This is a genomic window from Blastochloris sulfoviridis (assembly GCF_008630065.1).
GTDB lineage: Bacteria > Pseudomonadota > Alphaproteobacteria > Rhizobiales > Xanthobacteraceae > Blastochloris > Blastochloris sulfoviridis.
Window position 1 is genome coordinate 1 of the sequence record NZ_VWPL01000013.1, and the last position, 107817, is coordinate 107817.

98 protein-coding genes, 1 pseudogene and 1 riboswitch are annotated in these 107817 nt (G+C 68.1%); of the genes and pseudogenes, 30 read left to right on the forward strand and 69 right to left on the reverse strand.

Annotation, left to right across the window (positions count from 1 at the left end; genetic code table 11):
* Positions 1 to 335 precede the first annotated feature (335 nt).
* The 5 genes from ntrX to dusB all read right to left on the reverse strand — a co-directional run bounded on the left by ntrX (position 336) and on the right by dusB (position 8658).
* Entirely contained in the window at positions 336 to 1703 is a 1368-nt protein-coding gene (gene ntrX, locus F1193_RS08990) for a nitrogen assimilation response regulator NtrX (RefSeq protein ID WP_150097349.1), read from the reverse strand.
* Between the two features lie 4 nt (positions 1704 to 1707).
* Positions 1708 to 3975, reverse strand: coding sequence for a sensor histidine kinase NtrY-like (locus tag F1193_RS08995; RefSeq protein ID WP_246164240.1), 2268 nt, complete (start codon positions 3973 to 3975; stop codon positions 1708 to 1710).
* Positions 3976 to 4939: 964 nt separating this feature from the next.
* Positions 4940 to 6382, reverse strand: coding sequence for a nitrogen regulation protein NR(I) (ntrC, locus tag F1193_RS09000; RefSeq protein WP_150097350.1), 1443 nt, complete (start codon positions 6380 to 6382; stop codon positions 4940 to 4942).
* A gap of 105 nt (positions 6383 to 6487) precedes the next feature.
* Positions 6488 to 7624 (reverse strand): two-component system sensor histidine kinase NtrB, encoded by a 1137-nt coding sequence (locus F1193_RS09005; RefSeq protein WP_150097351.1) that lies wholly within the window; start codon positions 7622 to 7624, stop codon positions 6488 to 6490.
* A complete protein-coding gene (gene dusB, locus F1193_RS09010) occupies positions 7621 to 8658 on the reverse strand; it encodes a tRNA dihydrouridine synthase DusB (RefSeq protein ID WP_150097352.1) in 1038 nt (345 codons plus the stop codon). The genes F1193_RS09005 and dusB overlap by 4 nt, the downstream gene beginning before the upstream one ends.
* 142 nt (positions 8659 to 8800) lie before the next feature.
* Here dusB and F1193_RS09015 point away from each other — a divergent pair, with 142 nt between their 5' ends.
* Both F1193_RS09015 and F1193_RS09020 read left to right on the forward strand, forming a co-directional pair.
* Positions 8801 to 10000, forward strand: a complete 1200-nt coding sequence (locus F1193_RS09015) for a bifunctional 2-C-methyl-D-erythritol 4-phosphate cytidylyltransferase/2-C-methyl-D-erythritol 2,4-cyclodiphosphate synthase (protein WP_150097430.1) — start codon at positions 8801 to 8803, stop codon at positions 9998 to 10000.
* Positions 9993 to 10490, forward strand: a pseudogene (locus tag F1193_RS09020) (CinA family protein); the annotation flags it as partial. The gene F1193_RS09015 and the pseudogene F1193_RS09020, both read left to right, overlap by 8 nt.
* Here F1193_RS09020 and F1193_RS09025 read toward each other — a convergent pair.
* The 9 genes from F1193_RS09025 to F1193_RS09065 all read right to left on the reverse strand — a co-directional run bounded on the left by F1193_RS09025 (position 10466) and on the right by F1193_RS09065 (position 19108).
* Positions 10466 to 10948 (reverse strand): type II toxin-antitoxin system RatA family toxin, encoded by a 483-nt coding sequence (locus F1193_RS09025; RefSeq protein ID WP_150097354.1) that lies wholly within the window; start codon positions 10946 to 10948, stop codon positions 10466 to 10468. The pseudogene F1193_RS09020 and the gene F1193_RS09025 sit on opposite strands and share 25 nt — an antisense overlap.
* 10 nt (positions 10949 to 10958) lie before the next feature.
* Positions 10959 to 11909 (reverse strand): lipoyl synthase, encoded by a 951-nt coding sequence (lipA, locus tag F1193_RS09030; protein ID WP_150097355.1) that lies wholly within the window; start codon positions 11907 to 11909, stop codon positions 10959 to 10961.
* Between the two features lie 112 nt (positions 11910 to 12021).
* The gene (locus F1193_RS09035) at positions 12022 to 12621 is read right to left on the reverse strand and encodes a DUF4337 domain-containing protein (RefSeq protein ID WP_150097356.1); all 600 of its coding nucleotides are present in this window, start codon (positions 12619 to 12621) and stop codon (positions 12022 to 12024) included.
* Between the two features lie 154 nt (positions 12622 to 12775).
* On the reverse strand, positions 12776 to 14209 hold the full coding sequence (gene lpdA / locus F1193_RS09040; protein ID WP_150097357.1) for a dihydrolipoyl dehydrogenase: 1434 nt from the start codon (positions 14207 to 14209) through the stop codon (positions 12776 to 12778).
* Positions 14210 to 14228: 19 nt separating this feature from the next.
* Positions 14229 to 14528 carry a hypothetical protein gene (locus F1193_RS09045; RefSeq protein ID WP_150097358.1) on the reverse strand — a complete coding sequence of 100 codons (300 nt, stop codon included), beginning with the start codon at positions 14526 to 14528 and terminating at the stop codon, positions 14229 to 14231.
* 29 nt (positions 14529 to 14557) lie between these two features.
* The gene (locus F1193_RS09050; RefSeq protein WP_150097359.1) at positions 14558 to 15949 is read right to left on the reverse strand and encodes a pyruvate dehydrogenase complex dihydrolipoamide acetyltransferase; all 1392 of its coding nucleotides are present in this window, start codon (positions 15947 to 15949) and stop codon (positions 14558 to 14560) included.
* A gap of 9 nt (positions 15950 to 15958) precedes the next feature.
* Entirely contained in the window at positions 15959 to 17347 is a 1389-nt protein-coding gene (locus F1193_RS09055) for a pyruvate dehydrogenase complex E1 component subunit beta (protein ID WP_150097360.1), read from the reverse strand.
* Between the two features lie 58 nt (positions 17348 to 17405).
* Complete coding sequence (pdhA, locus tag F1193_RS09060) at positions 17406 to 18467, reverse strand: pyruvate dehydrogenase (acetyl-transferring) E1 component subunit alpha (RefSeq protein WP_150097361.1); 1062 nt, start codon at positions 18465 to 18467, stop codon at positions 17406 to 17408.
* 290 nt (positions 18468 to 18757) lie between these two features.
* Positions 18758 to 19108 carry an FtsB family cell division protein gene (locus F1193_RS09065; protein WP_150097362.1) on the reverse strand — a complete coding sequence of 117 codons (351 nt, stop codon included), beginning with the start codon at positions 19106 to 19108 and terminating at the stop codon, positions 18758 to 18760.
* A gap of 230 nt (positions 19109 to 19338) precedes the next feature.
* Between F1193_RS09065 and F1193_RS09070 the strand changes: the two genes are divergently transcribed.
* The 6 genes from F1193_RS09070 to F1193_RS09095 all read left to right on the forward strand — a co-directional run bounded on the left by F1193_RS09070 (position 19339) and on the right by F1193_RS09095 (position 23675).
* Complete coding sequence (locus tag F1193_RS09070) at positions 19339 to 19704, forward strand: DUF1190 domain-containing protein (RefSeq protein WP_150097363.1); 366 nt, start codon at positions 19339 to 19341, stop codon at positions 19702 to 19704.
* Complete coding sequence (gene kdsA / locus F1193_RS09075) at positions 19701 to 20558, forward strand: 3-deoxy-8-phosphooctulonate synthase (RefSeq protein WP_150097364.1); 858 nt, start codon at positions 19701 to 19703, stop codon at positions 20556 to 20558. Before F1193_RS09070 ends, kdsA begins: the two co-directional genes overlap by 4 nt.
* Before the next feature lie 19 nt (positions 20559 to 20577).
* The gene (locus tag F1193_RS09080) at positions 20578 to 21759 is read left to right on the forward strand and encodes an MFS transporter (RefSeq protein ID WP_150097365.1); all 1182 of its coding nucleotides are present in this window, start codon (positions 20578 to 20580) and stop codon (positions 21757 to 21759) included.
* Positions 21760 to 21810: 51 nt separating this feature from the next.
* A riboswitch (TPP riboswitch) is annotated at positions 21811 to 21907 on the forward strand.
* A gap of 51 nt (positions 21908 to 21958) precedes the next feature.
* Positions 21959 to 22171 (forward strand): sulfur carrier protein ThiS, encoded by a 213-nt coding sequence (gene thiS, locus F1193_RS09085; protein WP_150097366.1) that lies wholly within the window; start codon positions 21959 to 21961, stop codon positions 22169 to 22171.
* Between the two features lie 82 nt (positions 22172 to 22253).
* Positions 22254 to 23021, forward strand: coding sequence for a thiazole synthase (gene thiG / locus F1193_RS09090; protein ID WP_150097367.1), 768 nt, complete (start codon positions 22254 to 22256; stop codon positions 23019 to 23021).
* 48 nt (positions 23022 to 23069) lie between these two features.
* Positions 23070 to 23675, forward strand: a complete 606-nt coding sequence (locus tag F1193_RS09095) for a thiamine phosphate synthase (RefSeq protein ID WP_150097368.1) — start codon at positions 23070 to 23072, stop codon at positions 23673 to 23675.
* A gap of 65 nt (positions 23676 to 23740) precedes the next feature.
* On the opposite strand, the gene queF is transcribed toward F1193_RS09095, so the two are convergent.
* Positions 23741 to 24190, reverse strand: a complete 450-nt coding sequence (queF, locus tag F1193_RS09100; RefSeq protein ID WP_150097369.1) for a preQ(1) synthase — start codon at positions 24188 to 24190, stop codon at positions 23741 to 23743.
* A 129-nt stretch (positions 24191 to 24319) separates the two neighbouring features.
* Between queF and eno the strand changes: the two genes are divergently transcribed.
* Entirely contained in the window at positions 24320 to 25603 is a 1284-nt protein-coding gene (eno, locus tag F1193_RS09105; RefSeq protein WP_150097370.1) for a phosphopyruvate hydratase, read from the forward strand.
* An 89-nt stretch (positions 25604 to 25692) separates the two neighbouring features.
* Here eno and F1193_RS09110 read toward each other — a convergent pair whose 3' ends face one another.
* From F1193_RS09110 to F1193_RS09170, 13 genes are all read right to left on the reverse strand, one after another.
* Entirely contained in the window at positions 25693 to 26565 is an 873-nt protein-coding gene (locus F1193_RS09110) for a VOC family protein (protein ID WP_246164244.1), read from the reverse strand.
* 246 nt (positions 26566 to 26811) lie between these two features.
* Complete coding sequence (gene tgt / locus F1193_RS09115) at positions 26812 to 27942, reverse strand: tRNA guanosine(34) transglycosylase Tgt (RefSeq protein WP_150097371.1); 1131 nt, start codon at positions 27940 to 27942, stop codon at positions 26812 to 26814.
* A gap of 20 nt (positions 27943 to 27962) precedes the next feature.
* Positions 27963 to 29042 carry a tRNA preQ1(34) S-adenosylmethionine ribosyltransferase-isomerase QueA gene (gene queA, locus F1193_RS09120; RefSeq protein ID WP_150097372.1) on the reverse strand — a complete coding sequence of 360 codons (1080 nt, stop codon included), beginning with the start codon at positions 29040 to 29042 and terminating at the stop codon, positions 27963 to 27965.
* Between the two features lie 7 nt (positions 29043 to 29049).
* The gene (locus F1193_RS09125) at positions 29050 to 29517 is read right to left on the reverse strand and encodes a peptidylprolyl isomerase (protein WP_150097373.1); all 468 of its coding nucleotides are present in this window, start codon (positions 29515 to 29517) and stop codon (positions 29050 to 29052) included.
* Complete coding sequence (locus tag F1193_RS09130; RefSeq protein WP_150097374.1) at positions 29514 to 30032, reverse strand: hypothetical protein; 519 nt, start codon at positions 30030 to 30032, stop codon at positions 29514 to 29516. Before F1193_RS09130 ends, F1193_RS09125 begins: the two co-directional genes overlap by 4 nt.
* Positions 30033 to 30042: 10 nt before the next feature.
* Positions 30043 to 30582 carry a peptidylprolyl isomerase gene (locus F1193_RS09135; RefSeq protein WP_150097375.1) on the reverse strand — a complete coding sequence of 180 codons (540 nt, stop codon included), beginning with the start codon at positions 30580 to 30582 and terminating at the stop codon, positions 30043 to 30045.
* 45 nt (positions 30583 to 30627) lie between these two features.
* Positions 30628 to 31134, reverse strand: a complete 507-nt coding sequence (gene coaD, locus F1193_RS09140; protein ID WP_150097376.1) for a pantetheine-phosphate adenylyltransferase — start codon at positions 31132 to 31134, stop codon at positions 30628 to 30630.
* Positions 31135 to 31207: 73 nt separating this feature from the next.
* A complete protein-coding gene (locus F1193_RS09145; RefSeq protein ID WP_150097377.1) occupies positions 31208 to 31822 on the reverse strand; it encodes a LysE family translocator in 615 nt (204 codons plus the stop codon).
* A gap of 6 nt (positions 31823 to 31828) precedes the next feature.
* Positions 31829 to 34522, reverse strand: coding sequence for a DNA gyrase subunit A (gyrA, locus tag F1193_RS09150; protein WP_246164255.1), 2694 nt, complete (start codon positions 34520 to 34522; stop codon positions 31829 to 31831).
* Positions 34523 to 34914: 392 nt separating this feature from the next.
* A complete protein-coding gene (locus tag F1193_RS09155; protein ID WP_150097379.1) occupies positions 34915 to 35664 on the reverse strand; it encodes a class I SAM-dependent methyltransferase in 750 nt (249 codons plus the stop codon).
* Between the two features lie 156 nt (positions 35665 to 35820).
* A complete protein-coding gene (locus F1193_RS09160; protein ID WP_150097380.1) occupies positions 35821 to 37176 on the reverse strand; it encodes a sensor histidine kinase in 1356 nt (451 codons plus the stop codon).
* On the reverse strand, positions 37173 to 37838 hold the full coding sequence (locus tag F1193_RS09165; protein ID WP_150097381.1) for a response regulator transcription factor: 666 nt from the start codon (positions 37836 to 37838) through the stop codon (positions 37173 to 37175). Before F1193_RS09165 ends, F1193_RS09160 begins: the two co-directional genes overlap by 4 nt.
* Entirely contained in the window at positions 37838 to 38197 is a 360-nt protein-coding gene (locus F1193_RS09170; protein WP_150097382.1) for a PepSY domain-containing protein, read from the reverse strand. The genes F1193_RS09165 and F1193_RS09170 overlap by 1 nt, the downstream gene beginning before the upstream one ends.
* Positions 38198 to 38639: 442 nt before the next feature.
* Here F1193_RS09170 and F1193_RS17065 point away from each other — a divergent pair, with 442 nt between their 5' ends.
* From F1193_RS17065 to F1193_RS09175, 3 genes are all read left to right on the forward strand, one after another.
* On the forward strand, positions 38640 to 38810 hold the full coding sequence (locus F1193_RS17065) for a hypothetical protein (protein WP_170263478.1): 171 nt from the start codon (positions 38640 to 38642) through the stop codon (positions 38808 to 38810).
* An 896-nt stretch (positions 38811 to 39706) separates the two neighbouring features.
* Positions 39707 to 39880, forward strand: a complete 174-nt coding sequence (locus F1193_RS17070) for a hypothetical protein (RefSeq protein WP_170263480.1) — start codon at positions 39707 to 39709, stop codon at positions 39878 to 39880.
* A 962-nt stretch (positions 39881 to 40842) separates the two neighbouring features.
* Positions 40843 to 43212 carry a M10 family metallopeptidase C-terminal domain-containing protein gene (locus F1193_RS09175; RefSeq protein WP_170263482.1) on the forward strand — a complete coding sequence of 790 codons (2370 nt, stop codon included), beginning with the start codon at positions 40843 to 40845 and terminating at the stop codon, positions 43210 to 43212.
* 162 nt (positions 43213 to 43374) lie between these two features.
* Here F1193_RS09175 and F1193_RS09180 read toward each other — a convergent pair whose 3' ends face one another.
* From F1193_RS09180 to F1193_RS09220, 10 genes are all read right to left on the reverse strand, one after another.
* Entirely contained in the window at positions 43375 to 43926 is a 552-nt protein-coding gene (locus F1193_RS09180; protein WP_150097384.1) for a flavin reductase family protein, read from the reverse strand.
* Positions 43927 to 44087: 161 nt separating this feature from the next.
* A complete protein-coding gene (locus tag F1193_RS09185) occupies positions 44088 to 44522 on the reverse strand; it encodes a hypothetical protein (RefSeq protein WP_150097385.1) in 435 nt (144 codons plus the stop codon).
* A gap of 371 nt (positions 44523 to 44893) precedes the next feature.
* A complete protein-coding gene (locus tag F1193_RS17075) occupies positions 44894 to 45070 on the reverse strand; it encodes a DUF6898 family protein (protein WP_170263484.1) in 177 nt (58 codons plus the stop codon).
* Positions 45071 to 45143: 73 nt separating this feature from the next.
* On the reverse strand, positions 45144 to 46433 hold the full coding sequence (locus F1193_RS09190) for a L,D-transpeptidase family protein (RefSeq protein WP_425457226.1): 1290 nt from the start codon (positions 46431 to 46433) through the stop codon (positions 45144 to 45146).
* Between the two features lie 557 nt (positions 46434 to 46990).
* Positions 46991 to 47503 carry a transcriptional regulator LdtR gene (ldtR, locus tag F1193_RS09195; RefSeq protein WP_126399721.1) on the reverse strand — a complete coding sequence of 171 codons (513 nt, stop codon included), beginning with the start codon at positions 47501 to 47503 and terminating at the stop codon, positions 46991 to 46993.
* Between the two features lie 164 nt (positions 47504 to 47667).
* A complete protein-coding gene (gene mmsB / locus F1193_RS09200; RefSeq protein WP_150097386.1) occupies positions 47668 to 48555 on the reverse strand; it encodes a 3-hydroxyisobutyrate dehydrogenase in 888 nt (295 codons plus the stop codon).
* A gap of 42 nt (positions 48556 to 48597) precedes the next feature.
* Positions 48598 to 49032, reverse strand: a complete 435-nt coding sequence (locus F1193_RS09205; protein ID WP_150097387.1) for a DUF6163 family protein — start codon at positions 49030 to 49032, stop codon at positions 48598 to 48600.
* Complete coding sequence (locus tag F1193_RS09210) at positions 49029 to 50057, reverse strand: enoyl-CoA hydratase/isomerase family protein (RefSeq protein ID WP_150097388.1); 1029 nt, start codon at positions 50055 to 50057, stop codon at positions 49029 to 49031. Before F1193_RS09210 ends, F1193_RS09205 begins: the two co-directional genes overlap by 4 nt.
* Positions 50058 to 50067: 10 nt before the next feature.
* Positions 50068 to 50586 carry a DUF29 domain-containing protein gene (locus F1193_RS09215; RefSeq protein ID WP_150097389.1) on the reverse strand — a complete coding sequence of 173 codons (519 nt, stop codon included), beginning with the start codon at positions 50584 to 50586 and terminating at the stop codon, positions 50068 to 50070.
* Positions 50587 to 50782: 196 nt separating this feature from the next.
* Positions 50783 to 51922 (reverse strand): acyl-CoA dehydrogenase family protein, encoded by a 1140-nt coding sequence (locus F1193_RS09220; protein ID WP_150097390.1) that lies wholly within the window; start codon positions 51920 to 51922, stop codon positions 50783 to 50785.
* Positions 51923 to 52135: 213 nt separating this feature from the next.
* On the opposite strand from F1193_RS09220, the gene hemB reads away from it, so the two are divergent.
* The 4 genes from hemB (at position 52136) to F1193_RS09240 (ending at position 58823) form a co-directional block, all read left to right on the forward strand.
* Positions 52136 to 53200, forward strand: a complete 1065-nt coding sequence (hemB, locus tag F1193_RS09225; RefSeq protein WP_150097391.1) for a porphobilinogen synthase — start codon at positions 52136 to 52138, stop codon at positions 53198 to 53200.
* Positions 53201 to 53732: 532 nt separating this feature from the next.
* Positions 53733 to 55070, forward strand: a complete 1338-nt coding sequence (locus F1193_RS09230) for a CAP domain-containing protein (protein WP_150097392.1) — start codon at positions 53733 to 53735, stop codon at positions 55068 to 55070.
* A 616-nt stretch (positions 55071 to 55686) separates the two neighbouring features.
* Positions 55687 to 57465 carry a type I secretion system permease/ATPase gene (locus F1193_RS09235; RefSeq protein WP_210247338.1) on the forward strand — a complete coding sequence of 593 codons (1779 nt, stop codon included), beginning with the start codon at positions 55687 to 55689 and terminating at the stop codon, positions 57463 to 57465.
* Positions 57462 to 58823 (forward strand): HlyD family type I secretion periplasmic adaptor subunit, encoded by a 1362-nt coding sequence (locus F1193_RS09240; protein ID WP_246164246.1) that lies wholly within the window; start codon positions 57462 to 57464, stop codon positions 58821 to 58823. The genes F1193_RS09235 and F1193_RS09240 overlap by 4 nt, the downstream gene beginning before the upstream one ends.
* Positions 58824 to 59013: 190 nt before the next feature.
* Here the strand turns inward: F1193_RS09240 and F1193_RS09245 are convergent, their stop codons facing one another.
* Entirely contained in the window at positions 59014 to 59604 is a 591-nt protein-coding gene (locus F1193_RS09245; RefSeq protein WP_150097393.1) for a biliverdin-producing heme oxygenase, read from the reverse strand.
* A 323-nt stretch (positions 59605 to 59927) separates the two neighbouring features.
* On the opposite strand from F1193_RS09245, the gene F1193_RS09250 reads away from it, so the two are divergent.
* Positions 59928 to 60425 (forward strand): RDD family protein, encoded by a 498-nt coding sequence (locus tag F1193_RS09250; RefSeq protein WP_150097435.1) that lies wholly within the window; start codon positions 59928 to 59930, stop codon positions 60423 to 60425.
* A 19-nt stretch (positions 60426 to 60444) separates the two neighbouring features.
* Here F1193_RS09250 and F1193_RS09255 read toward each other — a convergent pair whose 3' ends face one another.
* The 3 genes from F1193_RS09255 to F1193_RS17080 all read right to left on the reverse strand — a co-directional run bounded on the left by F1193_RS09255 (position 60445) and on the right by F1193_RS17080 (position 61189).
* Positions 60445 to 60771 (reverse strand): sulfurtransferase TusA family protein, encoded by a 327-nt coding sequence (locus tag F1193_RS09255; protein ID WP_425457227.1) that lies wholly within the window; start codon positions 60769 to 60771, stop codon positions 60445 to 60447.
* Entirely contained in the window at positions 60752 to 60958 is a 207-nt protein-coding gene (locus F1193_RS09260; RefSeq protein ID WP_150097394.1) for a hypothetical protein, read from the reverse strand. Before F1193_RS09260 ends, F1193_RS09255 begins: the two co-directional genes overlap by 20 nt.
* A gap of 93 nt (positions 60959 to 61051) precedes the next feature.
* Complete coding sequence (locus F1193_RS17080; RefSeq protein ID WP_170263486.1) at positions 61052 to 61189, reverse strand: hypothetical protein; 138 nt, start codon at positions 61187 to 61189, stop codon at positions 61052 to 61054.
* A gap of 460 nt (positions 61190 to 61649) precedes the next feature.
* Between F1193_RS17080 and F1193_RS09265 the strand changes: the two genes are divergently transcribed.
* The 3 genes from F1193_RS09265 to F1193_RS09275 all read left to right on the forward strand — a co-directional run bounded on the left by F1193_RS09265 (position 61650) and on the right by F1193_RS09275 (position 65887).
* Positions 61650 to 62852: an MFS transporter gene (locus F1193_RS09265; protein ID WP_150097395.1), complete on the forward strand. Its 1203-nt coding sequence runs from the start codon at positions 61650 to 61652 to the stop codon at positions 62850 to 62852.
* Between the two features lie 225 nt (positions 62853 to 63077).
* Entirely contained in the window at positions 63078 to 64664 is a 1587-nt protein-coding gene (locus F1193_RS09270) for a DEAD/DEAH box helicase (protein WP_150097396.1), read from the forward strand.
* A gap of 164 nt (positions 64665 to 64828) precedes the next feature.
* Positions 64829 to 65887: a GGDEF domain-containing protein gene (locus F1193_RS09275; RefSeq protein ID WP_150097397.1), complete on the forward strand. Its 1059-nt coding sequence runs from the start codon at positions 64829 to 64831 to the stop codon at positions 65885 to 65887.
* Positions 65888 to 65980: 93 nt separating this feature from the next.
* On the opposite strand, the gene F1193_RS09280 is transcribed toward F1193_RS09275, so the two are convergent.
* The 9 genes from F1193_RS09280 to F1193_RS09320 all read right to left on the reverse strand — a co-directional run bounded on the left by F1193_RS09280 (position 65981) and on the right by F1193_RS09320 (position 73942).
* Positions 65981 to 66355, reverse strand: a complete 375-nt coding sequence (locus F1193_RS09280) for a HesB/IscA family protein (RefSeq protein WP_150097398.1) — start codon at positions 66353 to 66355, stop codon at positions 65981 to 65983.
* Between the two features lie 106 nt (positions 66356 to 66461).
* On the reverse strand, positions 66462 to 66848 hold the full coding sequence (locus F1193_RS09285) for an SUF system Fe-S cluster assembly protein (protein WP_150097399.1): 387 nt from the start codon (positions 66846 to 66848) through the stop codon (positions 66462 to 66464).
* Positions 66845 to 68098 carry a cysteine desulfurase gene (locus F1193_RS09290; protein ID WP_150097437.1) on the reverse strand — a complete coding sequence of 418 codons (1254 nt, stop codon included), beginning with the start codon at positions 68096 to 68098 and terminating at the stop codon, positions 66845 to 66847. Before F1193_RS09290 ends, F1193_RS09285 begins: the two co-directional genes overlap by 4 nt.
* A 32-nt stretch (positions 68099 to 68130) precedes the next feature.
* Positions 68131 to 69474 (reverse strand): Fe-S cluster assembly protein SufD, encoded by a 1344-nt coding sequence (gene sufD / locus F1193_RS09295; protein WP_150097400.1) that lies wholly within the window; start codon positions 69472 to 69474, stop codon positions 68131 to 68133.
* Between the two features lie 22 nt (positions 69475 to 69496).
* Positions 69497 to 69697, reverse strand: a complete 201-nt coding sequence (locus tag F1193_RS09300) for a hypothetical protein (RefSeq protein ID WP_150097401.1) — start codon at positions 69695 to 69697, stop codon at positions 69497 to 69499.
* Positions 69697 to 70443, reverse strand: coding sequence for a Fe-S cluster assembly ATPase SufC (sufC, locus tag F1193_RS09305; RefSeq protein WP_150097402.1), 747 nt, complete (start codon positions 70441 to 70443; stop codon positions 69697 to 69699). The genes F1193_RS09300 and sufC overlap by 1 nt, the downstream gene beginning before the upstream one ends.
* 113 nt (positions 70444 to 70556) lie before the next feature.
* Positions 70557 to 71231, reverse strand: coding sequence for a cupin domain-containing protein (locus tag F1193_RS09310; protein ID WP_150097403.1), 675 nt, complete (start codon positions 71229 to 71231; stop codon positions 70557 to 70559).
* Positions 71228 to 72712: a Fe-S cluster assembly protein SufB gene (sufB, locus tag F1193_RS09315; RefSeq protein ID WP_150097404.1), complete on the reverse strand. Its 1485-nt coding sequence runs from the start codon at positions 72710 to 72712 to the stop codon at positions 71228 to 71230. The genes F1193_RS09310 and sufB overlap by 4 nt, the downstream gene beginning before the upstream one ends.
* Before the next feature lie 57 nt (positions 72713 to 72769).
* Positions 72770 to 73942 carry a cysteine desulfurase family protein gene (locus tag F1193_RS09320; RefSeq protein ID WP_150097405.1) on the reverse strand — a complete coding sequence of 391 codons (1173 nt, stop codon included), beginning with the start codon at positions 73940 to 73942 and terminating at the stop codon, positions 72770 to 72772.
* Between the two features lie 231 nt (positions 73943 to 74173).
* Here F1193_RS09320 and F1193_RS09325 point away from each other — a divergent pair, with 231 nt between their 5' ends.
* The gene (locus F1193_RS09325) at positions 74174 to 74827 is read left to right on the forward strand and encodes an alpha/beta hydrolase (RefSeq protein ID WP_150097438.1); all 654 of its coding nucleotides are present in this window, start codon (positions 74174 to 74176) and stop codon (positions 74825 to 74827) included.
* A 67-nt stretch (positions 74828 to 74894) separates the two neighbouring features.
* Here the strand turns inward: F1193_RS09325 and F1193_RS09330 are convergent, their stop codons facing one another.
* Complete coding sequence (locus tag F1193_RS09330; RefSeq protein WP_150097406.1) at positions 74895 to 76052, reverse strand: anhydro-N-acetylmuramic acid kinase; 1158 nt, start codon at positions 76050 to 76052, stop codon at positions 74895 to 74897.
* A gap of 66 nt (positions 76053 to 76118) precedes the next feature.
* Here F1193_RS09330 and tyrS point away from each other — a divergent pair, with 66 nt between their 5' ends.
* Positions 76119 to 77372 carry a tyrosine--tRNA ligase gene (tyrS, locus tag F1193_RS09335; protein ID WP_150097439.1) on the forward strand — a complete coding sequence of 418 codons (1254 nt, stop codon included), beginning with the start codon at positions 76119 to 76121 and terminating at the stop codon, positions 77370 to 77372.
* A 466-nt stretch (positions 77373 to 77838) separates the two neighbouring features.
* Here the strand turns inward: tyrS and recJ are convergent, their stop codons facing one another.
* The 5 genes from recJ to F1193_RS09360 form a co-directional block, all read right to left on the reverse strand.
* Complete coding sequence (gene recJ, locus F1193_RS09340) at positions 77839 to 79647, reverse strand: single-stranded-DNA-specific exonuclease RecJ (protein WP_150097407.1); 1809 nt, start codon at positions 79645 to 79647, stop codon at positions 77839 to 77841.
* A 157-nt stretch (positions 79648 to 79804) separates the two neighbouring features.
* The gene (gene glpX / locus F1193_RS09345) at positions 79805 to 80791 is read right to left on the reverse strand and encodes a class II fructose-bisphosphatase (RefSeq protein WP_246164249.1); all 987 of its coding nucleotides are present in this window, start codon (positions 80789 to 80791) and stop codon (positions 79805 to 79807) included.
* A 77-nt stretch (positions 80792 to 80868) separates the two neighbouring features.
* The gene (locus tag F1193_RS09350; protein ID WP_150097409.1) at positions 80869 to 82179 is read right to left on the reverse strand and encodes a homoserine dehydrogenase; all 1311 of its coding nucleotides are present in this window, start codon (positions 82177 to 82179) and stop codon (positions 80869 to 80871) included.
* Between the two features lie 40 nt (positions 82180 to 82219).
* The gene (locus F1193_RS09355) at positions 82220 to 83440 is read right to left on the reverse strand and encodes an LL-diaminopimelate aminotransferase (RefSeq protein WP_150097410.1); all 1221 of its coding nucleotides are present in this window, start codon (positions 83438 to 83440) and stop codon (positions 82220 to 82222) included.
* Between the two features lie 110 nt (positions 83441 to 83550).
* Positions 83551 to 83820 (reverse strand): hypothetical protein, encoded by a 270-nt coding sequence (locus tag F1193_RS09360; RefSeq protein WP_150097411.1) that lies wholly within the window; start codon positions 83818 to 83820, stop codon positions 83551 to 83553.
* Positions 83821 to 83924: 104 nt separating this feature from the next.
* On the opposite strand from F1193_RS09360, the gene F1193_RS09365 reads away from it, so the two are divergent.
* Both F1193_RS09365 and ybaL read left to right on the forward strand, forming a co-directional pair.
* Positions 83925 to 86171 carry a PHA/PHB synthase family protein gene (locus F1193_RS09365; protein WP_150097412.1) on the forward strand — a complete coding sequence of 749 codons (2247 nt, stop codon included), beginning with the start codon at positions 83925 to 83927 and terminating at the stop codon, positions 86169 to 86171.
* Positions 86172 to 86395: 224 nt separating this feature from the next.
* A complete protein-coding gene (gene ybaL, locus F1193_RS09370; RefSeq protein WP_150097413.1) occupies positions 86396 to 88126 on the forward strand; it encodes a YbaL family putative K(+) efflux transporter in 1731 nt (576 codons plus the stop codon).
* A 357-nt stretch (positions 88127 to 88483) separates the two neighbouring features.
* Here ybaL and argC read toward each other — a convergent pair whose 3' ends face one another.
* Positions 88484 to 89542, reverse strand: a complete 1059-nt coding sequence (gene argC, locus F1193_RS09375) for an N-acetyl-gamma-glutamyl-phosphate reductase (protein WP_150097414.1) — start codon at positions 89540 to 89542, stop codon at positions 88484 to 88486.
* Between argC and F1193_RS09380 the strand changes: the two genes are divergently transcribed.
* Complete coding sequence (locus F1193_RS09380) at positions 89517 to 89837, forward strand: hypothetical protein (RefSeq protein ID WP_150097415.1); 321 nt, start codon at positions 89517 to 89519, stop codon at positions 89835 to 89837. The genes argC and F1193_RS09380 overlap by 26 nt on opposite strands.
* A 64-nt stretch (positions 89838 to 89901) precedes the next feature.
* Here F1193_RS09380 and F1193_RS09385 read toward each other — a convergent pair whose 3' ends face one another.
* The 4 genes from F1193_RS09385 to speB form a co-directional block, all read right to left on the reverse strand.
* Complete coding sequence (locus F1193_RS09385) at positions 89902 to 91029, reverse strand: Fic family protein (protein WP_150097416.1); 1128 nt, start codon at positions 91027 to 91029, stop codon at positions 89902 to 89904.
* 151 nt (positions 91030 to 91180) lie between these two features.
* Positions 91181 to 92305 carry a thiolase family protein gene (locus tag F1193_RS09390; RefSeq protein ID WP_150097417.1) on the reverse strand — a complete coding sequence of 375 codons (1125 nt, stop codon included), beginning with the start codon at positions 92303 to 92305 and terminating at the stop codon, positions 91181 to 91183.
* The gene (locus F1193_RS09395; RefSeq protein ID WP_150097418.1) at positions 92302 to 93747 is read right to left on the reverse strand and encodes an AMP-binding protein; all 1446 of its coding nucleotides are present in this window, start codon (positions 93745 to 93747) and stop codon (positions 92302 to 92304) included. The genes F1193_RS09390 and F1193_RS09395 overlap by 4 nt, the downstream gene beginning before the upstream one ends.
* Positions 93744 to 94697 (reverse strand): agmatinase, encoded by a 954-nt coding sequence (speB, locus tag F1193_RS09400; protein ID WP_150097419.1) that lies wholly within the window; start codon positions 94695 to 94697, stop codon positions 93744 to 93746. The genes F1193_RS09395 and speB overlap by 4 nt, the downstream gene beginning before the upstream one ends.
* A 209-nt stretch (positions 94698 to 94906) precedes the next feature.
* On the opposite strand from speB, the gene parE reads away from it, so the two are divergent.
* On the forward strand, positions 94907 to 96937 hold the full coding sequence (parE, locus tag F1193_RS09405) for a DNA topoisomerase IV subunit B (protein ID WP_150097440.1): 2031 nt from the start codon (positions 94907 to 94909) through the stop codon (positions 96935 to 96937).
* 512 nt (positions 96938 to 97449) lie between these two features.
* On the opposite strand, the gene F1193_RS09410 is transcribed toward parE, so the two are convergent.
* From F1193_RS09410 to F1193_RS09440, 7 genes are all read right to left on the reverse strand, one after another.
* Positions 97450 to 97764 carry a type II toxin-antitoxin system RelE/ParE family toxin gene (locus F1193_RS09410; RefSeq protein WP_150097420.1) on the reverse strand — a complete coding sequence of 105 codons (315 nt, stop codon included), beginning with the start codon at positions 97762 to 97764 and terminating at the stop codon, positions 97450 to 97452.
* Positions 97765 to 97771: 7 nt separating this feature from the next.
* Complete coding sequence (locus F1193_RS09415) at positions 97772 to 98026, reverse strand: ribbon-helix-helix domain-containing protein (protein WP_150097421.1); 255 nt, start codon at positions 98024 to 98026, stop codon at positions 97772 to 97774.
* 85 nt (positions 98027 to 98111) lie between these two features.
* The gene (ppx, locus tag F1193_RS09420) at positions 98112 to 99629 is read right to left on the reverse strand and encodes an exopolyphosphatase (RefSeq protein WP_150097422.1); all 1518 of its coding nucleotides are present in this window, start codon (positions 99627 to 99629) and stop codon (positions 98112 to 98114) included.
* Between the two features lies 1 nt (position 99630).
* On the reverse strand, positions 99631 to 102042 hold the full coding sequence (locus F1193_RS09425) for an RNA degradosome polyphosphate kinase (protein ID WP_150097423.1): 2412 nt from the start codon (positions 102040 to 102042) through the stop codon (positions 99631 to 99633).
* 89 nt (positions 102043 to 102131) lie between these two features.
* On the reverse strand, positions 102132 to 102917 hold the full coding sequence (locus F1193_RS17360; protein ID WP_211198854.1) for a P-loop NTPase family protein: 786 nt from the start codon (positions 102915 to 102917) through the stop codon (positions 102132 to 102134).
* Complete coding sequence (locus tag F1193_RS17365) at positions 102914 to 103996, reverse strand: AI-2E family transporter (protein WP_150097424.1); 1083 nt, start codon at positions 103994 to 103996, stop codon at positions 102914 to 102916. The genes F1193_RS17360 and F1193_RS17365 overlap by 4 nt, the downstream gene beginning before the upstream one ends.
* A gap of 28 nt (positions 103997 to 104024) precedes the next feature.
* Positions 104025 to 104555 (reverse strand): CDP-alcohol phosphatidyltransferase family protein, encoded by a 531-nt coding sequence (locus F1193_RS09440; protein ID WP_150097425.1) that lies wholly within the window; start codon positions 104553 to 104555, stop codon positions 104025 to 104027.
* Positions 104556 to 104710: 155 nt separating this feature from the next.
* Between F1193_RS09440 and purM the strand changes: the two genes are divergently transcribed.
* The 4 genes from purM to F1193_RS09460 all read left to right on the forward strand — a co-directional run bounded on the left by purM (position 104711) and on the right by F1193_RS09460 (position 107573).
* Positions 104711 to 105793: a phosphoribosylformylglycinamidine cyclo-ligase gene (gene purM / locus F1193_RS09445; RefSeq protein WP_150097426.1), complete on the forward strand. Its 1083-nt coding sequence runs from the start codon at positions 104711 to 104713 to the stop codon at positions 105791 to 105793.
* 2 nt (positions 105794 to 105795) lie between these two features.
* The gene (gene purN, locus F1193_RS09450) at positions 105796 to 106422 is read left to right on the forward strand and encodes a phosphoribosylglycinamide formyltransferase (RefSeq protein WP_150097427.1); all 627 of its coding nucleotides are present in this window, start codon (positions 105796 to 105798) and stop codon (positions 106420 to 106422) included.
* Between the two features lie 17 nt (positions 106423 to 106439).
* The gene (locus F1193_RS09455; protein ID WP_150097428.1) at positions 106440 to 107144 is read left to right on the forward strand and encodes a glutathione S-transferase family protein; all 705 of its coding nucleotides are present in this window, start codon (positions 106440 to 106442) and stop codon (positions 107142 to 107144) included.
* Positions 107145 to 107219: 75 nt separating this feature from the next.
* Positions 107220 to 107573 carry a rubredoxin gene (locus tag F1193_RS09460; protein ID WP_246164252.1) on the forward strand — a complete coding sequence of 118 codons (354 nt, stop codon included), beginning with the start codon at positions 107220 to 107222 and terminating at the stop codon, positions 107571 to 107573.
* The last annotated feature ends 244 nt before the right edge of the window (positions 107574 to 107817 follow it).

Below are 107817 nucleotides of genomic sequence, written 5' to 3' on the forward strand. Positions count from 1 at the left end.
GGGGGTTGGGGGGCGGTTTCTCCCCCCCCCCTTTGGGGGGGGGGGCCCCCCCCTACCAACCTCCGGCGCGGCGGGTGAGGGGTAAAACCGAGCGGGTTCGAGGAGACCCCTCACCCGGCTCGACCTCGCCTTGCTCGGTCTCGCCACCCTCTCCCACAAGGGGAGAGGGAAGAAAGAAGCCGAGCCAACAATACGGACATTTTATACCGCATATTCGCCGGCGCGACCTTCCGCCCTCTCGCAAAACCGGTTCCCACTTTTGCGGAGAATGCGCGGGTTGCCGAGTTGACGCATTCTCTGTCGCAAAACCGGTTCCCACTTTTGCGGAGAATGCGTCAGCCGATGCCGAGCGTCTTCAGCTTGCGGTGGAGCGCGGAGCGCTCCATGCCGACGAACTCGGCGGTGCGCGAGATGTTGCCGGAGAAGCGGCTGATCTGGGCGGCGAGATATTCGCGCTCGAACAGCTCGCGCGCCTCGCGCAGCGACAGGCGCATGATCTGGTCGCCGCCCGAGCCGTTGGGCATGGTCGGCATCAGCGCGCCGACATCCTGCGGCAGCATGCTGGCATTGACCGCCGCCTCCGGGTCGCCGCCGGCGAGAATCAGCAGCCGCTCGACATTGTTGCGCAACTGGCGGACGTTGCCCGGCCAGTCGTGCGCCTGCAGCACGGCCATCGCGTCCTCGCCGATGGTGCGCCTGGGCAGGCCGGTGGTCAGCGAGATCTGCTCCTGGAAATAGTCGATCAGCTCGGAGATGTCCTCGCGCCGCTCGGCGAGCGAGGGGACGCGGATCGGCACCACCGACAGGCGGTGATAGAGATCCTCGCGGAAGCGGCCGGCGGCGATCTCGGCCTCCAGATTGCGGCTGGTGGAGGAGATGATCCGCACGTCGACGTGCACGCGGGTGGTGCCGCCCACTCGCACGAAGTTCTGGTCGACCAGCACGCGCAGGATCCTGTTCTGCGTCTCGCGCGGCATGTCGGCGATCTCGTCGATGAACAGCGTGCCGCCGTGCGCCTCCTCCAGCGCGCCGACGCTGCGGCCGCGCTGGTCGCCGCCCTCGACGCCGAACAGCTCGGTCTCCATCCGCTCGGGCGTGATGGTGACGGCGTTGGTGACGACGAACGGCCCGCCCGCCCGGCTCGACTGGTTGTGGATCATGCGCGCCGCCAGCTCCTTGCCGGAACCGGAGGGGCCGACCAGGAGCACGCGGCTGTTGGTGGGGGCCACACGCTCGATCGCGACGCGAAGCTGGTTCATTGCCGGCGAGGCGCCGACAAGACGCTGCGCGATCGGCGTCATGCTCTTGAGTTCCTTGACCTCGCGCTTCAGCCGCATGGTCTCGATGGCGCGCTCGACGACCAGCACCAGCCGGTCGGCCTTGAACGGCTTCTCGATGAAGTCGTAGGCGCCCTTGCGGATCGCCGTCACCGCGGTCTCGATGTTGCCGTGGCCGGAGATCATCACCACCTGCACGTCGGGGTGGTGGGTCTTGATGATTTCGAGAAGCTGCAGCCCGTCGAGCCGGCTGCCCTCCAGCCAGATGTCGAGCAGCACGAGGTGGGGCCGGCGCTGCTCGATCGAGGCCAGCGCGGTGTCGCTGTCGCCGGCGACGCGGGCGTTGTAGCCCTCGTCCTCCAGGATGCCGGCGACCAGTTCGCGAATGTCGGCTTCATCGTCCACGATCAGAATGTCGGAGGCCATGTGGTCACCTCTGCCGGGCGTCGTGAGCGGACGCCGGCTGGGCCGGCGCCGGCGGATCGATGCGGAATCTCAGGCGCACCCACGCCCCGCGCCCGCCGCTGGCGACCGCTGGCGCGTCGGCCAGCTCGATGCCGCCGCCATGGTCCTCCAGGATCTTGCCGACGATGGCGAGGCCGAGGCCGGTGCCCTTCTCGCGGGTGGTGACATAGGGCTCCAGCAGGCGCTGGCGGTTCTCGGACGGCAGGCCGATGCCGTTGTCGACGATGTCGACCAGCACGTCGCCGCCGTCCCGGGTCAGCGTCACCGCGATCTTCGGCGGATCGGCCGGATCGGGCGGTGCGGCGGAGATCGCCTCGGTGGCGTTCTTGACGATGTTGGTGACCGCCTGGGAGAGCTGGCGGCGGTCGAAGCGCGCCATCAACGGGCCGTCGGGCAGGTGCGTCTCGAAGGCGATGTCGGGATTGCCCATCTGCATCAGGAACACCGCCTGGCGCACCATGTCGACGGCGTCGTGCTCGCCCAGCGTCGGCTTGGGCATGCGGGCGAAGGAGGCGAACTCGTCGACCATGCGGCCGATGTCGCCGACCTGGCGGATGATGGTGTCGGTGCACTGCTCGAACACGTCGCGGTCGGTGGTGATCACCTTGCCGTACTTGCGCTTGAGGCGTTCGGCCGAAAGCTGGATCGGGGTCAGCGGGTTCTTGATCTCGTGGGCGATGCGGCGCGCCACGTCCGCCCAGGCCGAGGTGCGCTGGGCGGTGACGAGGTCGGTGATGTCGTCAAGGGTGACGATGTAGCCGCGGTTGGGGTCGGCCGACTGCTCGCCGGTGATGCGCACCAGGAGCGTCCGCTCGCGGCCCTTGCGGGCGAGCGTCACCTGCCCCTGCACCAGCCGGCTGAAGCCGGCGCGCACGTCGCGCAAGAGCGGCGCGAGCTCGGGCACCACCTCGGCCAGCGGCTTGCCCACCGCGTCCGCGGCATCGAGGTGCAGCAGGCTCTCGGCCGAGCGGTTGACGATGGTGATGAGCCCGCCCGAATCGAGGCCGAACACGCCGGCCGACACGCCCGCCAGCACCGCCTCGGTGAAGCGGCGGCGCTGGTCGATCAGGTCGCGGGCGCTGATCAGGTCGTCGCGCTGGTTGCGCAGCTCCTGCGTCATCTTGTTGAAGGTCTCGCCGAGGCTGGCAAGGTCGCCCTCGGCGCGGCGCACCGGCACCTGGACGTAGAGATTGCCGGCGCCGACCAGATTTGCGGCGCTGATCAGCCGGCGGATCGGCGCCACCAGTGTGTTGGCGAACGACAGGCCGAGCCACACCGCCGACAAGAGCACGATCAGCGCGATGACCACATACATCAGCGCGAACGCCACCTGCACGCCGAACCGCCGCTCCTCCAGCAGGCGGAACTCGTCGATGCTGGCCTGGGTCTTCTGCAGATAGTCGATGACGCGCGCATCGATCGGCCGCGCCACGAACAGATAGGTGTCGTCATAGCCGCGCAGCGGCACCACGGCGGCGACGATGTCGTTGTTGCCGATGATCTGGATCAGCGGCTGCTCCAACGTCGCCTCCTGCACCGGCAGGTTCGGCGGGATGAGGATCTCGCGGCCGATCTGGATGTTGGCCCGCTCGATCACCGACAGGTCGCGCTTGATCAGCATGGCCACCGGCAGGCCGCGCAGCGTCGCCTGCCCGGTCAGGATCTGGCGGAAGCGCTCGCGGTCGGAGGCGAAGATCGGCTGCAGCCGGGTCATGTCCTGGGCCATCGCCAGCGCCTCGCTGCGGATGCCGCCGGCGTGCTCGCGCACATAGGCCTGGCCGACCCAGATCGAGGTCTCGACGATCAACCGCGTGCGCTCGGAGAACCAGCGGTCGAGGCCGCGGTCGAGGGTGATGGAGGCCACCACCGCCACCAGGATCGCCGGCAGCGCCGCGACGATGCTGAACAGCGACACGATTCGGGTGTGCAGGCGCGCCGCCGCCCGGCCGCGCTTCCTGGCGATCCACAGCGAGATGGCCTCGCGGGCGATCACCGCCAGCAGCGCCGCCACGGTGGCGCCGTTGGTGGCCAGCAGGGTGACCACGATCTCGTGGGTGGGGGCGATCGGCGTCAGCCCGGCCAGCACCAGGAAGGTCGCCAGCGCCGACAGGAGCGCCGCCATCACCGCCAGCGGCCCGAGGATGCGCCCCAGCCGGTGGCGCCTCAGGCCGGAATAGCCGAGCGTCTCGGTTCCGCCCGCTGCCGGCACGATCTGCGTCTGTTGCACCGCCACCTCAAGCTCCGCTGCCGGCCCGCCCCGCTGCCACGGCGCCGGCCGCGTGCGGCGCCACGGCTGGCGAAGAACGCTGCTTTCCGACAACACTGGTGCAAAAATGTGACAGACCGCGGCCGGTTGCCGCGAATTGCGGTGTCATCTCGCGGGAAGGGCCCGTCGTCCCGGGCAAGGGCCGAAGGGCCGCGACCCGGGACCGTGTGCAGGAAGGGGTCTTTTCCGGAGGACGATCCCGGCTCGGCGCTACGCGCCGTCCGGGAAGACAAGCTCACGCTCGCCCAGGATGACAACAGATGCAAGGTCGTCATCCCGGGCAAGCGGCGCCAGCCGCGCGACCCGGGATCGTTTGCAGGAAGGGGTCTTTTCCGGAGGACGATCCCGGCTCGGCGCTACGCGCCGTCCGGGATGACAAGCTCACGCTCGCCCGGGATGACAACAGACGTGAGGTCGTCGTCCCGGGCAAGCGGCGTCAGCCGCGCGACCCGGGACCGTTTGCAGGAAGGGGTCTTTTCCGGAGGACGATCCCGGCTCGGCGCTACGCGCCGTCCGGGATGACAAGCTCACGCTCGCCCGGGATGACAACAGACGTGAGGCTGTCGTCCCGGGCAAGCGGCGCCAGCCGCGCGACCCGGGACCGTGTGCAGGAAGGGGGCTTTTCCGGAGGACGATCCCGGCTCGGCGCTACGCGCCGTCCGGGATGACAAGCTCACCCAAGCCCGGGATGACAACAGACGTGAGGCTGTCGTCCCGGGCAAGCGGCGCCCGCCGCGCGACCCGGGATCGTTTGCAGGAAGGGGTCTTTTCCGGAGGACGATCCCGGGTCTCGCCAACGCTCGCCCGGGATGACGCGGCGCGAAACTGGCGATCCCGGGTCTCGCTAACGCTCGCCCGGGATGACGCGGCGCGAAACTGGCGATCCCGGGTCTCGCTGACGCTCGCCCGGGATGACGCCCTCGCCCCTGCCCTAGCGGCTGGTGCGCACCACCTGCACGTCGAGGTCGCGGATCTTCTTGCGCAGCGTATTGCGGTTCACGCCGAGAAGCTCGGCGGCCTTGATCTGGTTGCCGCGGGTCGCCGCCAGCGCCACCGACAGCAGCGGATACTCCACCTCGCGCAGGATGCGGTGATAGAGGCCGGGCGGCGGCAGGCGGTCGCCGAAGCCGGCGAAATAGGCGGTCAGGTGCCGCTCCACCGAGTTCGACAGCGAATCGTCGCTCTTGGGCTGGTCGGCGCCGGGCTCGGCCTCCGGCTGCGACAGCTCGGCGTCGATGAGATTGGCGGTGATGGTGTCCTGCGGATAGAGCGCGGCGAGGCGGCGGATCAGATTCTCCAGCTCGCGCACATTGCCGGGCCAGCGGTAGCGCTTCAGCCGGTCGAGCGCGCCCGAATCCATGGTCTTGGCCGGCAGGCCCTCGCGCTCGATGCGGGCGAAGAAGTGGCGCACGAGGTCGGAGATGTCCTCGGCGCGCTCGCGCAGCGGCGGCAGGCGCAGCGGCACCACGTTGAGGCGGAAGAACAGGTCCTCGCGGAACAGGCCCTGCTGGATCAGCAGCCGCAGGTCCTTGTTGGTGGCGGCGATGATTCGCACGTCGGTCTTGATCGGCGTGCGGCCGCCGACGGTGGTGTATTCGCCCTGCTGCAGCACGCGCAGCAGGCGGGTCTGCGCCTCCATCGGCATGTCGCCGATCTCGTCGAGGAACAGGGTTCCGCCCTCGGCCTGCTCGAAGCGGCCCGACGAGCGGGCATTGGCGCCGGTGAACGCCCCCTTCTCGTGGCCGAACAGCTCCGATTCGATGAGGTCGCGCGGGATCGCCGCCATGTTGATGGCGACGAACGGGCCCGACGAGCGCTTGCCGTAGTCGTGCAGCGCGCGCGCCACCAGCTCCTTGCCGGTGCCGGACTCGCCGGTGATCATCACCGTGAGGTCGGTCTGCATCAGCCGGGCGAGCACCCGGTAGATGTCCTGCATCGCGGCGGAGCGGCCGACCAGCGGGATGTTGTCGGCCGGCTCGCCGGTGTCCTCGGCGTTGCGCCCGCCCTTCGGCTCGGCCAGCGCCCGGCCGACGATGGCGATCAGCTCCTTCAGGTCGAAGGGCTTGGGCAGATATTCGTAGGCGCCGCGCTCGGAGGCGCGGATGGCGGTGAGGAACGTGTTCTGCGCGCTCATCACCACCACCGGCAGTTCGGGGCGGACCTTCTTGATGCGCGGCAGAAGGTCGAAGGCGTTCTCGTCGGGCATCACCACATCGGTGATGACGAGGTCGCCCTCGCCTTGCGCGACCCAGCGCCACAGGGTCGCGGCGTTGCCGCAGGAACGCACCTCGTATCCGGCGCGCGACAGCGCCTGATTCAGCACCGTCCGAATCGCGGCGTCGTCGTCAGCGACAAGAATGCTGCCGGCGGGCATCGAAAACTCCCTCGAGCGTATCGCGCAGCGGTCGAAACCGGTTTTGCGCACGAAACGCGACAAGACAAAGATCCAGAGCCTGATCCGATCCAGTCGGCGGCGGCTCTAGCGGCGGGCGGGGGCCGGACGGCCTCCAGTGTAGATCGGCATCAGGACGCGGAACGTCGTGCGACGCGGCTGCGAGTCGCACTCGACGATCCCGCCATGGTCGCCGACGATCTTCGCCACCAATGCAAGTCCCAGGCCGGTTCCGGTCGGCTTGGTGGTGACGAACGGGTCGAACAGATGCGGCAGCAGGTCGGACGGCACGCCGGGGCCGTTGTCGCGCACGCAGAACTCCAGCGGCAGGCCGATGCGCGTCTGGGTGCCGGGCACGGTGAGCCGCACGCCGGGCCGAAACGCGGTGGTGAGCTGGATCTCGCCGTCGGTGGCCTCGGGGCCGATCGCCTCGGCGGCGTTCTTCACCAGGTTGAGGAACACCTGGATGAGCTGGTCGCGATTGGCCAGCACCGGCGGCAGCGAGGGGTCGTACTCCTCGACGAAGCGGATGTTGCGTCCGAAACCCGACACGGCGAGGCGTTTGACGTGCTCCAGCACGGCATGGATGTTGACCGGCTCGCGATCGACCGGCCGCTCGTCGGCGAACACCTCCATGCGGTCGACCAGCTTGACGATGCGGTCGGCCTCGTCGCAGATCAGGCGGGTCAGCGCCCGGTCCTGGTCCTCCACCGACTGTTCGAGGAGCTGCGCCGCGCCGCGGATGCCCGACAGCGGGTTCTTGATCTCGTGCGCCAGCATGGCGGCGAGCGCGGTGACCGAGCGGGCGGCGCCGCGATGGGTGAGCTGGCGGTCCATCTTGTCGGCGATGGTGCGCTCCTGCAGCATCACCACCACGCTGCCCGGATCCTCCGGCATCGGCGAGACATAGATGTCGACGACGCGCTCGCCGGTGCGGGGGCTGCCGAGATCGACGCGATATTCGGCGACCGGGGAGCGGCGCAGGCGCACGTCCTCGACCAGCGACAAGAGCGCGCTGCCGAACGGCACGAGGTCGGTCAGGCGGTGGCGGCGCAGCATCAGCTTGGAGACGTGGAAGAACGCCTCGGCCGCGACATTGGCGTCGAGGATGTAACCGTCACGGCCGACCGTCAGCACGGCGTGCGGCAGGGCGTTGAGCACGACATCGGGGCCGGGGAAGCCGCCGGCGCGGTCGGCTGCCTTGCGTTTCTCGGCGGCACTCATGCGGCCTCCTTCCAGGCGAACGCCGCGAAGGCATCCGCCAGCAATGCGCGAACGCGGGCCGGCTCGGCGGCGGTCAGCACGCGCTGGCGCCAGACGCCCGCCGCGTCCGGCGCGGCCCCGGCCGTCGCCGCGGCCACCGCGAGGCCCCAGCCCAAATGCTTGCGCGCCACCTTGAGCCCAACCTCACAACCGTGATGCGACAGCAGCGCCTCGTGCAGCTCCAACAGCACGTCGCGCTGCTCGGCGAGCGGCGGATCGCCAGCCGGCGCGCCGCCCGCAAGCTCGCGGGCGATGCGGCCCGGCAGCCAGGGGCGGCCCTGGGCGGCGCGGCCCACCATCACCCCATCGGCGCCGGAGGCGCCGAGCGCGGCGCGCGCGTCCGCCGCCGAGGCGATGTCGCCATTGGCGATGACCGGAATCGTCACGTGCGCCTTCACTTGGCCGATCGCCGCCCAGTCGGCGCGGCCCGAATAGAACTGGCGGCGGGTGCGCCCGTGCACGGTGACGGCGGCAGCCCCCGCGGCCTCAGCCCGCCGCGCCAGCTCGGCGGCGTTGATGCTGGCCTCGTCCCAGCCCAGCCGCATCTTGACGGTGACCGGCACCGCGACGCGCGCGGTGACCGCCGCGACCAGCCGCTCGGCATGGTCGAGATTGCGCATCAAGGCGGCGCCCGCCTCGCCGCCCGTCACCTTCTTGGCCGGACAACCCATATTGAGGTCGATCAGGTCGGCGCCTGCGCCCTCGGCCAGTTCGGCCGCGGCGGCAAGCTGGCCCGCCTCGCGGCCGGCGAGCTGCACCGCGTGCAGGCCGCCCTCGACCCGCTCGGCCCGCAGGCGCGCCTCGACCTCGCCGCGCATCAGCCAGCCGGAGGCGATCATTTCCGACACCACGAGGCCGGCGCCATAACGCAGCGCGAGCTGGCGCACCGGCGCGTCGGTGATGCCGGCCATCGGAGCCAGCACCACGCCATTGGCCAGGGTCAACCGTCCGATCCTGACGGGTGGCGTGCCTGCGATCGAGGCCGTTTCGACCATGAATTGCTCATTAACTAGGCGCCTTGCGGCGATGCCCAGAGTTTAGTCAGAACCCACCGGCAATCAAGCCCCGTTTGATGCCTGTTTCATCGGCTTTCATCGGCGCTGACGGCCCGGCGAAAATGCGATACACGGCGCCGTGATGTCACAGTCTCGTCCCGATCGGCCGAAGACGGCCGCCTTGATCGTCGCTGCCGGCCGCGGGGTGCGGGCGGGCGGCGACGTCCCCAAGCAGTACCGGCCGGTGCTCGGCCGATGCGCGCTGGCGCGCAGCCTCGCGCTGTTCGCCGGCCATCCGGAGGTCGATGTCGTCCAGCCGGTGATCGGCGAGGCCGACGGCCCGCTCTATGCGCAACTGGCGGATGCGGCGCCCTCCGTGCTGGCACCGGTCATCGGCGGCGCCACCCGCCAGGCCTCGGTGCGCGCCGGCCTTGCCGCTTTGGCAGGCCATAAGCCGGAAGTTGTGCTCATTCACGATGCAGCCCGCCCGTTCGCCTCGGACGCGCTGGTGTCGCGGGCCATCGCCGCGGGCCGGCTGGGGCCCGCCGTGCCGGGCGTGCCGGTGACCGACACCATCAAGGCGGTGGACGGTGCCGAGAAGATCGAATCCACGGTCGACCGCACCCGGCTGCGGGCGGTGCAGACGCCGCAGGCGTTCCCGTTCGCGCTGATCCAGGACCTCCACGCCCGCGCCGCCGCGGCCGGCCGCGACGACTTCACCGACGACGCGGCGCTGGCCGAATGGGCCGGCCTGCCGGCCACGGTGTTCGCAGGCGAGCCAGGAAACATCAAATTGACGACGCCCGAAGACTTCACCTCGTCCGAAGCGCGCCTGCTGGCCGGGCTCGCCGACGTGCGCACCGGCTCCGGCTTCGACGTCCACGCCTTCGGCGACGGCGACCATGTGATTCTCGGCGGCCACGTCATCCCGCACAGCCGCGGCCTCGCCGGCCATTCCGACGCCGACGTGGTGCTGCACGCGCTGACCGACGCGGTGCTCGGCGCCATCGGCTCGGGCGACATCGGCTTCCACTTCCCGCCCTCCGACCCCAAATGGAAGGGCGCGTCCTCCGACCAGTTCCTCGCCCACGCCATCTCGCTGGTGAAGGCGCAAGGCGGGCTCGTCGCCCATCTCGACGCCACGGTGATCTGCGAGGCGCCCAAGATCGGCCCGCACCGCGAGGCGATGCGCGCTTCGATCGCCCGCATCACCGGCCTGCCGGTCGAGCGAGTGTCGGTGAAGGCCACCACCACCGAGCAGCTCGGTTTCGCCGGCCGGCGCGAGGGCATCGCCGCGCTGGCCAGCGCCACCGTCCGCCTGCCATGGGGAGTCCATGATTGACGACGACCTGCTGCGCGCCGCCGCGCACCTGCTCGACACCTGCCGCGCCCGCGGCCTGACGGTGGCGACCGCCGAATCGTGCACCGGCGGGCTGGTGGCGGCGGCCCTGACCGGCATCGCCGGCTCGTCGGACGTGGTCGACCGCGGGTTCGTCACCTACTCCAACGACGCAAAGTCGGACATGCTCGGCGTGCCCGCCGCAATGATCGCCAAATGCGGCGCAGTGAGCCGGGACGTCGCCGCAGCGATGGCCAACGGCGCGCTAGAGCACTCCAACGCCGCTCTTGCGGTGGCGATCACCGGCATTGCCGGGCCGGGCGGCGGCTCGGCGGACAAGCCGGTCGGCCTCGTCCATTTCGCGGCGGCCGCGCGCGCGGGCACCGTCCTCCACCACGAGGCGCGGTTCGGCGAGATCGGGCGGGCCGGCGTGCGCCGGGCCGCGACCCTCAAGGCCTTGGAATTGCTTCAGGATCTGGCGGAGATGCCGCGGTAGTTCCGGCCATAGAGCTGATCCGCCCGGTGCTCGAAGGCCTCGGAGAACTTGCGGAAGGCCGCGTCGAACATCGCGCCCATCAGCAGGCTGAGCGCACGCGAGCGGAACTCGTACGTAATGAAGAAGTGGACCTCGGTCTGCTTCTCGTCGATCGTCTTGAAGCTCCAGGAATTCTCCAGGTGGCTGAACGGTCCGTCGAGGTATTCGACCGAGATCAACATCTTCGGGATATCGAAGGTGGCGCGGCTGGTGAAGGTTTCGCGGATGGCGCGGAAGCCCACCGTCATGTCGGCGATGACGGTCTCCACCCCCTCGACGCCGCTCGGCAGGCGGCGGCGGATGCGGCAGGACTGGCACCACGGCAGGAACTGCGGATAGCGCTCGCAGTCGGCCACAAGTTTGAACATATCCAAGGCACTATGCCGGACGCGGCGGACGGTACGAAAGGTCGTCATGCGATCAGCATCACCGTTTGGCCGCCCGCGCCGCGCGCAGCCGGGCGAAGTCTTCGCCGGCATGGTGCGAGGAGCGGGTCAGCGGACTGGCCGAGACCATCAGGAAGCCCTTTGCATAGGCGACGGTCTCGAAACTCTTGAACTCGTCGGGCGGCACGAAGCGCACGACCGGATGATGCTTGCGCGTCGGCTGCAGATACTGGCCGATGGTGATGAAATCGACATCGGCGGCGCGCAGGTCGTCCATCACCTGCAGCACCTCGTTGCGCTCCTCGCCGAAGCCGAGCATGATTCCCGACTTGGTGAAGAGGCCCGGATCGATCTCCTTTACCTGCTGCAGCAGGCGCAGCGACGCGAAATAGCGCGCGCCCGGCCGCACGGTGAGATACTTCGAGGGCACCGTCTCAAGATTGTGGTTGAACACGTCGGGGCGGGCCGCGACCACCGTTTCGACTGCGTTGTCCTTGCGCAGGAAATCCGGGGTGAGCACCTCGATGGTGGTCGCCGGCGCGCGGGCACGGATCGCCCCGATCACCGCGGCGAAATGGCCGGCACCGCCGTCCGGCAGGTCGTCGCGGTCGACCGAGGTGATCACCACATGGGCGAGGCCGAGCTCGGCCACGGCGCCGGCGACGTTCTCCGGCTCCGCCGCGTCGAGCGGCCCCGGCATCCCGGTGCGGACGTTGCAGAAGGCGCAGGCGCGCGTGCAGGTGTCGCCCATGATGATGAAGCTGGCGTGCTTCGCCTCCCAGCATTCGCCGATATTGGGGCAGCCGGCCTCCTCGCACACCGTATGTAGCCGGTTGCCGCGGACGATGGCGCCGGTCTTCGCCCAGTCCTGGGAGCCCGGCGCCTTGACCCGGATCCAGTCCGGCTTCCTCTGGACCGGCTGGTCCGGCCGGTGCGCCTTCTCGGGATGGCGGGGACCCCGGTCCTTCCGTGTGTCGACCACCACGACCATCTGTCAGCCCTCCCACCGGGGTCCACGCCCGGCGTTCCGCCTCTCTTATGTTCGCGCCCGCGGCGCTGCAAGGACACGCGACCGAGCGCCGCTGACAGGCGGCGCCGCGCGCTCAGCCGAAGCCGGGGATTGCGATCAGCAGGAAGTAGCCGTTCAGCATCAAAATACCGCCAACCAGCCCGAGAAGGCCGCCCAGCCAGGCGAGCTGCCCGATCTCGGCGACGATCGCCACCGAAATCAGCACGATGGCGATCTGCAGCAAGGCTTCGGCATAATCGAAATAGGGATCCTGCTGCATGGCGCGGTCGCGCACCGCCTCGTGCTCGCGCGCCTTGGCCATCAGCTCCTTCTTGCCCTCGCCGGTGTCCGGCTCACTCTCATAGCGGGCGGCGGTGCGGCGATACTCGGCGGCCTTGGCGGCCAGCGCCGCCTTGGCATCGTCCGACAGCGCCGGATTGCTGGCCCAGGCCAGTTCGAATTCGTTGGCGGCGATGTTCAAATCCGTCTGGCGAATGTTCTTCGCCTGATAGAAGCTGAAATAATTGGCGGCCATGATGTTGTTCATCGTCGCCTCTTTCGCCGCATTCTGTCCGCCAAGGCTGGTGATCGCCAGCAGCATGGCGAAGATCGAGATGAGGACAGCGCAGCGCCTCTTGAAACGATCCTCGGCCTTTTCGGCTTCCATGAACTCCGTAGCTTCGTCGGCGTGCATGCTTTTCCTCGAACTGACTATTTGCTGACGTGCGGGTGCGGTCGCTTCAAGCTCGCGAATCGACCGCGCCGAAACATGCCGAAGGATATTTTGCAGGATTTTGGGCGACGCAGGATTTTGGGCGACCGCGTGACGGGACGGTGCTGACAGTACGTCACATATTCAACGCCCGGCCATAGGCATCCAGCACCGATTCCTTCATGGTCTCGGAGAGCGTCGGATGCGGAAAGACGGTGTGCATCAGCTCTTCCTCGGTGGTCTCCAAATTCATCGCCACCACGAAACCCTGGATCAGCTCGGTGACCTCGGCGCCAACCATGTGCGCGCCGAGAAGCTGGCCGGTGCTGGCGTCGAACACGGTCTTGACCAGCCCCTGATCCTCGCCGAGCGCCACCGCCTTGCCGTTACCGACGAACGGGAAACGCCCCACCCGCACCTCGAACCCCTTCTCCTTGGCGCGCGCCTCGCTGAGGCCGACCGAGGCGATCTGCGGATGGCAATAGGTGCAGCCGGGAATCATCCGCCGGTCGAGCGGGTGCGGATGCAGCCCGGCAATGGCCTCGACGCAGATCACCCCCTCATGCTCGGCCTTGTGGGCCAGCATCGGCGGCCCGGCGATATCGCCGATGGCGTAGAGACCGGGGACATTCGTGCGGCACATCTCGTCGATGACGATGGTGCCGCGCTCGGTCTTCACGCCAACGTCTTCAAGACCGACATTCTCGATATTGCCGACCACGCCGATGGCGGAGAGAACACGCTCGGCGGCGATCTCGCGGCGACCCGTTTCGGTGTCGATGGTAACCGTAACGCTGTCGTCGCCGCGGTCGAGCGCCGTCACCTTGGCGCCGCTGAGGATGGTCATGCCCGCCTTCTCGAACGCTTTTCGCGCGAAGGCGGCGATCTCGGTATCCTCGAAGGGCAGGATCTGCGGCAGCACCTCGACCACCGTGACCTCGGCGCCGAGCGTGTGGAAAAACGAAGCGAATTCGATGCCGATGGCGCCCGAGCCGATCACCAGCAGCGATTTCGGCATGCGCTCCGGCTTCAGCGCCTCGAAATAGCTCCACACCAGCCGGCCGTCGGGCTCCAGCCCCGGCAGCACGCGCGGCCGCGCGCCGGTGGCGATGATGATGTGCTTGGCCTGATAGGTGCCGGGGCCGAGCGTGCCCTTGGGCGGCGGGGTCTGCGGCTGGATGGCGGGCTTGGAGGCGGGGCCGACCGCGACCTCGCCGGGGCGGGTGAGCCGCGCCTCGCCCCAGATGACGTCGATCTTGTTCTTTTTCATCAGGAAGCCGACGCCGGTGTTCATTCGCGTCGCGACCGCGCGGGATCGCTTGACCACGGCCGGAAAGTCGACGCGCGCGCCGTCCACCGAGAGGCCGAAGTCCCTGGCGTGCTTCAGGTTTCGATACACCTCGGCCGAGCGCAGCAGCGCCTTGGTGGGGATGCAGCCCCAGTTTGAGCAGATCCCGCCCAGATGCTCGCGCTCGACGATCGCGGTCTTCAGGCCAAGCTGCGCGGCACGGATGGCGGTGACGTAGCCGCCGGGGCCGGCACCGATGATCAGGACGTCATAGGGGGTCATGTGGAATCCGCGTGAGGGATCAGGACCGGGATTCGAGTGCGGCAACCTTGCGTTCGAGTTCAGCCAGCCGTTCTTCGACCTCTTTCGCAGCATAGCGGCCAAGAATGCTCTCGCCCTCGAAGGCTTCGCGCTGGGCACGGACGAGCTTTTCGAGTGTCCGAAGGCGGCCATCTATGCCGTCGAAGCGAGCGTCAAAGCGGGTTTCAATAGCCTTGAAACGCTGATCGACCTCTTCGAACCCTCGTCGCACCTCCTCCCGCATCTCGCGGAGCATCGGCACGATCATATCTTCCGGTTCCGCCATGGCATCCTCGATCATACCTGCCGGATATGGGGCGCGGGCGGCCTTCACACCAGCATGGTCACCGGCGCCTCGAGATAGGTCTTGACCGCGGCCAGAAGCTGGGCGCCAAGCGCGCCGTCGACGGCGCGGTGGTCGACCGACAGCGTCGCGCTCATCACCGTGGCGACGGCGAGCTGGCCGTCCTTCACCACCGGCCGCGGCTCGCCGGCGCCCACCGCCAGCAGCGTGGCGTGCGGCGGGTTGATCACCGCGGCGAACTCCTTGACGCCGAACATGCCGAGATTGGACACCGCGGTCGCGCCGCCGGTGTACTCCTCCGGCTTCAGCCGCCGCGTCTTCGCCCGCGCCGCGAAGTCCTTCATCTCATTGGAGATCGCCGACAGCGGCTTCCTGCCGGCGTCGCGCACCACCGGGGTGATCAGGCCGCCGGGGATGGCCACCGCCACCCCGACATCGGCCTGCCGGTGGCGCAGCATCGCCCCCTCGGTCCAGGTGACGTTGGCATCCGGCACGCGCAGCAGCGCCAGCGCCAGCGCCTTGATGATGAAGTCGTTGACCGAGAGCTTGAAGGCCGGCTCGCCATCCGGCCCCTTGGGCGCGTTGGCATTGATGGTGGCGCGCAAGGCAAGCAGCGCATCGAGCGCGATATCCACCGTCAGGTAGAAATGTGGGATGGTGGTCTTGGCCTCGGTCAGGCGGCGCGCGATCACCTTGCGCATGGTGTCGTGCGGGATCTCCTCGAAGGAGCCCGGCGCATACATCGCGCGGATCGCCGCGTCGGAGGCCGGGACCGGCAGCGACCGGGGCGCCTCGCCAGCAACCGGGGCGGGCACCGCGGCGGGCTGGGTGGTTGGCTGCGCCGCCGTCGCGACGCCGCGGACAGCCGCGATGTCGCGCATCACGATGCGGCCGCGCGGACCGGAACCGGAGACGGTGGAAAGGTCGAGGCCCGCCTCGCGCGCCAGCCGGCGCGCCAGCGGCGAGGCGAGCACCCGGCCGTTCGATTTCGCCGACGCGGCGGCCGGGGCGGCCATCAAACCTTCGCCTTGCGCGGATGCCGGGCCTTGCGCAGGCTCCGAGTCCGGTATTGCGGCTTGCGTCTTGGATTGCTTGGTGGTTTCGCCACTCGCAGCCCCCAAGGGCGCGGCGCTGGCCTTGGCCGATGTAGCGCTCGCGGTAGCCGCTACGTCCTCACCCTCCCCGGCCAGGACGGCGATCACCTGGTTGACCGGCACGTCGGCGGTGCCGGCCGGCACCATGATTTTCGCCAGCACGCCGTCATCGGCGGCCTCGACCTCCATGGTCGCCTTGTCGGTCTCGATCTCGGCGATGACGTCGCCGGCCTTGATCGAATCACCTTCCTTCTTCAGCCACTTGGCGAGGTTGCCCTTCTCCATCGTGGGCGACAGCGCAGGCATCAGGATGTCGATGGGCATGGCGCATCCTCACCGGTAGGTCACGGCGCGAACGGCGTCGATGACGTCCTGCACCGTCGGCAGCGCCAGCTTCTCCAGGTTGGCGGCGTAGGGCATCGGCACGTCCTTGCCGGTGATGCGCTTCACCGGCGCGTCGAGGTCGTCGAACGCCGTCTCCATGATCCGCATGCCGACCTCGCCGGCGACGCCATTCTGCGGCCAGCCCTCTTCCACCACCACGCAGCGGTTGGTCTTCTTCACCGAGGCGACCACCGTCTCGATGTCCATCGGCCGCAGCGTGCGAAGGTCCACCACCTCGACATAGATGTGCTTCTTGGCCAACTCCTCGGCGGCTTTCAGCGCGTAGGTCATGCCGATGCCCCAGGAGACGATTGTGCAGTCCTTGCCGGGGCGCGCCACCTTGGCCTTGCCGATCGGCAGCACGAAGTCGGCGAGCTTGGGCACCGGGAACGAGTGGCCGTAGAGGATCTCGTTCTCCAGGAACACCACCGGGTTGGGATCGCGGATCGCGGCCTTGAGCAGGCCCTTGGCGTCGGCGGCGGAGAACGGCTGGATCACCTTGAGGCCGGGAATGTGCGAGTACCAGGCGCCGAAGTCCTGGCTGTGCTGGGCGGCGACGCGGGCCGCCGCGCCATTGGGGCCGCGAAACACGATCGAGGAGGCGATCTGCCCGCCCGACATGTAGTGCGTCTTGGCGGCGGAGTTGATCAGATGGTCGATCGCCTGCATTGAGAAGTTGAAGGTCATGAACTCGACGATCGGCTTCAGGCCCGCCATCGCCGCGCCGACGCCAAGACCGGCGAAACCGTGCTCGGTGATCGGGGTATCGACCACCCGGCGCGGGCCGAACTCCTGCAACAGCCCCTGGGTGACCTTGTAGGCGCCCTGATATTCGGCGACCTCCTCGCCGATGACGAACACGTCGGGGTCGCGCCGCATCTCCTCGGCCATGGCGTCGCGCAGCGCCTCGCGCACGGTCATGGTCACCAACTCGGTGCCGGCCGGGATTTCGTTCATGGTGGCCTCCCCCTCGGGTCGCACCACCTCGACCACCGGGGCGGGCTTGGCGTCCGTATTGGTGCGTCCTGCCGGCGGCGGCGCGGACTTGGCGTGCGGCGGGGCCGGAGGCGCCGCGTCGAGCGCCGAGGCATCCTCGCCCTCGCCCAGCAGCAGCGCGATCGGGGTGTTGACGGCGATATCCTGGGTGCCCTCGGGCACCAAGAGCCGGCCCAGCACGCCGTCGTCGGCCGCCTCGACCTCCAGGGTCGCCTTGTCGGTCTCGATCTCGGCGATGACGTCGCCGGACCTGACGCGATCACCCTCCTTCTTGACCCATTTGGCGAGGTTGCCCTTCTCCATGGTGGGGGAGAGCGCGGGCATCAGGATGTCGATGGGCATGGCGGAACCCTGTCCTATCGGAACGGCAAACGGAAATCGGGATCGAGCGCTCGTGCGCTCAGCGCAGAATGTCGGTGTAAAGCTCCGACGGATCGGGTTCCGGCTCGACGGTGGCGAACTCGGCGGCCTCATTGACGATGGCCCGCACCTCGGCGTCGACCTTCTTCAGCTCGTCCTCGCTGGCCCAGGCGTTGTTGATCAGGCGGGCGCGGACCTGCTCGATCGGGTCGTGCTCCTCCCGCATCTTCTGCACCTCGTCCTTGGCGCGGTACTTGGCGGGGTCGGACATCGAGTGGCCGCGATAGCGGTAGGTCAGCATTTCCAGGATAAACGGCCCGTGGCCGGAGCGGGCGTGGGCGACCGCGCGGGCACCGGCGGCGCGCACGGCGCGCACATCCATGCCGTCGACCTGCTCGCCGGGAATGTCGAACGAGATGCCGCGCTTGGAGAAGTCGGGCTGGGCCGAGGAGCGGCTGACCGAGGTGCCCATGGCGTACTTGTTGTTCTCAACCACGTAGACCACCGGCAGCTTCCACAGCGACGCCATGTTGAAGCTTTCATAGACTTGGCCCTGGTTGGCCGCGCCGTCGCCGAAATAGGCCAGGCTGATCTTGCCATTGTCGCGGTAGCGGTTGGCGAAGGCGAGCCCGGTGCCGAGCGAGACCTGGGCGCCGACGATGCCATGGCCGCCATAGAAGCCCTTCTCGATGGAGAACATGTGCATCGAGCCGCCCTTGCCCTTGGAGTAGCCGCCGCGCCGCCCGGTCAGCTCGGCCATCACCCCTCTCGCATCCATGCCGGCCACCAGCATGTGGCCGTGGTCGCGGTAGCCGGTGATCACCTGATCGCCGGGCTCCAGGCACATCTGCATGCCAACGACCACCGCCTCCTGGCCGATATAGAGGTGGCAGAAGCCGCCGATCAGGCCCATGCCGTACATCTGGCCGGCCTTCTCCTCGAAGCGGCGAATCAGCAGCATGTCGCGGTAGGCGGCGAGCTCCTCCTCGCGGGTGAACCCGGCCGGCGCGGCGGCGGCCTCGGCCGGCTCCGCAACGTCCGGCTTGGTGGCGCCCCGCCGGACCGCCGAAGCGCCCGCGCCGCTCTCCTTGGCGACAGCCATGCACGTCTCCCAATCGTGGCGTTTCCCGAATGTGAATTGGGTGAAGTTATAGTCCATTTTGCGCCGGAACCAAGCTTCGCGGACGACCTGCCCCCGCCAGGATTTTCGAATTTCTCCAGATAGATGGGGGTGCGGTTCGGGCACCTATACTTTTGGTGCGGGCGCCTTGCGCCTCACGCCGGGCGCCTGTTGCGCAATCCATTGGGCGCGCACAGGCAAAGCCTTGCCGCAGCCGCGTCAAGACGTCCGGAGAATGCGCAAGGGGTCTGGACCCTGGTGCGTCCTGCAGCTCAATGCGCGGCGGCGGCGGGCGCGGCAGTGCCGGCGCCCCAGCGCTTCATCAGCACCAGGTCGTTCGCATGCGTCCAGTTGAGCAGGGCGCGGGCGCGCTCGTCCAGCATGTCCGGGTCGAGCGACTGCGGGCGCAGCAGCGCGACCTTCTTCTCCATCGCCGCGCGCTCGGCCCGCACCGCGGCGAGGCTGTCATGCAAACGCGCCATCTCGATCTCGAAGCCGCGCTTGGCCTGCAGACCATGGTCGCCGGTCCAGCCATGGAAGGCGAAATAGGCGATTCCCGCCGCTGTCACGCTGTACAGCAGCAGGGTCGAGAGGATGCGGCGAACCAGCGGGCGGACGACCATGCCGCGACACTCGCACGGCGGCGGTTGACTCCTCGTTAACGAAGTCGCGAAGTCGAAAACGAGTCCCGTCCCGGGGCTCAGGTCGGCGAAGGCGCGAAGCGCTTCGACCGACCGAATGCGGATCGTGTCTCCTTTTCGGCGGCCGGCGCTCTATGTTGGCCGTGTTGATGCGGGCCAGCAGTTGACGCCGTTGCACGGTCTCTTCGGGCGCGAGGAATTCGAGGGCAGGTTTGCGGATCATCAGGTTTCTCGTCCTCGCGCTGATCGCGTTCACCGGCGTGGTGATCGCGGTCGCCATGTGGCGCGGCGAGTGCGTCGGCGGCACCGTGGTTGCCAGCGAGGCGGCGTGCGTCGCCGCCGGCCTCGCGCCCGACGTCTGTCGCATGGCATTCCTGCGCGCCGACGACGTGGCGCGCGGCGCCGGTCCCCTCTACAACGAACGCACCCCGTGCGAAGACCGCTACCCGGTCTGTATCGAGGCACGCCCAGCCACCGGCTGGGTGCCGCGGCCGGCGGGATTTTGCATCGTACCCGACCGCTCAGGTGGGGTCGGGCGGCTGACCTCGGTCTATCGCGTACGGGAGGGTGGACGATGACTGCACCGAAACCTGTGGTCGAGGCCGGCGGCGTCCGGTTCGGCAATCATCTGCCATTGGCCGTCATTGCCGGGCCCTGCGCCATGGAAAGCCGCGGCCACGCGCTGGAGGTGGCCTTCGCGCTGAAGGACATCGCCGCCCGGCTGAACCTGCCCCTGGTGTTCAAGACCTCGTTCGACAAGGCCAACCGCACCAGCGCCAGCGGCGCCCGCGGCATCGGCATGGCCGCGGCCCTGCCGGTGTTCGCCGAGATCCGGGAGGCGACCGGCCTGCCGGTCGTGACCGACGTGCACGACGCCGGCCAGTGCGCGCCGGTGGCCGAGGTGGTGGACATCCTGCAGATCCCGGCCTTCCTGTGCCGGCAGACCGATCTCCTGCTGGCCGCGGCGGCCACCGGCAAGGTGGTCAACGTCAAGAAGGGCCAGTTCCTGGCGCCGTGGGATATGGCGAATGTCGTGGCCAAGGTTACGAGCGCGGGTAACGGTAATGTCCTGGTCACCGAGCGAGGCTCCTCGTTCGGCTACAACACGCTGGTCAGCGACATGCGGGCGCTGCCGATCCTGGCCGAGACCGGCGCGCCGGTGATCTTCGACGCCACCCACTCGGTGCAACAGCCGGGCGGGCGGGGCACCGCCTCCGGCGGCCAGCGCGAGTTCGTGCCGGTGCTGGCGCGCGCGGCCGTGGCCGTGGGCGTTGCCGGCGTGTTCATCGAGACCCACCCCGACCCGGACCGCGCCTTCTCGGACGGGCCCAACATGGTGCCGCTGGCCGAGTTCGAGGCGCTTCTCGCCGAGCTGATGGCCTTCGACGCCCTCGCCAAGGCTGGTGCCCGGAGCCGCCGGCCGGCCGGCTGATTCCGCGATTGGCACGCCAATGACCCCCTCCCCCGCGCCGAGCGCATACCCCACGCGCCTGATCGTCATTCTGGGCCTCGCCGGCTTCGCCAGCGCCTTCACCATGCGGGCGACCGACCCGGTGGTGCCGATCCTCGCCGACACGTTCGGGCAGACGGTCGGCACCGTGGCGCTGCTGTCGACCGCCTACGGCATCACCTACGCCATCGGCCAGCCGATCCTCGGGCCGATCGGCGACGCGATCGGCAAGGCGCGCATGATCAGCATCGCCACGGCGGCGCTGGCGGTGGCCCTGGCGCTGTCGGCGTTCGCCCCGGATTTCGAGAGCCTGCTCGGCCTGCGGTTGCTGACCGGCCTGGTGGCCGGCGGCATCATCCCGCTGTCGATGGCGGCGATCGGCGACCGGGTGGAGATGGCGAGCCGGCCAATCGCGCTCGGCCGATTCATCTCGGCGGTGATCCTGGGCCAGATGGTCGGCGGCGCCAGCGCCGGCGTGGTCGCCGAGCAGTTCGGCTGGCGGACGGTGTTCGGCTCGGCCTGCGTGGTGGCCGCCGTGGCGGCGGTGCTGGTCAGCCTGATGCTGCGCCCGCGCCAGGGGGTGACGCGGCAGCGGCCGAACCTCGCCACCATCATGGCCAACTACCGCATCGTGCTGACCAATCCGCGGGCGCTGACCCTGTTCGCCTGCGTGGCGCTGGAAGGCGCCTCGATGTTCGGCGGCTTCCCGTTCATCGCCGATTTCCTGATCAGCCATGGCGGCGGCGGGCCGAGCGAGGCCGGGCTCCTGATCGGCGGTTTCGGAATCGGCGGCATCGTGTTCAGCGTCGTCGTCGGCCTGCTGATCCGCCGCCTGCGCCCGGCCACGATGATCCGCATCGGCGGCATCGGCATGGCGCTGATGCTCCTGGTGCTGGTGCTGCCCAAGCCATGGTTCGTCGACATCGCCACCATGGTGGTGTGCGGCTGCCTGTTCTACTTCATGCACAACATGTTCCAGACCCAGGCGACCGAGCTTGCGCCGACCGCGCGCGGGCTGGCGGTGTCGCTGTTCGCCGCTGCCTTCTTCGTCGGCAATGCGATGGGGCCGGTGCTGTTCGGCCTCACCCGTACCGCGTTCGGCTATCCCGCCGCCTTCCTGGCCTCGGGCGTCGTGCTGCTGGTGCTGGCGGTGGTGGCGCCAAAGGTCGTACCGAAGAAATGATGGGCGGTTCCGGCGGCGGGTGCTTGCGGACGGCCGCCGGATCGCCGATGTTGAGAGTGCCTGGGGTGCCGCGCAGATGCGCGGCTGAGATCACACCCATCGAACCTGTCTGGGTCATGCCAGCGAAGGGAGGCGCCGATGCCATCACCGCACGCCCCGTTTGCACGTCATCCCCGGTCAGGCCCGCCGGAGACCTGCCATGCCTGAGCCGACCATCCGCCTGAACGGTGCCGAGACGCCGCTGTGCGCCGCGACGCTCGCCGCCCTGATCGCCGAGCACGCGCCCTCCGCCGATGGGCGTGGCGTGGCGGTCGCCGTCAATGGCGCGGTGGTACGGCGGGCCGACTGGGCTACGGTGACGCTGGCGCCGGGCGACGCCGTCGAGATCGTGCTGGCCCGCCAGGGCGGCTGACCGGCGCTCCGCCCCGCAAGCTCCCCGACCGGCGGCACCGCAAGAACAGCCGCAATAGCAATATCCAAGGAAGAACAACGATATGACCGACACGCTGACGATTGCCGGCCGCGCCTTCAGCTCGCGGCTGTTCCTCGGCACCGGCAAGTACCCCGACAACGACACGCTGCTTGCGGCGCTCAAGGCCAGCGGCACCGAGATGGTGACGCTGGCGATCCGCCGCATGAACCTCGCCGGCGAGGATGCGCCGCTGATCGAGAAGCTCGCCGGCTATCATTTCCTGCCCAACACCGCCGGCTGCTACACGGTCGAGGAAGCGGTGCTGACCGCAGAACTGGCGCGCGAGGCGCTCGACACCAACTGGATCAAGCTGGAGGTGATCGGCGACAAGGAGCTGCTCTATCCGGACGTCGAGGGCACGGTCGCCGCCACCCGCATCCTGGTCGACAAGGGCTTCGTGGTGCTGCCCTACTGCAACGAGGACCCGGTGACCTGCCGCAAGCTGGCGGATGCCGGCGCGGCGGCGGTGATGCCGCTCGGCTCGCCGATCGGCTCCGGCCACGGCATCAAGAACCCGGCGTTGATCGAGGTGATCTGTGCGCGCTCAGCCGTGCCGGTGATCCTGGATGCCGGCCTTGGCACCGCCTCGGACGCCGCCCAGGCGATGGAGCTTGGCTGCGCCGCGGTGCTGCTCAACACCGCCGTCGCCAAGGCCGCCGATCCGGTGAAGATGGCGATGGCCATGAAGGCGGCGGTGGAGGGCGGGCGCATGGCGCGGCTCGCCGGCCGGATTCCGCGGCAGTTCCAGGCCAACCCGTCGAGCCCGACCGTGGGCCTCGTCGGGGCGTGACGAGGCGAGCCTCGACCTCTCCGAAGGCGATGACGGGGGCGCGGTGACATGCCGCTGCCGTCGCCGCCGCTGCTGCTGATCACCGACCGCAGGCAAGCCGCCCGGCCGCTCGATGAGGTGCTGGCGGCGGCGTTTGACGCCGGCTGCCGTTGGGCCAGCCTGCGCGAGAAGGACCTGCCGGCGGCCGAGCAGGTGGCGCTGGCGCAACGCCTATTGCCAATTGCCCGCCGCTTCGGCGCTACGCTCACCCTGCACGGCGCGCCGGAGGTTGCGGCGGAGGCCGGGCTCGACGGCGTGCATTTGCCCGATGGCTTTGATGCCGCGCATGCCCGCGCCGTGCTGGGGCCGGGCACACTCGTCGGTATCTCGCAGCACCGCCCCGGCGCCGCCGACCCGGCGGTTGATTACGTCATCGCCGCGCCGGTGTTCCTCACCGCCAGCAAGCCGGGCTACGGCCCGGCGCTGGGCGTCGCCGGCCTCAAGGCGATGGTGGCCGCCGCCGGTTGCCCCGTGATTGCGCTCGGCGGCATTGCGTCGCAGGGGTTGCCGGACTGCCTGGAGGCCGGTGCCGCCGGCATCGCGGTGATGGGCGGCGTGATGCGGGCGCCAGATCCGGGCGCGGAGGTCACGGCATTGCTCGATGCTTTGGGTTAGATGTTTTGTTTTGTCGCGTTTTCTGATCGCAAAACCGGTTCCCACTTTTGCGGAAAACGCTTCCGTCACCGTCCGCGATAGGGCGGCACGCCCTGATCGGGGATGAACAGGCCCTCCGGGGGCGCCGAGGTCTGCCAGAAGATGTCGATCGGCATGCCGCCGCGCGGGAACCAGTAGCCGCCGATGCGCAGCCAGCGCGGTTCCAAGAGCCCGGCCAGCCGCTTGCCCACCGCGATGGTGCAGTCCTCGTGGAAGGCGCCGTGGTTGCGGAAGCTCGCCAGATAGAGCTTCAGCGACTTCGATTCCACCAGCCAGTCGCCGGGCACATAGTCGATCACCAGCAGCGCGAAATCCGGCTGGCCGGTCACCGGGCACAGCGAGGTGAATTCCGGGCAGGTGAAGCGGGCGACGTAATTGGTATCGGAGTGGGGGTTCGGCACGCGCTCCAGCAGCGCCCGGTCGGGCGAGGCGGGCAAGGGAACGTGGCGGCCAAGCTGGAGAGATTCATCTGTCATGATTTTCTCCTATCCAACCGTGGCGACAGACGGAAGCGCGGGTTTCCCAGGCCGGTTCGATCCTGTATGAGCGGGCTCGACCCTCCGTGTTTCCGATTACATCGTCCCATCCAGACAGGCAGGCGTTCCATGACCGCGATCGTCGACATTATCGCCCGTGAGATCCTCGACAGCCGAGGCAATCCGACCGTGGAGGTGGACGTGCGGCTGGAGGACGGTTCGTTCGGCCGCGCTGCCGTGCCGTCCGGCGCCTCGACCGGCGCCCATGAGGCGGTCGAGCTGCGCGACGGCGACAATAGCCGCTATATCGGCAAGGGTGTCCGCAAGGCGGTGGATGCCGTCAACAACGAGATCTACGACGCCGTGGGCGGCCTGGATGCCGAGGATCAGGTCAAGATCGACGAGATCATGATCGCCCTCGACGGCACGCCCAACAAGTCGCGGCTCGGTGCCAACGCCATCCTCGGCGTGTCGCTGGCCACCGCCAAGGCGGCCGCCGCCGCCTGCGGCCTGCCGCTCTACCGCTATGTCGGCGGCACCTCGGCGCGGCTCTTGCCGGTGCCGATGATGAACATCATCAATGGCGGCGTGCACGCCGACAATCCGATCGACTTCCAGGAATTCATGATCATGCCGGTCGGCGCCGAGACCGTGGCCGAGGCGGTGCGGATCGGCGCCGAGGTGTTCCACACGCTCAAGAAGGCGCTCAAGGACGCCGGCCACAACACCAATGTCGGCGACGAGGGCGGCTTCGCCCCCAACCTGCCGTCGGCCGAGGCGGCGCTCGACTTCGTGGTCGCCTCGATCGAGAAGGCCGGCTTCAAGGCCGGCGCGGAGGTCGCGATCGCTCTCGACCCTGCCGCCAGCGAATTCTTCAAGGACGGCGCCTATGTCTATCAAGGAGAGGGTGTGAAGCGCACGCCCCAACAGCAGGCGGAATACCTCGCCAAGCTCGCCGCCGCCTACCCGATCGTGTCGATCGAGGACGGCATGGCCGAGGACGATTTCGAGGGCTGGAAGATCGTCACCGACCTGATCGGCGCCAAGTGCCAGCTCGTCGGCGACGATCTGTTCGTCACCAATGTCGAGCGCCTCGCGGCCGGCATCAAGGGCGGCCTCGCCAACTCGATCCTGATCAAGGTCAACCAGATCGGCTCGCTGACCGAGACGCTGGCCGCCGTCGAGATGGCCCACAAGGCCGGCTACACCGCGGTGATGAGCCACCGCTCGGGCGAGACCGAGGATTCGACCATCGCCGACCTCGCGGTCGCCACCAATTGCGGGCAGATCAAGACCGGCTCGCTCGCCCGCTCGGACCGGCTCGCCAAGTACAATCAGCTCATCCGCATCGAAGAGGACCTGGACTCCCAGGCCCGCTATGCCGGCCGTGCGGCGCTGAAGGCGCTGGCCTGATCCAACCAAACGACCTCCGGCCCCCGGGGGGCCGGAGGCTGCGTTTCGGGCGGTTCTCGAAATCCTTGCCCGGCAGCCGGCTTGTGGGTTCACGCCTGCTCGAACACCAGCGCCGCGCCGTGGGCGTGGGCCGGCGTGACCACCAAAGCGCCGCGCCCCGTCTCGATGCCGAGACGGCCCACCACCGTGCGGGCGAGGCCGAGGTCGGAGGCCGCGAACCGCAGCGCCGCGAGCCGCAGGCCGGACGCCGTGACCGGCGCCGGGCAGCCATAGACGCGGGCGAACACCGACGGCTCCATCACCGAAATCTCGCCGCGCGCGGTCCGGATGACGAGGCCGAGGCTGGTGGCGTGCATCTCGCGCCGGCCGCTGAAGCTGCCGAGAAAGCCATGGTGATCGCTGGGGTTGTCGGCAACCAGCACGATACCGCGTACCGCCGTGGCTCCGTTGGGGTGAACCTGGAACGCCGGGTTCCAGAAATTTTCGGGAAAGTGCTGCTCGCAGACGAAAAAGCAGACGTCCGGCGAGCCGGTGTCGGCGGCGAACGCCAGCGTGAACGCCACCGTTACCGCGCTGCCGTCAGGCCGCCGGCCCTGGCGGCTGAAGTGGAATGGCTCGTAATCGCCCACCGCCGAGGCGCGGAAACCCTGCGCCGCAGTGCGGGCGTTGTCAGTCTCCAGCACCAGGCACGACAGCCCCTCGCCGTTGCGAAGCGCCCAATCGCGATTGTAGGCGCCGAACGACACATGGCGTGGCTGCGGTGGCACGATCTTGTCGGACTCGCCGACGCTGAGCAGCTCGATGAAGAAGCCCGGGATCTGCACCACCCGGTTCCATGTGCCCCAAGGGTGACGGTTGACGACGCCCACCTGGAAACCGAGCCGCTGGTAGGTCGCCCCGGCGGCCTCAAGATCGCGGACGCAATGCACGACGTGGTCGAGACCGCGAATCATTCGCACCATTCCATGTCTTGACGATGATACAGTTTCCGGCAGATCCCCTTGTGATCTCAGGAAACAGCCTCGTCGAATATCCTTGTCTGGAAGACGGTTTTTCGACGATCGGCATTCGCTTCAAAGGCTTGATCACCCGGAAACCGGACTTTAGGCGCGCCGCGCCGGCCTGGGGAATGGTCGTTGCCATTAAAGACGCCTTCCCCGGTCCCCGGCAAGCCGGCCCTGGATGATGGTCCGCCGGCTCGGCTGCCGTCACAGCGCCGGCAAATCGCCCGCCGCCCACCCCGCCTTGACCTCATCGCGGAACGCCGCGAGCCGCCCCTCGGCGATGGCGGCCCGGATGCCCGCCATCAGTTCCTGGTAATAGGCGATGTTGACCGCGGTCAGGATCATGCCGGCCAGCATCTCCTCGGCCCGCACGAGGTGATGCAGATACGCCCGGCTCCAGCGGCGCAGCGGCTCGGACGGGCTGTCGGGGTCGAGGGGACGGGTGTCCTCGGCGTGGCGAGCGTTGCGCAGGTTGATCTTGCCGAAGCGGGTGAAGGCGGTGGCGTGGCGGCCGGCGCGGGTCGGCATCACGCAATCGAACATGTCGATGCCGCGCGACGCCGCCTCCAGAATGTCGTCCGGGGTGCCGACACCCATCAGATAGCGCGGCTTGGTGGCCGGCAGATGCGGCTCCACCGTCTCGATCATCGCCAGCATCACCTCCTGCGGCTCGCCGACCGCGAGGCCGCCGACCGCGAGGCCGTGGAAGTCCATGCCGGCCAGCGCCTTGGCGCTGTCGATTCGCAAATCCGGCTGGTCGCCGCCCTGGACGATGCCGAAGATCGCGCGGCCCTCGGGCTGGCCCTCGAAGGCCCGGCGCGAGCGCTCGGCCCAGCGCAGCGACAGCTCCATGGCGCGGGCGATGTCCTCGCGGGCGGCCGGCAGCTTCAGGCATTCGTCGAGCTGCATCTGGATGTCGGCGCCGAGCAGGCCCTGGATCTCGATCGAGCGCTCCGGCGTCAGCCGGTGCTCGGACCCGTCGAGGTGCGAGCGGAAGGTCACGCCGTCCTCGTCGAGCTTGCGCAAGGAGGCCAGCGACATCACCTGGAAGCCGCCGGAATCGGTGAGGATGGGGTGCGGCCAGTCCATGAAGGCGTGCAGGCCGCCGAGCCTCGCCACCCGCTCCGCCCCCGGCCGCAGCATCAAATGATAGGTGTTGCCGAGGATGATGTCGGCGCCGAGCGCCCTCACCTGTTCCGGATACATCGCCTTGACGGTCGCCTGGGTGCCGACCGGCATGAAGGCCGGCGTGCGGATATGTCCACGCGGCGTTGAGATTTCACCGAGGCGCGCGGTGCCGTCCGTGGCACGGACGCGGAAGGAAAATGCGGTCATGTCTCAGGCTCGGATTTGGATCAGGCTCGATCCGGAAACAGCAGGCTGGCGTCGCCGTAGGAATAGAAGCGATAGCCGGCCTCAATGGCGTGGGCATAGGCGGCTCGCATGGTCTCAAGGCCGCAGAACGCCGAGACCAGCATGAACAGCGTCGACTTCGGCAGATGGAAGTTGCTCATCAGCACGTCAACGGCGCGAAACGCATAGCCCGGCGTGATGAAGATGTCGGTCTCGCCCGAAAAGGCGCGGAGGGTGCCGTCTTTCGCCGCGGTTTCCAGCAGGCGCGCCGAGGTGGTGCCGACGGCGACGATGCGGCCGCCACGTTCCCTCACCTCGTCCAGTGCGGCTACGGTGGCGGCCGAGACCTCGCCCCACTCGGCGTGCATGCGGTGCGCGCGCACATCGTAGGTCTTGACCGGCAGGAAGGTGCCGGCGCCGACGTGCAGCGTGACGAAATGCTGCGAGATGCCCCTCGCCGCAAGCCGCGCCAGCAAATCGGGCGTGAAGTGCAGGCCGGCGGTCGGCGCCGCCACCGAACCGTCGTGGCGGGCGAATACCGTCTGGTAGTCGGTGCGGTCGCGGGCGTCGTCGGCGCGCCGTGCGGCGATGTAGGGCGGCAGCGGCACGTGGCCGTGGCGGGCGATCGCCTCGTCGAGCGCCACCCCGGAAAAGGCGAAGCGCAGCTCGACCTCGCCGCCCGCGCTCTTGGCCGCCACCTCGGCGTCGAACGCCGCCAGCTCGCAGGCGATACCCTCGGATGCCGCGCCGAACCGCACCCGGTCGCCGGCCTGAAGCCGCTTGGCCGGGCGGGCGAAGGCGAGCCAGCGATCCTCCGCGACACGCTTGTGCAGGTTGAAGTGGATGGTGGCGGCGGCCTCGCCGCGTACCCGCAACCCGACCAGCTCGGCCAGAATCACGCGCGTGTCGTTGAACACCAGCGCGTCGCCGGGCTGAAGCAGGTCCGGCAGGTCGCGCACCGCGCGGTCCTCAAGGCCCGCGCCCGGCCGCACGACGAGGAGCCGCGCCGAATCGCGCGGCTCGGCCGGGCGCAAGGCGATGCGCCCCTCCGGCAGGTCGTAGTCGAAGTCGGAGAGGCGCACCGCAGGATCAGGCCGCGTCGGCCGCCACCTTCATCGAGACGATCTTGTCGGGATCGCGCACCGGCTCGCCGCGCTTGATCTGGTCGACCACGTCCATGCCCTCGGTGACCTGGCCCCAGACCGAGTACTGGCGGTCGAGCCAGGGCGCCTCGGCGAAGCAGATGAAGAACTGCGAATTGGCCGAATCGGGGTTTCCGGAGCGCGCCATCGAGCAGGTGCCGCGCACGTGCTTCTCGGCCGAGAACTCGGCCTTGAGGTTGGGCAGGTCCGAGCCGCCGGTGCCGGTGCCGCGCGGGCATCCGGTCTGGGCCATGAAGCCGTCGATCACCCGGTGGAACACGATGCCGTCATAGAAGCCTTGGCGCGCCAGGGTCTTCAGCCGCTCGACATGGTTGGGGGCGAGGTCGGGACGCAGCGCGATGGTGACGCGGCCCTTGGTGGTTTCGAGAATCAGGGTGTTTTCGGGATCACTCATCGGAGCGCTTGCCTCTGGTTGCGGCGGTCTTGGAGGACGACCCTGAAGGTCCGTCCGGCGACGGCGCCGCCGAGCCCGTCGGTGAACGGCAGGGATGAACACAGGTCGAGCGCGCGGGCGACCGCCTCGTAAAGGATTCCGCGCTCGGCATCGGTCACGCCGCGGGAGAACTGGATGACCCGCGGCCGGCCGAACAGCGAGCCGTCGCGCCGGTAGCTGATATCGAAGATGACGTCGGGCGGATTGGCGATCCGGTCGAGCGGCGGCGGGCTCCAACAGCCGTGCAGCGCCCGCGCGAGATCGCCCAAGGCATCGAGCGGCCCCTGCGGGCGCTGCGGCTGCGGATTGTCCCGCTCGACGCGCACCAGCAGGTTCAGGCTCGCCACCGGCCGGATTTCGGCGCCGGCTCCGGCCGCGTCGTCCGGCGGGCGCAGCCCTCCCCCCGCCGCCGCCAGGGCGACGGACGAGGCGAAGACCGCGCCGATGCCGGCGGCGCAGGATCCGGCGCGGCGCATCCGCGCAGCCTTACTTGGAATCGGCCTGGACCGTCATCTTCACGATCTTGTCGGGATTGCGGGGCGGCTCGCCGCGCTCGATGTTGTCGACCACATCCATGCCCTCGGTGACGTAGCCGACCACGGTGTACTGGTTGTTGAGGTGCGACTTGTCGGCAAACATGATGAAGAACTGCGAGTTCGCCGAATTCGGGTTCGATGCGCGGGCCATGCCGACGACGCCGCGGGTATAGGGCACCTTGGAGAATTCCTGGCGCAGGTCCGGATACTTCGAGCCGCCGGTGCCGTCGCCGCGCTCGCCGTCGCCGGTCTGGGCCATGAAGCCGGGGATGACGCGGTGGAACGGCACGCCGTTATAATAGCCTTCGCGGGCCAGGAGCTTGATGCGCTCGGCGTGCTTGGGGGCGACGTCGTCGCGCAGGCGGATGACGACGCGGCCCTTGGTCGTCTCCAGCACCACGGTGTTCGCAGGATCGGGCGGCAGCGTCGTCTGGGCGAGCGCGGGCGCTGCGAAGGCAAGCGCAAGCGCGGTCACGAGAGCGCGGAACATGAAGCCTCCTTTGGAGTCGATCAGCCCCTGCGGGGCGGGAACTTTTCAGCCCCTGCGGGGCGGGAACTTGGCGGCCAGCCGGTCCTGCACCGGTCCGGGCACGAAGGCGGACACGTCGCCACCCATGGCAGCGATCTGCCGCACCAGCGTGGCGGTGATGGGGCGCACGATCGGCGAGGCCGGCAGGAACACCGTCTGCACCTCGGGCGCCAGGGTGGCGTTCATGCCGGCAAGCTGCATCTCGTAGTCGAGGTCGGACCCGTCGCGCAGGCCGCGGATCAAGAGGCCGGCGCCGACCCGGCGCGCCGCCGAGACCGCGAGGTCGTCGAAGGTGACAACCTCCAGCCGGCTGCTGACCTGGGTTGCATAGGGTCCGCAGATCTCCATCAGCATCGACGCCCGGTCCTCGGCCGAGAACAGCGGGGCCTTGCCGGGGTGGATACCGATGCCGATCACGAAACGGTCGACCATCCGGCAGGCATTGTGGATCACGTCCACATGGCCGTTGGTCACCGGGTCGAAGGAGCCGGGGTAGAAGGCGGTGCGCATCATCGGGCGGCACCTTTAGCCCACAATCGGTGAAAGTGGAAATACACCCCGAGACCGAGGGCTTGGCGCTGGGAGACTACCGCCGCCCCGCCGCCAGCAGCACCGCGGCGCCGCCGAGCAGGATGGCGGCGCTGGCCTTGTCGGCGATGCGGGCGTAGCGGCCGGAGACCGCGTGGCCGAGGCGCGCCGCCGCCAGGACGAACAGCGTGTCGCCGCCGGCCGCGATCACCGCGAAGGTGGCGGCCAGGATCCACAGCGCGGTCGAATCCCCGGCATTGGGGTCGATGAACAGCGGCAGGAAGGCGGCGAAGAACACCAGCGTCTTGGGATTGGCGAAGGCGATGAGGAAGCCGCGCGCGAACGCCCGCTCGGGTGCCAGCGCCGGGGCGGCGACGCCGGGCGAGACCGGCTTGGCGCGCCATTGCTGCACGGCAAGAAAGATAAGGTAGCCGGCGCCGAGGTAGCGGATCAGGTCGAAATGGGCCGAGAACACCTCGACGATCCAGGTGAGGCCGGCGGCAACCGTGCAGAGCTGCAGCACGACCCCGGCATTGACCCCGGCCACGGCGAGAAGGCCCGCGGTGCGGCCGTGGCGCAGCGTGGTGCCAACCACCAGCGCGACGTTCGGCCCGGGGGTGGCGATCAGCGCCGCGGTGGCCAGAACGAACAGCAGCCAGGTTTCAAAGGTCATCGCGGCTCACCCTTCCCCGCCGTCGTCCTCGCCCTCGGCGGTCGAGTCGCCATTGGCCTCGCCGGCGGCCTCCTCGCTCACCCGCTCGACCGAGACCACCCGCTCGCCCTCGGCGGTGTTGAAGATGATCACGCCTTGGGTCGAGCGGCCGGCGATGCGGATGCCGTCGACCGGGCAGCGGATGAGCTGGCCGCCATTGGTGACCAGCATGATCTGGTCGGCATCCTCCACCGGGAACGAGGCCACCAGCGGCCCGTTGCGGTCGTTCACCGCCATGGCGGCGATGCCTTTGCCGCCGCGGCCGGCGATGCGGTACTCGAACGAAGACGACCGCTTGCCGTAGCCATTCTCCGAGACGGTGAGGATGAACTGCTCCTGGGCACCCATCTCGATATAGCGCTCGGGCGCGAGCTGGCCGTTGCCGGCCGCCTCCTCGCCCTCCTCCACAGCCACCGGTTCGTCCGGCACGTCGTCGCCGGCAGCGCGGCGCATGGCGGACGCCTGCTTCAGATAGGCGGCACGCTCGGCCGGGGTCGCCTCGGCGTGGCGCAGGATGGCCATGGAGATGACGCGGTCGCCCTCCAGCCGGATGCCGCGCACGCCGGTCGATTCGCGGCCCTTGAACAGCCGCACGTCGCCGACGGGGAAGCGGATGCACTGGCCGTTCGCCGCTGTGAGCAGCACGTCGTCGGCCTCGGTGCACAGCGCCACACCGGCGATCGCCTCGCCCTCCTCGGTGAGCTTCATCGCGATCTTGCCGTTGCGGTTGACCTGGACGAAGTCGGATAGCTCGTTCTTGCGCACGCCGCCGGCGGTGGTGGCGAACATGATCTGATAGTTCGCCCAGGTCGACTCATCCTCCGGCAGCGGCATGATCGAGGTGATGCGCTCGCCCTGCTCCAAGGGCAGGATGTTGACCAGCGCCTTGCCGCGCCCCTGCGGCGGCGCCAAGGGCAGGCGCCAGACCTTCAGCTTGTAGACCATGCCGCGCGAGGAGAAGAACAACACCGGCGCGTGGGTGGAGGCGACGAACAGGCGAGTGACGAAATCCTCCTCCCGCGTCTGCATCCCCGAGCGGCCCTTGCCGCCGCGGCGCTGCGAGCGGTAGGTCGACAGCGGCACGCGCTTGACGTAGCCGGCGTGCGACACGGTCACCACCATGTCCTCGCGCTGGATGAGATCCTCATCCTCCATGTCAGCGTCGGCTTCGACGATCTCTGTCTTGCGCGGGGTGGCGAACTCGCGTTGCAGCTCGACCAGCTCGGACTCGACGATGGCCATGATGCGGGCGCGCGAGCGCAGGATGTCGAGGTAGTCGGCAATCTCGAGGGCGAGCTTGTCGAGCTCCTGGGCGATCTCCTCGCGGCCCAGCGCGGTGAGGCGCTGCAGGCGCAGGTCGAGGATCGCCCGCGCCTGCTCTTCCGACAGGCGAATGGTGCCGTCCTCGGCGATGCGGTGGCGCGGGTCGTCGATCAGCAGCAGCAGCGGCTCCACGTCGCGTGCCGGCCAGTCGCGCGCCATCAGGGCTTCGCGGGCCGTCGCGGCGTCGGGCGAGGTGCGGATCAGCCGGATCACCTCGTCGATATTGGCGACCGCGATGGCGAGGCCGACCAGGATGTGGGCGCGGTCGCGCGCCTTGCGCAGCAGGAACTTGGTCCGGCGGCTGACCACCTCCTCGCGGAAGGCGACGAAGGCCGAGATCAGGTCCTTCAGGTTCATCAGCGCCGGCCGGCCGCCGGCCAGCGCCACCATGTTGACGCCGAAGGTGGTCTGCAGCGGCGTGAAGCGGTAGAGTTGGTTCAGCACCACGTCGGGCACGGCGTCGCGCTTGAGCTCGACCACCACCCGCACGCCTTGGCGGTCACTCTCGTCGCGCAGGTCGGAGATGCCCTCGATGCGCTTCTCGCGCACCAACTCGGCGATCTTCTCGACCATCGACGCCTTGTTCACCTGGTAGGGCACCTCGGTGACGATGATCGCCTCGCGATCCTTGCGGATGGTCTCGATCGACACCTTGCCGCGCATCACCACCGAGCCGCGGCCGGTGTGGAAGGCGGAGCGGATGCCGCCACGGCCGAGGATCAGGCCACCGGTGGGGAAATCCGGCCCCGGCATGCGCTCGGCCAGTTCGTCGATGCCGATCTCCGGATTGTCGATGTAGGCGATGCAGGCGTCGATCACCTCGCCGAGATTGTGCGGCGGGATGTTGGTGGCCATGCCGACCGCGATGCCGCCGGCGCCGTTGGCGAGCAGGTTGGGAAAGCGCGCCGGCAGGACCGACGGCTCGCGCTCGGAATTGTCGTAGTTGGGCAGGAACTCGACGGTGTCCTTGTCGAGGTCGTCGAGCAGCGCGCCCGCGACCTTCTGCAGGCGCACCTCGGTGTAGCGCATGGCCGCCGGCGGATCGCCGTCGAGCGAGCCGAAATTGCCCTGCCCGTCGATCAGCGTCAGCCGCATCGAGAAGGGCTGCGCCATGCGCACCAGCGCGTCATAGACCGCCTGGTCGCCGTGCGGGTGATACTTACCGATGACGTCGCCGACGATGCGGGCCGATTTGCGGTACGGCTTGTTCCACTCGTAACCGTTCTCGCTCATCGAGAACAAAATGCGGCGATGCACGGGCTTGAGCCCGTCGCGCACGTCGGGCAGCGCCCGGCTCACGATCACGCTCATGGCGTAATCGAGGTAGGAGCGCTTCATCTCCTCGGCGATGGAGACGGGACGAACGTCGGAGGAATCGCCGCCTTGGGGGGTCGCGGGGTCGTTGGCCAACATCGCCTCGGTGTGCTGGGATGATGCGAAAATCGGCCGAAAGAGCCGGATCCGCAGTCCGGTCGCTGGAAACCCCGTTCTTGAACAAGGATTTCGGGCGAAATTCGGATCCGGCGATCACGAGGTGACCCGCCGGATGCTGCAATGCATGACTGGATAGCCGATTCCGCCGCCCGGCGCTACCGCCGCAGGTCTGCAAAAGCGAGGATTTTCCAGTTTAGTTTCAGATATTTGCGCGGGGCTTTGGCGATGCCGCCAAGGTTGCATCCCGTCTTGCCCGCCCGGCCCGTGCAGCCCAATCGCCGATTGCCCCGCCGAACTCACGGCGCCGGCTTGCGGGCCGCCATGGTGATGTAGCCGTAAGTGTCGCCACAGTCGCGGAAGACCGCGATCTCGCGGCGGGTGAGGGCTGCGACCTCGGCCAGCGCCGGGTCCATCACGGTGCCCAGGGCGTCGAGCCGGGCCGCCAGCGGCAGATAATAGCTCTCCCACCAGTCCTCGACCGGCAGCACGAAGTCGGCGACCTGCTCGAACCCGCGGCCGGTGACCTCGGCGCGCAGCGCCGTCGCGTCGGTCATGCCCGGATATTCGCGCTCCCAGAACGCGAAGGCTTCCGGCGGCCGCTCGTCCCCCAGCCAGACCAGCTCGCTGAACACGGCGAGGCCGCCGGGCATCAGGAGGTCGCGCCAGGCGTCGAGCGCCCGCCCGACGCCGACCGAATAGGCCGCGGCCTCGCACCAGATCAGCGCGGCGGTGTCCGGGCCGATGCCGGGATCGTCGAGCGAGGCGACCTCGAACACGATGCGGTCGCCGAGGCCGACCAGCTCGGCCCGCTTGCGGGCGATCTCGATCGAGGCCGGGAACACGTCGGACGCCCGGATCACGCGGTCGAGATGGCGGGCGAGCACCCGCGTCGAGGCGCCGGTGCCGCAGCCGACGTCCAACACCTCGCCGGACGGCGGCAGCAGCGGCCGCACGAGGTTGAGCGCGCGCAGGGTGGACGCAGTCGTGCCGGGCCCCTGGCGAATCAGGTCGCCGAATACCCGCATGAATGCGTCTTCAATGGTCATGCTTTTTTCCCCTCGCCTTCTTCTAGCGCCACAGCCGGACGGGCGGAAGCGTATCCAACACCGATTGTGCAAGGGCGATTGTCTTGCAGCAGCAGAACATTTGCCGCAACCGGGTTGCGGACGCCCGGGGCTCGGGCGGGCGTGGCGGGAATGGTCTCAGCCGGCGCGGGGCAGCCTCACCACCGCGGTCATGGCGCCCGGCGCGGTCGGGCCGAGCGTCAGCGTTCCGTCCCAGGCCTCGGCGAGGTCGGCGGCGATGGCGAGGCCGAGCCCGGTGCCGGGCCCGGTCTGGTCGAGCCGGCCGCCGCGCCGGAGCGCGATCGGCACCTGCACCTCCGGAATGCCCGGCCCGTCATCAATGACCGACACCACCACCCAATCCGCCTCCGTGGCCGCTCGCACCTCGATGCGCTCGGCGGCATGGCGGGCGGCGTTCTCCAGCAGATTGCCGAGGATCTCGGTCAGGTCGTCGGGCTGGATGCGGACGGCGAGATCGGCGGGCACGGCGTTCGACCATTCGAGCACCTCGCCCCGCGGGGTGCGACGCACCACGGCGATGACCTGCTCGGCCACCGCCGCCACCGCGGCGCGGGCGGTGACCGAGCCGGCAGTGCGGCGCGTCCGCGCCAGTTCCCGCTCGACGTGCCGGCGCATCGCCTCGCCGATGGCGGCAAGATCGGCGGCGATGGCGCTCTCGCCCTTGGCCTGCAGCCGGTCGATGTCGCCGGCCAGCACCTGCAGCGGCGTCTTGAGCCCGTGGGCGAGGTCCGAGGCGCGCGCCCGCGCCGCCGTCACCTGACGCTCGCGCTGGTCCAGCAGGGCGTCGACCTCGACGGCGAGCGGGCGAACCTCGTCGGGAAACGCCCTGCCCAGCCGCTCGGCGGTGCCGACGCGGATCGCCGCCAGCCGGGCCTGCACCGCCTTGAGCGGCGCCAGGCCGACCGCCACCTGCACCGCCGAGGCGGCCACCAGCAGCAGCGCCACCAAACCGAGAAACGGCAGCAGGTCGCCGGCAAAATCACGTGTCGCCGCATTGATGTCGGCGACGTCCTGCGCCACCGCCACCCGCACCGCGCCGCCGCCGAGCCGCGGCGACAGGATCACCCGGCGCTCCACCGCCAGCAGGGTGCCGCCACCCGGCCCCGGGATGTGGTGACGGTGCAGCGTGCCTTCCGACAATTCGTCGGCGGGCAGCGCCAATTGCGAATCCCACAGCGAGCGCGACCGGTCGACGACGACACCCGACTCGGCCGTCACCTGCCAGTAGAGCCCGGCCAGCGGCTTGTCGAAGCGCGGATCGTCGGGCGGATCGGTCTCCGTCAACTTGCCGGTGGTGTCGCTGTCGAGCCCCGCCACCAGCCGGTCGAGAATGACCGTCAGGTCGGTCGCCATGCGCCGCTCGACATGGCGCTCGAACAAGGTGGTCAGCCCCAGCGCGGCAAGCCCCAGCGCCAGCAGAATCGACACCGCCCCGGCTGCGAACAGCCGCAGCCGCAGCGAGCCGCCAATCACGGCCGCGGCTCCGCCACCAGATAGCCGAAGCCGCGGCGGGTCTCGATCAGCTCGGCCCCGAGCTTGCGGCGCAGCCGCGTCACTAGGGCTTCCAGGGCGTTGGCGTCGCGGGCATCATCGTCGCCATAGAGATGGCCGATCAGCTCGTGGGCCGGCACCACCCGCCCCTTGTGAAGCGCCAGATAGGCGACCAGCCGGTATTCCAGCGGCGACAGCGTCACCGGCAGGCCGCGCACCGTGACCCGCATCTCGCGGGGATCCACCGCGAGCGGGCCGGCCTCGATCACCGCCGTGCCGATGCCGGCCGAGCGGCGGATGAGCGCGCGGGCGCGGGCCACCAGCTCCTCCATGCGGAACGGTTTGGGCAGATAGTCGTCGGCACCGGCATCGATGCCTTCCACCCGCTCGGCCCAGGTGCCGCGCGCCGACAGCACCAGCACCGGCATCTGGCGGCCATTGCGCCGCCAGCGCTTGAGCACCGCCAGTCCATCGAGCCCGGGCAGGCCGAGATCGAGCACAACCAGCGCGTAATCCTCGGTGTCGCCCTTGAACCACGCCTCTTCGCCATCGGCGATGACATCGACCACCGCCCCGGTCGCCGTCAGCGCCGCGGCGATGTCATCGGCGATGCGCGGCTCGTCCTCGACCACCAGCACGCGCATTACATCTCTTCCTCGAGGACCTCGCCGGTCCTGGCGTCGACCTTGGCCTCGACCAGACGGCCATCCGGCCGCAGCACCTTGACCTCATAGACGATCCGGTCGTCGCAGTGTTCCAGCTCGATCTCGATGACCTCCCCGCCCAGCGCCGACTCGACGGTCGGCAGGATTTCCGCCAGCGGCCGCGCCCGCCCCTCCTGCAGCGCCCGCCTGGCGCAGTCGTGGTCATCGCGGCGGCGGTGGCGCTTGCGGCGCTGCTCGCCGTGCCCGTGCGGCCCGCCATACTGGGCGGCGGCGCCGGCGATGCCGAGAAGCCCACACGCGCCGGCCAGCAGAATCACGCGCCTGACATCATCAACCATGGCCACCTTTTAGATTCGCGCGGCTGACGGCGCCCTGACGCACCCTGGCGGGCCGCGGTTGCGTTCCCGGCGGGGCAAAGGTCGTGAGCGAATCCCCGCTTCTCGCGCCGGCGCGGCCCAGCGCCGCAGCAGCAGAGCACCCTCTCTCCACAACAAGGCTGCTTGCCGCCTTGAGGCAGAAATCCGGCCGCCGGAAATTCCGTCGAAACGGCCGGGTTGACCCGTGTTTCACGGTGTTCGGCGGCGATGCCGGCCATTGCATTCGGCGCCAGAAACGGTAGTGTCACGCCGCTTGGGGGGTGCGACAACCTATTCCATTTTCATCCGTGACGACACCGCAGCCCCGACCGGTGTGGAACGGATGAACTGAGGCGTTTGGCCGTGCCAGCCGTCTCAGTATGGGAGGGGTGGACACTCTCAGCTCCTTAGGAGAGGATCAAAAATGAAACTTTCGTTCGTTATTGGGGCGCTCTCGGCCATCCTCGCGTCGACGGCTGCGTCTGCCGCTATCGTTAACGGCACTGCTGTGCCGAGCATCACCGACGCCAACCTCTGGGTTCCGCTCGGAATCCTTGGCATCCCGACCATCTGGATCGCGCTGCTCTATCGTTGAGCACGCGCCAGCGGCTCAGGGTTTGAACAGAACATCTCGGGCTGGGCTCCTCGCGGGTCCAGCGCGGTTCTGTAATACCTGACGTTTTGCAGGGTTTCCAATTGCGCCACGGTGCTCTTGGAAATCCTGCTTCATTAAGCTGCCACGGCCCTGGGTCCGTGGCAGCTTTTTGATTCATGCTCTTTGTCCTCCTCTTTGTCTCTTTGTCCTCTTCTCTCGTCTTTCTTGGTCTCCGCGTTCCTTTGGATACGTTGATTCTATTATGACCTACGGGCCAGCCTGCGGCCGATGCGTTGGGACCGGCTCTCGCGGCGAGCACTCTCGAAACGGAAGCTCGACCGGTTGCATTGCGTCCTGCCCGGACCCTGCCCACCGGCCCTCCCCAGGCACCGTTCGATCGGCAGAGCAGGCAGATAAGTAGTACGTCCCATGCAGGTTGCGGTGATTGCCGCTGCCGCCGCTAGGCTCCGCACAATCGTGCCCAGGCCGGGGAGCGCCGCCGGCGGCCGCCGAGTCGCCGCCGAGGCAGGGCAACCCTTGCCGCATGCGGCTTCGCAGCCGCCGACCCCAGGACGCGCGGGGCCGGATTGTTTCCGGCGGATACCGCCACGCCGTCGAAAAAGTCTGCCCGCCACGAGTTCGGACCGCATGTGACGGGCTGGTGATCGGCAGTTTCTCGTAACCTCAATCGCCGATCCAACCATTGCATTCGTCGCCAGAAGCGCTAGAGTCATCTTGCTCGGAGGTGCGACAGCCTTTTCCGTTCTCATTCGCAACGACACCGCTGCCCCGATCGGTGTAAGGTGAATGGACTGGCGGCGGAAGATAACACCGGCCGCGAGGCATGGCAGAAAAGGAAGTAAGCATTCCTGGGCCCCTTCATGAGAGGACCAAAGATGAAACTATCAGCTGTTATTGGGGCGCTTTCGGTCGTCCTCACGTCGACGCTCGCTTCTGCTTACTTCGCTGCCGATGGCGCTGTGGTGCCGAGCATCACCGATTGGAATCTCTGGGTTCCGCTCGGAATCCTTGGCATGCCGACCATCTGGATCGCGCTGCTCTATCGTTGATCACAGGTCGGCGTAGCAGGGCCTGAGCAGAGTGACGCAGGTTGGACTGAAGGTCGGACCAGCGCTGTCCTGCAAAACCTGAGACGATAGCGGGATTTCCGAATCCGCTAATATGCGGACTTCGGAAATCCTGCTTTTATTTTTTGGCCACTGGAATTCAGCAGTTTTAGAGTTATCGAAATTCCGTCGCGCCCGCCGAGAAGCCGGATGCTGTTTGTTCCGCCGCGCCCCTCTGCGCGGCTTTATTTTTGCCGTCTAAGGCCGCGTCCGCCGATCTGATTGAACCAAGTGGACGCTCTAAGCCCTTGAGTTGTCGCGTTCTCTTTCGCGAAGCCGGTTTCCGCTTTTGCGGAGAATGCTAGAGGGTGTCCGCCGACCTGATTGAACTAGGCGGACGCTTTGATCTCAGCCTGCATGGATCAGCGGCTGTGGCCCCGGAAGCCGTGGCCGGTACACTCCACACCATCGCCGGGCTTGGCCCGGCGATCCCGACACCTGACCATCCCGCCTGCGGCCCTCTTTTCCGACGCCACCGCGTTCCCATTGGCACCGCCGGGCCAAGCCCGGCGGCGTACACGGTGGGCGCGCGCAAGCATGCCATGTCAGCCGGCGTGGATCGTACGGTTTCCGGCTGATCAAGCTGGAAACCGTATCGCCCCGGCAGCTTTCGCAAGTTTGGCTGCAGGTGCCAGACTGACGTTTCATATGGTTTCCGAATGATTACCTCGCGATCGCCGGAAACAGACTCGCCAGATATCCCTGTTCGACAGCGGGGATATCTGTGGCCAAGCGATAAAACCGTGCCATGCGGCGTTGGATTTCGTGTCGCCATTCGCCCTCAACCGTCTCCGACCGCCAAAGAACCGTCATGGGTAGATGGTATTTTAGCGATCAATACACAGTTTGTTTAAAGCGTCTTCGGAATCATGCCGCCTGCCTACACGGGTCCAGGAGAACGCATTATGGCGAAGGCGGTTTGGACGAACGCCCAGATCATCGCTCAGCTCGACAGCGGCTACCACCTGTCGGGAAGCAGCCTGACCTATGGCTTCCCGGCCAGCGCAAGCTGGTTTCCCTACGCCGAGAAGACCGGGTTCTCGGCGCTGACCAGCGCGCAGCAGACCGCCGCAACCCTCGCCATCAAGCTGTGGGATGACCTGATCACGACCGACTTCGCCTACACGTCCAACGGCGCGGCGGCGACCATCAAATACTCGAATACCACAACCGATATCGGCTACGCCCACGCCTACTATCCGGGCAGCTATACTGGCGCCAGTTCGGTCTGGTTCAATTCCAATTACGGATCGAATTCCGGCACCAACAATCTGGTCTCGCCCACGGTCGGCCAGTGGGGGTTCCAGACCTACGTCCATGAAACCGGCCATGCGCTCGGGCTCGACCACCCCGGCGACTATAATGGCGGCTCGCCGACCTATGCGAACGATGCACTCTTCATGCAGGATTCGCAGATGTACAGCATCATGTCGTATTTCACGGCCGACAATACCGGGGCCGACTGGGTAGCGAGCGACGGCAGGACCTACTACGCCCAGACGCCGATGCTGTACGACATCCTGACGATCCAGGCGATGTACGGCGCCGAGACCACCACGCGGGTCGGCAACACCACCTACGGGTTCAATGCCACCGCCGACGCCTGGGTGTTCGACTTCACCCAGAACAAGCATCCGGTGCTGTGTATCTACGATTCCGCCGGCAATGACACGATCGACCTGTCGGGCTGGAGCTATTCCTGCACCATCGACCTGACGCCGGGCTCCTTCTCCAATTGCGACATGATGACCTGCAACCTGTCGATCGCCTATGGCGCCTGGATCGAGAACGCCATCGGCGGCGGCGGGGCGGACCGCCTCACCGGCAACAGCCTCGGCAACACGCTGTCCGGCCTCGGCGGCAACGACATCCTCGACGGCGGCGCCGGCAACGACATCCTCCTGGGGGGCGACGGCAGCGACCAGCTCACGGGCGGCACCGGCGACGACACGCTGACCGGCGGCGCCGGCAACGACACGCTGACCGGCAATGACGGCACCGACACCGCGCTCTATTCCGGCCTGTTCGCGGCCTACACGATCTCCATCTCCGGCGGCTGCTACTTGGTCTCCGGCGAAGGGGTGGACACGCTGGCCGGCATCGAGTTCGCGCGCTTCGTCGACGGCGTCTACGATTTCCTGCTCGGCCTGTTCTCCGACCCGACCACGACCACCACCACGACAACCACCACCGACGAGTCGGAGACCGGTGTCACCGTCTTCGGCTCCAAACGCAGCGACACCATCAGCACCACCGTCACCGTCGCAGGCCAGTCCATGGCCGGCGACGGCGCCGACACGCTCTACGGCTATGCCGGCAACGACTCGCTGGATGGCGGCCTGGGCGCCGACGTCATGTATGGCGGTGCCGGCAACGACATCTACGCGGTCGACGATGCGGGCGACCAGGTGATCGAGCTGATCGGCCAGGGCACCGATCTCGTGCGCACCACGCTGTCCGCCTTCACGCTCGGCGACAATCTCGAACGGCTGACCTACATCGGCAGCGGGGATTTCGCCGGCACCGGCAATGCACTCGCCAACATCCTGACCGGCGGCGCCGGCGACGACACGCTCTTGGGGTTCGCCGGCAACGACTCGCTGGCCGGCAATGACGGCGCCGACACGCTCGACGGCGGCCTCGGCAACGACACCATGGTCGGCGGCGCCGGCAACGACACCTATGTGGTCGACAGCACGCGCGACAGGATCACCGAGCGCAAGGATGGCGGCACCGATCTGGTGACCACCTCGCTCAGCAAATATGCGCTCAGGGCCTACCTCGAAGACCTCACCTATACCGGCTCGGACGCCTTCATCGGCACCGGCAATGCGTCGGCCAATGTCATCACCGGCGGCACGGGCAATGACAAGCTTTCCGGCGCCGCCGGAAACGACGTGCTCGACGGCCTCGCAGGCGACGACATCCTCGAAGGCGGCGCAGGGGTCGACACCCTGTCTGGCGGCGAGGGTGCCGACACCTTCGTCTTCCGCACCATCAAGGACATGGGCTGCAACGACAGTGCCGACACCATCTGCGACTTCTCGACGGCCGAGAACGATATCATCGATCTGCACCTGATCGATGCCATGACCAAATTGCGCGGCAACAACACATTCGTGTTCATCGGCGAGGACGACTTCTCGAACACGGCCGGCCAGCTCCGGTTCACCGAGGGCCTGCTCGCCGGCGACATCAATGGCGACGGCACCGCCGATTTCGAGATCCGCCTCACCGGCGTCACCACGCTCTCCGAGACGAGCATCCTTCTTTGATGCAGGGTCCGAAAGCACGGTTGCGATTCCGAATCCGGACGTCGCTGTAAGCCGCTGCGATTCAGAATCCGGATTTCGCCGCAAGCCGCTGCCATGAAACCGGAATTGCGTCGGCGACGGGAGGCGCGATACCGGCCCCGCCGGCCGGTGGCCGCCCCTTCCCTACAGCATCTCCGGCCGGAACTTCGCGCGCCGGCTGATGATCCTGCCCGACACCATGAATTCGCCGCCACCGAGATAGTGCAGCGTTTCCGGGTGCTTCGGTCGCGCCGCGGCCTGCGCCTTCACCACCTCGAAAATGAAGAAGTTGTAGGTGTCGATCAGACAGCCATCGACGAGGCGGCACTCGAAATTGGCGTGGCACTCGGCGATGAGGGGGGCAGCGACGTGCGCGGCCGGCTCGGCCGTCAGGCCGAAATGCGCGAACTTGTCGATCTCGGCGCCGGTGGTGTTGCCAATGCCGACCACGGTGTCGACCATGTCGGCGGTCGGCAGGTTGATCACGCACGCCTTGCTGCGCCGGATCAGGTCAAAGCTGTGGTTGGCGCCGGAAATGATGCAGCCGACCAGCGACGGCGTGAACTCCATCACCGTGAGCCAGCCCATGGTCATGATGTCGGTCTCGCCGCGATCGGCGGAGGACACCAGCACCACCGGGCCCGGTTCGAGAAAGCGCCGCACCTCGCTGACCGGGACGTCGATCTTGCGCGACATCGCCGCCTCACGGATTTCACACGGCGTCCGGCCATGATGCCGGACACCGTGTGACATCAAACCTCACCTCTGCCGGAAACCGCTTCTCCGAAACATCTGTTCGAAAAGGGATTTCCGGCTGTCGGGATACGGTTATCCGGCTTGATCAGCCGGAAACCGCATCACGGCTTCTTCTCGGCCGGCTCGCTCGCCTCCGGTTCGGCGGCGGGCGCAGGCTCCGCCGGCGCTGCCGGTGTAGCGGACTCGGCCGGCAGCGCCTCCTCGATGGCGGGCTCGGCAACCGCAACGACGGTCACCACCGTCGTCTCGGCCACCGCCTCGACCGTCTCCGACACGGCCGGCTCGACCACGATCGTCTCAGCCGCCGTCTCGACAGGCGGGGCCGGGTCCACGGCTGCGGCGGCCGGTTCGTCCGCCTTGACGGGAGAAGTCTCCGTCTTCGCCGCATCAAGCGCGGCGGCGCGTTCCTCCGCGGCCTGACGGCGCTCCTCCTGGAAATTGGTCACCAGGAACCAGAACCAGTTGATCGGCCACCAGATGACCGGTCCTCGCCCCTCTTCCCACAGAATGCCTCTGCCCTTGAAGCTGTATGTCATGCCGAATCCCTCCGCAACGGCGGCGGTAGTATAGCGCAGCAGTGCGACAAGCACAGCGACTCGAATGCGCCGGGTTTCCGCCGCCCGGCACCAGAGCATGCCCGGCAAGACCGGAACCCGCCGCTGCGGAAGCGATGACGTGAGACGGAATCCGGCTGATCAAGCCGAAGCTTTGTCGTTCCGCCGGCAATACTCCTGGCCGCGGGCAACCATATCTGCTGAAGTGCAGAGATTACGGATACAAATTTTCCTCGCCCGCAGATAATCGCCCCGCGATTCCCGCAAGCACGCGGAGCGAAGAGCTCTTGTCATGCGGCAGGTTTGATTGCGATCCGCCGACGAAGATCGTCCCGCACGCGCGGATAGTCGTCTTAACCTGCGGCAAGCCGGCGTTGAAGCTTCTGCATCGCCAGCCGTTCGAGGTCGGCGCGGGCGGCGGCGGCGGGCGCCATCACCACCACCTCAATGCCGGTTTCGGCATCAATGGCGGCCACCCGGACATAGGCGCCCATCCGGGAAAATTCGAACAGCACTTCGCGCTCGGCCATGTCGCCTTCCGCAACCCGGATACGCTGGCCGGGCACACGGCCCCCGCCCCGGCCGGCGCTGCCCCACTCGTCCTCAGTGGTCCGCGGCGATCTGGCCGCCCAGTCCGTCGCGGTTGTAGATGTCCTCGCGGAACTGAACCACGCCGTCCGAGGTCGCCCAGGCGGTGACGTACACCCAGTAGACCGGCACCGGCGCCACCGGCTTGGCATCGGCGCGCTCGCCCGAGCGGATCACCGAGTCGATCTGCGGCCGCGCCCATTGGCTGCCGGCGAGAATCCAGGTGACGAGATCGCGCACGTTCTGCACCCGCACGCAGCCCGAGGAGTCGAAGCGACGGTCCTCGCCGAACAGGTTCTTCTGCGGCGTGTCGTGCATATAGACGGCATGCTGGTTCGGCATGTTGATGCGCACCGAACCCATCGAGTTCTGCTCGCCCGGATCCTGGCGGAACTGGTAGTTCACCGCCTCTTCAGAGTACCAGTTGATCTGGCGAGGATCGAGCTCGCGTCCGCGGCCGTCATAGACCCTGATCTTGTACTTGGCCAAGTATTCCGGCTCGGCCTGCATCTTGGGGATCAGATCCTTGCGGATGATCGACACCGGCACGGTCCAGAACGGGTTGAAATTGACTTCCTGGATCTTGACCGACAGCACCGGCGAGGGCCGGTCCGGCTTGCCGACGATGGCGGTGTGGCGGGAAACCACCGCGCCATTCTCCACCGCCTCGAGCTGCGCAGCAGGAATATTGACGGTGATGAAGCGGTTGCCAAGGAAGCCGGACATCGCCTTGAGCCGGCCGAGATTGGTCTCGAGCTGGCGCAGCCGCACGTCGGCCGGCACGTTGAGGGCGCGATAGCTGCTCTCGCGCACCACGCCGTCTGCCTGGAGGCCGTGACGGGCCTGGAAGCGGCGAACGCCGGCCTCGACATAGGAATCGAACACATCCGACACGCCGGCGGCCGGATCGAGGTCGCCGCTCGCGGCCAGACGCTGGCGCAGTGCCGGCACGGCCCGATGGCGCATGCCGACGCGCAGCCGCCCGGCCTCGGGCACCGTCGGCCAGCCGCCACGGGCGACGATGCCGGCATAGACCTGCAGCGCCTGCTCGGTGGCCGCGAGCGTTTGCGGCGACAGGGTCGGCAGCGACGAGCGCGGCATCAGGATGGTGCGCGAGGCCGAATCGAACCCCTGGTTCCATTCGGCGCTGTCGGCCAGGGTCGCGTTCCGTTCCTCCTGGCCGAAGCCCAGGCCGAACCCCTGCGCCAGCACCGGCGAAGCGATCAGCCCGGCGCCAAGTCCGGCACCGAGACCGGCCAGCAGGCCGCGGCGGGACACCGAAACGGGCGACAGGATGGCGGACAAACGAGACCCAAAAGGTTGGTCGGCGCGTGACGACACGATGCCGGGCTCCGGATTGAAATCGCCGACGCCCGCGAAATTGCGGGCGAAGCGGGGGTGGACTATCGGCTTGTTTCGTTAACAAACAAAATGGCCATAACGGGGCGACCCCCGCGAAGAGTGCCGCCTGCGGCCTTCACCTTGGCGTGCACAGGCCGCGGTGCGTGCACGCCGGACTCCCTGCCACGAGGGCGTGCGCCTCACGGTTTTCGATTGGTCACCTGACCCTCCCGGAAACAGCCGCACTGGAAAACCATGTTCGGAAACCGGCCTCCCCAGGCCGGGATTCCCGGTCTCCGGTGCTGCAGGCCGAGGTTGCTGCCCTTTCGGAATGCACCGCTCCGCAAGCCGGAACAGGCCCTGAAGGCGTGCGCATTCGACGCGGCGGGCGGCAGCATGCCTCCAGTCAAGACAGAGCCGGCCAAGACGAATCCCATAGAGACGACCCCGGCCATAACGGAACGGCCCCGATCCTCGTCGGATCGGGGCCGTTCGCCGCAAGGCGTTCGATCAGAAGGCGATTACAGCCGATAGAGGATCTGGTCGGTCCAGAACCGCTCGAGTCGCTGCAACGCCTTGTTCAGGCCGGCGAAATCGGCTGTGCCGATGCCGCCCACCTGCTCGATGGTCTTGATGTGCTTGGCATAGAGGCTGTCAATGATATCGCGAACCTCCCTGCCCTTGTCCGTCAGGCTGATGCGCACCGACCGCCGGTCGATCCGCGAGCGCTGATGGTGAAGATAGCCCATTTCCACGAGCTTCTTCAGATTGTAGGACACGTTGGAGCCAAGATAGTAGCCCCTGGTGCGAAGTTCACCAGCGGTCAGTTCACTGTCTCCGATGTTGAACAGCAGCAGTGCCTGCACGCTGTTGACGTCGGAGCGGCCTCGACGATCGAACTCGTCCTTGATCACGTCAAGGAGCCGGCGATGCAGTCGCTCTACCAGCGTCAGAGACTCGAGGTAGAGCGGACGAATCTCCTGGGCTCGCTCTCGTCGCTCGACGGGTTCTACCGTCTTCACTGCACTCTTCATTACGACGCCCCTTGTCTGCTGTAAGCACCGGTGTTTCCCGGTTTCACAGCAAATCTAGCTCTCCTTGCCTAAGGTTCGTCTTAAAGAATACCGTGAACAGTCGGTGAAATTTCCCAGCCTTGACGCGAGGTTTACGGGTTGTTTGCAATTGTACTATTCGGTTGTCAGGTACCGCGCAGGAAACGGATGATACCAGAGAAATCGCGTCCGCCCTCGCCGCTGCCGCAATAGAGGCCGTAGAGCTGGGCCACCGTCGCCCCCAGCGGCGTCGACGCGCCGGCCCCCGCCGCGGCATCCTGGGCAAGCTTGAGGTCCTTCAGCATCATCGCGGCGGTGAAGCCCGCGGCATAGTCGCGGTTGGCCGGCGAGGTCGGCACCGGGCCGGGCACCGGGCAGTAGCTGGTGAGCGACCAGCACTGGCCGGAGGATTTGGAGGAGATGTCGAACAGCTTCTGGGCGTCGAGCCCCAGCCGCTCGGCCAGCACGAAGGCTTCCGACACCGCCACCATCGAGATGCCGAGAATCATGTTGTTGCAGATTTTCGCCGCCTGGCCGGTGCCGGGGCCGCCGGCGTGCACGATGGTCTTGCCCATCGCCTGGAGGATCGGCTCGGCGCGGGCGAAGGCCGCGTCCGGCCCGCCGACCATGAAGGTGAGCGTGCCGGCGGTGGCGCCGCCAACGCCGCCGGACACCGGCGCATCGAGCATGGCGAGACCCTTGGCCTCGGCCTCCGCCGCCACGGCGCGGGCGGTTTCCACGTCGATGGTGGAGGAGTCGATCAGCAGCGCGCCGGGCGCCGCGGTGGCGATCACCCCGCCGGGCCCGAGATAGACCTCGCGCACATGACGGCCCGCCGGCAGCATGGAGACGATGATCTCGGCGCCGGCCGCGACATCGGCGGCCTTGGCCGCCGCGATGCCGCCCGCCGCGGTGAAGCGCTCCACCGCCGCCGGCACCGGGTCATAGCCGGTGACCCGATGGCCCGCCTTGAGCAGATTTGCCGCCATCGGTCCGCCCATATTGCCGAGCCCGATGAACCCGATGTTCGCCATGATGTATCCTCCCGTGGATGGTTTTTTTGTCGTTGGAATGGATTAGCGGTCCGGCTTCTCGCGCAGCGCCAGCACCCTCAGCACCACGTAGCCGACCAGCAGCAGCGCGTAGAAGATGGTGAGCGGCACCTGCCCGCCATAGATCTGCGGAAACCAGATATCGAGCACCACCTGGGACATGCCGCCGATCAGCCACACCGCGGCGCCCCAGGCGGCGAGCAGCCACAGGCCGACGCCGGCCACAACATCGATGATGGCGAAGAAGATGGTGGCGATCTGCCAGGCCGGCGGCATGACCTCGAAGCGCACGCCGATGCCGTCGCCGACCCCGCACAGCAGCGACCAGTGGAACAGGCCCTTGATCAGCACCAGCACCGCCACCGAACGCACGAAGATGGTGAGGCGGCGGGCCCACACCCCCTTCTCGACCAGCTTGTCGAGTTCGATCGGCGGATCGTGAATCGGAATGTCGCTCATAACGGCAACTCCCGGTCGAGCGGCGCGAAGTGGCGCTCGACATCGGCGGCCGAAACCGCATCGAGCGTGGGGGGATTCCAGCGCGGCGCGTTGTCCTTGTCGATGATCAGCGCGCGCACGCCCTCGTAGAAATCGTGGCCGTGGGCGAGGCGCGACACGATGCGGAACTCGGTGCGGATCGCCTCGGCAAATGACAGGGTCCGCCCGCGCCGCATCTGGCCGAGCGCGATCTTGAGGCTCGTTGGCGATTTGCTGCGGATGGTGGCGGCAAGCTCCGGCCCGGGTGCTTGGGCGCCATCGAGCCGGGCGAGAATCGCCTCGACGCTGTCGCCGGCAAAGCCGTCGTCGATGAGCGGACGGATGTCGCGCAGCGGCCCCGCGGCCGGCGGCAACGACCGCGACGCCACAGCGGCGTCGGCATGCTGACCGGCGGCGAGATCGGCGATCAGCGCCGGAAAATCGGCCGACCGCACCGCCGCCCGCACCAGACCGAGGTCGGCGGCGTCGGCCTGATTCAGCCGCGCGCCGGTGAGCGCGCAATAGGTGCCGACCTCGCCGGGCAGGCGCGGCAGAGCGTAGGTCGCCCCGACATCGGGGAAGAAGCCGATGCCGACCTCCGGCATGGCGAACTGGAAACGGTCGCCGGCGACGCAGTGGCTGCCATGGATCGACACGCCGACCCCGCCGCCCATGACGATGCCGTCGACCAGCGCGACATAGGGCTTCGGGTAGGTCTTGATCCTGGCGTTGAGCAGATATTCGTCGTGCCAGAAGGCAAGCTGCTCGTCGAAGCGCCCGGCCTGGGCGAGATCGTAGAGCCGGCGGATGTCGCCGCCGGCACAGAAGGCGCGCTCGCCCGCGCCCTGCACCACGATGCAGCGAACGGCGGGATCCTCGGCCCAGAGGTCGAGCTGGCGGGCAAGCGCCAGCGCCATGGCGTGGGTCAGCGCATTCAGCGCCTTGGGACGATTGAGCGTGACGATGCCGGCGGCGCCGCGCTGCTCGAACAGAATCTCTGAATCCATCGGGACTGTCTTAAACGTCGGGGGAACGGGCGGCGAGTGCTGCAGGATCGGCCGGCGGCCACTCGACCGGCCGGGTCATGATGGCGTCGAAGTCGTAGGCGCAGGTTTCGGGGAACACCGAAAGGTCGAGGTCGGTCTCACCGGAGGCTTCGAGCCGGGCGGTTTCGTACGCATTGGCGAGCACCTCCGCCAGCACGCCTTTCAGGCCCGGATTTTCCCGGAGCACCCTGGCCGCGTTCTTGCGGTGGACGGCAATGCTGAGGGTCCAGCTGCGGGTGCGCTTCTCGGGCTGGAAATCCCATTTCAGGAGGTGCATCAGCACCAGCCGCAAGGCGCTTTCCAGCTTCCACTTTTCTGATTTGCCCAAGTCCTCGATCTCGTCGGCGAGGTGTTCGATGTCGAGCTCGCTCCAGCGCCCGGCGCGCAGCAAGGCTGCCTGCTCGAAGGCCCAGCTATAGGTGTCGTCCTCATAGCGCACGGATGCCGAGGACTGTTGGGCCTTGGGAGCCTTGTTCGCGACGTCGTCCATCAGGCGCCTCTCTTTCTTCACCTCTCCCCTTGCGGGAGAGGTCGGCGAGGATTGAGCGAAGCGAAATCCGAGCCGGGTGAGGGGTATTTGAAGCCCCCCTCACCCGCCTCGCGATCTGATCGATCGCTCGGCACCCTCTCCCGCAAGGGGAGAGGGAAAGACCCGCGCTCCATGCCGCGGCCGGTCAGCATCTTCCTCAAGTTTCAAATATACCGCGGCTGATGATCAGCCGCATGATCTCGTTGGTGCCCTCCAGGATGCGGTGCACGCGCAGATCGCGCAGCACGCGCTCGATCGGGAAGTCGCGCAGATACCCATAGCCGCCATGAAGCTGCAGGCAGCCATCGACCACCTGGAAGCCGACATCGGTGGCCAGCCGCTTGGCCATGGCGGCGAGCTGGGTTGCGTTCGGCTCGCGGTCGGCGACCGCCTTCGCCGCGCGGCGGAGCAAGAGGCGCGCCGCCTCCAGCTCGGTGGCGTAGTCGGCGATGCGGAAGCGCAGCGCCTGGAAGTCGGCGATCGGTTGCCCGAACTGCTTCCTCTGGCGCATGTAGTCGACGGTCTGGTCGAGGCAGAACTGCGCGCCGCCCAGCGAGCAGGCGCCGATGTTCAGCCGGCCGCCATCGAGCCCGGCCATGGCGATCTTGAAGCCCTGCCCTTCGCTGCCAACCAGATTGCCGGCCGGAATCCGGCAATTCTCGAAATGCACCGCGGCGGTGGGCTGGGTCTTCCAGCCGAGCTTCTTCTCCTTGGCGCCGAAACTGAGCCCCGGCGTGCCGGTCTCGACCACGAAGCAGGAGATGCCGCGCGGCCCCGCCTCGCCGGTGCGGGCCATCACCACATAGACGTCCGACACGCCGCCGCCCGAGATGAACGCCTTGTCGCCGTCGAGCACCCAGTGATCGCCGTCGCGGCGGGCGCGGGTGCGCAGCGAGGCGGCATCCGACCCGGCGCCCGGCTCGGTCAGGCAGTAGCTCGCCACCCTGTCCATGGTGCACAGGCTGGGCAGGTAGCGCTGGCGCAACGCCTCCGAGCCGAAGGCGTCGATCATCCACGACGCCATGTTGTGGATGGACAGGAAGGCGGCGGTGGACACGCACCCCTGCGCCAGTTCCTCGAAGATCAGCGCGGCGTCGAAGCGCGTGAGGCCGGAGCCGCCGACATCGTCCTTCACATAGATGCTGGCGAAGCCGAGCGCGGCGGCGTGCCGCAGCGTGTCGAGGGGAAAGGTCTCGGCCTCGTCCCAGGCCTTGGCGTGGGGGGCCATCTCGTGGCGGGCGAACGCGCGCGCCGCCTCGGCAATCGCCCGCTGGTCGGCGGTAAGGGCGAAGTCCATCGGCTTTTCTCGTTGTATTGCCGGCGCTTGGGCTGCGCCGGTCCTCCCGTCCGGCGATCTAACGAGGCCCTGGCGCCAGCGTCAACGCGACATTGGTTGCACGCAGGCCGGGCATGCCGGGCCGAAATACGGCCGGCGGCTTTGCTGTGGCCGGGGCGGTTGCGGAGTGCTAAGGCCTTTCGCGCTTTTTTCCCGCGTTCCGGAGGCGTCGCCATGGCCATCAAATACGGCCGCCCGATCGAACCCGCCAATCACTTCCCGCTCGAAGCGCCGGCCGGCCGAACCCCGCCGGGCCTCGACCTCGTCCACCGGCCGCGCCGCACCCGCCGCACCGACTGGGCGCGCCGCCTGGTGCGCGAAAACACCCTCACGGTCGACGACCTGATCTGGCCGATCTTCATCGTCGATGGCGAGAAGACCCGCGTGCCGGTGGCCTCGATGCCGGGCGTCGAGCGCCTCAGCGTCGACGAGGCGGTGAAGGAGGCCGAGCGCGCCGCCGCACTCAAGATCCCGGTGCTGTCGCTGTTCCCCTACACCGATCCGGCCAAGCGCAGCGAGGGCGCGGAGGAAGCGCTCAACCCGGACAACCTCGTCAACACCGCGATGCGGGCCATCAAGGCGGCGGTGCCCGACATCGGGCTCCTCGCCGACGTCGCGCTCGACCCCTACACCAGCCACGGCCATGACGGGCTGATCCAGGACGGCATCATCCTCAACGACGAGACCGTCGAGATGCTGGTGAACCAGTCGCTGGTGCAGGCCGAGGCCGGCGCCGACATCATCGCGCCGTCCGACATGATGGACGGCCGCATCGGCGCCATCCGCGCCGGGCTCGACGCCGCCGGCTTCCAGGACGTGTCGATCATGGCCTATTCGGCCAAGTACGCCTCGGCCTTCTACGGCCCGTTCCGCGACGCGGTCGGCTCCAAGTCGACGCTGACCGGCGACAAGCGCACCTACCAGATGGATCCCGGCAACGGCAACGAGGCGATCAAGGAGACCGAACTCGACATCGCCGAGGGCGCCGACATGGTGATGGTGAAGCCCGGCATGCCGTACCTCGACATCGTGTGGCGGTTGAAGGAGACCTTCGGCCTACCGACCTACGCCTACCAGGTGTCGGGCGAGTACGCGATGATCATGGCCGCCGCCCAGAACGGCTGGCTCGACGGCGAGAAGGCGATGATGGAGAGCCTGCTCTGCTTCAAGCGCGCCGGCGCCGACGGCATCCTCACCTATTTCGCGCCGCGCGTGGCGGCGAAGCTCGCAAAGGGGTGAGTTGCCGCGAGCGGGCGGAATAGCGTCAGCGTATTCCGCCTCTTCGCGGTGAGCGCCTTCGCAGCCGGCTCGGCAGCGGGCGGTGCAATACGCTTCGCTATTGCACCCTACGGCTTCGGCTGCTTCGGCCGGAAACCGTATCATTCTCCGCAAAAAAACCCCGCGATGGCTTCGACCATCCCGGGCGCCAGCGGCAGCGCGGGATCGCCATAGGCGGCGCGGTCGCCCGGCGCCGCCTTCAGCGCTTCGTTCATTCCCCGGATCGTCACCAGCCGCACCGCCGGGCAGTCATCGCGACTTACCTTCCTACCGCCCAGACATAAAGCGCCGGTTTGCGGCGAGGTTAGGCATATTTTCTTTGAAGGTGGACACAAGTCAATGTTCCGCCACCCCTCCCTATTCCCGATCGACTCAAAATAAACACGTTTGAGTCAATCGCTGATCACAGTTGATCGCCAGCATCTGATCAGCCCGGATCCACACGCCGCGGATGTTCGACACCTTTTGTATATCCGAATAGGGAAAATAACAGATGACGCAGCCCAGCGCCGAGGAACAATACCTGCTGGAATTGATCAACGCCGAACGTGCGAAGGTCGGTGCCCAGCCGCTCGCGTTCGACGGCGACCTCAACGAAGCCGCCGAAGGCCACAGCGCGTGGATGATCGCCACGGATACGTTCTCGCACACCGGCTCCGGCGGCAGCACCGCCGGCCAGCGCATGTCCGCGGCGGGCTATGCGTTCACCGGCTCCTGGGCCTGGGGCGAGAACATCGCCTACGCCACGACACGCTCGCCGGCCGGCTACCAGGACGAGGTGCAACTCCTGCACACCAATCTGATGAACTCGTCCGGCCACCGCGCCAACATCCTCAACGGCAATTATCGCGAGGTCGGCCTGGGTATTGAGGTCGGCGATTATGGCGGCCGCAACAGCATGTTCGTGACCGAGGACTTCGCCAAGTCCGGCACCGGCACATTTCTCACCGGCGTCGCGTTCGACGACAAGGATGGCGACAAGTTCTACGATCCGGGCGAAGGCCTCGGTGCCATCACCGTCACCGCGATCAGCAGCACCGGCACCAAATACACCACGACGACGATGAATGCCGGCGGCTACGACATGGTGCTGCCGACCGGCACCTATACCGTCACCTTCTCCGGTGCCGGCATCGCCACCACCACGATGCAGGCCACGGTGGGCAGCAAGAACGTCAAGCTCGACCTGGTCGACCCGGCGACCGATGGCGGTACCGTGACGCCCACACCCACCCCCACGCCGACCCCGGAGCCGGAGCCCACGCCGACGCCCGAGTCGTCGATCATCGTCGGCACCTCCCGCGGCAACACGCTCAACGGAACCGCGGCCGCCGATCAGATCCAGGGTCTCGGCGGCAACGACAGGCTCTACGGCCGGGACGGAAACGATCGCCTTGATGGTGGGACGGGCAATGACAGCCTGTGGGGCGGCACGGGTGCCGACACCCTTCTCGGCGGCGACGGCCGCGACGTGCTTTATGGCGAAGCCGGGCTCGACATCCTCACCGGCGGCGGCGGCGCCGACCGCTTCGTGTTCAACACCGCCCTCGGATCGGGCAATGTCGACAACATCACCGACTTCTCGGTGGTGGACGACACCATCGTGCTGGAGAACGCCATCTTCACCGCGCTCCGGTCGACGGGAACCCTGAGCTCGTCCGCGTTCTATGCCGGCACGGCGGCGCACGATTCCACCGACCGCATCATCTACAACCCCAATACCGGCGCGCTGGTCTACGATGCCGACGGTACCGGCTCTGCGGCCGGCGTCGAGTTCGCCCGGCTGACGACGGGGCTGTCGCTGCAGTCGTCCGACTTTGCGGTCATCTGACCCTGGGGCTCGCCCAAGGCGGCCGGCGATCGGCCGGAATTCCGTCTTGGCTGCGGACTTTCGCGAGCCCGCGTCCGCGCACACGAAATCCTTACCCGGAAGCCGTATCGTGCGGCTTCCGGGCGATCACGTCGTGATCGCGGAAACGCATCTGCCGGAATTCCCTGTTCGGAAACGGGATTTCCGGCGAACGGACTGCGAGGCTCCGGCTCGGTCGGCCGGATCTCGCGTCGATGGGCGCCTGTCAATGATCTGACATCTGCGTGCCCTAATCACCCTGGCGTGGATCGGGCCTTCGACTCCGGCCCACGGTGTGGTTGGGTGTGCAGCCCCGCGGGGCCCACGGTCCACCCCACGCATCCTGCGGAACGATGCTGACGTCGTCCCGCCGGGCTGCCCTCGCCGGCGTAATGCGAGAGCGCTGTCCGATCCGGCTGCATCGGAGCGGACGAGTCTCAAGTCTTTGAGGTGTCGCATTCTCTTTCGCAAGACCAGTTTCCACGTCTGCGCAGAGCGCCCCAACCGCCTCGACGCCGCCTCTCTTGACGGCTACGCATTGTTGCAGAACGTTCATACTAGCGCTTTGGCTGCAGACGACCTCCACTAGGATCAGGCCGTGTCGACGTCCCGACAACATTCGAAACCGGCGGAGGTGACGCCGATCGCGCGCACCCTGCGGGCCTGCCGAGCCGCATTCGTGGCGCTGGCCGTGTTCAGCGGTCTCATCAATATCCTGATGCTCACCAGTTCGCTGTTCATGATGCAGGTCTATGACCGCGTCCTGACCAGCCACAGCGTGCCGACCCTGGTGGCGCTGAGCGTCATCGCCATCGGGCTCTATCTGTTCCAGGGCGCGCTCGAAGTGATCCGCGGCCGCCTGTTCGTGCGCATCGCCGAGCGCGTGGACGCCGAGGCCGGCGCCCGGCTGTTCCCGACCATCGTGCGCATCCCGCTGCGGGCCAGCCGCGGCACCGTCGACCCCATGCAGGCCACCCGCGACATGGAGGCGATTCGCAGCTTCCTGTCCGGCAACGGCCCGGCCGCCCTGTTCGACCTGCCCTGGATTCCGGTCTATCTGGCGGTGGTCTTCGCGCTGCACCCCTATCTCGGCTGGATGACGGTGGGCGGCTCGGTGGTGCTGATCAGCCTGACGGCGCTGGCCGACCTGTGGTCGCGCCAGCCGACCCGCGAGGCGCTGTCGGCGCTCGCCGCCCGCAGCCACCTCGCCGACACCGCCCAGCGCGGCACCGAGGTGGTGACCTCCATGGGCATGACCACCGAGCTCAGCCAGCGCTGGAGCGCGACGCAGGAGACGTTCCTCGCCGCGCAGCGGCGCGCCACCGACGTCAGCAGCGGCCTGTCGGCGCTGTCGCGCACGCTGCGCTACGTGCTGCAGTCGGCGATGCTGGGCCTGGCCGCCTATCTGGCCATCCACGGCGAGATCTCGTCGGGTGCCATCATTGCCGCCTCAATCCTCGGCGCGCGGGCCCTGGCCCCCGTCGATCTGGCGATCGCGAGCTGGCGCGGCTTCGTCGCCGCCCGCCAGGGCTACCAGCGGCTCGTTCGGCTGTTCGAGGCCTTCCCGGCGCCGCCGGAGCGCCTGAAGCTGCCGCCACCGAAGGCCGCCCTGCGGATCGAGAACCTTTACGTCGCCGCCCCCGGCGAGCGCGAGCCGATCCTGAAGGGCGCGAACTTCGCGCTGCGGGCGGGCGACGGGCTCGGCGTCATCGGCCCGTCCGCCTCCGGCAAGTCGACGCTCGGCCGTGCGCTGGTCGGGTTGTGGCCGCCGCTGAAGGGCAAGGTGATGCTGGACGGCGCCGCGCTCGACCAGTGGGATCCCGAGGCGCTCGGCCCGCACATCGGCTATCTGCCGCAGGACGTGCAGCTCTTCGACGGCACGGTGGCCGACAATATCGCGCGCATGACCACCAACGCCCCGTCGGAGGCGGTCATCGCCGCGGCGCAGCAGGCCGGGCTGCACGAATACATCCTGGCCATGGCCGACGGCTACAATACCAGGGTCGGCCATGGCGGCGCGCACCTGTCGGCCGGGCAGCGCCAGCGCCTGGGGCTGGCGCGGGCGCTCTATGGCAATCCGTTCCTGGTGGTGCTCGACGAGCCGAACGCCAATCTCGACGCCGAGGGCGAAGCCTCGGTGGCCCATGCCATCCGCTCGGTGCGCGAGCGCGGCGGCGTCGCCCTGGTCATCGCCCACCGGCCGAGCGCCATCGCCGCGGTCGATCTGCTGGCGGTGATCCGCGCCGGCGAGATCGCCGCGTTCGGCCCGAAGGACGAGGTGCTGGCCAAGACGGTGCGCAACGTCGCCTCGCTCGCCGGCAAGCCGGGGCCGCGGCCGGTGCCCTCCGGCCAGGTGGCAACGGGAGGCATCGTGTGAGCAAGCCCTCGCGGATCACGCCGCCCTCCCCGCCTTCCGCTCCCTCCCCGGCTTCGCTGGCCGGGCGCGCGGCCGCCTCGATCCGGCGCCACGTCATGGTCGGCCTCATCCTGGCCCTCGGCTTCGGCGGCACCGCCGCGGCCTGGAGCCTGATGGCCGAGCTGTCGGGCGCGGTGGTGGCCAGCGGCACGGTGGTGGTCGAGACCAACCTCAAGCGCGTCCAGCACCCGACCGGCGGCGTGGTCGGTGCGCTGTTCGTGCAGGAAGGCGACCATGTCGAGGCCGGTCAGCTCGTGCTCCGCCTGGACGAGACCGCGACCAAGGCCAATCTGGCGATCATCGTCAACGAGTTGACCGCGCTGCGCACACGGCTGGCGCGCCTGACCGCCGAGCGCGACGGCACCCAGGACATGAGCATTCCGCCCGACATCGCGCATCGGGCTCGTCTTGAGCCCGAGATCCAAACCCTGGTGGACGGCGAGCGGCTGCTGTTCACCTCGCGCGCCCGCACGCAAGCCGGCCTTCGCGAGCAGCTCACCGAGCGCACGCAGCAGCTTCGCGAGGAGATCAAGGGCGTGGAGGCCCAGCAGCGCTCGCTGGAAGCGCAGTTGCGGGTGGCTCACAGCGAGATGCAGGACGTCCAGGATCTCTATGCCAAGAACCTGGTGCCGCGCACGCGGGTGAGCCAGCTTGAGCGCGAGATCATCCGCATCGAGGGCTCGATCGGCGAGTTCATCGCCCGCATCGCCCAGAGCCGCGGCCGCATCAGCGAGACCGAGCTGCAGATCATCCAGCTCGACAAGGATCGCGCCACCGAGGTGGCCAAGGAAGTCCGCGAGGTCGAGACCCGCATCTCCGAGCTTGCCGAACGGCGCACGGCGGCGGAGGACCAGTTGCGGCGGGTCGACGTGCGCGCGCCCGGCGCCGGCTTCGTCCACCAGCTCGTGGTGCACACGGTGGGCGGGGTGATCAGCCCCGGCGAGACGGTGATGCAGATCGTGCCGGAAACCGACGCGCTGATGATCGAGGCGCGCATCAGCCCCTCCGACATCGACCAGCTCTATATCGGCCAGGAGACGCGGGTCCGGTTCTCGGCGTTCAGCCAGCGCACCACGCCGGAATTCAAGGGAACCATCTTCCGCATCTCGGCCGACCTCTCGCGCGACGAGAAGACCGGCCTGTCATTCTACACGGCCGGCATCCGCGTGCCCGAGGTCGGGCTGCATGGTGCGAGCGACCTGAAACTCATGCCCGGCATGCCGGCCGAGGTGTTCGCCACCACCTCCGAGCGCACCGTCGCCCAGGTTCTGCTGAAGCCGCTGTTCGACCACATGAACCGGTCGCTGCGCGAGGATTAAACCGCATTCCGGCAGATCAGGCCCCGTCATCCCGGGCGAACGTCAGCGAGACCTGGGATCGTCCTCAAGAAAAGACACCCCTTCCGGAAAACGGCCCCGGGTCGCGCGGCTAAAGCCGCTTGCCCGGGACGACGACAGGTGGTCTCGAATTGGCTCTCGACGACGGGCGCTGCTGCGCCGGCGGCCAAACTCAATCGGCCAGGCCCGCGGCCTCGAACAGCGCATTCACCCGGGCGAACGCGGCGTGGGCGCCGCCGGTGACGCGCAACTCCTCCTCGGCCGTCAGCCCGGCGGCGTCGAGCGCATCGGTAAAGCGGTGCCAATGCAGGCCGCGCCCCTGCGGGTGGCCGCGCATGTGGCGGGCGCCGAAGCTCTCGTCGAAGCCGAGCTTGGCGGTCTCCTTGAGCAGGAAGGGCGAGCCGAGATCGGCGCCCTCGGCGACATAGAGCCAGCCCATCGCCGCCGGCAGGTCGATGGCGGCGCCGAACAGCGGCGGCTCGCCCGGCGGCAAATCGAGGCCGAGATCGCGCACGTCCTGCTCGGCCAGCGGCAGGCGGCGGCGCTCGGCGAGGTCGGGGAACACGGCGCGCAGGTCCGGCTCGGCATAGAGCGCGTCGATGTCGCGAAAGAACTGAAGCTGCATGAGCACGAACCGGCCATAGCGGTCGCGGTCGCGGAACGGATCGCCGGCCATGATGCGGGCGTCGAGCGCGCGGTGCACCGCGTCGGTGTCGCTCTGCAGCCGCCGCCAGCGCGACGCGGATGCCGGCATCGCCGTCATGGGTTTCCTCCTCGGCATTGCTTCGGGCAGGGGTCGATCCGACCGGTCATAGACCGGAACCGGGCGGGCGCCGAGAAAATTGTGTCCGGCGGCCGTTCCCGGGCGAAACCATGGGCAACCGCCGCAAGTTCGGCTAATTGCTTACCTACGATTCCATGCTGACTGGACCGCACCATGCGGCCCCGACCTGCGCGCCCGCGGAGACTGAGATGACGCTGCCCGACCGCCCGGCCGTTCCCCGGCTCGAAGGTCCCCGCCCGCCCCGCCCCTACGCCGGGCGCGGCGTGGCCGACCGTGCCCGGCCGCTCGGCGCGCCGCCGGCGATGCCGCTGAAGCGGCCGCACAAGTTCGATCCCGATGCCGAGCCGGAGCTGTTCGAGGGCGTGCTGGCGCGCCGTATGGTCGCCTTCCTGGTCGATGTCTGCATCGTCCTGGCGCCGATGATCGTGCTGTGGGTGGCGTTCGCCATCCTCGGCGTGCTGACGCTCGGCCTCGGCTGGATGCTGTTCTGGCTGATCGGCCCGGCGGCGCTGGGCTGGGCGCTGCTCTACACGGCGTCCACACTCGGCGGGCCCTATTCGGCCACCGTCGGCATGCGCATGCACGGGCTGGAGATGCGCACCTGGTACGGCGCGCCGGTCTATCCGCTGCTCGCCTGTGTCCGTCTTCTGGTGTTCTTCATCGTGGTGTCGGTTCTGACGCCGGCGGTGCTGCTGGTGGGGCTGTTCAACGGCCGCCGCCGGCTGCTGCACGACTTCATCTGCGGCACGGTGGTGATCAACACGGTGCCGCGCTCGGTGGAGTTGGTGATCCGCCGCTGACAGACCGGACGCAGAAGCCCTATCCCCGGCGGCGGATGGTGAAGATGTGCACCCCGCCGGCCTCCTCGCGGGCTTCGAGCGTGTCGCCGCTTTCCTGGCACAGATGCGGGATGTCGATCACCGACATCGGATCGGTGCAGCGCACCACGAGCCGGTCCCCCGGCGCGATGCGGCCCAGCGCCTTGCGCGTCCTGAGCACGGGCAGCGGGCATTTCAGCCCTTCGAGGTCGAGCACGGTCGCGGCGTCGGTCATGCCGGCGTTGTAATCAGGATCGGCCGTGCGGAAAACGGAATCGGGATTTTTGGCCTGATCGGCCGAAGCTGCCTCAGCGGGCAGCGGCGGCACGCCGGCCGCGGGTGAGCGCGTGCGCCGCCTTCTGCGCCGCGCGGGGCGTGGCGAAGCGGCGCTCCTCAAGGCCGATATAGGCCTTGATGGCGGCAAAGAAGCGGAACGCCCGGTCGTCGTCGGGCACCACAATGCCCACGGCTTCGTCATCGATTTCAATGATGTAAGCACCGGTCGAGCCGCTCATCGAGATCTCCCCTGCCGCGCAAGGCGGCGACTGAACAAGGATCGGCATCTAGCGAAGCGAAGGCTCAGGACGCGTCATTCGGTTTCCGGAGGATCACATCGCGATCCCGGAAACAGCCTCGCCGGAAATCCTTGTTCGAAAACGGATTTCGGCGAGCAGCACGCGAAACGCCGGCTCGATCAGCCGGATTTCGCGTCGCGGCGGAGGCAGGCTATTGCCGCCGGCCGACATCACTCCTTCAAATCGACCGCGAGTCATGCCCCCTAGAACACATTTCAAATAATTAAGCAAAGCTTAATGCCGGTGCGTCAAATCGCCTGCCGCTGAACCCGCGGAGACTCTCCCAGCCGACGGGTAACTGTTCCGGATTCATCATATCGCACCGCGGAAAAATCGTTCTCCCCGAGCTGACACCCTGCGCGCGGCGCCCGTTTAAACTGTGATTCTGACAATTTTATCGCGGACGGATGACCCTTTCTGTGTTGCGGTTATTTGGGAAGCAATGTCGCCCACCCCGCCGGCCGGACGCGGCGGCACGCCTTAAGGGTGCGGCTGCACGTCGTAAGGGTAACGTGTTTCATCGCTGGACAGGGCCGGCGCGCATGACCAAATTGCCCAGCCCTTGGAGCTCCCGGCTTTGGCTCCCGGCGTGTCTTCGGGCCGTCAGATATGCCGGCTAAGAACTGCACCCATGTCGCTTTCAGGTTTCTCGCTTGCCGATTTCGTTCCCCGCTGGTCGGCGGGCGAGCCGGACCATGCCCGCATCCTGTCGATCGCCGCGGCGATCGCGGCGGTCACGGTGGTCGGATTCGGCCTCAGCCTGTCGATCCCGCTCCTGACCTTCGAGCTGGAGCGGCGCGGCATCTCCTCGACCTGGATCGGCCTCAACACCGCGACGGCGGGCGTCGCCAATATTCTGATGGCGCCGCTGGTGCCGTATCTGCTGCGCCATTTCGGGGTGGTGAAGCTCCTGGTCGGCGCGGGCGTGGCGGGCGCGCTCTCGCTCCTGGCGTTCAAGTTCGCCGAACCGTTCTGGCTGTGGTTTCCGCTGCGCTTCATCGCCGGCGGCGCGCTGTGCGTGGTGTTCGTGGTTTCCGAATTCTGGATCAATTCGGCGGCGCCCGAACGCCGGCGCGGCCTGGTGATGGGCATCTACGCCACGATGCTGGCGGTCGGCTTTGCCGGCGGCCCCATCCTGCTGGCGACGATCGGCACCACCGGCGTGCTGCCCTTCGCGATCGGCGCCCTGATCATGACTCTGGCGATGATCCCGGTCATCGCCGCCGGGCCGCTGGTGCCGACCATCTCCGCCACCTCCCAGCACAGCGTCGGCCGCTTCCTGCTGATTGCGCCGACCGCGACGCTGGCGGCACTGGTGTTCGGCGCGGTCGAAACCGGCTCGATGAGCTTCCTGCCGCTGCTCGGGCTCCGGATCGGCATGAACGAGACCGAGGCGGCGCTGCTGCTCTCGGTCGCCATGCTGGGCAATGTCGCCTTTCAGATTCCGCTCGGCTGGCTGTCGGACCGCGCCGACCGCCGGCTCGTGCTCGCCGGATGCGGAGCGGCGGGCGCGGTCGGCGCACTGGCCATGACGGTGGTGCCGTCGGGATCGCCCTTCATGGCCCTGGTGTTCGTCTGGGGCGGCATCGTCGCCTCGCTCTACACGGTCGGGCTCGCCCATCTCGGCTCGCGCTACCGCGGCGCCGACCTCGCTTCCGCCAATGCGGCGTTCATCATGCTCTATTCGGTGGGCTTCACCTTCGGCCCGCCCGGGCTCGGCGCGGCGATGGACGCCTGGAGCCCGTGGGGCTTCCCGGTGGCGCTCGCCGCCGCGCTCGGCCTCTACACCCTGGTGGTGGTGGTGCGGCGAAGACTCCACCCCCACCGGCCATGACCGCGTCGCGCGCCGTCCTTCGACTGACCGCCGTCGGATGATCGTCTTGGATGGCGCCGCGCCGTTCGTCCCTTGACTGGACGCACCTCATTGACACTGCGACGCCACACCGTATGGTGCCGGTTCTATCGGCAGGGTGCGGCGCTTTCCTGCGCCTGCGCCTACTGCCTATGTGCTTTCGGTCCCGACGGCGCGTTCTCAGGGGCCTGATCCGAGACCGCATCAATGTCCTTTGATACCCTTGGCCTGAGCGACAAGGTTCTCGCTGCCGTGCAGGCGGCGGGCTACACCACGCCGACCCCGATCCAGGAACAGGCCATTCCCAACGTGCTGGCGCGCAAGGACGTGCTCGGCATCGCCCAGACCGGCACCGGCAAGACCGCGGCCTTCACGCTGCCGATGCTGACCATGCTGGAAAAGGGCCGCGCCAAGGCCCGCATGCCGCGCACGCTGATTCTGGAGCCGACGCGCGAGCTTGCCGCGCAGGTGGAAGAAGAGTTCAGCAAGTACGGCCAGCACCACAAGATCAACATGGCGCTGCTGATCGGCGGCGTGTCGTTCGACGACCAGGACGCGAAGCTGTCGCGCGGCGTCGACGTGCTGATCGCCACCCCCGGCCGCCTGCTCGACCATTTCGAGCGCGGCAAGCTCCTGCTCTCCGGCATCGAGATCCTGGTCATCGACGAGGCCGACCGCATGCTCGACATGGGGTTCATCCCCGATATCGAGCGCATCTGCCGGCTGATCCCGATGACGCGCCAGACGCTGTTCTTCTCGGCGACCATGCCGTCGGAAATCCAGCGCCTTGCCGACACCTTCCTGCACCAGCCGGCGCGGATCGAGGTGGCCAAGCAAGCCACCGCGGCGGCCACCGTCACCCAGCAGCTCGTCGCCACCGGCTCGGAGGCACACGAGAAGCGCGACGTGCTGCGCGGCCTGATGCGCGAGGTCGAGGGGTTGAAGAACGCCATCGTGTTCTGCAACCGCAAGCGGGAAGTTGCGGTGCTGTGGCGCTCGCTGGTCAAGCACGGCTTCAACGCCACCGCGCTGCACGGCGACATGGACCAGCGGGCGCGCATCGCCTCGCTGGACTCGTTCCGGGCGGGCGAAACCACCATCCTGGTCGCCTCCGACGTGGCGGCCCGCGGCCTCGACATTCCCGAAGTCAGCCACGTCTTCAATTATGACGTGCCCCACCACGCCGAGGACTACATCCACCGCATCGGCCGCACCGGCCGCGCCGGCCGCTCGGGCACGGCGGTGACGCTGGTCAGCCCCGCCGACACCCGCTCGCTGGCCGCGATCGAGAAGCTCACCGGCGTGGCGATCACCTGGATCAGCACGCCGGTCACGGCCGCGGCCGAGCGTCCCGCACGTGGCGAGCGCAGCGAACGTGGCGAACGCAGCGAGCGTGGCGAGCGCAGCCGTGGCGGCAGCCGCCGCAGTCGCAGCAGCGCTTCGGCGCCGCGCAGCCGCCAAGAAGGCGCACGCCAAGAAGGTTCGCGTCCGGAAGGCGCGCGTCAAGAAAGCTCGCGCCAGGAGGGCTCGCGGCCGGAAAGCGCGCGCCAGGAGGGCTCGCGGCCGGAAAGCGCGCGTCAGGAAGGCCCCCGTCCGGAAAGCGCGCGGCAAGAAAACGCGCGGCCGGAGCGCAAACGCCCGGAGAGCAAGCGCCCGGAGAGCAGGCCCGCTCCCGAAGCAAAGCCGGCAAACAGCGCCGGGCGCCAGCGCCGGCTCCATGCGGCCGACGACGCCGACGAAAATCTATTCCTGCCGGCGTTTCTGCTTCGCCCGACCCGCATCAAGGCCGAATAGGCGTTACTTTTATACCCATAGATGCGATTTCCGCCCCCGGCGCGAAGTCGTTGTTTGGCGCGTTTACCGCATCTTCAGAAGCGTGCGGCTAAACTCAGCATTGCCGCCTCATGATTTATCAATTTGGATTTCGCGTACGGGGGCCGGGGCCCCGGAGGGAATTCATGGACGACCCGCACGACGATTTCGAACGGTCGCTCGCATTCGCAGACATCGCGATGGGGCAGATGAAGGCGTTGCGCCAGCCTGCCTATCCGCGCAACTATGAAGTCTGGTACACATATGCAACGGGACAGAACCTGCAGCTTAATGCTGCCGTAAACGAGGTTCTGGCCAAGGGTAGTTTCTGCGAGCAAGAGCTTAGCCGGATCTACGAGGAACTTCTTTCACCGCACCGGTTCACCGAGACCATCGACCAGGTCGGGGTGCGGGTGATGAACAAGATCGGCCAGGTTCTGGCCATGGTGCAGATCGCCGCCGGCGACGTCACCCAATATTCGGAATCGCTGGCCGACGCCACCAATGCCCTCGTGCGGGCCGGTGCCGATTCCGAAAGCCTGCACGTCATCGTCGAAAGCCTAGTGGAATCGACGCGCGAGATGGAGGTGCGCAACCGCGTCCTGCAGGATCGCCTCAATGATTCCAACCGCGAGATCTCGCTGCTCAAGCAGAACCTCGAAGCAGCCCGCACCGAATCCCTCACCGATCCGCTGACGACGCTCGCCAACCGAAAATATCTCGACATGGCGATCACCCGCCTGATGGCGGACGGCTTTGCCACCGGCGAGCCCTTGTCGGTGCTCATCACCGACATCGACAATTTCAAGAAGTTCAACGACACCTTCGGCCACCTGACCGGCGACCAGGTACTGCGGCTGGTGGCCATGGCCGTGAAGCAGAACGTCAAGGGCCAGGACGTCGCGGCGCGCTATGGCGGCGAGGAGTTCATGGTGCTGCTGCCGCGCACCACCACGCAGCACGCTGTCACCGTCGCCGAACACATCCGCAAGGCTGTGATGGGCAAGGAGTTGATGAAGCGCTCGACCGGCGAAAGCCTTGGCCGCATCACCATCTCCATCGGCGTGGCGACGATGCGGCCCGGCGACACGGCCGCCTCGCTGATCGAGCGGGCCGACAACCACCTCTATGCGGCCAAGCGCGCCGGCCGCAATCGCGTCTTGGCCGATTCCGAGCCGCAGCCCTCCCCGGCCAAGGTGGCCTGAGGACCGCCTGCCCAGGGCGGCAGGACGGCGGAGATTTCAGGTGGTTTCCGGACGATTCATTCGAGATCCTGAAAGATCTCGCAGAAAATCGTATCAAGCGACGGGGCGCTCCTCGGCCGGCTTCAGCGACACCGATTCACCGCAGCCGCACGACGCGGTCTCGTTGGGATTGTTGAACACGAACTGCGCCGACAGCTTGTCGGTCTTGTAGTCCATCTCGGCGCCGAGCAGGAACATGATGGCGCTGGGGTCAACCAGCACACTGACGCCTTCCTGTTCCACCATCTCGTCGCCCGGCCGAACCTCGGTGGCGTAGTCGACCGTGTAGGACATGCCAGCGCAGCCGCCCTGCTTGACGCCGACGCGCAGGCCGATCACCGGCGTCTCGGCGGCCTCCACGATGTTCCTCACCTGCGCCACGGCACGATCGGTGAGACGCAGAACCGGCAAACGCGGGCGGACATTCATGTGCTCTCCTCCATGCGCAGGCACCCGGCCAGCCGCTTGGCCAACCGTCGATGAGGATGGATCCGATCCTTGGTCGATGTTGGGCAAACCGGCGACGAAACCCTGATCACCAAAGATTGAGCGCGACCCGCGCCTCTTCGGACATCCGGCTCTGATCCCACGGCGGATCCCACACCACCTCGACCTTCGCCCCCGCAACCCCAGGCACCATCGCCACCGCAGTCTCGACCATCACGGGAAGCTCGGCGGCAGAAGGGCAGTTGGGCGTGGTGAGCGTCATCTCGACATGCACCATGCGGTCGTCGGCGATGTCGACCTTGTAGATCAGGCCGAGTTCATAGATGTCCGCCGGGATCTCGGGATCATAGACGCTTTTCAGCGCCTGCACGATGTCGTCGGTCAGGCGCGCGATCTCGTGCGGCGGGATCGCACCGCCTGCGCCCACATCGGCCGCTAGGGCGGCAACGTCCTGATTAGAATTATTCTCGTTCATGCAAACAGAGCCTCGGCTCTTGTGAGAGCATCTGTCAGTTTATCGACCTCTTCGCGCGTGTTGTACAGTGCAAATGAAGCACGGCACGTGGCCGTTACTCCGAAGCGCGCGAGCAGCGGCATCGTGCAGTGCGTTCCTGCACGTACCGCGATACCCGAACGATCGATCACCGTCGCGACATCGTGAGCGTGCGCGTTCTTCAACTCGAAGGAGACGATCGCGCCCTTGTCGCGCGCGGTGCCGAAGATGCGCAGCGAATTGATGCGCGACAGCCGCTCGGTCGCATAGGCGACGAGATCGCTCTCATGGGCGCGGATCGCCTCGGGCCCGACCGTCTTGATGTAGTCGAGCGCCGCGCCGAGCCCGATCGCCGGCACGATGGAGGGCGTGCCGGCCTCGAACTTGTAGGGCGGATCGCCATAGGTGACGGCGTCCTCGGTCACGGTGCGGATCATCTCGCCGCCGCCAAGAAAGGGCGGCATCCGCTCCAGATGCTCGCGCTTGGCGTAGAGCGCGCCGATGCCGGAGGGCCCGTACAGCTTGTGGCCGGTGATGACGTAGAAATCGGCGTCGATGTCCTGCACGTCGACCGGCAGGTGCACCGCGCCCTGGCTGCCGTCGACCAGCACCGGAATGCCGCGGGCATGGGCGATGCGCACCACCTCCTTGACCGGCACGATGGTGCCGAGCGCGTTCGACATGTGGGTGATGGCGACGATCCTGGTCTTCGGCGTCAGCAGCTTCTCGAATTCATCGATGAGGAAGTTGCCGTCATCGTCGACCGGTGCCCATTTCAGCACCGCGCCGCGCCGCTCGCGGTGGAAGTGCCAGGGCACGATGTTGGAATGGTGCTCCATGATCGACAGCACCACCTCGTCGCCCTCGCCCAGCACCATGCCGCCGAACGAGGCGGCCACCAAATTGATCGCCTCGGTGGCGTTGCGCACGAAGATGATCTCGTCGGTCGAGCGGGCATTGAGGAAGGCGCGCACCGTCTCGCGCGCGCCCTCGTAAGCCTCGGTCGCGGCATTGGCGAGGAAGTGCATGCCGCGGTGGACATTGGCGTATTCGGTCTCGTAGGCCAGCCGCATGCGGTCCAGCACCTGCCGCGGCTTCTGGGCCGAGGCGGCATTGTCGAGATAGACCAGCGGCTTGCCGTAGACCTCGCGCGCCAGGATGGGGAAATCCGCCCTCACCTTCGCGACGTCGTAGCGCGAAACTTCGGAACGGCCGATCGCCGTCGCATCCATCTTCATCCCCATCGCCTCAAATCGGTTGCGCCTCAGCCGCGCGCCTGCGGTGTGCCGGCGCGCTGCGCCAGCCAGCGCATCACGCCAGCCATCAGCGCGTCGCGCACCGCCTCGTTCTCGACCTGATCGATGATCTCGCCGACGAAGGACTGGATCAGCAGCGCCGCAGCCTCGGCTTCCGGGATACCGCGCGCCTCGAGATAGAACAACAGCTCCTCATCGAGCGCGCCCACGGTCGCGCCATGGCCGCACTGCACGTCGTCGGCGTAGATTTCGAGCTCGGGCTTGTTGTCCATCTCCGCGCCGTCCGACAGCACCAGCGCGTTGGAGGCCATGCGGCCATCGGTCTTCTGGGCGTCGGCCGCGACGATGATCTTGCCCTGGAACACGCCGTGCGCGGTGCCGTCGAGCACGGTGCGGAACAGTTCGCGGCTTTCGCAATGCGTCCCCTTGTGCTCGACCAGGAGCGTGGTGTCGCCATGCTGGCGGCCGCGCAGCAGCGTCGTGCCGCGCAAGGCCGCGACGATGTGGTCGCCGTTCAGCGCCAGCGCCGCCTGCTGGCGCGACACCGCCGCACCGGTGGTCAGCGTGCAGCCCTTCAGCGTCGCATGCGCGCCGGCCTCTGCCATCAGCGTATGCAGATGCAGCGCGCTCTCGCCTTCGGCCTGGTGGCGGATCAGCTCGACCGACGCATTCCGGCCGATCGACAGTTCCAGCGCGCTGTTGGTCTGGTAATCGACGCCGTCCGGCCCCTCGAAGCTCTCGATCAGCGTCAGCGCGGCGTCATCCTCGACCACGACGAGGCTGCGCGTGACATCGGCGGTGGCGGCGCCGACATGACGGCTGACGATGAGCAGCGGCCGCTCGATCTTCACCCCCGCGGCCACATGCACGACGACGCCGTCGGCCATGAAGGCGGTGTTGAGATCGACCGCGGCATTGCCCTGCGGCGCAAGGCTGCCAAGCCGGGAGCTCAAGGGGTGGCCTTCGCCGAGCACGCGCGCCAGCGGCAGGATCGTGAGTCCCTCCTCCAGCCCGGCAAGCTCGGACAGTTCAGCGACGAAGCTGCCATTGACCAGCACCAGCCGGCGGGCGCCGGCTGTGGCGAACGCCGCGCCGGCATCCTTCGCCGCAGCAATATCGTCGGCGGTCGGCGGCGCGGCAAGCGGCTTCGCCTCGCGCATCAGCACGCGCAGGTCGGTGTACTTCCAGTCCTCGACGCGGCGGTGCGGCAGGCCCGCCGTCTCGAACGCGCCGAACGCCGCCTCACGCAGGCTCTTCACGCCGGCATCGCCCGGCAGCGTCGGCGCCGCCAGCCCGAAGGCGCGGGACAAGGCCTGCTCGGCCGGCGTCTTGATGGGGGTCATGTCCGTCATGCGACGTGGTCTTCCTGTTCGTTCAGGCCTCGATCAGGCCGAGACGCTTCTCGACACGATCCAGCCGCGCGTCGATGCGATCGATGCGGACCGACAGATTGGCGACCTGCACCTCAAGCGCGCCAATCCGCTGCACGGTCTCGATCTGCCGCTGGTTCAGCGTGTCGAGCTGCTCGCGGATCGCGCGAAGATGCTGGAGCACCAGATTGTCGGTCTCGCTCATCACGCTGCATCCTGGTAGTCGCGATAGCCGTTGGCTTCGAGCTCCAGCGCCAGCTCCTTGCCGCCGGAGCGCACGATGCGGCCCTTCGACATCACGTGCACGCTGTCCGGCACGATGTGATTGAGCAGGCGCTGATAATGGGTGATGACGATGAAGGCGCGGTCGGCCCGGCGCAGCCGGTTGACGCCGTCCGACACGATGCGCAGCGCGTCGATGTCGAGGCCGGAGTCGGTCTCGTCCAGGATGGCGAGCTTCGGCTGAAGCAGCGCCATCTGCAGGATCTCGTTGCGCTTCTTCTCGCCGCCGGAGAAGCCGACATTGACCGGCCGGCGCAGCATCTCCTGCTTGATGAACAGCGCGTCGGCCTCCGCCTTCACCAGCTTCATGAAGTCCGGCGTGGTCAATTCGGGCTCGCCGCGATGCTTGCGCTGGGCGTTCATCGCCGTCTTGAGGAACGTCATGGTGGCGACGCCCGGCACCTCCATCGGATACTGGAAGGCCAGGAACACGCCCTTGGCGGCGCGCTCGTCCGGCGGCATGTCGAGAATGCTCTCGCCGTTGAGCAGCACCTCGCCGTCGGTGATGGTGTAGCCGGGCTTGCCCGACAGCACATAGGACAGCGTCGATTTGCCCGAGCCGTTCGGGCCCATGATGGCGGCGACCTCGCCGGCCGAGACGGTGAGATTAAGGCCGTTGAGGATCTTGCGGTCCTCGACCTCGGCGTGGAGATTGCGGATTTCGAGCATGTGTCCCAACCTTACGTACCTCTAGAAATTCGAAGACCTACGTGGCGCTCTGAGATATTTTGCCGGCGTTCGAGGCAAAGTGACTTAGCGCGGGCTCGTCCCGGAAGTGCGGCCTATAGAGGCTTCCAATAGGCCTCGGCCAACAGACCTTGTTCCACTTTCATCAATCTCTCCGCCAAAGCATCGATGTTCTCGCCCGGTGCCTCGCGAAGAGGTTCGCCATTGATCCAGACCGTGCCGAACTGGTCGAAGGTGATCACCATCGTGCACGAACCCCTTAAGACCGGGTGAGAAACAGTCAGTATCCGCCCGTCGAATGTGTAGTCGGCAGCACGTCCCATGCTCGTTTCCTGCCGGCGTAGCAGGAACTGGTCGATGACGGCGCGAGCGTGATCCTGCCGTTTGCGGTTCAAAACGTGCCGCTGCGACTTGAAGGCGATGAACACCATCTGCTCGGTTCCGGTGTTCACGACCTCGAAATTCCGACCCATCGTTGATTCCGGTGCCAGGAGGAAGTCTCCGCCGCAGACCGGAAAAACCTCGTCCGCAGCGTGATACTCACCCGATCCTGCAACGACGAAGCCGAGTTCCTCCGCCCAATGCGTGACATCGAGAAGCGGCGCCCGGCCGCCGGGCGGAACGACCCGCACGGCACAGTCGATCGAGTACGGAAACTCGTGACCACGGAAAACCGCGAGCCCTATCCGTGTCCCGGAATGTCGTCCCGGCATGGGCACCAGGACGACATCCTTGAGGTTGCAGACGAGACTCGGCGCTTCGGCGCTCATCCGACGCTGCCCTCCAGCGAGATCGAGATCAGCTTCTGGGCCTCGACGGCGAATTCCATCGGCAGCTTCTGCAGCACGTCGCGCACGAAGCCGTTGACGACCAGCGCCACCGCCTCCTCCGGCGAAAGCCCGCGGCTCTGGCAATAGAACAGCATCTCCTCTGAGATCTTCGAGGTCGTGGCCTCGTGCTCGAACACGGCGCTGGAATTCTTGCTCTCGATATAGGGCACGGTGTGCGCGCCGCACTGGTTGCCGACGAGGAGCGAGTCGCAGTTGGTCCAGTTGCGCGCGCCGGTGGCCTTGCGGTGCGCCGAAACCAAGCCGCGATAGGTGTTCTGCGATTTGCCGGCGGAGATGCCCTTGGAGATGATCCGGCTCACGGTGTTCTTGCCGAGATGGATCATCTTGGTGCCGGAATCGATCTGCTGGTGGCCGTTGGAAATCGCGATCGAGTAGAACTCGCCCTTCGAGCCATCGCCGCGCAGGATGCAGCTTGGATATTTCCAGGTGATGGCCGAGCCGGTCTCGACCTGGGTCCAGGAGATCTTCGAGTTCTTGCCGCGGCAGTCGCCGCGCTTGGTGACGAAGTTGTAGATGCCGCCCTTGCCGTCCTTGTCGCCGGGATACCAGTTCTGGACGGTGGAGTACTTGATCTCGGCGTCGTCGAGCGCGATCAGCTCGACGACGGCGGCATGAAGCTGGTTCTCGTCGCGGCGCGGCGCGGTGCAGCCTTCGAGATAGCTCACATATGCGCCCTTGTCGGCGATGATCAGCGTACGCTCGAACTGGCCGGTGTTCTGCTCATTGATGCGGAAATAGGTCGACAGCTCCATCGGGCAGCGCACGCCCGGCGGCACGTAGACGAACGAGCCATCGGAGAACACCGCCGAATTCAGCGTGGCGTAGTAATTGTCGGTGACCGGCACCACGGTGCCGAGATACTGGCGCACCAGGTCGGGGTGTTCGCGGATCGCCTCCGAGATCGGGCAGAAGATGACGCCCGCCTTCTTCAGCTCGTCCTTGAAGGTGGTGGCCACCGACACCGAGTCGAACACCGCGTCCACAGCGACGCGCGAAGACGGATAGCTCGCGCCTTCGACGCCGGCCAGCAGCTCCTGCTCCCTCAAGGGAATGCCGAGCTTCTCGTAGGTCCTCAGGATTTCGGGATCGACCTCGGCCAGCGATTTCGGCGCCGCGTTCATCCGTGGCGCGGCGTAGTAGTAGAGATCCTGGAAGTCGATCTTCGGATAGGCGACCTTGGCCCAGGTCGGCTCAGTCATCGTCAGCCAGCGCCGGTAGGCGCCGAGCCGCCACTCGGTCATCCAGTCGGGCTCGCCCTTCTTGGCCGAGATGAAACGGACGATGTCCTCGTTCAGGCCCTTGGGGGCCTTGTCCATCTCGACATCGGTGGAGAAGCCCCACTTGTACTGGTCGACGTCGATGGCACGGACCGATTCAACGGTCTCCTGCACGGCCGGCATATCTTACTCCCTTCCTCGCGGTTTCAAGGACCGTGGGTCGGTCTGGAAGACTTCAGGTCAGGCAGCCTTCCCTCGCCTGTTAGCTAGTGCGCCCACCACGGTCTGCCAGACGCCGATCGCGCGATCGATATCCGCCTCCGTGGTGGCGGGGCCGATGGAAAAACGCAAGGTGGACCCGGCCAATTCCGGCCAGCCCATGGCCGCGACCACCGGCGATGCAGCCACCTTGCCAGATGAGCAGGCCGAGCCGGCGGAGATGGCGACGCCGTTCAGATCGAAGGCGATCACCGCCGTCTCGGCGGCCAGCCCCGCCAGCGCCAGCGCCAGCGTGTTGGGTAGGCGCGGTGCATCGCTGCCCAATTCGACGGCAGATGGCGCGATCCTGTGCAGGCCATCGGCGAGGCGGCGCCGCAGCCCAGCCATCCGCACGGCCGCCGCCGGCAGGCTGGCCACCGCCGCGGCCGCCGCCGCGCCGAAGCCGGCGATGGCCGGCACCGCCTCGGTGCCGGCGCGAACGCCGCGCTCCTGGCCGCCGCCGGCGATCAGCGGCGCCGCCAGATGGCGGATGCGCGATCCCAGCACCAGCGCGCCCGCCCCCTTGGGGCCGCCGGCCTTGTGGCTGGACAGCGTCACGAGGTCGGCATCGAGCGTTCGGACATCCAGCGGGATGCGGCCCAGCGCCTGCACCGCATCGACATGAACGAGCCCACCGGCCGCATGGACCGTGTCGGCGATGGCCGCGATCGGCTGGATGACGCCGGTCTCGTTGTTGGCCAGCATCACCGACACCAAGGGCCGGCTGACGCCCCGCGCGGCGAGGCGCTCCAGCGCGTCGGCGATGGCCGCGGCCTGGACCACGCCCGCCCGATCGACCGCGGCGGTCTCGACCGGCAACGCCCCGAACCGGTGGCCGCGCCGCACCGAGGGGTGCTCGATCGCGGAGACCACCAGCCCGTCGCGCGGCGCGGCGCCGTCCGCCGTCTCGATCGCCGGGGTGAGCGCCAGCGCATTGGCCTCGGTGGCGCCGGAGGTGAACACGATCTGCCGTGGGGCGGCGCCGATGGCGGCGGCGATCTCGGCACGGGCGCGCTCGACAATGACGCGGGCGTCGCGGCCTTCCGCATGGACGGACGACGGATTGCCGGCATCCAGGGCGGCCAGCACCGCCGCCCTTGCCGCTTCGTTCAGCGGCGCCGTGGCATTCCAGTCGAGATAGGCCCGGTCGGCCACGTTGGTTGTCGCTCCGTCGCTGGCGTGTTCGAAAAGCTTGAAATCGGAGTCCGATCTGCCCTACAGGAGTAGCAGGTCCCGTGCCACCTGTGCACGCCCTCCGGCGGCGCGCGGGTTGAGTTTAGAACTATTCTAAACAATAGGAATTCGGCCGGTCTGCGTCAAGAGGATGGGGCTCCGCCGGCCCGCACTGCCGGGCCTGAGCCGGCTTCCGTTCAAGGTTCCTTGCATATGCCTGAAGTGGTGTTCGCCGGTCCGGCCGGCCGTATCGAAGGCCGGTTTCACCCTGCCAAATCCCGCAGCGCGCCGATCGCCGTGGTTCTTCATCCTCACCCGCAATTTGGCGGGACGATGAACAATCCGGTGGTCTACCAGCTCTATTACCTGTTCGCCGAGCGGGGCATGAGCGTGCTGCGGTTCAATTTCCGCGGCGTCGGCCGCTCGCAGGGCTCGTTCGACCACGGCCAGGGCGAGCTTTCGGACGCGGCCTCCGCGCTCGACTGGGTGCAGTCGATCAATCCGGACGCGCGCACCTGCTGGATCGCCGGTGTGTCGTTCGGCTCGTGGATCGGCATGCAACTCCTGATGCGCCGGCCGGAGGTCGAGGGCTTCATCTCGATCGCCGCCATGGCCAATATCTACGACTTCTCCTTCCTCGCCCCCTGCCCGTCCTCGGGCCTGTTCGTCCATGGCGAGAAGGATTCGGTGACGCCGGTCACCGCGGTGCAGGGCCTCGTCGAGAAGCTCAAGACGCAGAAGGGCATCATCATCGAGCAGAAGGTGATTCCCGGCGCCAACCACTTCTTCGAGGGCAAGGTCGAGGAACTGATCGGCACGGTGGGCGACTATCTCGACCGGCGCATCGCCGCCAAGCGCGAGAAATAGGCGCCCGGCTCGGCGGAGCGAATTCTCCCGGCCGGACTCGCCGCGCCTGCGCGATCGACGTTGGCGTCTATGGCCTCACCACCACGCCGCCGGTCATCGGCTCCGGTACGCCGGTGGTCGAAGGATAGGACAGCGGCAGGCCGTCGAGCGCACGTACCGCGAGGAAGGCGAACGCCTGCGCCTCCAGATGGTCGCCCAGCCAGCCGACCCGCTCGGCCACCTCGACGCGCGCCGGCGCCAGTCGCTCGGCCAGCATGCGCATCAGGGTCGGGTTGCGGGCGCCGCCGCCGGCAATGATCCAGCATTTCGGCGGGCGCTTCAGGTGCGGCACGATGCGCGCCACCGCCGCCGCGGTGAAGGCGGTGAGCGTCGCCGCCCCGTCCTCGACGCTCGCCCGGTCGAGCCCGCCATGAACCTTGGCCGCCGCCTTGAAGGCGTTGCGGTCGAGCGACTTGGGCGGCGGCAGCGTGAAGAAGCGCATGCCGAGCAGCCGGCGCACCGCGTCCTCGTCCACCTTGCCGGCCGCCGCCAGCTCGCCGCCGGTGTCCATCGCCGCACCGGTGCGGCCGGCGACGAAATCGTCGATCAGCGCATTGCCGGGGCCGACGTCGCAGGCGATCGGATCGGCCTCGCCGTCGAGGACCGTGACATTGGCCACCCCGCCGATATTGAGCACCGCCAGCGGCTGCGGCCGGTGCAGCACCCCGGCCATGGCGCGGTGGAACACCGGCACGAAGGGCGCGCCCTGGCCGCCGGCACCGACATCGGCGGCGCGGAAATCATAAACCACCGGCACATTCAGCCGCCGCGCCAGCGCCTGCCCGTCGCCGATCTGCACCGTCAGCCGCACCTCGGGCCGGTGCAGCACGGTCTGACCATGAAAGCCGACCACGTCGACCGGCGGCGCGGCGAAAGCGCCGCCATCGAGCGGCATCCAGCTGCGGTTGGCCTCGCGCCATGCCTCCACCGCCTCGGCATTGGCGGCGGTGACGATGGCCTCGGCCTCGGCCAGCACGCCCGGCCGGGCGTTGCGGTCGGCGAGGATTTCCGCTTCGTCAAGCGCCGCCCGCAGCACGGCGCGCTCGGCCTCCGTAAACGGGCGATAGCCGGTCGGGCCGAACGCCAGGATGCGCTCGCCGTCAGTGGCAAGATAGGCAACGTCAACGCCATCGAGCGAGGTCCCGCTCATCAGGCCGAGCGCTCCGCGGACTTTCAAGGCCGGCATTTCCCGTTGAATCCCCCTCCGGGCCTGTTACACCCACCCGGTCCGCCGAACCACTGCTGAGCGATGATGACCACTTACTCCAGCGATTTCCTGCACGTCCTGTCGACCCGCGGCTACATCAACCAGATTTCCGACCCCTCCGGCCTCGATCAGGCGGCGCGGGACGGCCGGGTGGTGGCCTATGTCGGCTATGACTGCACCGGCCCCTCGCTGCATGTCGGGCACCTGCTCTCCATCATGATGCTGCACTGGCTGCAGCAGACCGGCCAGAAGCCGATCGCGCTGATGGGCGGCGGCACCACCCGCGTCGGCGACCCCTCCGGCAAGGACGAGGCGCGGCGCATCCTGACCTACGACCAGATCGAGGCCAACAAGGAGAGCCTCAAGACGGTGTTCTCCCGCTTCATCACCTTCGGGGCGGGCCGCAACGACGCGCTGATGATCGACAATGCCGAATGGCTGGCCTCGCTGAACTACATCGAGTTCCTGCGCGAGGTCGGCCGCCACTTCTCGATCAACCGCATGCTCACCTTCGATTCGGTGAAGATGCGGCTGGAGCGCGAGCAGGAGCTGTCGTTCCTCGAATTCAACTACTCCATCCTGCAGGCCTACGACTTCGTCGAGCTCTACAAGCGCACCGGCTGCATCCTGCAGATGGGCGGCTCCGACCAGTGGGGCAACATCGTCTCCGGCATCGATCTCGGCCGGCGCATGGGCACCTCCCAGCTCTATGCCCTCACCTGCCCGCTGATCACCACCGCCTCGGGCGCCAAGATGGGCAAGACCGCCGAAGGCGCGGTGTGGCTCAACGCCGACATGCGCGCGCCATACGAATACTGGCAGTTCTGGCGCAACACCGAGGACGCCGACGTGCCGCGCTTCCTCAAGCTGTTCACCACCTTGCCGCTGACCGAGGTCGGCCGGCTGGCGGAACTCAAGGACGCCGAGATCAACGAGGCGAAGAAGATTCTCGCCACCGAGGCCACCGCCCTGCTGCACGGCCGCGAGGCCGCAGACGCCGCCGCCGAAACCGCGCGCCGCACCTTCGAGGAAGGCGCGCTGGCCGAGACGCTGCCGACCGTCGAGATCGCCGGCGCCCGCCTCTCGGACGGCTTGGGCGTGCTGGCGGCGTTCGTCGAGGCCGGGCTCGTCGCCTCCAATGGCGAGGCGCGCCGTCAGGTCAAGGGCGGCGGGCTGAAGGTGAACGACGTGACGGTGGAGGACGAGCGCGCGATGCTGGGCGAGAAGGACCTCGCCGGCGGCGGCGTGATCAAGCTGTCGCTCGGCAGGAAGCGTCACGTGCTCTTGAAGCCGGTGTAATTGCCCCGCGTCGTCCCGGGCAAGCGGCGAAGCTGCGCGACCCGGGACCGTGCGCAGAAAAGACACCCCTTCCGGATGACGATCCCGGCTCTCGCTTCGCTCGGCCGGGATGACGAGGCCAGACTGTCGTCCCGGGCAAGCGGCGAAGCTGCGCGACCCGGGACCGTGCGCAGAAAAGACACCCCTTCCGGATGACGATCCCGGCTCTCGCTACGCTCGGCCGGGATGACGAGGCCAGACTGTCGTCCCGGGCAAGCGGCGAAGCTGCGCGACCCGGGACCGTGCGCAGAAAAGACACCCCTTCCGGATGACGATCCCGGCTCTCGCTTCGCTCGGCCGGGATGACGAGGCCAGACTGTCGTCCCGGGCAAGCGGCGAAGCTGCGCGACCCGGGACCGTGCGCAGAAAAGACACCCCTTCCGGATGACGATCCCGGCTCTCGCTTCGCTCGGCCGGGATGACGGGCTCACCGCACCGGCTCGGCCGCGTCGAGAATCCGCAATTGCACGCGCTCGCGGGCCTGCCAGCGGTCGAGCGTCAGCGTGCCGGCGACGTGCAGGCTCTGGCCGCGCGAGGCCAGCAGCAGCCGGCCGACCGGCTCGTTCGCCACCCGGAAGGCGACCGCGTCGAGCGTGGCGCCATCCGGCGCCCGCAGGCGGACGCGCAAATGGTCGGCGCCGAAGGTCTCGGCGTGGGCCACCGTGTGGGAGGGCAGTGCGAACACCGGCTCGGGATTGCCGGCGCCGAACGGGCCGCCGCGCTCGATCGACGCCACCAGTTCGGGCCCGGCGCCGCCAGCGGTGAGCGCGCCGTCGATGAGCAGCGCATCGCGCGCCCGCGCCGCCGCCACCTCCTCGGCAAGCCGCTCTTCGAGAAAGGCGCGCAGGGCGCCGAGTTGTTCGCGGGCGATGGTGAGCCCGGCCGCCATGGCGTGACCGCCGCCCTTCACCGCGATGCCGGCCTCGACCGCGCCCCGCACCGCCTTGCCGAGATCGACGCCCGAGATCGAGCGGCCCGAGCCGGTGCCCTGCCCGTTCATCCCCCAGGCGATGGCGATGGCCGGCCGGCCGAGCTTCTCCTTCAGCCGCGCCGCCACCAGCCCCATCACGCCAGGGTGCCAGCGCTCGGCGGCGACCACCGCCACCGGCGGCCCCTCCTTCAGCCCCATCGCCGCCAGCGCCTCGGCTTCGGCCTCGGCCACGGTCGCCTGCTCGATGGCCTGGCGCTCGGCGTTCAGCCGGTCGAGCTCAGCGGCGATGCGCCGCGCCTCGATGTCGTCGGCGGTGGCGAGCAGCCGGGCGCCGAGCCCGGCATCGCCGATGCGCCCGCCGGCATTGATGCGCGGGCCGAGCAGGAAGCCGAGGTGCCAGGGCTTGGGCGGCCCCTCCAGCCGGGCGACATCCATCAGCGCAACGAGCCCCGGCCGGCTGCGCCGCCGCATGGCGAGAAGCCCCTTGGCGACATAGGCGCGGTTGAGGCCCTTGAGCGGCACCACGTCGGCCACCGTGCCGAGCGCGACGAGGTCGACGAGGTCGATCAGGTCCGGCTCCGGCCGCGCCGTGGTCCAGAAGCCGCTTTGCCGCAGCGCCCGCGCGGTGGCGATCGCGGTCAGGAACACCAGCCCGACCGCGGCGAGGTAGCCGAGGCCGGAGAGATCGTCGTCGCGGTTGGGATTGACGATGGCCGCTGCCGGCGGCAGCGCGCCAGCCACCTGATGGTGGTCGATCACCACCACGTCGAGGCCGAGCCGCCGCGCCTCCGCCAGCGGCTCGAAGCTGGTGGTGCCGCAATCGACGGTGACGAGCAGCGTCACGCCGCGCTCGGCGAGGCGGCGGATCGCCTCGGCATTGGGCCCGTAGCCCTCGAACAGCCGGTCCGGAATGTGGACGATCGGGTCGAGCCCGGCGGAGCGCAGCACCAGCGTCAGCAGCGCGGCGCTTGCCGCACCGTCGACGTCGTAGTCGCCGAACACCGCCACCGTCTCGCCGCGCCGGCATGCCGCGGCGATGCGCGCCGCCGCCGCCGCCATGTCGGTGACGGTGTCGGGGTCGGGCATCAGGTTGCGGATCGATGAGTCGAGGTGGTCCTCCACCTCGTCGAGGCCGACGCCGCGCCCGGCCAGCACGCGGGCCAGCAGATCGGGCAGGCCATGGCGCTGGGCGATGGCCAGCGCCGCCGCCTCGCCGGTGGCGTTCAGCCGCGCCTGCCACGGCCGTCCGGCGGCCGAGCAGGTGACGTTGAGAAAGGCACGGCGGGACGATGGCAGCTCAGTCATTCCGTATCGCTGGCGCGCCGCCGTTCATCCTGTCGTCCCGGGCGAGCAAAGCGAGCCAGGATCGCGTGCAGAAGCAGAAAGAGCCGCTTCCTGCGGACGGTCCCGGCTCGCGCGGCTGCCGCCGCTTGGCCGGGACGACGCCAACCGAAGTTGCCGCTCAATCCAGATGGAACTTATCGAGCTGGCGGTGCTCGGCATAGATGAAGCGGGTGGTGCCGGTGGCGGAGCGATAGACCACCGTCTCGGTCTCGATCAGATTGCCGCGGAACTTGACGCCGCGCAGCACCGGGCCGTCGGTGACGCCGGTGGCCGCCACCAGGCAGTCGCCGCGGACCATCTCGTGGGCTTCGTACTTCTTGTGCGGGTCGGTGACGCCCATGCGCTCGGCGCGCTCGCGCTTGGCCTCGGAGTCGAGCACCAGCCGGCCCTGCATCTGGCCGCCGATGCAGCGCAGCGCGGCGGCGGCGATGACGCCCTCGGGCGCGGCGCCGGTGCCGATATAGAGATCGACGCCGGAATCCGGCTTGGCCGTCGCCACCACGCCGGCGACGTCGCCGTCCGAGATCAGATGGACCGACACGCCGGTGCGGCGCAGGGTGTTGATCAGCTCGGCGTGGCGCGGCCGGTCGAGCACCAGCGCGGTCAATTCGCCGGGCTGCACGCCCTTGGCCTTGGCCAGGGAGTAGACGTTCTCCTCCGGCGACAGGTCGAGATCGACCGTGCCGATCGGATAGCCCGGGCCGATGGCGATCTTGTCCATATAGACGTCGGGCGCGGCGAGCAGGGTGCCGTCCTCGGCCATGGCGATCACCGCGATGGCGCCGGGCATGTTCTTGGCGCACATCGTGGTGCCTTCCAGCGGGTCGACGGCGATGTCGACCTTCGGGCCGTGGCCGATGCCCACGGTTTCACCGATGAACAGCATCGGCGCCTCGTCGCGCTCGCCCTCGCCGATGCGCACGGTGCCGCGGATCGACAGGCGGTTGAGTTCGCGGCGCATGGCGTCCACCGCCGCCTGGTCGGCCGCCTTCTCATTGCCGCGGCCACGCCAGCGGGCCGCCGACACGGCGGCGCGCTCGGTGACGCGGACCAATTCGAGGGTCAGGATGCGTTCGAGAACCGGGCTGGGCTTCACGAGCGTCACCGGTCCGGCACTCGCACTCACACTCGCCGCACTCGCAGTCGCAGTCGTAGGCATGGCGCTGAACCCCTCGCTTTGCGTCAATTCTGCTCGATCCGAATGACTTGGGGCGGACCGACGATGACGCCGTCCCGCTCGATGGCAGCGAGGGCACGGCGCACCGCGTCCTCGCTGGTGGCATAGGTGATCAGGACCACCGGAGCCGGCGCGTCGGCGGAGGCCGGTACCTCCCCGCGCGATCCGCGCCGCCGCTGCACGATGGACTCCAGAGAAATGAGCTCGTCCGCCATGCGGCGGGCGATGGTCGCCGCGGTGCCGGGCTTGTCAATGGCGGCGAGCCTTATGTAGTAGCCGCCGGCATGGTGCTGCATCGGCGCACGCCGCGGGCGCACCAAGCGATCGACCGAGCGGCCGAACGGGGCGATGCGGTCGCCGCGGGCGATGTCGCACAGGTCCGACACCACCGCCGAGGCGGTGGCCGGCCCGCCGGCCCCCGGCCCGATCAGCGTCAGCGACACCGCGTCGCCGTCGATCTTGACGGCGTTGGTGACGCCGCCGACCTGGGCCAGCGGCGAATCCTTCGGTACCATTGTGGGGTGGACGCGCTGCTCGATGCCGGAGTCGGCGCGCACCGCCACGCCAAGCAGCTTGACGCGATAGCCGAGCTCGTCGGCCATCTCCAGATCGGCCAGCGAGATCGAGCGGATACCCTCGACATAGACCGCGTCGCAGTCGATCTCGGTGCCGAAGGCGAGCGAGGTGAGAATGGCCAGCTTGTGGGCGGTGTCGAAGCCGTCGACGTCGAAGGCCGGGTTGGCCTCGGCATAGCCCAGGCGCTGGGCCTCCTTGAGGCAGTCCTCGAACGACAGCTTCTCGTCCAGCATCCGGGTGAGGATGTAGTTGCAGGTGCCGTTGAGGATGCCCCACACGCGGTCGATGCGGTTGGCGACCAGCCCCTCGCGCAGCGTCTTGATCACCGGGATGCCGCCGGCGACCGCCGCCTCGAAATTGAAGGCGACGTTGCGGTCCTCGGCGGCGCGCGCCAGCGCCGCACCGTGACGGGCGATCAGCGCCTTGTTGGCGGTGACCACGTGCTTGCCGGCCTTGAGCGCGGTCTCGACCGTGGTCTTGGCCGGGTCGCCTTCCCCGCCCATCAACTCGACCAGCACGTCGATCTCGGGATCGGCGGCGAGCGCGAACGGGTGGTCCACCCAGCGCACCGTGGCCAGGTCCAGGTTCTTGTCCCGGACCTCCTTGGCACAGACGGCGACCAGCTCGACCGGGCGGCCGGCTTTGGCGGCAAGCTTGGCCGCCTTGTCCTGCAGAATACGAACGACGGACGACCCCACCGTGCCAAGCCCGGCGAGGCCAACCTTGAGAGAACCAGCCATGGAAACGTCCGAATGGAAACGTCCGAAACGATGCGGCCTATCAGGCGCGGGCGGCCAGGGGCACCACGTTGTGCAACGTCTTGTCTGCAGTTTCAAGGAAACGTCGCACGTTTCGCGCGGCTTGGCGAATGCGCTGCTCATTTTCGACCATGGCGATGCGCACATAGCCGTCGCCATGCTCGCCAAAGCCGAGGCCGGGCGCCACCGCCACCTCCGCCTTCTCGATCAGAAGTTTCGAGAACTCGATCGAGCCAAGGCTGCGGAACCGATCCGGGATCGGCACCCAGGCGAACATTGAGGCCGAGGGCGCCGGAATCTCCCACCCCGCCCGGGCAAAGCTGTCGACCAGCGCCTCGCGGCGCTTCTTGTAGGTGTCGCGCATCTCGCGGATACAGTCCTCCGGGCCGTTCAGCGCGGCGGTGGCCGCCACCTGCACCGGCGTGAAGGCGCCATAGTCGAGATAGGATTTCACCCGCCCCAGCGCGCCGATCAGCCGCTCATTGCCGACCGCGAAGCCGATGCGCCAGCCGGCCATCGAGAAGGTCTTGGACATCGAGGTGAACTCGACGGTGACATCCACGGCGCCCGGCACCTGCAGCACCGAGGGTGGCGGATTGTCGTCGAAATAAACCTCGGCATAAGCGAGGTCCGACAGCACGAAGATGTCGTGCTTCTTCGCAAACGCAACGAGATCCTTGTAGAAATCGAGGCTTGCGACGTGCGCCGTCGGGTTTGACGGGTAGCAGACCACCACCGCGATCGGCTTGGGGATCGAATGGACGATGGCGCGCTCCAGCGCGCCGAAGAAGTCCGGCGTCGGCTCGCAGGGCACCGAGCGGATGACGCCGCCGGCCATCAGGAAGCCGAAGGCGTGGATGGGGTAGCTCGGATTGGGCACCAGCACCACGTCGCCCGGCGCGGTGATGGCCTGCGCCATGTTGGCGAAGCCTTCCTTGGAGCCCAGCGTGGCGACGACCTGGCGGTCGGGATCGAGCTTCACGCCGAAGCGGCGCCCATAATAGGCGGCCTGCGCCCGGCGCAGACCGGCAATGCCCTTGGAGGCGGAGTAGCGGTCGGTGCGCGGCTTGCCGACCGTCTCCTTCAGCTTCTCGACCACGTGGGCCGGGGCCGGCAGATCGGGATTGCCCATGCCGAGGTCGATGATGTCGACGCCCGCATTGCGAGCCGCCGCCTTCACGCGGTTCACCTGCTCGAAGACGTAGGGCGGCAGACGGCGAATGCGGTAAAACTCTTCAGTCACGGTATTGCTCGACGGGTTGAATCGACCGGATGCGGTGAATTCGGCTTATTACCATCGATCGCGACCGAATTCAGGCGAAAAGCCGCGTGACCGTCATTGTTCCGTATCGATCACTGGTCCGCTTCGAGCGAGCGCTCGACCCCCTTGCGACGCGATGCCGCCAGCGCCTTCAACTCGGCCTCGGCGCGCGCCTGCTCCTCGGCGGTCAGCGGCGGCTGCGGCCGGTTCGGCGGCACCTCGCCGACATTGGGATAGGCCGGCTGCGGCGTCGTCTCGTCCGGCACGTCGTGGAACAGGCCGGAGGTGGCGCAACCGCCGAGCGCCAGCCCGGTTATGGCCAAAGCGGCAAGCGAAAGACGGCGGTCCATTCTAATCGGCACGATTGTGTCCCCGATCCTCTCGGCGGCAAAGCCCTGGCCGGTTATCATGGCGGAAGCGAGACGACGGCCGAGACCTCAACTACGGCCGGCACAAGGGAACGACCATGGACGAAACCACCAAGATCGACCCGGTCCGGTCTGGCGACGTGCCGCTGACGCCGATCGAGACGAGCACCGCGCCACCGGACGGAAAGAGGAACGGCGCCACGCCGCCGGCCCCGGCGAAGACCAGCCGGCCGGCTTCCACCAAGGCCAAATCCGCCCCCGCCAAGGCGGCGCCGAAGGCGACGGAAACGGCGAAGACGAAGGCCAACACACCGGCCAAGGCGCCTGCCAAGGAGCCGGCCAAAAAGCCGGCACCGGCGAAGGCCAAGGCCAAGGAACCGGCAAAGGAACCGGTCAAGGAATCAGCCAGGCCGTCCAAACCTGCACCCGTCGCGTCTCTCACCGCCAAGCTGGCGCGACTCAAGCCCGCGCAAGCCGAGGCCGCCCCGGTCAAGGCCGAGCCCCCGAAGCCGGCCCCGGCGAAGACCGAGGCCGCCAAGCCGGCGGCGGCGCCCGAGGTCAGCGACGGGCGGGTCGCCGGATTGGACCCAGAGGAACTCGCCCGCAATCTCGGCCGGCTGGTCGAGGAGAGCGGCCACGTCATGGCGTCCTACCTGAAGCCGCGCGAGCAGGGTCAGGTCACCGCCGAGATGTCGGAAGAGCTGGCCGACATGATCAAGACGCTCGGCCATCTCGCCGAATACTGGCTGGCCGACCCGCAGCGCACGGTCGAGGCGCAGTCGCGGCTGGTCACCGGCTATATGGACTTGTGGGCGTCGTCGCTGAAGCGGCTGGCCGGCGAGCCGGCCGAACCGGCGGTCACGCCCGATCCGAAGGATCAGCGCTTCCGGGATCCGGAATGGTCCTCGAACCAGTTCTTCGACTTCCTCAAGCAGGCCTATCTGATCACGACCGACTGGGCCGAGGCCCTGGTCAAGGACGCCAAGGACATCGACGACCGCACGCGCCAGAAGGCCGACTTCTACATGCGCCAGGTCACCGCGGCGATCTCACCCTCCAACTTCGTGCTGACCAATCCCGAAGTGCTGCGCGAGACGCTGGCCTCCAACGGCGAGAACCTGGTGCGCGGCATGAAGATGCTGGCCGAGGACATCGAAGCCGGCCGCGGCTCGCTGAAAATCCGCCAGTCCGACGCCTCTCGCTTCGAGGTGGGCAAGAACCTCGCCATCACCCCGGGCAAGGTGATCTTCCAGAACGAGCTGATGCAGCTCATCCAATACTCGCCGGTCACCGAGACGGTGCTGAAGACACCGATCATGATCGTGCCGCCGTGGATCAACAAATACTACGTGCTCGACCTCAACCCGGAGAAATCCTTCATCCGCTGGTGCGTCGAGAACGGGCTCACGGTGTTCACGATCTCCTGGGTCAATCCGGACGCCCGGCTCGCCCAGAAGGGGTTCGACGACTATGTGACCGCGGGGCCGCTGACCGCGCTCGACATCATCGGCGAGGTGACCGGCCAGGATGGGGTGCACGCCATCGGTTATTGCGTCGGCGGAACGCTGCTGTCGGTCACGCTCGCCCACATGGCGCATCTCGGCGACCCGCGGATCAAGAGTGCGACGCTGTTCACCACCCAGGTCGACTTCACCCATGCCGGCGACCTGAAGATCTTCGTCGACGAGGATCAGATTGCCTCCATCGAACGCAAGATGGCTGAGCAAGGCTACCTGTCCGGCAACAAGATGGCCATGGCGTTCAACCTGTTGCGGTCGAACGATCTGATCTGGCCCTACGTCGTCAACAATTATCTCAAGGGCAAGGCGCCCTTCCCGTTCGACCTGCTGTACTGGAATTCCGATTCCACCCGCATGCCGGCCGCCAACCACTCCTTCTATTTGCGTAACTGTTACCTGAACAACACGCTGACCAAGGGCAAGATGGTGCTGTTCGGGCACACGCTGAACCTGAAGGACGTCACCGTCCCGATCTTCAACCTCGCCACCCGCGAGGACCACATCGCGCCGGCGCGCTCGGCGTTCCTGGGATCGCGCTATTTCGGCGGCAAGGTCGATTTCGTGCTGGCCGGGTCGGGCCACATCGCCGGCGTGGTCAATCCGCCTGCCAAGCAGAAGTACCAGTTCTGGACCGGCCCCAAGCCAGCCGGCACCTACGACACTTGGCTGAAGAACGCCACCGAGCACCCCGGTTCGTGGTGGCCGTACTGGCTGGAGTGGATCAAGAAGAAGGGCAGCGCCACCGTGCCGGCCCGCATCCCCGGCAGCGGCAAATACCCGCCGATCGAGGATGCACCGGGCGCCTATGTGAAGATGAAGGATTGAGGGGGGCGCTGGGTGGCGGGGCCGGAGTCGCTGCGATGACCGGAGACGCGTCCGTCCGGCTCGACCGGATCGACAGACGCGCGAATAGCACCGCCACCGCATCGGCGGCGGCCGTTTCAGGCTTGTCCTGACCTAACGCTACGGGCGATATGGCCGAGCACACGTCGCCGGCCGGAGCCGGCGCGGGATACACGCCGCAGCATCCGCCGCAAGACAGGACGAGGATGATCCACGACACGCCGCTGATCGCCACCATCGTCGCCGGCCTCGGGCTGGCCTTCGTGTTCGGTGCCGTCGCGCAGAGGTTCAAGGTGCCGCCGCTCGTCGGCTACCTGCTCGCCGGCGTCGCGGCCGGGCCGTTCACGCCGGGCTATGTCGCCGACCAGAAGCTGGCGACGGAACTGGCCGAGATCGGCGTCATCCTCCTGATGTTCGGCGTCGGCCTGCATTTCTCGCTGAGGGATCTTCTGTCGGTGCGCGCCATCGCGCTGCCCGGCGCCATCGTGCAGATCGCGGTCGCGACGCTGTTCGGGCTCGGGCTCGCCGTCGGCATGGGCTGGACGGTGGGCGGCGGGCTGGTGTTCGGGCTCGCGCTTTCGGTTGCCTCTACGGTGGTGCTGCTGCGGGCCATCCAGGAGCGCCACCTGATGGAGACCGAGCGCGGGCGCATCGCGGTCGGCTGGCTGATCGTCGAGGATCTGGCGATGGTTCTGGCGCTGGTGCTGCTGCCGGCCATCGCGCCGCTGCTCGGCGGCAGCACGGAGCAGCTCGGCACCGATCCGCTCGCCGCGCACTTCGGTCTCGGGCTGTCCGGCGTGCTGGCGCTCACGCTGGTCAAGGTGGGCCTGTTCGTCGGCGTCATGCTGGTGGTGGGGCGGCGCGTCATCCCCTGGCTGCTGCACTACATCGCCCACACCGGCTCGCGCGAGCTGTTCCGGCTGGCGGTGCTGGCGATGGCGCTGTGCGTGGCGTTCGGCGCGGCCAAGCTGTTCGGGGTGTCGCTGGCGCTGGGGGCGTTCTTCGCCGGCATGATCCTGAGCGAATCGCCGCTCAGCCAGCGCGCCGCGCAGGAGACGCTGCCGCTGCGCGATGCCTTCGCGGTGCTGTTCTTCGTGTCGGTCGGCATGCTGTTCGATCCGACCAGCATCATTCGCGAGCCCTGGCCGATGCTGGCAACGCTGCTGATCATCATCGTCGGCAAGTCGGCGGCCGCCTTTGTCATCGTGCGCGCCTTCGGCCACCCCACCGCCACCGCCCTGACCATCTCCGCCAGCCTCGCCCAGATCGGCGAATTCTCGTTCATCCTCGCCGAACTCGGGGTCAAGCTGAAGCTGCTGCCGGCCCAGGGGCTGGACCTGATCCTGGGCGGCGCCATCCTGTCCATCCTGCTCAACCCGCTGATCTTCGCCATCGTCGACCGGCTCAACCAGCGCCTCGCCGGGCGCGAGGACAAGGCGGCACCGGGCGAGCCGGCCGCGCCGGCCAAGCCGCGCAGCGACGCCACCACGCTCACCGGCCACACCATCCTCGTCGGCTATGGCCGGGTCGGCCGGCTGATCGGCACGGCGCTGGCGCAGGAGCGCCAGCCGTTCCTGGTGATCGAGGCGTCGGACGACCTGATCGCCAAGCTGCAGCAGGCGAACATCGACACCATCGCCGGCAACGCTGCCCAGCCCGAGGTGCTGAAGGCGGCGAACTTCGATCAGGCGAAATTCGTGATCATCGCCATCCCGGAAGCGTTCGAGGCCGGCCAGGTGATCCGCCAGGCACGCGCCGCCAATCCGCAAGTGCAGATCATCGCCCGCGCCCACCGCGACGAGGAGGTCGAGCACCTGATCGGGCTCGGCGCCGACGTGGTGATCATGGGCGAGCGGGAGATCGCCCGCGGCATGATCGACACCTTCACCGCCCGTCAACAGCAGCCTTCCGCGCCGGCCGATCAGCCGGTGGGGTGACGATACGGTTTCCGGGTGACCGGCTCAGATCATTCGACAGTTGGGAGCCGCGCTCTTTCCCTCTCCCCTTGCGGGAGAGGGTGGCGAGACCGAGTGATACGGTTTCCGGCTGATCAAGCCGGAGAACCGTATTCCGATCGCCGAAAAATCCCTTCCAACTCAAGGATTTTTCGGCGAGACCGTTTCCGGTATCCCGAAGGGATCAACCGGAAACCGTATGAAACGAGGTCGAGCCGGGTGAGGGGTTCATGCGGACGGGCGCCTGAAGATTCACCCCTCACCCGCCTCGCGATCTAGAGATCGCTCGGCACCCTCTCCCGCAAGGGGAGAGAGAAGGAAGAAACCGGACCTTCCCGCTCACGGAAACAGCGCGATCTGCTCCAGCCCGGCGGTCTCGGGCAAGCCCAGCATCAGGTTGGCGTTCTGAATCGCCTGGCCGGAAGCGCCCTTCACCAGATTGTCGAGCACCGAGACGATGATCGCCGCCCCCTCGCGCCGGTCCTCGGCCACGCCGATCATCGCCATGTTGGAGCCCCGCACATGGCGCGTCTGCGGCATGTCGCCATAGGGCAGCACGTGGACGAACGGCTCCTTGTCGTAGGCCTCGGCGAGGATGGAGCGCAGGTCGCGCGCCGTCCGGTCCTTGCGCAGCCGCACATAGATGGTGGCGAGGATGCCGCGATTGATCGGCAGCAGATGCGGCGTGAAGGTCGCCACCACGTCGTGGCCGGCGGCCTTGGAAAATTCCTGGTCGAGCTCGGCCATGTGGCGGTGGCGCGCGACGCCATAGGCGTTGAAGCCCTCCGACACCTCCGAGAACAGCATCGCCTCCTTGGCCGAGCGGCCGGCGCCGGTCATGCCGGACTTGGCGTCGATGATGATCTGGTCCGGCTCGATCGCCTTGCGCTTGAGCAGCGGGATCAGCGGCAGCTCGCAGGTGGTGGTGTAGCAGCCGGGATTGGCGACCAGCCGCGCGCCCTTGATCTCCTTGCGGTAGATCTCGACGAGACCGTAGACCGCCTCGCTCTGCAGCGACAGCGCCTGATGCGGGTGGCCGTACCACGCCTCGTAGGCGGCGGGGTCGTCGAGCCGGAAGTCGGCCGAGAGGTCCACCACGCGGGTGGCCGGCGCGGTGTCCAGCAACTCCTTCAGCACGAGCTGGGTGGTGCCGTGCGGCAGCGCGCAGAACACCAGATCGAGCGCCAGCGCCCGCCAGTCCAGCGACTCGATCGCCACCAGCCGCGGCAGGTCGAACGGCGCGAACTGCGGGAAGACGTCGGCCATCGCCTGCCCGGCCTTGCGGTCGGCGGTCAGCACGGCCAGCTCGAAATGGGGATGGCGCAGGCCGAGCCGCACCAGTTCGGCGCCGGTGTAGCCGGAGGCGCCAAGAATGCCGATCCTGGCCTTCTTCACCATGGGAGTTCTCCTTGCCGCGCACATCGGCCGAACGCCCAACGCTGTCAAGCCTGGCGGCACCGGCGCGGCCGACCGGCTCAAAGGTCGACCTGCCTCATCCGGTTTCCAGGAAATCACGTTCCAGGAAATGAAATCACGTTCCAGGAAATCACGTCACGACCTCGGACGCAGGCTCGCCGAACATCCCTGTTCGAGACTGGGATTTCCGGCAACCGGAAAACGAAACTCCCGCTTTATACTGTTTCCGGTTGATCCCTTCGGGATACCGGAAACGACCTCGCCAAAAAATCCTTGATCCGAAAGGGATTTTTGGCGATCGGATTACGGTTCTCCGGCCTGATCGGCCGGAAACCGTATGATCAGCCGGAATTCGCATCGACCAGCGAATAGCTGGTGCTCCGCCCTCCCCCCGGATCCCTGGCCAGGATCGCGCGTTCCAGCAGATCGTTGATGTCCCGCAAAGCCGTGTCGGCCGAGCATTTTTCGATGACGGCCCATTTGGAGGACGTGAGCTTTCCGTCGAACCCGTCGAGCAGACGGTTCAGCATGTCGCGCTGGCGATCGTTGAAGGCTCGGCCGGCATGCATCTCCCAAAACCGCGCTTTCGCCAGCACGTGCGCAAGGATGGTGTCCGTGCTGTCGAAGGCGCGCGACAGGCACGCCAGAAACCATGTCAGCCATGCGGTGATGTCGAGGTCACCTTTCTGCGTCGCTTCGAGACTGTCGTAATACGCCCTGCGCTCCCGGCGAATCTGCGCCGACATGCTGTAGAAGCGCTGCGGGCTGTGCTCGGAGCGCGCAAGCTGCATGTCGGCGATGGCGCGCGCCATGCGTCCGTTGCCGTCCTCGAACGGATGGATGGTCACAAACCAAAGGTGCGCGATGCCGGCCTTGAGGACGGGATCGACAGGCACGGGATCAGCACTCGGCTCGCCGTTGAACCAGGCCAGAAAGCCTGCCATCTCCATCGCGATGCGCGCCGCATTCGGCGCCTCATAATGCACGCGCTCGCGCCCCAAGGGCCCCGAAACCACCTGCATCGGCCCCGATCTGTCGTCGCGCCACATGCCGACCGCGATCCTGCGCATGCCGCTGCGCCCGGCCGGAAACAGCGCCGCGTGCCAGCCGAACAGCCGTTCGCCGGTCAGCGGCTGGCGGTAGTTCTGGGTTGCGTCGAGGGTCATCTCGACAACACCCTCCACGTCGCGATCCGCCGGAACGAGCCCGCCGACGTCCAGGCCCAGACGACGGGCGACGGATGAGCGAACCTGATCGCGGTCGAGGATTTCGCCCTCGATCTCGCTGGATTTGACAACATCCTCGGTGAGCGTGCGCAGCATGGCCTCGCTGCGCAGGGAAAAGCCGAGTTCCTCCATCCGGCCGATCAGCCGGCCCTGGCGGAAGCGTACGGCGGCCAGCGCGTCCGCCACCGCCGCATGGTCCCAGCGGAACGTCGGCCAGCCGGGCGGGTCGTGGATATAGGGCATATTCTCCGCACTCATTGCGGCGATTATGCCCGTCCTTCACCGCACATGCAATGGCAATCTCCGCATTTTCTGCGGAGATTGGGCTGTCCATTCTCCGCACGGTCCCGGGTCTTCGCTGCGCTACGCCCGGGACGACGGTCGTTGACGGTCGCTAAACTTCCCCCACCAAAGCGCTGCCGAGGCCGCCGGCCGCGGCGATGGCGGCAAGGCCGGCGCTGCCCCCCGCCTCGCGCTGCAGCTCGTGCCACAGCCGCACCATGAGGATGGCGCCGGAGGCGCCGATGGGATGGCCGCGCGAAAGCGCGCCGCCGGAGCGATTGACGCAGGCGCGGTCGAGCCCGATGCCGTCGATGCAGGCCATCGCCTGCACCGCGAACGCCTCCATGATCTCGGCTGCGGCGAGGCCGCCCGCCGCGTGGCCGGCGCGCTCCAGCGCGGCCTTGGCGGCCTCGATCGGCGCGAGGCCGGGCCGGGTCGGATCGCCACCGCGCCGCGCCCCAGCCAGGATGCGCAGCGGCCGGCCGGGCGCACCGAGCCCTTCGAGCCGGCGTTCGCTCACCACCAGCACCACGGCCGCGGCGTCGGCCTCGACGGCGACGGTGGCCGCCGTCACGGCATGGGCGCCCTCGCCCGCCAGCGACTTCAGGCGGGCGGCAATGGCCGGCGTCAGCGCGCGGGTGAAGGCGTCGCGCGCAAGACCCTCCACCGCCACGATCTCGCCCGTTGCCGAGCCGCCTCGTCCCTTCAAATGGCTCTCGACCGCGAACGCCTCCTGCGCGGCGCGCGAGATGCCGAGCTCGGCGGCCAACACGGCGGCGGCCGGGATCATGTCGGGGTCGCGCTCAGGCCAGGGCGTGAAGGGCGGCCGGTCATAGGCCAGCGGCGCCTCGCCGGGCTCGCGCGGCCGGCGCTGGCGGATCGGCGCACGGCTGAAGCTCTCGACGCCGCCGGCGACGATGACGTCCGCCGCCCCGGCGTTGATGCGCTCGGCCGCCAGCAGGATGGCGTCGAGCCCGGCGCAGCACTGGCTGTCGACCGTCAGCGCCGGCACGGTTTCGCGGATGCCGGCGGCAAGTGCCGCCCGGCGCGCCGGATTGCCGCCGCCATAGAGCGCATTGCCGAGGATGACGTCCTCGACCGCGTCCGGCGCCAGCCCGGCATCGGCCAGCACCTCTTCGATCACCCGGCTGGCGAGATCGTGCGGCTCGATCCGCGCGAAGGCGCCGCCGCGCGGGGCCACCGCGGTGCGGCGGGCGGCGACGATGACGGCGTTCATGCCAGCGCCGTGCAGGCGCCGGCCTGCCACGCCCGCGCCACCCCGGCGAAATCGGTCTTGCCGGAGGCGGTGTGCGGCCACTCGGCCAGGACGGCGAAGTGGCGGGGGACTTTCGACGCCGGCAAATGGGCGCGGGCGAACGCCATCAGTTCGGCCGCTGTCGGCGGCTCGCCATCCGGCTTGATCACCGCCTGCAGGCGGGTGCCGCGCTTGGCATCGGCGACGCCCAGCACCGCCGCCTCGGCCACGCCCGGATGGCGGCGCAGCACCGCCTCGATCTCCTCCGGGTGGATGTTGCGGCCCGAGGAGATGATCATGCGGTCGGCGCGGCCGACGAGGTGGAGGAAGCCCTCGGCGTCGAGGAACCCCATGTCGCCGACCGACATGGCATCCCCGGCCCGGGTCAACGCCGGCTGATCGCCGGTGGCGTAGTCCAGGAAGCACAGATTGCTGCGCACAAACACCCGCCCGGTGCGCCCCGTGGGCAGGCGGCGGCCGCTCGCATCGCGGATCGTCACCTCGACGCCGGGAAACGGCCGGCCGACCGACGTCGCCGGCGCATCCTCGCCGGCCACCGCCACGTAGCTCAGCTCGGACGCGCCGTAGAACTCGGCGAATGCGGCGCTGGGAAACAGATGCTTGAGGCGGGCCGTCTCGGCCGCCGGCCATTTGGCGCCCGACGACAGCACGCGCGCCACGTGCCCGATCGGCCCCTGCGCGGCGCGCTCGGCCGCCTCCAGCAGCATCAGAAGCTGGGTCGGCACGGCATAGAGCAGACGCACATCCTCGCGCTCGATCGCGGCGAGCGCGGCACGGGCGGAAAAGCGCGGCCCGAACACCACCTTGGCGCCGGCAAAGAGCCCGCGCACCACGGCATAGAGAAACAGCGAGTGGACCAGCGCGCCGGGCGCCAGCACGGTGTCGGTATGGTCGAGCCCGAACACCGCGGCTTCGCCCTTGATGCTGGCGATCCACGACGCCTGGCTGCGGCGAAATCCCTTGGGAATCCCGGTCGAGCCCGAGGTGAAGCCGACATAGAACGGCACGTCCGAAGACGGCTCGGCCAGCGGCGGCGGATCGGCCGGCGCGCCCAGCGCGTCAGGCACCGCGGCGAAGGCGAGGTCGGGCAGGCCGGCGACGATCCAGCCGGGGTTCAGCCGCTCGACCACCCGGCGGAAGGTCGCCTCCGGCCAGCCGGGATCGAGGATCTGCGCCTCGCGGCCGGCGCGGCAGGCGGCGAGCACCAGCAGCACCAAAGCCGGCGAATTGGGCAGGCTGAGCGCCACGCCCTGGCCGGCCGGCACCTTGGACACGACGAGCGCGGCAAGGCGCGTCACGGCCTTGTCCAGATCGGCCCATGTGAGGCGGTCGTCGGCGAAGACCAGCGCGGTGCCGCCGGGCCGCAATCGCCCGTGCACCGCCAGCGGCGCAGTGAGGCTCATGCGCGGCGCCGCTCCGCAAGCAGCCCGATATAGTGCATGGCGATGGCCGAGGCAGCGATGGCGGTGATGTCGGCGTGGTCGTAGGGCGGCGAGACCTCCACCACATCCATGCCGCGCCAGTCGATGGGCCCGAGCGCCCGCAGGATCGTCAGCGCCTCGCGGCTGGTGAGGCCGCCGGCCACCGGCGTGCCGGTGCCGGGCGCGAAGGCGGGGTCGAGCGCGTCGATGTCGAAGGACAGATAGGCCGCCCCGCTGCCGACCCGCTGGCGGATGCGCTCGACCGTGCCCTTCACGCCGATATCGGCGAAGGTGTAGGCGTCGATGACATCAAGGTCGCAGGTGGCCGGCGCCACGGTGCGCACGCCGATCTGGATCGAGCGGGCGGGATCGACCAGCCCCTCGGCGACGGCGCGGGCGGTGACGCTGCCATGGTCGATGCGGGTGGCGTCCTTGGCGTGCCAGGTATCCTGGTGCGCATCGAACTGCACCAGCGCCAGCGGCCCGTACAAAGTGGCGTGGGCGCGCAAGAGGCCGAGCGTGATCGAATGGTCGCCGCCGAGCGTGACAAGCTGGGCACCGGAGGCGAGAATCTCGCCGGCCTGGGCGGCGATCTCCTCGGTGGCGGATGCCGGGCGGCCGTAATCGAGCGCGCAGTCGCCCCAATCGACCACGGTCAGCCGCTCAAAGGGGTCGAGGCCGAACGGATATTGCGGATCGCCGTCGAGGATCGCCGAGGCGCGGCGGATCGCCTGCGGCCCGAAGCGCGCCCCCGGCCGGTTGGAGGTGGCGGCGTCGAACGGCACCCCCCACACCACGACGTCGACGCCCTGGATCTGGCGGCTGTAGCGGCGGCGCATGAAGGACAGCACGCCGCCATAGGTCGGCTCGGGCGAGCCGCCGGTCAGCGGGCCGAAGACGGCGTTGTCGGTGGGGCGGCGGGCGGGGCTCATGGTACAACTCTAGCCGGTCGGCAGGCGCGCGTCAGCCTCGGCCGGCATGTCGTCCCCTGTGTCGCCCCAATCTGGCATCATCCAGCCTGAACGAATCGCGACCGAACCGGACAGGATTGATGAGCAAAGCCAAGAGCGGACAGGCACAGGATCTGTTCGGCGACGCCGAGCAGGCCAAGGCCAAGTCTGCCGAGACCAAGTCTGCCGACATGAAGTCTGCCGAAACCAAGTCTGCCGAAAAGACGACGGATAAGGCCGCCAGCGCCCGCTCGGCGGCGCGGGCCTTGGCCTCCGCCGAGGCCGGCTATGGCGCCCAGCATATCGAGGTGCTGGAGGGGCTGGAGCCGGTGCGCCGTCGGCCCGGCATGTATATCGGCGGCACCGACGAGAAGGCGCTGCACCATCTGTTCGCCGAGGTGATCGACAACGCCATGGACGAGGCGGTGGCCGGCCATGCCAGCTTCATCGAGGTGGAGCTTGGCGCCGACGGCTTTCTCACCGTCGCCGACAATGGCCGCGGCATCCCGGTGGAGGACCACCCGAAGTTCCCCGGCAAGTCGGCGCTGGAGGTGATTCTCTGCACGCTGCACGCCGGCGGCAAGTTCGACTCCAAGGTGTACGAGACCTCGGGCGGTCTGCACGGCGTCGGCGTGTCGGTGGTCAATGCGCTGTCCGAGCATCTCGAAGTCGAGGTGGCGCGCGGCCAGATGCTCTACCGCCAGATCTACAGCCGCGGCGTGCCGCAGGGCCCGCTGGAGGAGGTCGGCCGGGTGGTCAACCGCCGCGGCACCCGCGTGCGCTTCAAGCCGGATGCGCAGATCTTCGGCAAGGGCGTGGCATTCAGGCCGCAGCGCGTGTTCAAGATGGCGCGCTCGAAGGCATACCTCTTCGGCGGCGTCGAGATCCGCTGGTCGTGCGACAAGGCGCTGCTGGAGGGCGTCGAGGGTGTGCCGGAGAAGGACACGTTTCACTTCCCCGGCGGGCTCAAGGAGTATCTGGCCGCCGCCATCGACGGCAAGGCGCTGGTGCACCCCGAGATTTTCGCCGGCAAGACCAAGAGCGGCGGCGTCAACGGCGCGGTCGAATGGGCGGTGGCTTGGATCGCCGACGATGACGGCTTCGTCTCCTCCTACTGCAACACCATCCCCACCGCGGACGGCGGCACCCACGAATCCGGCCTGCGCTCGGCGCTGACCCGCGGCCTGAAGGACCATGCCGAGCGCATGAACCAGGCCAAGCGCGCCAGCGCCATCACCGCCGAGGACGTCACCGCCGGCTGCGCCGCCATGCTCAGCGTGTTCATCCGCGAGCCGGAATTCCAGGGCCAGACCAAGGACAAGCTCGCCACCACCGAGGCCTCGCGGCTGGTCGAGAGCGCGGTGCGCGACGCCTTCGACCACTGGCTCGCCGGCAACCCGAACCAGGCCTCCAAGCTGCTCGACTGGGTGGTGGAGCGCGCCGAGGAGCGGCTGCGCCGCCGCCAGGAAAAGGACGTCGCGCGCAAGAGCGCGGTACGAAAGCTCCGGCTGCCCGGCAAGCTCGCCGACTGCTCCAACGCCCAGGCGGCGGGCTCGGAACTCTTCATCGTCGAGGGCGACTCGGCCGGCGGCTCGGCCAAGCAGGCGCGCGATCGCCAGACCCAGGCGGTCCTGCCGCTGCGCGGCAAGATCCTCAACGTCGCCTCGGCCGGGCGCGACAAGCTCGCTCAGAACCAGCAGATCGCCGACCTCATCCAGGCGCTCGGCTGCGGCACCGGCACCGCCTATCGCGACCAGGATCTGCGCTACGAGCGGGTGATCGTGATGACCGACGCCGATGTCGACGGCGCCCACATCGCCTCGCTGCTGATCACCTTCTTCTTCCGGCAGATGCCGCTTCTCATCGAGCGCGGCCACCTGTTCCTGGCGGTGCCGCCGCTCTACCGGCTCTCGCACGGCGGCAAGATCGTCTATGCCCGCGACGACGGCCACAAGGACCGGCTGCTGAAAACCGAGTTCCGGGCCGGCTCGAAGGTCGAGATCAGCCGGTTCAAGGGCCTGGGCGAGATGATGCCGGCGCAGCTCAAGGAAACCACCATGGACCCGCGCCGGCGCACCCTGCTGCGGGTGACGGTGGAGGACGCGCGCCGCGCCGAGACCGCCGCCACCATCGAGGAGCTGATGGGCAACAAGCCGGAGGCGCGCTTCGCCTTCATTTCCGAACGCGCCCGCTTCGCCGACGAGGATTTGCTGGATATTTGACGGAATTTTCCCGGCAGCCGCCTGTCGCCCCGGACCGAGCGCAGCGAGGAGCCGGGGCCGTCATCAGGAAGAGGTGTCTTCTCCGGATGACGATCCCGGGTCTCGCGTTGCTCGCCCGGGACGACGAGGCCCGACGAAGGATGATCGTCGCTCGGCAAAATAGTGCCGATGCGCGGCGTTACAATCAGTCGTCGCCCCGGACCGAGCGCAGCGAGGAGCCGGGGCCGTCATCAGGAAGAGGTGCCTTCTCCGGATGACGATCCCGGGTCTCGCGTTGCTCGCCCGGGACGACGAGGCCCGACGAAGGATGATCGTCGCTCGGCAAAATAGTGCCGATGCGCGGCGTTACAATCAGTCGTCGCCCCGGACCGAGCGCAGCGAGGAGCCGGGGCCGTCATCAGGAAGAGGTGTCTTCTCCGGATGACGATCCCGGGTCTCGCGTTGCTCGCCCGGGACGACGAGGCCCGACGAAGGATGATCGTCGCTCGGCAAAATAGTGCCGATACACAGCGTCACAGCCCGAAGTCTTCGCGGAAGCGGTCGATCTGGTGCATGCGCTCGTGCAGGATCGTCACGATGCCGATGTCGCCATTGCTGAGCTTCCGCCAATAGACGAAATGCCGTTCGTAACGGAAAACGTAGCCCTCGACGCCGAATTCGGCCGGCACCGGGCGTGACACCACTTCGTGCGTTTCGATCTTGCCGAAGGCTTCGAACAGACCGGTAATGTAGCGCTCAGCCTGCTCGGTGCCCCATCGGTCGCGCGTGTAGCGGTAGATGTCATCCAGGCGGTGCGATGCCGCCTCCTGGATGCGGATCGCAGCCATCAGGGCGCTACACCTTGTTGCGCGCGATGACCTCGGCTGCCGTCAGCGGCTGGTACGACGACTCGGGCGCCGTGAAAGCCCGCGTCAATTCCGCCTTCAGCCGGTCGAACGCCTCTTTCTCCGCCCGCTCCTTGTCGCGGCGGATGAGGTCCCGAATGTACTCGCTGACGTTTTCGTATGACCCAGTCTCGCCGACATTGGCGGTGACGAAATCGCTGAGCGCTCCGCTCAGCCGGACCGTCATGGTCATGGTGCGGGACATCGCAGCACCTCTTTGAATATTCTCGTACTCAAGATAATCAATAATGAATACAAGACAAGTCGCGTGCCGTGCGCCGCGCCGTCGCTCACCCCGCGGCGATCACCGGCTCGCGGCCGATCAGCTTGGCCAGGGTGCGCAGCCGGCCCATCAGCCGCTCGCCGGCAAGGTCGGCGAGGTCGCCTTCGAGCCGCAGCACCAGCTTGCCCTGGACCACCTCCAGCGGCGCGCGCGGCAGGATGCCCGGCATGGCGGCGGAGACGAGGTAGCCCACCCGCATGGTGGCGCCAAGGATGCGGGCATGGTCAAGCATGCCCGGCGAGGCGAGCTCGCGCAGCGCCGGCGACAGCGCATCCTCCGACAGGCCGGCGTGACGGAAATACACCGCCAGCGCCATGAACGCCCGCGCCGTATGATCGAGGCCGACGAAGGCGGCATGGGCGATGATGTTGAGCGACTGCTCGCCGCGATAATCGGGGTGGGCGCGCCAGCCGATATCGGCGAGCAGGCAGGCGGCGCGCCGCAGGCGCGTCTCCTCGGCACTCTCATCGATCCCGGTCGAGGCCATGAAGCGGTCCGACCATTCGGCGAGCTCATAGCCGTGGCGCGGCGAGCGCGAGCGCAGCGCGTTGAGATCCCCGGCCGCCACCAGCAGCGGGTCGCGATGCTGCTCGGCCTCCGGCAGCAGCGAGAACAGCAGGCCCTCGCGCACGCCGAGCGCCGAGACGGTGACCTCGGCCGGCTTGCCGACGCGGATGATGTGCTCCAGCACCAACGCGCCATAGGCGAGCAGTGCGCGGCGGGCGTCCGACACCACCTCGATCTTCGACAGCGTCGAGGCGTCGACGCGCTGCACGAGGCGACAGAATTCCAGCGCCTCCCGCACCGGCAAGGTGTAGCCGTGCATCACATGCAACGGATAGCCACGCTGCGACATGTGCAGCTTGGCGAGCGAGCGCCAGGTGCCGCCAACCGCGTAGAAGGTGCGGCCCGGCAACGCCTCAAGCTGGGTGATGCCGGCGAGGGCGTCGCGCACGATGCGCTCGGCCTTCTTGAGCGACTTGGCGGAGACGTCCTGCAGCGCCAGCCCGCCGAGCGGCAAGGTGACGCCGGTGCCGACCTTGTGGCCGTGGATGTCGGCGAATTCCAGCGAGCCGCCGCCGAGATCGCCGACCACGCCGCTCGGCCGGTAGGTGCCGGCGATGACGCCGAGCGCAGCGAGCTTGGCCTCGCGCTTGCCGGAGAGCAGTTCGATGTCGGTGCGGCAAATCTCGCGGGCGCGCTCGATGAATTCCTGGCCGTTGGCGGCGTCGCGCGCGGCGGCGGTGGCCAGCACATGGACCTGCTCGACCCGCAGCACGTCGCACAGCGCGCGGAAGCGCTTCAGCGCCGCCAGCGCCTTCTCGACGGCATCGAAATCGAGCCGGCCGGTGGTCGCCACGTTGCGGCCGAGGCCGCACAGCGCCTTCTCGTTGAACATCGGCGTCGGCGAACGCGAGATCGCCTCATAGACCACGAGGCGAACCGAATTCGAGCCGATGTCGATGACCGCGACCGGCGGACCGAGCGAGAGCCGGCCGCAAGCCACCTCGTGGGTGATGAGCACGTCAGCTTCGCGCGATTCGCCGGGGGAGGTTTCGGGGCGCGGTTGCTTCGAGGGACTTTCCACGGCCGGACAGACTCGGGTTGGTCATGAAGTAGCGATGGGCGTTGAACGGCTCCTCGTCCGCCGGGCGGATGATGCGTTCGGACCCGCCATCCGGCAAGACCCGCCAGCTCTGTTCGTTGTCCATAAGATTGGCAACCATGATCTGGTCGAGCACTTGTTCGTGCACGGTCGGGTTGAGAATCGGACACAACGCCTCGACCCGCCGATCGAGATTGCGCGGCATCAGGTCGGCCGAGGAGATATAGACCGCCGCCTTGGGGTGCGGCAAACCGTGGCCATTGCCGAAACAATAGATGCGGCTGTGCTCCAGGAAGCGGCCGATGATCGACTTGACGCGGATGTTCTCCGACAGACCGGGCACGCCGGGGCGCAGGCAGCAGATGCCGCGCACGATCAGGTCCACCGGTACGCCGGCCGAGCTTGCGGCATAGAGCGCGTCGATCACCTCGGGATCGACCAGCGCGTTCATCTTGCCCCAGATCGCCGCCGGCCGGCCGGCCTTGGCGTGGGCCATCTCCTGGGCGATGTGGTCGAGAATCTTCTTTTTCAGCGTCACCGGCGAGACCGACATGCGCTCCAATTCCTGCGGCTCGGCGTAGCCGGTGACGAAATTGAAGATGCGCGCCACGTCGCGCGCGATCATCGGATCGGCGGTGAAGAACGACAGGTCGGTGTAGATGCGCGCGGTGATCGGATGATAGTTGCCGGTGCCGACGTGGCAGTAGGACACCAGCGAGCCGGTCTCGCGGCGTACCACCATCGACAGCTTGGCGTGGGTCTTCAGCTCGATGAAGCCGAACACCACCTGCACGCCGGCGCGCTCAAGGTCGCGCGCCCAGCGGATATTGGCCTCCTCGTCGAAGCGAGCCTTGAGTTCCACCAGCGCGGTGACCGACTTGCCGGCTTCCGCCGCTTCCGCCAGCGCCTTGACGATGGGGCTGTTGGCCGAGGTGCGGTAGAGCGTCTGCTTGATCGCCACCACATTGGGATCGGCCACCGCCTGGTTGAGGAACTGCACGACGACGTCGAAGGATTCATACGGGTGGTGGACGATGAGATCCTTCTGGCGGATGGCGGCGAAGCAGTCGCCGCCATGGTCGCGGATGCGCTCGGGAAAACGCGCGTTGAACGGCGGGAATTTCAGCGCGGGCTTGTCGAGCGCGACGATCTGCGACAGGTCGGTGAGCGCGAGAATGCCGTCGACCAGGAACATCTCGTCGTCGGCGACGCCGAGCGCGCGCTGGATGAAGCTGCGCAACGGCTTGGGCATCGTCGCCTCGATCTCCAGGCGGATCACCGAGCCGCGGCGGCGCTGCTTGAGCGCGGTCTCGAACAGACGGACGAGATCCTCGGCCTCTTCCTCCACTTCGAGGTCGCTGTCGCGGATCACCCGGAAGGCGCCCTGCCCCTTCACAGTGTAGCCCGGGAACAGGCGGCCGATGAACAGGCCCATCACCTGCTCCAGCGAGATGAAGCGCACCACGCCGGCCTCGCCGAGGTCGGGCATGCGGATGAAGCGATCGATCTTGATCGGCGCGCGGATCAGCGCGGTCAGCGGCTTCGAGCCGTCGGCGGCCACGAGCTGCAGCGCCAGCGAGTAGCCGAGATTGGGAATGAACGGGAACGGATGCGCCGGGTCGATGGCCAGCGGCGTCAGCACCGGGAAGATGTGGCGCAGGAAATAGTCCTCCAGCCACGTGCGCTCGGCCTTGGTCATCGTCTCGCTGTCGACCAGGACGACGCTCTCCTGCTCGAGCTCCAGCCGAAGCGCGCGCCACCGGCGCTGCTGCTCGGAAGACAGTCGCACCACCTCGACCGCGATTCGGTCGAGCTGCTCCTGCGGCGTCAGGCCGTCCGGGCTGCGCGAGGTGATGCCGGCGCGCTCCTGGCCCTTGAGGCCGGCGACCCGCACCATGAAGAACTCGTCGAGATTGTTGGCCGAGATCGACAGGAAGCGCAGCCGCTCCAGCAGCGGGTGGTGGGCGTTCTCGCTCTCGGCCAGGACGCGGCTGTTGAAATCCAGCCAGGATAGTTCGCGATTGATGAAGCGCTCGGGCTGCCCGGCCAGATCCGCGCCCGCCTCCAGCTTCGTCTTCTCGGGATTTGCCTTGTCCGGACTTTGCTTGTCAGCCTTGGAACCCTCGGATCTGGCCGCCCCGTCTGCCTTGGCCGCTCCGTCCGGCCTGTTCCTTTCAGGCTTGCCTACCTCGGTTTTGCCGGCCTCGGTTTTGCCCGTTTCGGGTTTGGCGGTCTCGGATCTGGCGGTCTCCGGTCTTACGGCTTCAGGCTTGGCCGGCGGCGGCGCGGCGACAGGCTCGGCGGGGGCGCGAGCGCGAACGTCTTTGGCCATGAGGGTCTCCGAAACGGGGTCCGGCAGTCTGACTATTACGAACGCATGACAAAATCGCGAACCTGCCGTGCCGTTCTATAGCAGACCGCTCACCCGCCGGCGCGCACCCGCGGCGGGGGAGGCTGCGGCACTTGAGCCTCGGAGGCCTGAACCTCGCGATCCTGCGCTTGGGACATCGTGGCCTGAGCCATCCCGGCCTGTGGCAGAAGCTGGGCGGCGAGCGCGCGCGTCACAGGGCGCCGCAACGCCAGCGCAGCGCAGTCCAACGCCGCCACAGTGCGCGTCAACGCCGCCGCAGTGCGCTCGATTCTGGTGACAAGATACCGCACGAGGCCGGCGTCGGCGTCGATGCCGCGGTCGGCGAACAGCTTGAACGCCATGGCATGCAGCAGCGCATCGTCCGCCGGCGCCAGCCTCGCCACCGGCAGCGCCCTGAGGCGCGAGACGAGATCGGGCAGGGTGAACCCGCTCGCCGGAGCCTCGCGGCCCGTCAGCAGCAGCCAAGCCCCCTGCTCGCGGACCAGATTCAGCAGATGAAACAGCACTGTCTGGTCGATGCTCGCCGGGTCCAGATCCTCCACCACCAGCGCACCGGCAGCCAGGAGCGCGCCGAGGTCGGCCCCCTGCAGGGCCTCGGCCAGCACCCGCTTCGCGCCGGCGCGGACGGCCCAGATGGCGGCGAGATGGCTCTTGCCGGAGCCCTCGGGCCCGACGAGCGCCACTGCCCGGTCCGGCCAGTGCGGCCAGCGCTCGATCAGCGCCAGCGCGTCGGCATTGCAGGGAGCCGAGACGAAATCCTCGCGGACGAAGCTCGGCGGCTGCCCGAAATCGAGGACGAGCTGGTGAGGCGCGGCAAGCGGCATGATGGCGTTCAATCGGCATCCGGGCCGGTGCGCGGCACGCCGGTGTAGAAGGGGCTGGCGAGGTAGCGCCTGAGCGCGAAGCGCGTCAACACGCCGGTGGCCGCCGCCAGCGGCACCGCCAGCAGAAGACCCACGAAACCAAACAGATAACCGAAGGCGAACAGGGCGAACATCAGCCAGACCGGATGCAGGCCGACGCTGTGGCCGACCAGATTGGGGGCCAGGATGTAGCCTTCCAGGATCTGGCCGACTCCGAACACCGCCATCACCGCGAGCACCCAGTGCCAGTCCGGCCAGAACTGCACGAACGCCACGCCGGTGGCGGTGAGGAAGCCGGCGAGCGAGCCGACATAGGGGATGAAGGAGAACAGCCCGGCCATCGAGCCGATCAGCAGGCCGAAGTTCAGGCCGACCGTGATCAGGCCGACGGCGTAATAGGACGCCAAAATCAGGCACACGCCAGCCTGCCCGCGCACGAAGCCGGCGATCGCCGTGTCCATCTCGTGGGCCAGTTCGCGGACGGTATTTCGATACTTCAGCGGCAGCCAGCTATCGATGGCGCGGATCATCCGCTCCCAGTCGTAGAGCAGATAGAAGGCGACGATCGGCGTCACCACGATCAGCGAGAGCACCGAGACGAGCGCGGTGCCGCCGGACCACAGCCCCTGCAGCGAGGTGAGAAGCCAGCCCGCCCCTTGCGTCACCAGCTCGGACAGCGATTTCTGGACGTCCGGCAGCCACTCGCCCAGCATCGGCGCCAACCACTCCCGGTTCTCGTCGGTCAGAAGCTGCTGCAGGGACATCACATAGCTCGGCACGCCCTGGATGAAGGCGGTGAGCTGGCTGGTCAGAAGCGGTGCCAGCAGGATGACGCTCAGCACAAAGCCCAGCAGGAATACGCCGACGATGAGCAGCGTCGCCAGAAGGCGGCCGAGCCCCAGGCGCTCCAGCCGGTCGGCGATGGGATCGAGGAAATAGGCCAGCGCCATGCCTGCCACGAACGGTAGCAGCATGCCGCGCAGCAGCCACAGAATGAGGATGAAGACGGCCAGCGTGGCGAGCCAGAACGTCACCTGCTTCTGGAGAGTCATCGGCCCGTCCGCCATCGAGCGCCGATCCTCAGCTCGCCATATGGCGTGTCCATTCAGCGAGATAAGCGCCGGCCGAAACCGCCGTCAAGGCAGCCGTGATGTACATCGCCGCCGCCACCACCGGCTCCAGCGACAGGTTGAATCCCAGCGAACCCAGCACCAGGGCCGCGAAAATGATCTGGGCGGCGGTGTTGAGCTTCGATACCAGCAGCGGGCGAATGGTGACCGGGTTCTCCAGCACGCCCGACAGCACGATGGCGCCGACGATCATGATGTCGCGGGAGACCACCAGGATGGCGATCCACAGCGGGATGTTCCCTTGAATGGCCAGGGTCAGGTAGATGCTGACCAGCAGCGCCTTGTCGGCCAGCGGGTCGAGATAGGCGCCAAGCTCGGTGGCCATGCCGAAGCGCTTGGCGAGAAAGCCGTCCACCGCGTCGGACACGCCGGCGATGACGAACAGCACGAAGGCCAAGTGCAGTTCCTGCGCGAAAATGGCCCAGACGACCGCCGGAACCAGCAAAATCCGGCCGATGGTGATCAGATTGGGGATGCTCACGCCAGACCCCCGCAACGGCGGACGACCCACCCGGTTGATACAGGTCCCCGCCCCGCTTGGGAAGGCGTCGGATAGGCTTTGGGAAGGCTTCGGCCTCGCATCCCGCCATTGCACGACGCCCCGTTTGGCCTTAACCCCCCTGCCGGGAGGGCGACATGAGCCTGAGACGCGACACCGGAAGCGGCCTGACCTATGCGGACGCGGGCGTCGACATCGACGCCGGCAACCGGCTCGTGCAGCTGATCAAGCCGCAGGTGCGCGCCACCCGCCGGCGCGGCGCGGATGCCGAGATCGGCGGGTTCGGCGCGGCGTTCGACCTCAAGGCCGCCGGCTTCACCGATCCCATCCTGGTCTCGACCACCGACGGCGTCGGCACCAAGGTCAAGATCGCCGCCGAGACCGGCCGGCTTGCCACCATCGGCATCGACCTCGTCGCCATGTGCGTCAACGACCTCGTGGTCCAGGGCGCCGAGCCCTTGTTCTTCCTCGATTATTTCGCGACCGGCCGGCTCGATCCGGTGCAGGGCGCCGAGATCGTCGGCGGCATCGCCCAGGGCTGCCGGATCGCCGGCTGCGCGCTGATCGGCGGCGAGACCGCCGAGATGCCGGGCGTCTATTCGGGCGGCGACTTCGACCTCGCCGGCTTCGCGGTCGGCGCCGCCGAGCGCGGCCAGCTCCTGCCGCGCGGCGACGTCGCGGCCGGCGACGTGGTGCTGGGGCTTGCCGCCTCGGGCGTGCACTCCAACGGCTATTCGCTGGTGCGGCGGATCGTCCGCGACGCCGGCTTCGGCTGGGACGCGCTGGCCCCCTTCGCCCCCGATATCCCGCTCGGGCAGGCCCTGCTTGAGCCCACCCGCATCTATGTGAAGAGCCTGCTCGCCGCGATCCGCGCCACCACCGCCGTCAAGGCGCTGGCCCACATCACCGGCGGCGGCTTCACCGAGAACATTCCACGCTCGCTGCCCGATGGCCTGGGCGTGCGCATCGACCTTGCCGCCGTGCCGCTGCTGCCGGTGTTCCGGTGGCTGGCCTCGGCCGGCGGCGTGGCCGAGGCCGAGCTGCTGCGCACCTTCAACTGCGGCATCGGGATGGTGGCGATCGTCGCCGCGGCCGATGCCAAGCGGGTCACCGAGGTGCTGACCGCCGAGGGCGAGCGGGTGTCGGTTCTCGGCGAGGTGGTGGCGGTGCCGCCGGACGGCTGCCGCGTCGCCTATTCCGGCCGGCTGGATCTCGTCTGACCATGGCGCGCGTCAAAACCGCGGTGCTGATCTCCGGCCGCGGCAGCAACATGGCGGCGCTGATCGCGGCGGCTGCGGCGCCCGGCTTCCCGGCCGAGATTGCGCTCGTCATCGCCAACAAGGCCGGGGCCGGCGGGCTCGCGCTGGCGGCCGAGGCCGGCATCCGGACAGCGGTGGTGGAAAGCCGCCCCTTCGGCAAGGACCGGGCGGCGTTCGAGGCCGTGCTGCAGGCCGAGCTTGAGGATGCCGGCATCGAGTTGGTGTGCCTCGCCGGCTTCATGCGGGTGCTGACGCCGGCCTTCGTCGAGCGCTGGCAGGGACGGATGCTGAACATCCACCCGGCGCTGCTGCCCGCCTTCCCCGGCCTCGACACCCACGAGCGGGCGCTCGACGCCGGAGTGAAGATCCACGGCTGCACCGTGCATCTGGTGGTGCCGGAGGTCGATTCGGGGCCGATCCTGGCCCAGGCCGCGGTGCCGGTGCTGCCAAACGACACGCCCGACACGCTGGCCGCGCGGGTGCTGGCGCAGGAACACGTCATCTATCCCGCCGCCCTGGCCCGCCATGCCAGCGGCCTTTCGCCCGGCGGCGCCGATCCCACCCAAGCTCTCGTCGTCCCCAGCCCCTGACCCCATAAGAGGCCCCGATGATCACGCTCTATGGCTTCGGTCCCGCCTTCGGCCTGCCGGACCCCAGCCCGTTCGTGCTCAAGGCCGAGCTGCTGCTGAAGTTCGCCGGCCTGCCCTACCGCATCGACACCTCGGGCATGATGCGCGCGCCCAAGGGCAAGCTGCCCTATATCGAGGATGACGGCACGCGGATCCCGGATTCCACCTTCATCCGCTTCCATATCGAGAAAAAGTACGGCTTCAATTTCGACGCCGGGCTCGACGCCGAGCAGCGCGGCATCGCCTGGGCGGCGGAGAAGATGATCGAGGACCAGCTCTATTGGGCGCTGGTCCACGACCGGTGGATGGACGAGGCGAATTTCACCAACGGCCCCAAGACCTTCTTCAAGCGGATCCCGCCGCCGCTGCGCCAGCTCGCCATGCTCCTCATCAAGAGCAAGATCCGGGGCGTTCTGAAGGGCCAGGGCTTCGGCCGGCATTCGCGCGCCGAGGTGGCCGAGCTTACCGGCCGGGTGGTGGACTCGCTCGCCGCCATCCTCGGCGACAAGCCGTTCCTGATGGGCAACGCGCCTTGCGGCGCCGATGCGGCCGTCGCCGGCATGCTGATCGCCATCCTGTGCCCGATCTTCGAGTCGCCCACCCGCGCCGCCATCGAGCGCCACGCCAATCTGGTGGCCTATCGGGACCGGATGATGGAGCGGTATTTTCCGGCGGGCGGCTGACCGGCCGGCGGCGGTCCACGCTTTTTAACCACGTCCACGGGGTCGACACCTCGCTGTCATGAGGCGGCAGATAGAATGGCCGATCATCACGCCGCCTCGCGCCCGATGACCGGCCCCGAAACAGATTCGACCCGTCGTTCCTTTCTGCGCCGTGCCGGCGCGCTGGCGCTTGCGGCGCTGGCCGCCCCGCTCGGCCTCCTCGGCGCGGGCCTCGCCCCCACGCGGGCGGCGGACGCGCGGCAGCGCTGGGTGTGCACCAACGCCGATTGCGAGCCCTATATCTACGACCCGGCGACGGGCGATCCGGTCAATCTGGCCAATCCCGGCCATCCGCTGCCGCCCGGCATCGCCTTCGAGGATCTGCCGGACGACTGGCGCTGCCCGGACTGCGGCTCGCCCAAGAGCTATTTCCGCCCGACGCGGCGGTGAGGCGTTAGAGCATTCTCCGCAAAAGTGGGTACCGGTTTTGCGAAAGAGAATGCGACAGTTCAAAGACTTAGAGCGCCCGCATGGTTCAATCAGAACGGCGGACGCTCTAACTGGTCGGCCGATCGGGATTTTCCGTGGACGCAAAGACGTGGATGGCCGGGACGAGGCCCACGGCTGTCCGGCACGGATTGTGCTTATGCGGCGGGCCTCGGTTGGTGGCGCGCGCGGCGGCGGGCGTGGGCCG

Coding starts and splice junctions, on each gene's coding strand:
- ntrX (WP_150097349.1), bottom strand. CDS start 1,703: ATGGCCTCCGACATTCTGATCGTGGACGATGAAGCCGACATTCGCGAA.
- ntrC (WP_150097350.1), bottom strand. CDS start 6,382: ATGCCCGCCGGCAGCATTCTTGTCGCTGACGACGACGCCGCGATTCGG.
- F1193_RS09005 (WP_150097351.1), bottom strand. CDS start 7,624: ATGAGTGCCGCCGAGAAACGCAAGGCAGCCGACCGCGCCGGCGGCTTC.
- dusB (WP_150097352.1), bottom strand. CDS start 8,658: ATGGTCGAAACGGCCTCGATCGCAGGCACGCCACCCGTCAGGATCGGA.
- F1193_RS09015 (WP_150097430.1), top strand. CDS start 8,801: ATGTCACAGTCTCGTCCCGATCGGCCGAAGACGGCCGCCTTGATCGTC.
- F1193_RS09025 (WP_150097354.1), bottom strand. CDS start 10,948: ATGACGACCTTTCGTACCGTCCGCCGCGTCCGGCATAGTGCCTTGGAT.
- lipA (WP_150097355.1), bottom strand. CDS start 11,909: ATGGTCGTGGTGGTCGACACACGGAAGGACCGGGGTCCCCGCCATCCC.
- F1193_RS09035 (WP_150097356.1), bottom strand. CDS start 12,621: ATGCACGCCGACGAAGCTACGGAGTTCATGGAAGCCGAAAAGGCCGAG.
- lpdA (WP_150097357.1), bottom strand. CDS start 14,209: ATGACCCCCTATGACGTCCTGATCATCGGTGCCGGCCCCGGCGGCTAC.
- F1193_RS09045 (WP_150097358.1), bottom strand. CDS start 14,528: ATGATCGAGGATGCCATGGCGGAACCGGAAGATATGATCGTGCCGATG.
- F1193_RS09050 (WP_150097359.1), bottom strand. CDS start 15,949: ATGCCCATCGACATCCTGATGCCTGCGCTGTCGCCCACGATGGAGAAG.
- F1193_RS09055 (WP_150097360.1), bottom strand. CDS start 17,347: ATGCCCATCGACATCCTGATGCCCGCGCTCTCCCCCACCATGGAGAAG.
- pdhA (WP_150097361.1), bottom strand. CDS start 18,467: ATGGCTGTCGCCAAGGAGAGCGGCGCGGGCGCTTCGGCGGTCCGGCGG.
- F1193_RS09065 (WP_150097362.1), bottom strand. CDS start 19,108: ATGGTCGTCCGCCCGCTGGTTCGCCGCATCCTCTCGACCCTGCTGCTG.
- kdsA (WP_150097364.1), top strand. CDS start 19,701: ATGACTGCACCGAAACCTGTGGTCGAGGCCGGCGGCGTCCGGTTCGGC.
- F1193_RS09080 (WP_150097365.1), top strand. CDS start 20,578: ATGACCCCCTCCCCCGCGCCGAGCGCATACCCCACGCGCCTGATCGTC.
- thiS (WP_150097366.1), top strand. CDS start 21,959: ATGCCTGAGCCGACCATCCGCCTGAACGGTGCCGAGACGCCGCTGTGC.
- thiG (WP_150097367.1), top strand. CDS start 22,254: ATGACCGACACGCTGACGATTGCCGGCCGCGCCTTCAGCTCGCGGCTG.
- F1193_RS09095 (WP_150097368.1), top strand. CDS start 23,070: ATGCCGCTGCCGTCGCCGCCGCTGCTGCTGATCACCGACCGCAGGCAA.
- queF (WP_150097369.1), bottom strand. CDS start 24,190: ATGACAGATGAATCTCTCCAGCTTGGCCGCCACGTTCCCTTGCCCGCC.
- eno (WP_150097370.1), top strand. CDS start 24,320: ATGACCGCGATCGTCGACATTATCGCCCGTGAGATCCTCGACAGCCGA.
- F1193_RS09110 (WP_246164244.1), bottom strand. CDS start 26,565: ATGGTGCGAATGATTCGCGGTCTCGACCACGTCGTGCATTGCGTCCGC.
- tgt (WP_150097371.1), bottom strand. CDS start 27,942: ATGACCGCATTTTCCTTCCGCGTCCGTGCCACGGACGGCACCGCGCGC.
- F1193_RS09125 (WP_150097373.1), bottom strand. CDS start 29,517: ATGAGTGATCCCGAAAACACCCTGATTCTCGAAACCACCAAGGGCCGC.
- F1193_RS09130 (WP_150097374.1), bottom strand. CDS start 30,032: ATGCGCCGCGCCGGATCCTGCGCCGCCGGCATCGGCGCGGTCTTCGCC.
- F1193_RS09135 (WP_150097375.1), bottom strand. CDS start 30,582: ATGTTCCGCGCTCTCGTGACCGCGCTTGCGCTTGCCTTCGCAGCGCCC.
- coaD (WP_150097376.1), bottom strand. CDS start 31,134: ATGATGCGCACCGCCTTCTACCCCGGCTCCTTCGACCCGGTGACCAAC.
- F1193_RS09145 (WP_150097377.1), bottom strand. CDS start 31,822: ATGACCTTTGAAACCTGGCTGCTGTTCGTTCTGGCCACCGCGGCGCTG.
- gyrA (WP_246164255.1), bottom strand. CDS start 34,522: ATGAAGCGCTCCTACCTCGATTACGCCATGAGCGTGATCGTGAGCCGG.
- F1193_RS09155 (WP_150097379.1), bottom strand. CDS start 35,664: ATGACCATTGAAGACGCATTCATGCGGGTATTCGGCGACCTGATTCGC.
- F1193_RS09165 (WP_150097381.1), bottom strand. CDS start 37,838: ATGCGCGTGCTGGTGGTCGAGGACGAGCCGCGCATCGCCGATGACATC.
- F1193_RS09170 (WP_150097382.1), bottom strand. CDS start 38,197: ATGGTTGATGATGTCAGGCGCGTGATTCTGCTGGCCGGCGCGTGTGGG.
- F1193_RS17065 (WP_170263478.1), top strand. CDS start 38,640: ATGAAACTTTCGTTCGTTATTGGGGCGCTCTCGGCCATCCTCGCGTCG.
- F1193_RS17070 (WP_170263480.1), top strand. CDS start 39,707: ATGAAACTATCAGCTGTTATTGGGGCGCTTTCGGTCGTCCTCACGTCG.
- F1193_RS09175 (WP_170263482.1), top strand. CDS start 40,843: ATGGCGAAGGCGGTTTGGACGAACGCCCAGATCATCGCTCAGCTCGAC.
- F1193_RS09180 (WP_150097384.1), bottom strand. CDS start 43,926: ATGTCGCGCAAGATCGACGTCCCGGTCAGCGAGGTGCGGCGCTTTCTC.
- F1193_RS09185 (WP_150097385.1), bottom strand. CDS start 44,522: ATGACATACAGCTTCAAGGGCAGAGGCATTCTGTGGGAAGAGGGGCGA.
- F1193_RS17075 (WP_170263484.1), bottom strand. CDS start 45,070: ATGGCCGAGCGCGAAGTGCTGTTCGAATTTTCCCGGATGGGCGCCTAT.
- ldtR (WP_126399721.1), bottom strand. CDS start 47,503: ATGAAGAGTGCAGTGAAGACGGTAGAACCCGTCGAGCGACGAGAGCGA.
- mmsB (WP_150097386.1), bottom strand. CDS start 48,555: ATGGCGAACATCGGGTTCATCGGGCTCGGCAATATGGGCGGACCGATG.
- F1193_RS09205 (WP_150097387.1), bottom strand. CDS start 49,032: ATGAGCGACATTCCGATTCACGATCCGCCGATCGAACTCGACAAGCTG.
- F1193_RS09210 (WP_150097388.1), bottom strand. CDS start 50,057: ATGGATTCAGAGATTCTGTTCGAGCAGCGCGGCGCCGCCGGCATCGTC.
- F1193_RS09215 (WP_150097389.1), bottom strand. CDS start 50,586: ATGGACGACGTCGCGAACAAGGCTCCCAAGGCCCAACAGTCCTCGGCA.
- F1193_RS09220 (WP_150097390.1), bottom strand. CDS start 51,922: ATGGACTTCGCCCTTACCGCCGACCAGCGGGCGATTGCCGAGGCGGCG.
- hemB (WP_150097391.1), top strand. CDS start 52,136: ATGGCCATCAAATACGGCCGCCCGATCGAACCCGCCAATCACTTCCCG.
- F1193_RS09230 (WP_150097392.1), top strand. CDS start 53,733: ATGACGCAGCCCAGCGCCGAGGAACAATACCTGCTGGAATTGATCAAC.
- F1193_RS09245 (WP_150097393.1), bottom strand. CDS start 59,604: ATGACGGCGATGCCGGCATCCGCGTCGCGCTGGCGGCGGCTGCAGAGC.
- F1193_RS09250 (WP_150097435.1), top strand. CDS start 59,928: ATGCCGCTGAAGCGGCCGCACAAGTTCGATCCCGATGCCGAGCCGGAG.
- F1193_RS09260 (WP_150097394.1), bottom strand. CDS start 60,958: ATGAGCGGCTCGACCGGTGCTTACATCATTGAAATCGATGACGAAGCC.
- F1193_RS17080 (WP_170263486.1), bottom strand. CDS start 61,189: ATGTCGGCCGGCGGCAATAGCCTGCCTCCGCCGCGACGCGAAATCCGG.
- F1193_RS09265 (WP_150097395.1), top strand. CDS start 61,650: ATGTCGCTTTCAGGTTTCTCGCTTGCCGATTTCGTTCCCCGCTGGTCG.
- F1193_RS09270 (WP_150097396.1), top strand. CDS start 63,078: ATGTCCTTTGATACCCTTGGCCTGAGCGACAAGGTTCTCGCTGCCGTG.
- F1193_RS09275 (WP_150097397.1), top strand. CDS start 64,829: ATGGACGACCCGCACGACGATTTCGAACGGTCGCTCGCATTCGCAGAC.
- F1193_RS09280 (WP_150097398.1), bottom strand. CDS start 66,355: ATGAATGTCCGCCCGCGTTTGCCGGTTCTGCGTCTCACCGATCGTGCC.
- F1193_RS09285 (WP_150097399.1), bottom strand. CDS start 66,848: ATGAACGAGAATAATTCTAATCAGGACGTTGCCGCCCTAGCGGCCGAT.
- F1193_RS09290 (WP_150097437.1), bottom strand. CDS start 68,098: ATGGATGCGACGGCGATCGGCCGTTCCGAAGTTTCGCGCTACGACGTC.
- sufD (WP_150097400.1), bottom strand. CDS start 69,474: ATGACGGACATGACCCCCATCAAGACGCCGGCCGAGCAGGCCTTGTCC.
- F1193_RS09300 (WP_150097401.1), bottom strand. CDS start 69,697: ATGAGCGAGACCGACAATCTGGTGCTCCAGCATCTTCGCGCGATCCGC.
- sufC (WP_150097402.1), bottom strand. CDS start 70,443: ATGCTCGAAATCCGCAATCTCCACGCCGAGGTCGAGGACCGCAAGATC.
- F1193_RS09310 (WP_150097403.1), bottom strand. CDS start 71,231: ATGAGCGCCGAAGCGCCGAGTCTCGTCTGCAACCTCAAGGATGTCGTC.
- sufB (WP_150097404.1), bottom strand. CDS start 72,712: ATGCCGGCCGTGCAGGAGACCGTTGAATCGGTCCGTGCCATCGACGTC.
- F1193_RS09325 (WP_150097438.1), top strand. CDS start 74,174: ATGCCTGAAGTGGTGTTCGCCGGTCCGGCCGGCCGTATCGAAGGCCGG.
- F1193_RS09330 (WP_150097406.1), bottom strand. CDS start 76,052: ATGCCGGCCTTGAAAGTCCGCGGAGCGCTCGGCCTGATGAGCGGGACC.
- tyrS (WP_150097439.1), top strand. CDS start 76,119: ATGACCACTTACTCCAGCGATTTCCTGCACGTCCTGTCGACCCGCGGC.
- recJ (WP_150097407.1), bottom strand. CDS start 79,647: ATGACTGAGCTGCCATCGTCCCGCCGTGCCTTTCTCAACGTCACCTGC.
- F1193_RS09350 (WP_150097409.1), bottom strand. CDS start 82,179: ATGGCTGGTTCTCTCAAGGTTGGCCTCGCCGGGCTTGGCACGGTGGGG.
- F1193_RS09365 (WP_150097412.1), top strand. CDS start 83,925: ATGGACGAAACCACCAAGATCGACCCGGTCCGGTCTGGCGACGTGCCG.
- ybaL (WP_150097413.1), top strand. CDS start 86,396: ATGATCCACGACACGCCGCTGATCGCCACCATCGTCGCCGGCCTCGGG.
- F1193_RS09380 (WP_150097415.1), top strand. CDS start 89,517: ATGCCGATCCTGGCCTTCTTCACCATGGGAGTTCTCCTTGCCGCGCAC.
- argC (WP_150097414.1), bottom strand. CDS start 89,542: ATGGTGAAGAAGGCCAGGATCGGCATTCTTGGCGCCTCCGGCTACACC.
- F1193_RS09385 (WP_150097416.1), bottom strand. CDS start 91,029: ATGCCCTATATCCACGACCCGCCCGGCTGGCCGACGTTCCGCTGGGAC.
- F1193_RS09390 (WP_150097417.1), bottom strand. CDS start 92,305: ATGAACGCCGTCATCGTCGCCGCCCGCCGCACCGCGGTGGCCCCGCGC.
- F1193_RS09395 (WP_150097418.1), bottom strand. CDS start 93,747: ATGAGCCTCACTGCGCCGCTGGCGGTGCACGGGCGATTGCGGCCCGGC.
- speB (WP_150097419.1), bottom strand. CDS start 94,697: ATGAGCCCCGCCCGCCGCCCCACCGACAACGCCGTCTTCGGCCCGCTG.
- parE (WP_150097440.1), top strand. CDS start 94,907: ATGAAGTCTGCCGAAACCAAGTCTGCCGAAAAGACGACGGATAAGGCC.
- F1193_RS09410 (WP_150097420.1), bottom strand. CDS start 97,764: ATGGCTGCGATCCGCATCCAGGAGGCGGCATCGCACCGCCTGGATGAC.
- F1193_RS09415 (WP_150097421.1), bottom strand. CDS start 98,026: ATGTCCCGCACCATGACCATGACGGTCCGGCTGAGCGGAGCGCTCAGC.
- F1193_RS09425 (WP_150097423.1), bottom strand. CDS start 102,042: ATGGCCAAAGACGTTCGCGCTCGCGCCCCCGCCGAGCCTGTCGCCGCG.
- F1193_RS17365 (WP_150097424.1), bottom strand. CDS start 103,996: ATGACTCTCCAGAAGCAGGTGACGTTCTGGCTCGCCACGCTGGCCGTC.
- purM (WP_150097426.1), top strand. CDS start 104,711: ATGAGCCTGAGACGCGACACCGGAAGCGGCCTGACCTATGCGGACGCG.
- purN (WP_150097427.1), top strand. CDS start 105,796: ATGGCGCGCGTCAAAACCGCGGTGCTGATCTCCGGCCGCGGCAGCAAC.
- F1193_RS09455 (WP_150097428.1), top strand. CDS start 106,440: ATGATCACGCTCTATGGCTTCGGTCCCGCCTTCGGCCTGCCGGACCCC.
- F1193_RS09460 (WP_246164252.1), top strand. CDS start 107,220: ATGGCCGATCATCACGCCGCCTCGCGCCCGATGACCGGCCCCGAAACA.